The sequence below is a fragment of the Spirochaetota bacterium genome (assembly GCA_035477215.1).
Lineage (GTDB): Bacteria > Spirochaetota > UBA4802 > UBA4802 > UBA5368 > MVZN01.
This window is the reverse complement of record DATIKU010000016.1, coordinates 1-98,705: the sequence shown is the minus strand read 5'-3', so window position 1 is coordinate 98,705 and position 98,705 is coordinate 1. Positions and strand designations below refer to the sequence as shown.

The 98,705-nt window shown below is 57.9% G+C and carries 99 protein-coding genes and 2 pseudogenes; 55 read left to right on the top strand and 46 right to left on the bottom strand.

The features are described from left to right. Window positions 1–377 precede the first annotated feature (377 nt). Window positions 378–1,682, top strand: a complete 1,305-nt coding sequence (locus VLM75_03835; protein ID HSV96048.1) for an AAA family ATPase — start codon at window positions 378–380, stop codon at window positions 1,680–1,682. On the opposite strand, the gene VLM75_03830 is transcribed toward VLM75_03835, so the two are convergent. Then, a complete protein-coding gene (locus VLM75_03830; GenBank protein HSV96047.1) occupies window positions 1,640–3,205 on the bottom strand; it encodes a 1,4-alpha-glucan branching protein domain-containing protein in 1,566 nt (521 codons plus the stop codon). The two genes, VLM75_03835 and VLM75_03830, sit on opposite strands and share 43 nt — an antisense overlap. Then, window positions 3,206–3,739, bottom strand: coding sequence for a DUF4912 domain-containing protein (locus tag VLM75_03825; GenBank protein ID HSV96046.1), 534 nt, complete (start codon window positions 3,737–3,739; stop codon window positions 3,206–3,208). A gap of 224 nt (window positions 3,740–3,963) precedes the next feature. Between VLM75_03825 and VLM75_03820 the strand changes: the two genes are divergently transcribed. Beyond that, window positions 3,964–4,506, top strand: a complete 543-nt coding sequence (locus tag VLM75_03820; protein ID HSV96045.1) for a hypothetical protein — start codon at window positions 3,964–3,966, stop codon at window positions 4,504–4,506. A 13-nt stretch (window positions 4,507–4,519) separates the two neighbouring features. On the opposite strand, the gene VLM75_03815 is transcribed toward VLM75_03820, so the two are convergent. Both VLM75_03815 and VLM75_03810 read right to left on the bottom strand, forming a co-directional pair. Next, window positions 4,520–5,203 (bottom strand): hypothetical protein, encoded by a 684-nt coding sequence (locus VLM75_03815; protein HSV96044.1) that lies wholly within the window; start codon window positions 5,201–5,203, stop codon window positions 4,520–4,522. Window positions 5,204–5,282: 79 nt separating this feature from the next. Then, window positions 5,283–5,843: a nitroreductase family protein gene (locus VLM75_03810; GenBank protein HSV96043.1), complete on the bottom strand. Its 561-nt coding sequence runs from the start codon at window positions 5,841–5,843 to the stop codon at window positions 5,283–5,285. Window positions 5,844–6,082: 239 nt separating this feature from the next. Between VLM75_03810 and VLM75_03805 the strand changes: the two genes are divergently transcribed. Then, complete coding sequence (locus VLM75_03805; GenBank protein HSV96042.1) at window positions 6,083–6,721, top strand: hypothetical protein; 639 nt, start codon at window positions 6,083–6,085, stop codon at window positions 6,719–6,721. 190 nt (window positions 6,722–6,911) lie between these two features. Beyond that, complete coding sequence (locus VLM75_03800) at window positions 6,912–7,613, top strand: type 1 glutamine amidotransferase (GenBank protein ID HSV96041.1); 702 nt, start codon at window positions 6,912–6,914, stop codon at window positions 7,611–7,613. Between the two features lie 19 nt (window positions 7,614–7,632). Here VLM75_03800 and VLM75_03795 read toward each other — a convergent pair whose 3' ends face one another. From VLM75_03795 to VLM75_03770, 6 genes are read right to left on the bottom strand one after another with little or no spacing between them, the layout of a single operon-like run. Continuing rightward, entirely contained in the window at window positions 7,633–7,794 is a 162-nt protein-coding gene (locus VLM75_03795; protein ID HSV96040.1) for a hypothetical protein, read from the bottom strand. A gap of 25 nt (window positions 7,795–7,819) precedes the next feature. Further along, on the bottom strand, window positions 7,820–8,698 hold the full coding sequence (locus VLM75_03790) for a radical SAM protein (protein ID HSV96039.1): 879 nt from the start codon (window positions 8,696–8,698) through the stop codon (window positions 7,820–7,822). 9 nt (window positions 8,699–8,707) lie between these two features. After that, entirely contained in the window at window positions 8,708–9,352 is a 645-nt protein-coding gene (locus tag VLM75_03785; protein HSV96038.1) for a radical SAM protein, read from the bottom strand. Further along, window positions 9,352–10,497 carry an exo-alpha-sialidase gene (locus VLM75_03780; protein HSV96037.1) on the bottom strand — a complete coding sequence of 382 codons (1,146 nt, stop codon included), beginning with the start codon at window positions 10,495–10,497 and terminating at the stop codon, window positions 9,352–9,354. Before VLM75_03780 ends, VLM75_03785 begins: the two co-directional genes overlap by 1 nt. Further along, a complete protein-coding gene (locus VLM75_03775) occupies window positions 10,494–11,609 on the bottom strand; it encodes a phospholipase D-like domain-containing protein (GenBank protein HSV96036.1) in 1,116 nt (371 codons plus the stop codon). The genes VLM75_03780 and VLM75_03775 overlap by 4 nt, the downstream gene beginning before the upstream one ends. Window positions 11,610–11,645: 36 nt before the next feature. Beyond that, window positions 11,646–12,620 carry a hypothetical protein gene (locus tag VLM75_03770; protein HSV96035.1) on the bottom strand — a complete coding sequence of 325 codons (975 nt, stop codon included), beginning with the start codon at window positions 12,618–12,620 and terminating at the stop codon, window positions 11,646–11,648. Window positions 12,621–12,747: 127 nt separating this feature from the next. Here VLM75_03770 and VLM75_03765 point away from each other — a divergent pair, with 127 nt between their 5' ends. Next, window positions 12,748–16,107 carry a discoidin domain-containing protein gene (locus VLM75_03765; protein ID HSV96034.1) on the top strand — a complete coding sequence of 1,120 codons (3,360 nt, stop codon included), beginning with the start codon at window positions 12,748–12,750 and terminating at the stop codon, window positions 16,105–16,107. An 81-nt stretch (window positions 16,108–16,188) separates the two neighbouring features. Here the strand turns inward: VLM75_03765 and VLM75_03760 are convergent, their stop codons facing one another. Continuing rightward, window positions 16,189–16,836: a hypothetical protein gene (locus VLM75_03760; GenBank protein HSV96033.1), complete on the bottom strand. Its 648-nt coding sequence runs from the start codon at window positions 16,834–16,836 to the stop codon at window positions 16,189–16,191. Window positions 16,837–17,031: 195 nt separating this feature from the next. On the opposite strand from VLM75_03760, the gene trxA reads away from it, so the two are divergent. From trxA to VLM75_03725, 7 genes and pseudogenes are all read left to right on the top strand, one after another. Next, window positions 17,032–17,346, top strand: a complete 315-nt coding sequence (trxA, locus tag VLM75_03755) for a thioredoxin (GenBank protein HSV96032.1) — start codon at window positions 17,032–17,034, stop codon at window positions 17,344–17,346. Window positions 17,347–17,394: 48 nt separating this feature from the next. Further along, complete coding sequence (dtd, locus tag VLM75_03750) at window positions 17,395–17,844, top strand: D-aminoacyl-tRNA deacylase (protein HSV96031.1); 450 nt, start codon at window positions 17,395–17,397, stop codon at window positions 17,842–17,844. Window positions 17,845–17,877: 33 nt separating this feature from the next. Next, window positions 17,878–18,363: pseudogene (locus VLM75_03745) on the top strand (shikimate kinase). Between the two features lie 48 nt (window positions 18,364–18,411). Beyond that, window positions 18,412–19,476, top strand: a complete 1,065-nt coding sequence (gene aroC, locus VLM75_03740; protein ID HSV96030.1) for a chorismate synthase — start codon at window positions 18,412–18,414, stop codon at window positions 19,474–19,476. Beyond that, entirely contained in the window at window positions 19,473–20,414 is a 942-nt protein-coding gene (locus VLM75_03735; GenBank protein ID HSV96029.1) for a bifunctional riboflavin kinase/FAD synthetase, read from the top strand. The genes aroC and VLM75_03735 overlap by 4 nt, the downstream gene beginning before the upstream one ends. Then, window positions 20,398–20,991 carry an MGMT family protein gene (locus VLM75_03730; GenBank protein HSV96028.1) on the top strand — a complete coding sequence of 198 codons (594 nt, stop codon included), beginning with the start codon at window positions 20,398–20,400 and terminating at the stop codon, window positions 20,989–20,991. Before VLM75_03735 ends, VLM75_03730 begins: the two co-directional genes overlap by 17 nt. A gap of 9 nt (window positions 20,992–21,000) precedes the next feature. Next, the gene (locus tag VLM75_03725; GenBank protein ID HSV96027.1) at window positions 21,001–21,273 is read left to right on the top strand and encodes a DUF493 family protein; all 273 of its coding nucleotides are present in this window, start codon (window positions 21,001–21,003) and stop codon (window positions 21,271–21,273) included. A 20-nt stretch (window positions 21,274–21,293) separates the two neighbouring features. Here VLM75_03725 and VLM75_03720 read toward each other — a convergent pair whose 3' ends face one another. Further along, a complete protein-coding gene (locus VLM75_03720) occupies window positions 21,294–22,529 on the bottom strand; it encodes an NAD(P)/FAD-dependent oxidoreductase (GenBank protein ID HSV96026.1) in 1,236 nt (411 codons plus the stop codon). 143 nt (window positions 22,530–22,672) lie between these two features. Between VLM75_03720 and VLM75_03715 the strand changes: the two genes are divergently transcribed. Continuing rightward, window positions 22,673–22,816 (top strand): hypothetical protein, encoded by a 144-nt coding sequence (locus tag VLM75_03715; protein ID HSV96025.1) that lies wholly within the window; start codon window positions 22,673–22,675, stop codon window positions 22,814–22,816. Between the two features lie 45 nt (window positions 22,817–22,861). Beyond that, a complete protein-coding gene (locus VLM75_03710) occupies window positions 22,862–23,788 on the top strand; it encodes a DMT family transporter (GenBank protein ID HSV96024.1) in 927 nt (308 codons plus the stop codon). A gap of 21 nt (window positions 23,789–23,809) precedes the next feature. Here the strand turns inward: VLM75_03710 and VLM75_03705 are convergent, their stop codons facing one another. Continuing rightward, window positions 23,810–25,786, bottom strand: a complete 1,977-nt coding sequence (locus VLM75_03705; GenBank protein HSV96023.1) for an NAD(P)H-dependent glycerol-3-phosphate dehydrogenase — start codon at window positions 25,784–25,786, stop codon at window positions 23,810–23,812. 281 nt (window positions 25,787–26,067) lie between these two features. On the opposite strand from VLM75_03705, the gene VLM75_03700 reads away from it, so the two are divergent. Beyond that, window positions 26,068–27,351, top strand: a complete 1,284-nt coding sequence (locus VLM75_03700; protein HSV96022.1) for an IMP cyclohydrolase — start codon at window positions 26,068–26,070, stop codon at window positions 27,349–27,351. A 48-nt stretch (window positions 27,352–27,399) separates the two neighbouring features. Here VLM75_03700 and VLM75_03695 read toward each other — a convergent pair whose 3' ends face one another. Both VLM75_03695 and VLM75_03690 read right to left on the bottom strand, forming a co-directional pair. After that, window positions 27,400–27,537: a hypothetical protein gene (locus VLM75_03695; GenBank protein ID HSV96021.1), complete on the bottom strand. Its 138-nt coding sequence runs from the start codon at window positions 27,535–27,537 to the stop codon at window positions 27,400–27,402. Window positions 27,538–27,913: 376 nt separating this feature from the next. After that, entirely contained in the window at window positions 27,914–29,698 is a 1,785-nt protein-coding gene (locus VLM75_03690) for an amidohydrolase family protein (GenBank protein HSV96020.1), read from the bottom strand. A gap of 131 nt (window positions 29,699–29,829) precedes the next feature. Between VLM75_03690 and wrbA the strand changes: the two genes are divergently transcribed. After that, window positions 29,830–30,441, top strand: a complete 612-nt coding sequence (wrbA, locus tag VLM75_03685) for an NAD(P)H:quinone oxidoreductase (protein HSV96019.1) — start codon at window positions 29,830–29,832, stop codon at window positions 30,439–30,441. 179 nt (window positions 30,442–30,620) lie between these two features. Continuing rightward, the gene (gene msrB / locus VLM75_03680) at window positions 30,621–31,691 is read left to right on the top strand and encodes a peptide-methionine (R)-S-oxide reductase MsrB (protein HSV96018.1); all 1,071 of its coding nucleotides are present in this window, start codon (window positions 30,621–30,623) and stop codon (window positions 31,689–31,691) included. Window positions 31,692–31,781: 90 nt separating this feature from the next. Here the strand turns inward: msrB and VLM75_03675 are convergent, their stop codons facing one another. Then, on the bottom strand, window positions 31,782–33,452 hold the full coding sequence (locus VLM75_03675; GenBank protein HSV96017.1) for a DEAD/DEAH box helicase: 1,671 nt from the start codon (window positions 33,450–33,452) through the stop codon (window positions 31,782–31,784). 227 nt (window positions 33,453–33,679) lie between these two features. Between VLM75_03675 and VLM75_03670 the strand changes: the two genes are divergently transcribed. Together VLM75_03670 and VLM75_03665 are read left to right on the top strand one after the other, a co-directional pair. Beyond that, window positions 33,680–33,979, top strand: coding sequence for a hypothetical protein (locus VLM75_03670; GenBank protein ID HSV96016.1), 300 nt, complete (start codon window positions 33,680–33,682; stop codon window positions 33,977–33,979). Then, window positions 33,976–34,956: a hypothetical protein gene (locus tag VLM75_03665; GenBank protein ID HSV96015.1), complete on the top strand. Its 981-nt coding sequence runs from the start codon at window positions 33,976–33,978 to the stop codon at window positions 34,954–34,956. Before VLM75_03670 ends, VLM75_03665 begins: the two co-directional genes overlap by 4 nt. 3 nt (window positions 34,957–34,959) lie before the next feature. On the opposite strand, the gene VLM75_03660 is transcribed toward VLM75_03665, so the two are convergent. Further along, window positions 34,960–36,234: an ADP-ribosylglycohydrolase family protein gene (locus tag VLM75_03660; protein ID HSV96014.1), complete on the bottom strand. Its 1,275-nt coding sequence runs from the start codon at window positions 36,232–36,234 to the stop codon at window positions 34,960–34,962. A gap of 177 nt (window positions 36,235–36,411) precedes the next feature. Between VLM75_03660 and VLM75_03655 the strand changes: the two genes are divergently transcribed. Together VLM75_03655 and VLM75_03650 are read left to right on the top strand one after the other, a co-directional pair. Beyond that, window positions 36,412–37,494, top strand: a complete 1,083-nt coding sequence (locus tag VLM75_03655; protein ID HSV96013.1) for a FecR domain-containing protein — start codon at window positions 36,412–36,414, stop codon at window positions 37,492–37,494. Between the two features lie 268 nt (window positions 37,495–37,762). Next, a complete protein-coding gene (locus VLM75_03650) occupies window positions 37,763–38,515 on the top strand; it encodes a hypothetical protein (GenBank protein HSV96012.1) in 753 nt (250 codons plus the stop codon). A gap of 384 nt (window positions 38,516–38,899) precedes the next feature. Here the strand turns inward: VLM75_03650 and VLM75_03645 are convergent, their stop codons facing one another. After that, entirely contained in the window at window positions 38,900–40,354 is a 1,455-nt protein-coding gene (locus VLM75_03645) for an AMP-binding protein (protein HSV96011.1), read from the bottom strand. Window positions 40,355–40,473: 119 nt separating this feature from the next. Here VLM75_03645 and VLM75_03640 point away from each other — a divergent pair, with 119 nt between their 5' ends. Beyond that, on the top strand, window positions 40,474–40,917 hold the full coding sequence (locus tag VLM75_03640) for a hypothetical protein (GenBank protein ID HSV96010.1): 444 nt from the start codon (window positions 40,474–40,476) through the stop codon (window positions 40,915–40,917). Window positions 40,918–40,921: 4 nt separating this feature from the next. Here VLM75_03640 and VLM75_03635 read toward each other — a convergent pair whose 3' ends face one another. Together VLM75_03635 and VLM75_03630 are read right to left on the bottom strand one after the other, a co-directional pair. After that, window positions 40,922–42,031, bottom strand: coding sequence for a M20/M25/M40 family metallo-hydrolase (locus VLM75_03635; GenBank protein ID HSV96009.1), 1,110 nt, complete (start codon window positions 42,029–42,031; stop codon window positions 40,922–40,924). A gap of 6 nt (window positions 42,032–42,037) precedes the next feature. Further along, window positions 42,038–44,527 (bottom strand): sugar phosphate nucleotidyltransferase, encoded by a 2,490-nt coding sequence (locus VLM75_03630; GenBank protein ID HSV96008.1) that lies wholly within the window; start codon window positions 44,525–44,527, stop codon window positions 42,038–42,040. Between the two features lie 240 nt (window positions 44,528–44,767). Between VLM75_03630 and VLM75_03625 the strand changes: the two genes are divergently transcribed. Next, complete coding sequence (locus VLM75_03625) at window positions 44,768–45,643, top strand: hypothetical protein (GenBank protein ID HSV96007.1); 876 nt, start codon at window positions 44,768–44,770, stop codon at window positions 45,641–45,643. 28 nt (window positions 45,644–45,671) lie between these two features. Here the strand turns inward: VLM75_03625 and VLM75_03620 are convergent, their stop codons facing one another. The 3 genes from VLM75_03620 to lepB all read right to left on the bottom strand — a co-directional run bounded on the left by VLM75_03620 (window position 45,672) and on the right by lepB (window position 47,973). Continuing rightward, window positions 45,672–46,178 carry a cyclic nucleotide-binding domain-containing protein gene (locus tag VLM75_03620; GenBank protein ID HSV96006.1) on the bottom strand — a complete coding sequence of 169 codons (507 nt, stop codon included), beginning with the start codon at window positions 46,176–46,178 and terminating at the stop codon, window positions 45,672–45,674. Then, the gene (locus tag VLM75_03615) at window positions 46,175–47,383 is read right to left on the bottom strand and encodes a potassium channel family protein (protein ID HSV96005.1); all 1,209 of its coding nucleotides are present in this window, start codon (window positions 47,381–47,383) and stop codon (window positions 46,175–46,177) included. Before VLM75_03615 ends, VLM75_03620 begins: the two co-directional genes overlap by 4 nt. 65 nt (window positions 47,384–47,448) lie before the next feature. Further along, window positions 47,449–47,973: a signal peptidase I gene (gene lepB, locus VLM75_03610; GenBank protein HSV96004.1), complete on the bottom strand. Its 525-nt coding sequence runs from the start codon at window positions 47,971–47,973 to the stop codon at window positions 47,449–47,451. Between the two features lie 131 nt (window positions 47,974–48,104). Between lepB and VLM75_03605 the strand changes: the two genes are divergently transcribed. Both VLM75_03605 and VLM75_03600 read left to right on the top strand, forming a co-directional pair. Further along, complete coding sequence (locus tag VLM75_03605) at window positions 48,105–49,289, top strand: pyridoxal phosphate-dependent aminotransferase (GenBank protein HSV96003.1); 1,185 nt, start codon at window positions 48,105–48,107, stop codon at window positions 49,287–49,289. A 44-nt stretch (window positions 49,290–49,333) separates the two neighbouring features. Next, the gene (locus VLM75_03600; GenBank protein ID HSV96002.1) at window positions 49,334–49,495 is read left to right on the top strand and encodes a hypothetical protein; all 162 of its coding nucleotides are present in this window, start codon (window positions 49,334–49,336) and stop codon (window positions 49,493–49,495) included. A gap of 10 nt (window positions 49,496–49,505) precedes the next feature. Here the strand turns inward: VLM75_03600 and VLM75_03595 are convergent, their stop codons facing one another. The 4 genes from VLM75_03595 to VLM75_03580 are packed head-to-tail and all read right to left on the bottom strand — an operon-like array spanning window position 49,506 to window position 52,219. Then, entirely contained in the window at window positions 49,506–50,435 is a 930-nt protein-coding gene (locus tag VLM75_03595; protein HSV96001.1) for a class I SAM-dependent methyltransferase, read from the bottom strand. After that, window positions 50,432–50,845 carry a hypothetical protein gene (locus VLM75_03590; protein ID HSV96000.1) on the bottom strand — a complete coding sequence of 138 codons (414 nt, stop codon included), beginning with the start codon at window positions 50,843–50,845 and terminating at the stop codon, window positions 50,432–50,434. The genes VLM75_03595 and VLM75_03590 overlap by 4 nt, the downstream gene beginning before the upstream one ends. 13 nt (window positions 50,846–50,858) lie before the next feature. Then, the gene (locus VLM75_03585; protein HSV95999.1) at window positions 50,859–51,719 is read right to left on the bottom strand and encodes an HDOD domain-containing protein; all 861 of its coding nucleotides are present in this window, start codon (window positions 51,717–51,719) and stop codon (window positions 50,859–50,861) included. Between the two features lie 20 nt (window positions 51,720–51,739). Next, complete coding sequence (locus tag VLM75_03580) at window positions 51,740–52,219, bottom strand: chemotaxis protein CheD (GenBank protein ID HSV95998.1); 480 nt, start codon at window positions 52,217–52,219, stop codon at window positions 51,740–51,742. A gap of 339 nt (window positions 52,220–52,558) precedes the next feature. On the opposite strand from VLM75_03580, the gene VLM75_03575 reads away from it, so the two are divergent. The 3 genes from VLM75_03575 to VLM75_03565 are packed head-to-tail and all read left to right on the top strand — an operon-like array spanning window position 52,559 to window position 54,672. After that, entirely contained in the window at window positions 52,559–53,491 is a 933-nt protein-coding gene (locus VLM75_03575; protein HSV95997.1) for a hypothetical protein, read from the top strand. After that, window positions 53,484–54,047, top strand: coding sequence for a hypothetical protein (locus tag VLM75_03570; protein ID HSV95996.1), 564 nt, complete (start codon window positions 53,484–53,486; stop codon window positions 54,045–54,047). Before VLM75_03575 ends, VLM75_03570 begins: the two co-directional genes overlap by 8 nt. Continuing rightward, on the top strand, window positions 54,025–54,672 hold the full coding sequence (locus tag VLM75_03565) for a histidine phosphatase family protein (protein ID HSV95995.1): 648 nt from the start codon (window positions 54,025–54,027) through the stop codon (window positions 54,670–54,672). The genes VLM75_03570 and VLM75_03565 overlap by 23 nt, the downstream gene beginning before the upstream one ends. Before the next feature lie 151 nt (window positions 54,673–54,823). On the opposite strand, the gene VLM75_03560 is transcribed toward VLM75_03565, so the two are convergent. Both VLM75_03560 and VLM75_03555 read right to left on the bottom strand, forming a co-directional pair. Continuing rightward, window positions 54,824–55,771 (bottom strand): hypothetical protein, encoded by a 948-nt coding sequence (locus VLM75_03560; protein HSV95994.1) that lies wholly within the window; start codon window positions 55,769–55,771, stop codon window positions 54,824–54,826. Window positions 55,772–55,915: 144 nt separating this feature from the next. Next, window positions 55,916–56,425, bottom strand: a complete 510-nt coding sequence (locus VLM75_03555) for a sigma-70 family RNA polymerase sigma factor (GenBank protein HSV95993.1) — start codon at window positions 56,423–56,425, stop codon at window positions 55,916–55,918. Window positions 56,426–56,525: 100 nt separating this feature from the next. Between VLM75_03555 and VLM75_03550 the strand changes: the two genes are divergently transcribed. The 3 genes from VLM75_03550 to VLM75_03540 all read left to right on the top strand — a co-directional run bounded on the left by VLM75_03550 (window position 56,526) and on the right by VLM75_03540 (window position 58,030). After that, a complete protein-coding gene (locus tag VLM75_03550; protein ID HSV95992.1) occupies window positions 56,526–56,828 on the top strand; it encodes a hypothetical protein in 303 nt (100 codons plus the stop codon). 164 nt (window positions 56,829–56,992) lie between these two features. Next, on the top strand, window positions 56,993–57,157 hold the full coding sequence (locus VLM75_03545; protein HSV95991.1) for a hypothetical protein: 165 nt from the start codon (window positions 56,993–56,995) through the stop codon (window positions 57,155–57,157). Between the two features lie 153 nt (window positions 57,158–57,310). After that, window positions 57,311–58,030 (top strand): class I SAM-dependent methyltransferase, encoded by a 720-nt coding sequence (locus VLM75_03540; protein ID HSV95990.1) that lies wholly within the window; start codon window positions 57,311–57,313, stop codon window positions 58,028–58,030. On the opposite strand, the gene VLM75_03535 is transcribed toward VLM75_03540, so the two are convergent. Genes VLM75_03535 through VLM75_03525 form a run of 3 tightly spaced genes read right to left on the bottom strand, consistent with a single transcriptional unit; the run spans window position 58,014 to window position 61,209 of the window. Then, on the bottom strand, window positions 58,014–58,778 hold the full coding sequence (locus VLM75_03535) for a putative zinc-binding metallopeptidase (protein ID HSV95989.1): 765 nt from the start codon (window positions 58,776–58,778) through the stop codon (window positions 58,014–58,016). The genes VLM75_03540 and VLM75_03535 overlap by 17 nt on opposite strands. Before the next feature lie 20 nt (window positions 58,779–58,798). Next, complete coding sequence (locus VLM75_03530; GenBank protein HSV95988.1) at window positions 58,799–59,836, bottom strand: hypothetical protein; 1,038 nt, start codon at window positions 59,834–59,836, stop codon at window positions 58,799–58,801. A gap of 5 nt (window positions 59,837–59,841) precedes the next feature. Then, window positions 59,842–61,209 carry a tetratricopeptide repeat protein gene (locus VLM75_03525; GenBank protein HSV95987.1) on the bottom strand — a complete coding sequence of 456 codons (1,368 nt, stop codon included), beginning with the start codon at window positions 61,207–61,209 and terminating at the stop codon, window positions 59,842–59,844. A gap of 308 nt (window positions 61,210–61,517) precedes the next feature. Here VLM75_03525 and purE point away from each other — a divergent pair, with 308 nt between their 5' ends. Further along, window positions 61,518–62,045 carry a 5-(carboxyamino)imidazole ribonucleotide mutase gene (gene purE / locus VLM75_03520; protein HSV95986.1) on the top strand — a complete coding sequence of 176 codons (528 nt, stop codon included), beginning with the start codon at window positions 61,518–61,520 and terminating at the stop codon, window positions 62,043–62,045. Window positions 62,046–62,083: 38 nt separating this feature from the next. After that, complete coding sequence (gene guaA, locus VLM75_03515) at window positions 62,084–63,610, top strand: glutamine-hydrolyzing GMP synthase (GenBank protein HSV95985.1); 1,527 nt, start codon at window positions 62,084–62,086, stop codon at window positions 63,608–63,610. A 106-nt stretch (window positions 63,611–63,716) separates the two neighbouring features. Here the strand turns inward: guaA and smpB are convergent, their stop codons facing one another. Continuing rightward, a complete protein-coding gene (gene smpB / locus VLM75_03510; GenBank protein ID HSV95984.1) occupies window positions 63,717–64,175 on the bottom strand; it encodes an SsrA-binding protein SmpB in 459 nt (152 codons plus the stop codon). A gap of 233 nt (window positions 64,176–64,408) precedes the next feature. Between smpB and VLM75_03505 the strand changes: the two genes are divergently transcribed. The 5 genes from VLM75_03505 (at window position 64,409) to VLM75_03485 (ending at window position 71,175) form a co-directional block, all read left to right on the top strand. Then, a complete protein-coding gene (locus tag VLM75_03505) occupies window positions 64,409–66,520 on the top strand; it encodes a PAS domain-containing protein (GenBank protein ID HSV95983.1) in 2,112 nt (703 codons plus the stop codon). Further along, window positions 66,459–67,145, top strand: coding sequence for a response regulator transcription factor (locus tag VLM75_03500; GenBank protein ID HSV95982.1), 687 nt, complete (start codon window positions 66,459–66,461; stop codon window positions 67,143–67,145). The genes VLM75_03505 and VLM75_03500 overlap by 62 nt, the downstream gene beginning before the upstream one ends. An 80-nt stretch (window positions 67,146–67,225) precedes the next feature. Further along, a complete protein-coding gene (locus VLM75_03495; GenBank protein ID HSV95981.1) occupies window positions 67,226–68,863 on the top strand; it encodes an ATP-binding protein in 1,638 nt (545 codons plus the stop codon). Between the two features lie 33 nt (window positions 68,864–68,896). Continuing rightward, on the top strand, window positions 68,897–70,165 hold the full coding sequence (locus VLM75_03490; protein ID HSV95980.1) for a response regulator: 1,269 nt from the start codon (window positions 68,897–68,899) through the stop codon (window positions 70,163–70,165). Between the two features lie 20 nt (window positions 70,166–70,185). Then, window positions 70,186–71,175, top strand: coding sequence for a 4Fe-4S binding protein (locus tag VLM75_03485; protein ID HSV95979.1), 990 nt, complete (start codon window positions 70,186–70,188; stop codon window positions 71,173–71,175). Between the two features lie 19 nt (window positions 71,176–71,194). On the opposite strand, the gene ccsA (VLM75_03480) is transcribed toward VLM75_03485, so the two are convergent. From ccsA (VLM75_03480) to VLM75_03455, 6 genes are all read right to left on the bottom strand, one after another. Then, window positions 71,195–73,384 carry a cytochrome c biogenesis protein CcsA gene (ccsA, locus tag VLM75_03480; GenBank protein HSV95978.1) on the bottom strand — a complete coding sequence of 730 codons (2,190 nt, stop codon included), beginning with the start codon at window positions 73,382–73,384 and terminating at the stop codon, window positions 71,195–71,197. Next, on the bottom strand, window positions 73,381–73,755 hold the full coding sequence (locus tag VLM75_03475) for a cytochrome c maturation protein CcmE (GenBank protein ID HSV95977.1): 375 nt from the start codon (window positions 73,753–73,755) through the stop codon (window positions 73,381–73,383). The genes ccsA (VLM75_03480) and VLM75_03475 overlap by 4 nt, the downstream gene beginning before the upstream one ends. 30 nt (window positions 73,756–73,785) lie before the next feature. Next, window positions 73,786–74,451, bottom strand: coding sequence for a cytochrome c biogenesis protein CcsA (gene ccsA, locus VLM75_03470; GenBank protein HSV95976.1), 666 nt, complete (start codon window positions 74,449–74,451; stop codon window positions 73,786–73,788). Between the two features lie 20 nt (window positions 74,452–74,471). Then, window positions 74,472–75,128, bottom strand: coding sequence for a heme exporter protein CcmB (locus VLM75_03465; GenBank protein HSV95975.1), 657 nt, complete (start codon window positions 75,126–75,128; stop codon window positions 74,472–74,474). Next, window positions 75,121–75,741 carry an ABC transporter ATP-binding protein gene (locus VLM75_03460; GenBank protein HSV95974.1) on the bottom strand — a complete coding sequence of 207 codons (621 nt, stop codon included), beginning with the start codon at window positions 75,739–75,741 and terminating at the stop codon, window positions 75,121–75,123. The genes VLM75_03465 and VLM75_03460 overlap by 8 nt, the downstream gene beginning before the upstream one ends. Window positions 75,742–75,976: 235 nt before the next feature. Continuing rightward, window positions 75,977–76,198 carry a hypothetical protein gene (locus tag VLM75_03455; protein HSV95973.1) on the bottom strand — a complete coding sequence of 74 codons (222 nt, stop codon included), beginning with the start codon at window positions 76,196–76,198 and terminating at the stop codon, window positions 75,977–75,979. 333 nt (window positions 76,199–76,531) lie between these two features. On the opposite strand from VLM75_03455, the gene VLM75_03450 reads away from it, so the two are divergent. The 5 genes from VLM75_03450 (at window position 76,532) to folE2 (ending at window position 81,386) form a co-directional block, all read left to right on the top strand. Then, complete coding sequence (locus VLM75_03450) at window positions 76,532–78,193, top strand: YgiQ family radical SAM protein (protein HSV95972.1); 1,662 nt, start codon at window positions 76,532–76,534, stop codon at window positions 78,191–78,193. 195 nt (window positions 78,194–78,388) lie between these two features. Next, window positions 78,389–79,432 carry a recombinase RecA gene (gene recA, locus VLM75_03445; protein ID HSV95971.1) on the top strand — a complete coding sequence of 348 codons (1,044 nt, stop codon included), beginning with the start codon at window positions 78,389–78,391 and terminating at the stop codon, window positions 79,430–79,432. Between the two features lie 15 nt (window positions 79,433–79,447). Continuing rightward, window positions 79,448–80,200, top strand: a complete 753-nt coding sequence (map, locus tag VLM75_03440; GenBank protein HSV95970.1) for a type I methionyl aminopeptidase — start codon at window positions 79,448–79,450, stop codon at window positions 80,198–80,200. A 176-nt stretch (window positions 80,201–80,376) separates the two neighbouring features. Beyond that, window positions 80,377–80,508 carry a hypothetical protein gene (locus VLM75_03435; protein ID HSV95969.1) on the top strand — a complete coding sequence of 44 codons (132 nt, stop codon included), beginning with the start codon at window positions 80,377–80,379 and terminating at the stop codon, window positions 80,506–80,508. Between the two features lie 89 nt (window positions 80,509–80,597). Then, window positions 80,598–81,386 (top strand): GTP cyclohydrolase FolE2, encoded by a 789-nt coding sequence (folE2, locus tag VLM75_03430; protein HSV95968.1) that lies wholly within the window; start codon window positions 80,598–80,600, stop codon window positions 81,384–81,386. Between the two features lie 49 nt (window positions 81,387–81,435). Here the strand turns inward: folE2 and VLM75_03425 are convergent, their stop codons facing one another. Continuing rightward, window positions 81,436–82,248, bottom strand: a complete 813-nt coding sequence (locus VLM75_03425; protein HSV95967.1) for a hypothetical protein — start codon at window positions 82,246–82,248, stop codon at window positions 81,436–81,438. A gap of 204 nt (window positions 82,249–82,452) precedes the next feature. On the opposite strand from VLM75_03425, the gene asnS reads away from it, so the two are divergent. The 7 genes from asnS (at window position 82,453) to VLM75_03390 (ending at window position 89,324) form a co-directional block, all read left to right on the top strand. Continuing rightward, entirely contained in the window at window positions 82,453–83,838 is a 1,386-nt protein-coding gene (gene asnS / locus VLM75_03420; protein ID HSV95966.1) for an asparagine--tRNA ligase, read from the top strand. Between the two features lie 87 nt (window positions 83,839–83,925). Then, entirely contained in the window at window positions 83,926–84,363 is a 438-nt protein-coding gene (gene rpiB, locus VLM75_03415; protein ID HSV95965.1) for a ribose 5-phosphate isomerase B, read from the top strand. A 77-nt stretch (window positions 84,364–84,440) separates the two neighbouring features. Then, complete coding sequence (locus VLM75_03410) at window positions 84,441–86,087, top strand: hypothetical protein (protein ID HSV95964.1); 1,647 nt, start codon at window positions 84,441–84,443, stop codon at window positions 86,085–86,087. Window positions 86,088–86,099: 12 nt separating this feature from the next. Then, a complete protein-coding gene (locus VLM75_03405; GenBank protein HSV95963.1) occupies window positions 86,100–86,687 on the top strand; it encodes a hypothetical protein in 588 nt (195 codons plus the stop codon). Further along, window positions 86,617–88,020 carry an HD domain-containing protein gene (locus VLM75_03400; GenBank protein ID HSV95962.1) on the top strand — a complete coding sequence of 468 codons (1,404 nt, stop codon included), beginning with the start codon at window positions 86,617–86,619 and terminating at the stop codon, window positions 88,018–88,020. The genes VLM75_03405 and VLM75_03400 overlap by 71 nt, the downstream gene beginning before the upstream one ends. A gap of 42 nt (window positions 88,021–88,062) precedes the next feature. Then, complete coding sequence (locus VLM75_03395) at window positions 88,063–88,821, top strand: SDR family oxidoreductase (protein ID HSV95961.1); 759 nt, start codon at window positions 88,063–88,065, stop codon at window positions 88,819–88,821. Beyond that, window positions 88,821–89,324 carry a DUF6125 family protein gene (locus VLM75_03390; GenBank protein HSV95960.1) on the top strand — a complete coding sequence of 168 codons (504 nt, stop codon included), beginning with the start codon at window positions 88,821–88,823 and terminating at the stop codon, window positions 89,322–89,324. The genes VLM75_03395 and VLM75_03390 overlap by 1 nt, the downstream gene beginning before the upstream one ends. Before the next feature lie 86 nt (window positions 89,325–89,410). On the opposite strand, the gene VLM75_03385 is transcribed toward VLM75_03390, so the two are convergent. Then, entirely contained in the window at window positions 89,411–90,352 is a 942-nt protein-coding gene (locus VLM75_03385) for an aldo/keto reductase (GenBank protein HSV95959.1), read from the bottom strand. Window positions 90,353–91,015: 663 nt separating this feature from the next. On the opposite strand from VLM75_03385, the gene VLM75_03380 reads away from it, so the two are divergent. The 4 genes and pseudogenes from VLM75_03380 (at window position 91,016) to VLM75_03365 (ending at window position 93,809) form a co-directional block, all read left to right on the top strand. Then, a complete protein-coding gene (locus tag VLM75_03380) occupies window positions 91,016–91,990 on the top strand; it encodes an amidohydrolase family protein (protein HSV95958.1) in 975 nt (324 codons plus the stop codon). Window positions 91,991–92,016: 26 nt separating this feature from the next. After that, window positions 92,017–92,253 (top strand): hypothetical protein, encoded by a 237-nt coding sequence (locus tag VLM75_03375; protein HSV95957.1) that lies wholly within the window; start codon window positions 92,017–92,019, stop codon window positions 92,251–92,253. Beyond that, a pseudogene (locus VLM75_03370) lies at window positions 92,181–92,582 on the top strand (amidohydrolase family protein). Before VLM75_03375 ends, VLM75_03370 begins: the two are co-directional and overlap by 73 nt. A 474-nt stretch (window positions 92,583–93,056) precedes the next feature. Continuing rightward, window positions 93,057–93,809, top strand: a complete 753-nt coding sequence (locus VLM75_03365) for a lysophospholipid acyltransferase family protein (GenBank protein HSV95956.1) — start codon at window positions 93,057–93,059, stop codon at window positions 93,807–93,809. 17 nt (window positions 93,810–93,826) lie between these two features. Here the strand turns inward: VLM75_03365 and VLM75_03360 are convergent, their stop codons facing one another. The 5 genes from VLM75_03360 to VLM75_03340 form a co-directional block, all read right to left on the bottom strand. Then, window positions 93,827–94,351: a lipocalin family protein gene (locus VLM75_03360; GenBank protein HSV95955.1), complete on the bottom strand. Its 525-nt coding sequence runs from the start codon at window positions 94,349–94,351 to the stop codon at window positions 93,827–93,829. A gap of 13 nt (window positions 94,352–94,364) precedes the next feature. Next, the gene (locus tag VLM75_03355) at window positions 94,365–95,243 is read right to left on the bottom strand and encodes a DUF1295 domain-containing protein (protein ID HSV95954.1); all 879 of its coding nucleotides are present in this window, start codon (window positions 95,241–95,243) and stop codon (window positions 94,365–94,367) included. 118 nt (window positions 95,244–95,361) lie between these two features. After that, complete coding sequence (locus VLM75_03350) at window positions 95,362–95,643, bottom strand: hypothetical protein (GenBank protein HSV95953.1); 282 nt, start codon at window positions 95,641–95,643, stop codon at window positions 95,362–95,364. A gap of 40 nt (window positions 95,644–95,683) precedes the next feature. Next, window positions 95,684–96,379: a hypothetical protein gene (locus VLM75_03345; GenBank protein HSV95952.1), complete on the bottom strand. Its 696-nt coding sequence runs from the start codon at window positions 96,377–96,379 to the stop codon at window positions 95,684–95,686. Between the two features lie 314 nt (window positions 96,380–96,693). Next, a complete protein-coding gene (locus tag VLM75_03340; protein HSV95951.1) occupies window positions 96,694–96,870 on the bottom strand; it encodes a hypothetical protein in 177 nt (58 codons plus the stop codon). Window positions 96,871–96,878: 8 nt separating this feature from the next. Between VLM75_03340 and VLM75_03335 the strand changes: the two genes are divergently transcribed. Next, window positions 96,879–97,667: an IS66 family transposase gene (locus tag VLM75_03335; GenBank protein ID HSV95950.1), complete on the top strand. Its 789-nt coding sequence runs from the start codon at window positions 96,879–96,881 to the stop codon at window positions 97,665–97,667. The last annotated feature ends 1,038 nt before the right edge of the window (window positions 97,668–98,705 follow it).

The window sequence follows — 98,705 nt, the reverse complement described above, 5'->3', positions numbered from 1 at the left end:
GGCATGGACGCGACCGGCATCGCCGGCGGATAGGAGCATGGGGTGCAATAGATTGCCTGCACCGGAAAGCGAGGGACACGCCCGACTGCATACCCTCTAAACGCTCCGGATGGCGAAAAGGCGGTTTACAGGACGCGCCGCCCATGCGGATGTCTGAACGCCGGGTGTCGCCTCGAGCCGCCGGGCCAGTGGTAGTGGGTGCGGGCAATGGCACTCGGAATGGTGAAATGAAAGCAACGCGCTCTTCAGGGATGATTATACGTCCGCCATGCTCAACATCGCTTCCCATAAATGATTGACTTTCGGGATACCGGCGATACAAAAGGAGCGCAACCGTGCGCGTGCCGGCGCGGAATCCGGCGGCGGGAGGACGGCCCATGAGCGAAAACGACGACAGGCAGCTTATCCCCTACGACCGCATGAAAGAACAGGTGGAGCGCGAGGTGTTCGCCTTCATCGAGCGGCGAAACCTTCCCGAAGAGATTATGCCGCCGCGCTTCTCGTTCGAGAAGGGGACGGCCATGGTATCGTTCGCACTGCCGTTTCTGGGCGACGCGCTGCTGCTGCAATTCTTCGCTATCGCGAAGGCGCACCTGGGAAACGTGCGTATCCACGCATTCGACGACGGCTACTACGCGCTGCAGGCGCTCAACAAGAACCTCTTCAAGGCCGACAACATCCTGGACAACTTCAAGGTGGAGTTTTTCGGCATCACCGCGAACTTCCGCGCCGACTTCTCGAAGAAGGGGAACTTCGGCCAGGAGGAGATCGCGCTGGCGCTCGAGATATTCAAGACGGCCCACGCGCGGCTGAAAGACGACCCCTCGGTGCGCCTCAAGCGCCTTGGCGCGAGCATCTACGACGACAGCGGCCGCCTGGACTGGGCGTACATCGCCGGCTACGAAGAGGTGAAGCGCAAGATCCGCGAGTCGATCATCATGCCGCTCCAGAACCCCGAGATCTACGATTCGATCGCGCGGATGACGCGGCGAAGCTTCGAGTCCAACCGCCCTCGCGCCATCCTCTTCGAGGGGGGGCCCGGCGTGGGGAAGACCACCATCGCGCGCATCATCGCCGGAGAGGTGAAGGTGCCGCTGGTCTACGTGCCGATAGAGTCGATCATGTCGAAGTGGTACGGGCAGTCCTCGCAGAATCTCTCGCAGATCTTCGACGCCTGCGAGGACCTTGGAGGCAGCATCCTCTTCCTCGACGAGATCGATTCGCTCGCCGGCTCGCGCGACCAGAACATGTTCGAGGCGACGCGCCGCGTGCTCTCGGTGCTGCTGCGGCGGCTGGACGGCATCGAATCGGTGGCGAGCACCATCACGATCGGCGCGACCAACCGCAAGAAGGATCTGGACCACGCGCTCATCAGCCGCTTCGACCAGAGCATCCACTTTCCGTTTCCGAGCGCGCGCGAACGCGCGGCGATCTTCGGCAACTACGCGCGCCATCTTTCCGAAGAGCATCTCGTCGCGCTGGGAGGCGCCAGCGAAGGACTCTCGGGGCGCAACATCCGCGACATCTGCGAGTACACCGAGCGGCGCTGGGCGCGAAACCTCCTGGTTAAAAAGCTCGAGGCCTCAACGCCCGACTTCGATTTTTACAGGCATGCGCTGCGGGGCTGGAAAGAGGAGAATCAGATGATGGATTCGATCGAGGACGCGGCGAACAGCGGATAGGCCGCCCCCCTTTCATCAACATAATCGTCATCGGGCTCTCCCGCCTCGATTCCCGAAAGAATGCGCGAGGCGGCGACGATGTGCTCGTCGAGCCGGGCGCTGCCGTAGTCGGCGAACCGGTCCCAGGCGATAAAAAACGGCCAGTCCGAGGATTGCGCCAGCATGATCTCCGCCGCGGCCTGGCGGTACGCCGCCAGCGTGCGCGCGTTGGGCCTGTGGGCGAACAGGCGTTCGGCGAGTTCGGCTATTTTTGTATAAGCGTACAGGCAGGCCGGGTTGAGCCAGGTGTCGAAGTAGCCGCTCTTTCCCCACGAGCTCTCGGCGGGCCGTCCGTGGGAATCGACCCCCTCCCGCAGTATCTCCTCTGGCGTGACGAACTCGATGTCGTCCGTGTCGGCGGCAAGTCGCGCGAGCTCCTCGAGGAATTCGGGCCCCTCGTGCCACCAGTGGCCGAAGAGTTCCATGTCGAAGGGCAGGGTGAAGACGGGCGCCTGTCCCAGAAGGGGCGCGACCCCGGCGGCACGCTCGCGTATGCGCGAAATGAAGTCGGCGGCGTGCTCGCGGGCGGCCGCGGCGCCCATGGCATGGTCGTAGGTCTCGCGCTCCATGCCATCGCCCGTTATACGGTGCACTTTGATGCCCAGCGGCATGCGCTCGCAGCCGAGCCGCGAGAGCTCGATCTCGGACATCTGCCAGGTGTAGTCAGCGTGGAACTCGCGGTAGCGCGCGTCGCCGGGGTAGCCCGTGCGGTGGGCCCAGACGGCCCCGGACAACTTCAGCTCGCGCGGGAAGATGACGAGTCCCGATTCGGCGGCAAACGGCATGAAGTTGCCGTGATCCGGGCCCTCGGCGGCGTGGTAGGCGGCGTGCGCCTCGAGGAAGGTGTACTCCACGCCGCAGGCGCGCAGGAGCTCGTCGAGCCCGGCGTGGTAGCCCATTTCGGGAAGCCACAACCCCCGCGGCGCCGGACCGAACTCGCGGGCGAACAAGTTCTGTCCCGTCCGAATTTGAATCCGCTCGAGGGCGGCGCTGAAACGGTACGCGGGAAGGAGCGCGTGCGTGGCCGTTGTGGTGACGAGGGTGATGGCGCCGCGTTCGGAGAGGGAGCGGAATCGCGCGGCAAGGTTGCCCTCCGCCGCGTTCCACCAGTCGCGTGTTTCCTCGAGTTTCTCCGCAAGATGCGCGAGCGCGCCGGACAACGCGCCGCCGCCGGGCGCGGCGTGGACGTGCGCGAGCGCGATGACGCAGGCGAGGTAGTCGTCGAATTTATGCCGGTAGTAGCCGTCGCCGAGCATGGCCAGGAGCGTGGGGCTGAGCGAGACCGTTAGCGGAAAACGGACCCCCTTGTCGGCCAGAAGCTCCATGGTTCGAAGCAGGGGGATGTAGCATTCGGCGATATTCTGGTAGAGCCACAGCTCCTGCGCGGGGAAACGCTCCCGCGGTATTCGCGCGTAGGGCAGGTGCGCGTGGAGCACCAGCACGAGCCGCGCGGCCGGTCCCTTCCGCCGACGTCCCTTTCCCATTTACGGTGAGCTTGCGGAGGGAGAGGTGGCGTCGAGCTGTTCGCGTATGCCGCTGGCTTCGTAAAGGCGCGCACGGCGCTCGTCGTGGAGGAGCGGCCGGCTAAGGAGCGCCACCAGCGCCGCGTCGCCAAGCGGTATGTCGAGCTCGGTCGACTGTAATACTGCTTCGCGTTTTCCCTTTGAGGTCTGGTACGAAAGGCGCAGTACCACCCGCCGTCCGGCCATTGCTCCGGTGGTGAAGATGTGCCAGCGGTTTTCCCTGCCGTAGACCGGGATGTCCTCGATCTCGCCGGGGCCTCGCGTGTCGAGGGCGGTCACCTGTAAAAACAGGTACGGATCGCCGTGATAATCGGTAAGGGCCTTTCGTAAAATTTTTCCGTAGAGGTCATCGGAAATCTTCCACGACGCGTAGATACCCGCCCCGTCGACCAGGAGCGCGATGAGGTAATCGGACTCTTTTACCGCCTTCTTCCGCCCGCGGGCGGGGGCCGGAGCGGACGGTTGCACTGACTTCTTTGTCGTTTTTCCGGGCATAATGTTTCGCCTTTTTCCCCTAATATGGCCATGATGATCGCCCGCGAGGTGAAAAAAGTCAAACAAATATTGAAGTGATAAATACGGCTTCCGCGGATCGCGCCCGGCGCGGGGCGTATTTCGCATTATGCGCTTGCCTTTTTTCAAAGTATATGATACTCATGAATGCGCTGCGCGCGAAGCACGCAATACGGTCGTCCATTCAAGATAGGGGGGGGATCCGGATGTTCAGGAATTCGATAACCGGAGCGGTGGTGTTTTCCATTTTCATGCTCGCCGTATTCACAGCGACATGCGGAAAGAAGGAGCCGGGATATTTCCGCGACCGCGCGAAGGGCTTTTCGGTGGTGTTCCCGGACGACTGGGAGATAAAGACCGAGGGGCTCCTGGGCGCCACCGTGGTGCAGGCCCTTGGTCCCCTGGAAGAAAAGGGCGACCTCTTCAGGGAGAACGTCAACATCTCGGTCGAAAACCTGTCGAAAGACGTCGGCTTGCAATATTACCGCGAGATGACCTTCGATAACATCGCGAAGGCCCTGAGCGAGTTCCGAGAAACCGAGCGCACCGAGTTCACGCTCGACGGGCGAAAAGCGGTGATGACCGTCTTCACCCACCGGGCGGGAGCGCTCAGGCTCAAGGTGCTCTTGTGCCTGGTGGTGGAGCGCCATCGCGGCTACGTGCTGGTTTGCACGGCCACTGAGAAGAGCTACCCCGCTTTTAAGGAAACATTCTTTAAGATAATGCGCAGCCTGAAGCTGGAGGGATGAAGGAGGCTTCCGCCTATCGCGCCTTCCGGGCGTCCCACATGCGCGGAGAACCGCCCACCATGTAGCGCCCCTGGATGGTACGTCCCCCGTCGCGGTACTCGCCGGTGTAGACCTGCGTGAAATACGTTGTCGCCCCGGTCCGCTCCCTCTCGGCGGGCGTGGTAATGGAGCGGGTAAAGCGTATGGTGTTCCCCCGAATGTACACGCCCTTTAGCGGCTCCGCCACGCCTCTGCCCCATTCGGGGAAGCGCAGCGATCCGTAGACGTAACCTTCTTTAGCCCCCAGGAACAGGTATCCGGGGTTCCCCGACGCGTTGATCCGGTAGGTCCCCAGATAGGCCGCCGGGACCAGGCCGGACTCCGCTTCCGGTTCAGGGGGCGCCTCGTGGAGGATTTCAATAAAGGCCACGGTTTCCATTGAGATGAGCGCCGGCCGAAGGCCAGCATCGGGCGATTCGAGCGCGGCTTTTTTTGATGTGAAGCTTTCCGCCGTCCTCAGGCAGAGGAGATGTTTGCCGGCGATAGTGCAGGAGCGCACGAGATAAAACGCCCCGCCGGTTTCGCGCACCAGCGCCCGTTGCGAGGAGGCGATCGACAGGATGAGCGGAAGCGCGGCGAGCACCGCGAGCGCGATAATGACGACCGGCGGCGCGATGCGACTCCTCGTATTCCCTCTCGTGTCGGTTATCGTACCCATGGTAACGGATATGATAGCACGAATGACCCGGCGACAACAACAAAAAAAGTCCCGGCGCACGCGTTACTTCCGGGCCGACTTATTCGAGGAAGGGCTTTCCGTAGGCGTCGATAAAGGCGAATTCGGAAAGCGGTTTCCTCGGCGGGCCTTCCTTCCCGGTGACGGCCGGGCGACCAACGGGGATGCACGCAACCACCTCGCGGTCGGCCGGGAGGGCGAGGATCGATTTCGCCCTGTCGTGCTCCATTAGGCCGACCACCACGGTCCCGAGCCCCAGCTCGTGGGCTTTCAGGCACAGGTTCTGGACGGCAAGACCCAGGTCGAACATGAACCACTCGTTGAACTTCGTGAGGTTCTTCGCGTCGTAACATCCCGATATGCCTGTGCGGGCGCAGGCCGCTATGAGCGCGGGGGCGGCCAGGGAGCATTTTGTCGCCGGGTTTTTTTCGACATAGGTTCCCACGATCTTTTCTATCAGGGCGCGGTCGCGCAGTACGATGAATTCCCACGGCTGAACGTTCGCCCACGAGGGCGCCATTCTCGCCGCCTCGAGGATGGCCCGTATCTCTCCGTCGCTCACCGCTTCCTCGGTGAATCTGCGGACGCTCCTGCGCCCGGTAAGCGCTTCATGTAGTTCCATGCCATCCTCCGTCCTCGTATGAGTGTGCGCCTGCGCGGCGTACTGGTGCGCGGGTAAAACCCGTTCCTTTTAATAGAATACGGGCTATAATGTCAATCCATATCCCGTGCTGACCAAAACGCGGGGCCTGAATTCAAGGATGAAGTGCAATAGTGTTTGACATTCGGGCCGATGGATAGTAAATTACGGTCGAGGACGAAAAGTGGAAGTTTACCATACGTAATCAAGGAGGAGTTTGCATGAAGAAGGTACTGTTGGCGGCGCTGCCCCTGGCGGTGATCGCAGTGATCGCAGTGATGGCTGTGGGCTGCAGTTCCAGGGGGTCATCGAAGGGCGATATGGCCATGGATGTGTTTAACAGGGTCTCTTCTATGAATACCGACTCAATCACGGCAAAGAAATCTGATACGTCGGATTCTGAAGTTGCGGCGTCGAAGAGGAGGGCGGAGGCTCCCGGCGCGGATGGATCGGATGAGCACTACATACAGCCGGACGATTATTTCGTCGACAAGGACGCGTTTGTCGGCAAAACATGGATGTACGTAAGGCTGGCGAAGGTGGTTACGGCCCCCGGCGCCGCGACCAAATACGAGGGACAGTTCATGCTCGTCCACGACGGCAAGGAGATGTGGACGAAGAACTACTGGAAAACCAGGATCGCGACGAAGGCCGATATAAGGCTCGGCGCTGTCGTTATTATCTTCGAAGGAAATCGCCGGGACGACGTATACTCTGCCCCGGCGACCAAGAAGGAAGCCCGCAACGAAGCCTGGTTTATGGCTAAGATCACCGATACCTCGGATATCTACAAGGGATACGTTATGGTTTCGGGCGGATACCGTGTCGATGTGGACAACATGCGTGTGGCGGTGAAGTAAGCGGTTCGCACCGGCCCTGCCTGTCCGGAAAGCGCCCCGGCCTGGATACAGGCGGGGGCGCTTTTGTTTCCCGTGCGTTAAATTAATGACGCATTCCCTCCCCTGGGAATTTTTTCATTCATGACCGCCACTTCCCGTCGTATCTTGCTTTCGTTGTATTCCGCGATCCTGGAATAAAGGGGGTGGCGCGATGAAAATCCACTTCATACAGCACGTTCCCTTCGAGGGACCCGCCGCGATAAAAGACTGGGCGCTTCGGCGCGGCCATGCGCTTTCGAGGACAGCGATCTTCGAAGATGAGCCGCTGCCCGCGATGGATGGTTTCGACTGGCTTATCATAATGGGCGGACCCATGGGCGTGTACGATGAACACATTTATACGTGGCTTGCGCCCGAAAAGCGCTTCATCAGCGATGCCGTCTCCGCGGGCAAGGCCGTCCTGGGAATATGCCTCGGTGCCCAGCTCCTGGCCGCCGTGCTGGGTGGTACCGTGCGGCGTAACGCTCACCGGGAGATCGGGTGGTTCCCCGTGCGGCTTACGCCAGGGGCCGCGGACTTTCCCGCTTTCGCCGGGCTTCCCGGCGAATTCACGGCCTTCCACTGGCACGGGGACACCTTCGGCATTCCGCCGGGCGCCGCTTTGGCGGCCGAAAGCGACGCGTGCGCCGCACAGGCGTTTGCGTACAACGAGCGTGTCATCGGTCTGCAGTTTCACCTGGAGTCCACGGCGGAGAGCGTGGACGCGCTGGTTCGCAACTGCGGTGTTGAACTGGTTGATGAACGCTACGTGCAGAAAGCCGCAGAGCTCATTCCGCGCCCGAGGGAGTTCGGGGAGATGCGCGGGCTTCTCGACGGCTTCCTGGAGGGGATGGAGGCGGCCGCGAGGCGTTGAGGCCGCGCGGCGGAAAGCGTCACTGCCCCAGGATGTACTTGTTGACGAGGAACTCGGTCTGTATGGGGTTGAGATCGTACTTGCGGCTTGCCTCGTTGATCAGGGCGTTTTTATCGGCCCCGGGGTTTTCCTTCAGCTCGGCGCTTATGAAGCGCAGCGCGTTTTCCATAGAAGAATCCATGTTCACCTCGCCGTATCGGTAGTGTTTACAGCGCCCGCATATGCTCGGGTTTGAGCAGCCGGTCGTCGCGCTTTTTTAGAACCTCTTCGATGAGCGCGATCACCCTGTGCCGGTCATCGGGAAAACTCGCCCGGATCGGCAGGTAATTGGACGCGTGGTTCGACGTGAAGAAGCAGGGCGATTTGACCTTCATGTTGACGATCATAAGCCGAAGCTCGTTCAGCATCCCGAACTTGTCGGGGAGGACGAAACGCCCCTCGTGTGCCTCGCGGTACAGCCTGGTGTTCGGCAACAGCATGACGGTGAGCGCCCCCGCGTACTGGGGCGACATGGCGCCGAGGTGTTTCCCCGTGTCGATGGCGTGCTCCTCCGAGAGCTCGGTCCCGCCTATGCCCAGCAGCACCGTCTGCGAGAGAAGCATCCCCGCCTCTTTCACCTTTTCGGCCGCCTCGAGCTGTTTGTGCGGAAAGGCGCCCTTCTTGATACGCCGCAGTACCTCTTTGTTCCCGCTCTCGATGCCCTGGTATACGATGCCGAGCCCTGCCAGCCTGAGTGCCGCAAGCTCTTCGGGCGTCTTCTTGAGAATGGCCTTGGTGTTGCCGTAGACGCCGATGCGCTCGATTGCCGGGTTCTTTTTCCTGATGCAGTGCATTATTTCAAGGATATCTTCGTTCGGAAGGATCAGCACGTCGCCGTCGGCAAGGAAGGCCTTCCTGAAGCCGTACCGGTACGACGACATCTCGTCGATGTCGCGCTTTATGGTGGCCATGTCCTTAACCCTGAATTTCTCTTCCTTGTAGGTCCCACAGAAGGTGCACTGGTTGTGCGAGCATCCCACGGTGACCTGAATGATCATGCTGTAGGCCTCGCTGGGAGGCCGAATGACGTGTCCTACGTAATCCATCGCTCTTCCTTATCGTTTTTTCGGCTCACCGTCCGGCCATACGATGGCGTGGAGCTGAAGGTTCAGCCGCACGCGCAGTCCGTCCGCGAGGATGAGTCCGGCGAGCTCCGCCGGCGGTATCGTGCCGCGTACCGGTGAAAAGTTAACGACCGCCGCGCTATTTGCAAGATGTTTCTTTGCGAACTTCCTTGCAAAAGTATAGTCCTTCCTGTCGGCTATGACGAATTTTATCTCGTCGCGCGCTCCCACCCGGCGGAGGTTTTCCATCAGAAAGGAGCCGGCCTCGCCGCTTGATGGCGTTTTAACATCGACGATCTTGCGGATCTCCGGAGGCACAACGCCCAGGTCGATGCTCCCGTTCGTTTCGAGCTGCACCGCGTACGAGCGGGCAAGCCGTCCCATGAGCTCGGGAGCGTTCTCCTGGCAGAGCGGCTCGCCGCCCGTTATGGTGATATGATCGGGTGCGGGATATTTTGTTACCTCCTTGACAATGCGCTCGATGCTCATTCGCCTTCCGTCCGAGCGGGCGCAGGCGGTGTCGCACCAGGCACAGTCAAGGTTGCACCCGGCGAGCCTGATGAAAACAGACGGGAATCCCGCGCGGGTGCTTTCGCCCTGTATCGAGTAAAAGAGCTCGCTTACGAGGAGGTCCATTATAATCGATCCGCCGCGAGCTTCGATTCGGCAAGCCGCTCGAGGAGCGGGAGTTCGACCTTCGCGATCATGATGTCGCTTCGGGCGAGCATGCCTATGATCCAGGGGTAATCGCGCGCGGTGTCGCTGGTGTAGTAGCTGATATACGCGCGACCTCCGCGCAGGACGACCCCGGCGTACGAGGTGTCGCCGGCGCTCGGAAGGTCCGAGAGATAAACCAGCCGGTCCTCAAGAAGAAGGTAGAGCGCCGTTCGCTTGCGCGCGAGGATGCTTCCGAAATAAGTGAAGAATCCGGTCGGGTCGGGGTTGTGCCGTCCGACCGCGTAGGTTTTTCCGTTATACGAAAATAAAGCCGGACCGTCGAGACGCGTCACGAAGCTTTTCGTGGATTTCCATCCGGTGTAGGGAGCGGAGGCCACGGCGATGAGCGTCGAAGCGTTTTCGTCGCCCAGCCATCTGTCCGATCCCTCCAGGCGCGCCGTGGCGATCATGCGGCCGTCGGGGAGGAATTCGATGTCGGTCTCGTCGTTCCAGTCGCCCTCGTGTATCACCGACACCGGCGACCAGCGGACGCCGTCGGTCGATTTAAGCAGGATGGATTTGCCGTGCTCGTGCCAGTACGCGGGGACGTGCCAGGTGCGCCCGTCGCGGGTTTTGGGGCGCCAGAAGAGCCATCCCTCCGGCTCGATATCGCGCAGCGGCGTCCATGTTTTACCGTCGGCGCTGGTCCTGAGGGCGGTCCTGTATGGTTCGGCGATGAAGCGCGTGCTCTTGAGCACGTAAAGAAAGAGGCGTCCGCCGATTACGGCAAGCTTGGGATCGCGGATGTCCTCGCCGGGAATATTGACCTCCGAGAGTTTTTCCCACGTTCGCGCATCGGCAGAGCGCCAGATCATCAGACGGCATTTCTCGGTGGCGAAATGGTAGGGCGAGTTGGCATGCACCAGGTGAAAGCGGCCCCTCCAGAATATCATGTCGGTGTTCGAGTTGTGCATGCCGTCCCCGACCGCGGTCCAGGCTTCGAGCCGGAGAGAAGGGTCCACCAGCGCGGTGTTGGGGCGAAAATACCAGTACAGCATAAGCGATCCGATGGCCAGCGCGAGAAAAGCCGTCGAGGCGAGTCCCGCTTTCAGGATTTTTTTCATGGGCTACCTCCATATGATGTGATGGTGCGGCGTCTCGGGCGACTCCGCACTGGCCGCGTCGGAGGGGCGCCCGGCGGATAAAGCCGATCGAACTCGCTCGAGTACGCGCGGGCGATCTCCTCGTTGTGGATGATGAGGATGTTTTCGTCGTTGCGGACGTTCGCCCCGCGCGAAAAATTGTACGATCCGGTTACGACGATCGACTCGTCGATGATCATGACTTTATGATGCATCCGTCCCGGACCCGATATGATTCGCACGGGGATGCCCTCTATTTTCATCTTTACATATTCGGAGTCTTTGCTGTTGGACCCGGTCTTTTCCATGACGCCGCGGACCTCCACGCCCTTTTTGTGGAGCCGTATTAGCTCCTCGCCGAGCGGGTCGCTCGTAAACGAGAAGGCCATGAAACGCACGGATTTTTGCGACTTTTCGAGGCGCTTCAGGAGGATGCGCTCGATATTGTCATCGGGCGAGAAGTACGCGTTGATGTCGGTCTCGCCGACCCTTACATGGTATTTTTTGGCGAGCGCGCCGAGCGCGCCGAACTCCTTTTTGTTGGCGTAGACGCCGTCGCGGTGCATCTCCATGAACTCCGCCGTAAAGATCTGCGCGAGTGCCGCGGAGTATATGGCGATCGCGTTGTTGTCGTTTTTGCGCGCGTCGTTGAGGGTGAGGTTGTACGAGCCCGTCCAGACGAAGGCCCCGTCGGCGACGGCGAACTTGTGGTGCATGAGTCCAGGTCCGCTGTCGGTGGTGATCGGAATGCCGGCTTCCGCAAGCGAGCGCAGTGCAGTTTTACCGGCGTTGTCGCGCTCGGTCGCGATGCGAACATCGACCCCGCGCCGGTGCGCTTTGACGAGTTCGGCCGCGATCACCTCGTCGGATATGTCGTAAAAGGCGCCGTAAAACCTTTGCGTGGCGTGAGTGATGAGGCGCATGAAGGCCGCGTCGGGGGAGGATTCGGCTTTACGCGCCCCGGCGCCGGGGCGCGTAAAATAGACGCGCCACCAGCCGTTCCGTTGGCCGTTCTCCACCGGGGGGGGCGACGCGGCGAACAGGACGGCGATGAGCGGGGCGATGCGGGCGATCCGGATGATGCTGGTGCGCATATTTGGGCGATGTCTCCGTGCGAGCGGTCAGTTATTTTACTGAAGGCTGGATTTTTTTTCGTACAACAGATTTTCGAATTCGGTGAAAAGCAGCTGGTCGTCCGTGCCCGGGTAGAGCAGCTTTACCTTGGCGATAAGGGTAAAAAACGAGGCGAGGAGGTTGGCGTCGTTCATGGCCTCGATCATTGCGCGAACCTCGGCCTCGTTTTTGCCCAGCAGGTGAATGTAAAACCGGAGCGAGCCGTGTATGCCTTCAAGCTTGGAGGCGTTTTTACGGATGTCCTCCTCGGTATCGCGCTTGGACAGCATGGTCGCAACAAAGCTGAGTATATATTCCGCCTCGATGGGCGAAAGGTCGAAATCGAGGATGAGTTGGTTGACCTTGGAAATATCCATTTCCCGTAGATGGATGCGCGCAAGGAAGACCGGATTGTTCGACATCGTGTTGATGTTTAAGTCTTTCGCCACCTCGGTGGCGCGCCGGCTTCCGAAACTGTTGATTTCGCTTTCGTCCCCGGCCTCCCCGCCCTCCGCGCCTTTTCCGCCGACGAGGATGATATGCGCGCCGGCGAGCCTGTTTTTAATGATGATGATGTCGTTGCGCGTCACAGAGCCGCTCACCACGATGTGGTCCGGCCTGGTCCCGGTCTCGATTTCGCGGACCAGCATGGAAATGTCCCGGAGGCCCTTCAGCCTGACCGGTATGAGGTCGATATCGCTTTCGGTGGGGATGAAGATGTAGCGCTGTCTGCGGTCCGCGACCGTGTCCGCATAAGGAATGACGATCTGGCCCCTGGTGGCCTTCAGGAAGGACATCTCGGCGCCGGCGGTGTTCTTGATGATAAAATTTTCGCCCACGAAAACGACGAGCGAAACCCTGTGCAATACCTTCAGGCCCGAGGCGTCGGCGTATATCGACTTGCCCTTCCGGTCGAACGCGAGATAATTCCACTTTTTCGGAAATACCTTGAGCGTTATGCCCCGCGGGGTTGCCTGTTCGATGAAATCCATACGCCGGGAAGGTATGTTCGGCACGGCGTTTTATCAATCACTTTTTAACACCCAATAAAATATTTGACAATACCCTTACTCGAAAGGGATGATCGACGGGCGTTATTCCCGCGTCCGGAGATAAATGATGGAGCCTGTAAACGTCAGTATACGAAAAATCCATGGCGGTACGGTTTCCGCCTTTTCAAGCCAGCTCGATGAAGAACATTCCCCATCGGCCGTGCTTGCCGATGGGGGATACTGGAGCACCCAGAAGAGCAATTCGATCGTTCCCGAGTTCGTCATCGTCGATTTCGGGGAGGTTGTTCCCGTTGACTGCGTGGAGATATGCGCGGCGCCTGCGGGGAAAACGACATTTCCCCACGACTTCAGGGTCGAGGTGAGCGTAGATGGCGGGGTATGGAGGGTGGTGCAGAGCGAGAGAAAATACGAGATGGAAGAGAGCCTCGTCTACCGTCTCGATATGCCCCTCGCCCTGATTCGCTTCATCCGCCTGTATATTGTCAGGCCCCGGAAGACGGGGGCGAAGTTCTTCTCGGAAATAGGATCGATCAGAGCGGGGATCGGCGGTGCCCGGGAGGTGAGCGCGTCGAGCCATTCTTCGTACGAATTCCTGCCCGCGCGTCTGCTCGACGGCAACGACGATACGTTCTGGGAATCGGAGATCCGTACCGGACAGTCGCGGGAGCATGTGGAGCTCGACCTGGGGAGGGTATTGCAGGTAAACGGAATATGGCTCGTCTCCGCCGGTGTGGCGCCCCACGGTTTTCCGGAAAGCTTTTACGTGGAGGTCAGCACCGACCGCACTGTGTGGGCCCCGCTTTTCGAGGAAAAATATTTCAGCGCGCAGCCCTCGATGGCCTATTTCCACGAGGCGGTGGTGACGCCTGCGCGCTATGTGCGCGTCGAGATGAGCACGATTTCGCTTGGAGCAAAAACCTTCGGCGCGCGCCTGGCGGGCTTCGCCGTGAGCGCCGCCCCTTTCGAAATAGCGCATACGCATAACATAGGCGAGCTGACTCCGCAGGCTTCCATCTTCCAGGCGGGCGTGGTGCGGCTGGCCCGCGACGGTGGCGATTCGCTCGGCACCGTTGTGCAGGCGAGCGACCGGCGCCTCCGCGACGCGACCACGATTTTCAAGGGTATTGTACAGCTTGCCGAGGACGGCGACGACAGACCGGGTTTCGCCGTGCAGTCGTCCGATTCGAGGTTCAAACCGGCCTCGGAATTGCGTCCAGGGGTGGTGCGGCTTGCCTATGACAGGGAGAACAAGCCCGGTGTTGTCGTGCAGGCGAGCGATTCGAGGCTCGCGGAAGCCACGGAAAACACCTACGGGATCGTCCGTCTCTGTCCCGATGCGGTCTATTCTGACATGAGCGTTGTCCGGGGTACGGACAGCCGCCTGAAAAAGGCGACAACGACCTCGCACGGCATCTGCCGCCTCGCCGGGGACGGTGAGAACAACTCCGAGTGCGTGGTACAGGGAAGTGACCGGAGGCTCCGCAACGGTACGACTATCAACAAGGGAATCATCGAGCTTGCCGAGGACGGTGAGGATGCCGAGTGCGTGGCGGTGCAGGGGAACGACCGGCGGTTGAAAAACGCGACGACGATGGCGAAGGGCATTGTCGAGCTTGCGGAGGACGGCGAGGATGCCGCGGGCGTGGCGGTGCAGGGGAACGACCGGCGATTGCAAAACGCGAGCGAGAAGGCCAAAGGCATCCTGCGTTTCGCGAAGGATGGCGAAGATTCATCTCTGGCCGCAGTTCAGGGAAACGACCGGCGGCTAAAGAACGCGACGACGAAGGCGAAGGGTATTGTCGAGCTTGCGGAAGACGGGGAAGACCGTGGGGGCGTTGTGGTACAGGGGAACGACCGCCGTCTTAAAAACGCGAGCGAGACGGCCATGGGCATTCTGCGTTTCGCGAAAGACGGCGAGGATGATTCGCTTATCGCCGTACAGGGGAGCGACCGGCGGCTCAAAAACGCGACGACGATGGCCATGGGCATCCTGCGTTTCGCGAAAGACGGCGAGGATGATCCGCTTATCGCCGTGCAGGGGAGCGACCGGCGCCTTAAAAACGCAACGACGACGGCGAAGGGTATTGTCGAGCTTGCGGAAGACGGGGAGGACCGCGAGGGCGTGGTGGTTCAGGGGAGCGACCGGCGGCTCAAAAACGCGAGCGAGACGGCCAGGGGCATTCTGCGTTTCGCGGAGGACGGCGAGGAGGTTGCGCTGACCGCAGTGCAGGGGAGTGACCGGCGTCTTAAAAACGCCACGACGACGGCGAAGGGAATCGTCGAGCTTGCCGATGACGGTGAGGATGCCGGGGAGGTTGTTGTCCAGGGAAACGACCGGCGTCTTAAAAACGCGACGACGTTGGCGAAGGGCATTGTCGAGCTCGCGGAGGACGGCGAGGATGCCGCGGGCGTGGTGGTGCAGGGGAACGACCGTCGGCTGAAAAACGCGACCGAGAGCGCGCCGGGTATAGTGGTCCTCGCCGCAAACGGGGAGATTAAGAAGGGGGCGGTACTTCAGTCCGACGACGCGCGGCTTTCGGACCCCAGGGAACCGCTTCCCCATGCGCATAACTACGCGCCGCTGGTGCACGCATATTCCGGCCATTCCGGCACGATAAGCGTGACCGAGAAGCGCAGTGAGGCCTTCGTCGGGATAGCGCCGCCGCCGGACTCCTCGGCGGTGGTATACGCGAAAAACGAATCCCCCGGCGACGGCTCGGTCGGCGTGATCGGAGTGTCTGCGGGTTGTCCGGATGGCGCACAACGCTCGTGGGGCGTCATCGGCCACGGCGCATTCGCCGGGGTGAAGGGGCAGTCTCCGGGCAACGGCGAGGCAGGGCCGCGCGGTTGCGGGGTGATCGGCGTTTCGCGGTTCGGCGCGGGCGGGGTGTTCGCCAGCGAACATTCCTATTCACTGGTCGCGGACGGATATGGTTCGATCGGCGATTTCGACGACACGGTGAACCTGGTGGGCAATGGCGAGGCGCTCCTGGTGAAGGGTTCATCCGAGTTCCATGGCAGGATGCGGGTCCACAACCGGAGCCGGGAGGGCTCGTTCCCGGCGAATATCGTGGAGATGTTCGAGGTCGATGATATCGATTACATCTCCCCGGGCGACATCCTCACGGCAAGCGCGGTCGGGGGCGGCGTACTGTCGCGTTCGAGCGGCGCATACATGCGATCGGTCGTCGGGATCGTTTCGGGAAATCCGACGCTGGTGATTGACAATACCGGCGAATCGCGGAAGGCGTATCCGGTGGCGCTTGCCGGAAGGGTGCTCTGCAAGGTCGACGCGCGCGGTCGCCCGATACGCCCGGGCGATCTCATCGTGACATCGGAGACGCCGGGTTGCGGCATGGCCGGGGAGATCGACTCGTTCGCCAAAATCGGCACCGTTATCGGAAAGGCGCTCGACGGGCTCTCCGGGGGAATGGGAACCATTTCGGTGTTTGTGGCGCACCTTTAAAACACGAAAGGCGGATCGTTCTGATCCGCCTTCTGCCGGGCCGCGGGGAAAAGGGCCGGCCCTCCCGCGCAGTGCGGCGGGTCAGGGCCTAAGCCGCTTCAGGATCTCGATCTCGGTGCGGCTGAACACCTCTTCCTGGTACTTGTTCACATCCTTCGCGATATCCTTTCCCACATAGGTGATCTTCCGGCTGTATGGTTTCTTTTCGTACCTGTCCACCCACATGACGACGGTCGTTTTTTCAGAATCCCATATCCTGGCGCCCTGATTGTCCTTGAGCGTCTCTCCGGTAAACGGTCCATACTGTTCCTGAATGCGCCGGCTCACCTCGTCCATGGCAAGATAGGGAAAACGCACGGCAACATAATAGAGGCGCGGTTCGATTTCCGCGGCCGCGGCATCTCCGGTATCGGCCGCGGGGGCGGTCTCGCGGGCAAAGAAGCCGTAAATATATTCTATATCCCCGTCGCGCGATGTGATGATTTTCTTTTCATCGGTGTAGGTGATTTTGCCCAGTACGTTATTCCTTACCGAGTTCAGAGTATCGCCCCATTTTGTTTTGCTGAAGCCTTCTATTGATTTGCCCGTGGTCTTCGGGGCTTCTCTGGCGGCCGGGGTTTCCATTGCCGGGGGCGGCGGGGTCCTCCGGGCGGGGGCCGTCTGGGCGAAAAGCGATACGCATGCCGCCAGAACGCATATCGCCAGGAATCCCTCGATGAATCGTTTCATGGTGTGAATCCTCGCTGTAAGATGTCGCGGGCCGTCATGGTGCCCGGGACGGGACCTGGAGCGCCTGACTTCATTATCGGACGCGCCGGGCGAATAATGAAAGGGATTATTTGACCCGGGCGTTCAAATTGTATTGACATACTCCGCTCGTTCAATTAATTAAAAGTGAGTTGCGGCGAGGAAAGAGGAGGAGATATGGCTGGTATTCTTGAGGTAAACGACGGCAATTTCAACAAGGAGGTCCTGGAGGCCCCGGGCAAGGTGCTGGTGGATTTCTGGGCCCCGTGGTGCGGTCCCTGCAGGATGCAGACCCCCATCCTGGAGCGGCTTGCACAGTCCGGGACCATCAGTGCGAAGATAACCAAGCTCAATACCGATGAGAACCCGCAGATCGCGCAGAAGTACGGCATCAGCTCGATCCCCACACTGATTCTCTTCGCCGACGGCAACGAGTCGGAGCGGATGATAGGGGTTCAGCCGGAAAACGTGCTGAGCCAGAAACTGAAATAGCCGGTCCCCCCGGTTTCCGGTTTCACTATTCCCGGTTCGCTATTTTCCATGAGGGCGGTGGTTCAGAGAGTACTGCGGGCCGGCGTGGAGCTTGACGGCTCGACTGTGGCCTCCATCGGCGGGGGTATGCTCGCGCTGGTCGGTTTCCATCGTGACGATACCGATGCGGATATCGAATATATCGCCGGCAAGCTCCTGGGTCTGAGGATTTTCGACGATGTATCGGGCGTTATGAACCATACTCTGTCGGAAACCGGGGGAGGACTCCTTCTCGTCTCGCAGTTCACGCTGTACGGCGACGCGCGCAGGGGGAGGCGTCCGTCCTATTCCGAGGCGATGCCGCCCGGACCGGCCCGGGAGATGTTCGACCGTTTCGTCGCTCACTGTCGCATGCTCCACCCGATCGTGGAGCATGGAGTGTTCGGGGCCGACATGATGGTGAACCTTGTCAACCGGGGCCCCGTCACAATCCTTTTGGACAGCGACCGGCTCTTTTAGTCCGGATTGGCCGCGCGAGGATTTTATTAATTCATGAAGATCATACTGACAGGACCAAAATGCTCCGGGAAGAGCACAATCGGACGCTTGCTCGCCGAGAGCACCGGTCTTCCATTTATCGAAACCGACTTCCATCTTGAGGATCTCTACTTCGGCGAGACCGGCGAGCGTCGAAGCTGCCGGGATATCTGTTCGATCGAGGGGGAGGCGTCCTTCCGCGCGCGGGAGGCCCGGGCGGTTGCCGACATCGCCGCGCGCGACTGGTGCGTGATCGCCACCGGCGGCGGCACCATGCTCGATCCGGAATCCCGTGAACTTCTCGCCTCAGGTTCCATCCTCGTGCTCATCAAGGCGCCGATTCACCTGCTCTGGGACCGGCTGCAAAGGGTCGGCCTTCCGCCCTTCCTCTCGCGCGCGGACGGGTTGTCGGAATACCAGGAACGGGTCCGCCGGCTCTACGAGGCGACGGAGCACCTGGCCGACATCGTCTTTGCCGTAACCCCGGAAAACGAAAACGACGCGCACCGGCTGATCATGGACCGGGTGGCCGGCGCGATGCTTTTACGCATGCGCTCCCCGAGCTCGTTCGGCGAGGTGTTGCGCGTAACGACCTTCGGCGAAAGCCACGGGCCCGCCGTGGGGGCGGTGCTCGATGGAGTGCCGCCGATGGTCGAGCTGTCGGAGGTGGATATACAGCGCGAGCTTGACCGGCGGCGTCCGGGCCAGAGCGCCGTTACGACGCCGCGCGCGGAGGAGGACCGCGTACACATCCTATCGGGCGTGTTCGAGGGAAAGACCACCGGCGCGCCCATATGCATGCTGATATATAATAAGGACCAGGATTCCTCGAAATACGAAGCGATCCGTGATGTTTTCCGGCCCGGCCATGCCGATTTCACCCTCTGGAAGAAGTTCGGCATTCGAGATCACCGTGGCGGCGGCCGTTCGTCGGGGAGGGAGACGGCGGGAAGGGTGGCCGCCGGGGCCGTCGCGAAAAAGCTCCTTGCGGAGCACGGCATCTCCGTCACCGCCTTCGCACAGGAGATCGCCGGCATCCGGGGAGAGGTTGAGGACCTGGGTTTTATCGAAAGCAACCCGGTCCGCGCGGCCGATCCCTCGGCGGCGAAGTTGATGGAGGAGGCGATCATCCGCGCGCGCGCGGAGAAAGATTCGGTGGGAGGCGTTGTGAGGCTTGTGGTGAGGGGCGTTCCGGCGGGGCTGGGTGATCCGGTGTTTTATAAGATCGACGCGCGCCTCGCGATGGCGCTTTTTTCCATCGGCGCGGTAAAGGGTGTGGAGATCGGCGCGGGCTTCAAGTCGGCACGCCTGCGCGGAAGCGAAAACAACGACCCGATGCGCGACGGAGCGTTTCTTTCGAACAACGCCGGCGGCATACTCGGCGGTATCACAACAGGCGCGGACATCGTCGCGTGCGTCGCGGTGAAACCCACACCGTCGATATTCCGCGGGCAGGATACGGTCGATACCGACGGAAACAGCCGTTCCATCAGCGTTGAGGGACGACACGACCCCTGCATCGTTCCCCGCATCGTGCCGGTGGTGGAGGCGATGGCGGCGATCGTGCTCCTGGATGCGCTTGAAATTCAGCGGAAGATCAAAGGCGTACGATGAATATACTGCGCGGCATTCCCGGGGAGAAGGGCTATTTCAAGAACCCGGTCGTTACGCTGGGGAGTTTCGACGGCGCGCACCTGGGGCATCGACGGATTTTCTCGACCATGCTGAATATCGCCCGGCGGAAGGGCGGCGACGCGATCGTCATGACATTCGGCGCCCACCCGCGCAAGGTACTCACTCCGCAGACGCCGCCGAAGATCCTCACGACGACCGACGAAAAGCTGCGCGTCATCGGCGACTGCGGTATCGAAAACGTCGTGCTCCTGGACTTCACGCACGATATGGCCGAGATGAACGCCGCGGAATTTTTTAACGAAATAGTGTTAAAGAAGATAGGCGTGATCGATATCGTGGTCGGATACGACCATGCCTTCGGTAAAAACCGCGGGGGCACGATCGACTTCTTGCGCGAGCTGTCTAAATCGCGCGGTTTTGGCGTTACCCGGGTCGAGCCGAAGAACTTTTATTCACGGCCCGTGTCGTCGACATGGATACGCACCGAAATCGAGGACGGCAACGTCAGGCTCGCCTCCGCTCTCCTGGGACGGGATTATGGTCTGCGGGGCACCGTGGCGGCGGGCGCCGGGCGGGGGGCGAAGATCGGCTTCCCCACCGCCAACATCGTTCCGGAAGACCGCGACAAGGTGATCCCGGGCGACGGGGTTTACGCAGTGCGGGTCCGGGTGGAGGACGAGCCTTCGCTAAAGGGTATGCTGAACATCGGCACCAATCCAACCTTCGACGGCGTTCACAGGACCATCGAGGTCAATATCTTCGACTTCGACGCAGACCTCTACGGAAAAAGCATGGAGGTGGAGTTCGTCGAACGCCTGCGCGAGGAGGTCCGCTTCGCATCGGTCAGGGAGCTTGTCGCCCAGCTCGAGAATGATCGCATAACGGCAATAGAGGCGCTTTATGGACAACCACGCTGATGTCTCTCCATCATACGCGCGCCTCGCGCGCCTGAACGGCCTTTGTCATGAAACATTCGAACTTCCTTCCGGGCCCTTCTTCATTTTCGCCGATGACGTGGCGCTTCGGCTTGCCGCCTTCGAGGGCGGGATCGATGAGAAGGCGCTGATCAGGGGAATCCCCTGCAGACGCAATGCGCCGCTACGTACCGCGCTTAAATTCCTGGACGCGTATGTCCATGGGATGAAGGCCCCCATTCCGCCGCTGGATCTTTCGGCTTACACCGAGGGCGAGAGGGCGATATATCGCGCGCTGCTCAGGGTGCCGTTCGGGCGGACGATCGGCTATGGAGACCTCGCGTGTCGGGCCGGGTTCGAGGGCGGCGCGCGCTTTGCGGGTAATTGCATGGCGAAAAACGATTTTCCGGTGTTTATTCCCTGTCACAGGGTTATCAAATCAGATGGCTGTATCGGGCGTTTCTCCGGCGGGACGGGCATTAAAGAGCTGCTTCTCGGGCACGAGGGCTCACTTCCCGTCCGGATGAGGGGCGGAGCGTCCGGGGCGCACCGTTCTGCACGGGGCCGGGCCGACGGTTAAGGAGGCTTTATGGCAGGGCATCATCATGACGCAACGAGGGAGCTTCCGGATTTTCCCACTGAAATCACTTTCAAGGCCGTTTACCGGTTTTCCCCTCATCTTATGGAAACGCTGAAAAACGCCCTTCACGAGCAGGGGATTTCCGCAATCGTTGAAAGCCGTCCGAGTTCGGGAGGTAAATTTATTTCCTACACCGTCACCGCGGTATTCGAGTCGGAGGAAAGGCTGAAGGGCGTGTGCGGCGTTGTCGCCGAAATCGAAGGTTTTATGACGATGTTCTGATCGACGTTATGCGCGCGCCCTCAGGAGGATGCGGCCGTTCCCGCAAGGGCTCCGGTACTCCAGGCGAACTGGAGATTATATCCCCCGCTGTCGCCGTCGATGTCGAGCAATTCCCCGGTAATGTAAAGGTTCTTAACGCGTCTGGATTCCAGCGTGGCGGGGCGCACGTCGCCGACATCGACCCCACCGGCGGAAACCACCGCCTCGTTGAACGAACGCACCGCCCCCGGCCTCAGCCGCAAATCCTTGAAAATGCAGGCGATCGCTTTTCTCGAACCGGCGGAAAGCCCCCTTGCGGGCGCGGCGGGATCGACTCCGGCAATTCCGAGGAGGGTGTCGCACAGGCGGTCCCTGAGCAGGCCGCGCAGACTCAGACCCATGGGGCGCTCGCCGACGCTCCATAGCTCCGAAAGCAGTATTTCGAGCTCGGCGGCATCGGTGTCGGGAAAGAAGTCGATGGCGATCTCCGGTGTTTCTCCGGCGCAGAGCGATTCACTGACCGTGCGCGACACCTCAAGCGCCGCCGGACCGGAAATGCCGTATTTGGTGAAGAGAAGCTCCCCGGTGGAGCGTTCGACGAGCCTTCCGGAGCGCATCACCGAGACCGAGCAGTCCCGTTTGATTCCCTCCAGGCGGTGAAGGGCTTTAAGAGTTATATTGATGGGAAGAATGGCCGGAAAGGGTTCGTGCAAGGTGTGGTCCAAGGCGGCCGCGAGCTCGTAGCCGGAGCGCGAGGCGCCGAGCTGGGGATAGGCGCAGCCGCCCGCGGCAAGAACCGCCGCGTCGAAATCCGCTTCTTCCTGCCCCGCCGTGATCAGGCGGAGGCGCCCGTCGCGTTCTTCCAGCCGCTCGATTTTTCGATGAAGACGGATATCCACGGCAAGCCTTTCCAACTCGTATTCGAATATCTGCGTTACGGTGGATGCCTGCAGCGATGCCGGATACAGCCTGCCCCCCTCCAGCTCCACGAAAGGAATGCCGATTCGCCTGAAAAAACCGATGGTGTCGTCGAGGCCGAAGCGCCCGAAGACGTTTCGTACGAACTGCGGATTGCGCCCATGGTAGAAGGATGCGTCGATGTTTCTGTTGGTTATGTTGCAGCGCCCGTTGCCGGTCGCGCGGACCTTCCGGCCGAGCATTTTCTGCTTTTCAAAAAGCGTTACCCGGGCGCCCCCGGAAGCGGCGTGCCAGGCCGCCATCAGGCCGGAAGCCCCTCCGCCGATTATGGCAACGGATTTTCTCTTATCGTTTTTCATCTGATGTTCATCCGCCAAAGACCGTGCGGCCGCAGCGGCGATCCACCGTGTTCGGCCGGAAGGCGCAACCGGCGGTCGGTAAATTGTCATTGACAGATACCCGGCGGGTCGCATATTTTCACTTTTCTCTGACAGGTGGCATTATGGCATTCATCTGGAACGTCATCAATTCCTTTTTTCGGTGGATATTTACCGCCTCCGACATCCCGAACAAGGTGCTTCCGGTCAGGTTCGGCCGAGTCGCCCGGACCATACTCTTTAAAGAGACGTTTATGGGATGCGCATGAAGCTCGGGCTCGTCATGAACGATCTTTTGGAGCGGACGGTTCGGCTTGGCGACGAATTCAGACTCGGGAGGGTATAGCGCGGGTCGCGCCCCGCTCGATTACAAACCAATGTACACGGGCATCCTCCTGCTCCTCCTTGCCGAGTTCACCTTCGCGCTTTCAACGGTCTTCGGGAAACTCGTCACCAACAATTCCGCCATAGGCGGCATCGAGATCACGTTCGTGCGCTTCGCGATCGGCACGCTGGTCGCCGGTCTCTACATGCTTTTTATGCGCAAGTCGTTCAGGCCGAACAATCTGAGGCACGTGGTGTTGCGTGCCGTGTTCAACGTTACGGCGGTTATGCTCTTTTTCGCCGGACTCGAACTGACCACGGTCACCAATGCCAACATGCTCAACATGACCTATCCGGCATTCGTGTTCCTCGTCGCTCCTTTCATCAACGCCGAGAAAACGAGGCTTCGAAACGTCTTCTATCTCCTCCTCACGTTGGCGGGCGTGTACCTCATCGTCGCGCCTGATTTCGATAGCATCAATCCCGGCGATCTGCTCGCGCTCCTGTCGGGGCTTGTGGCGGGTTTCGGCATTCCCTTTCTCAGGGAGGCGCGCAAGTACGATTCGAGTGAAGTCATCGTCTTCTATCTCATGGTTTTCGGCTGCATGCTAAGCGGTTTATTTTTACTGTGGGACTGCGTGCTGCCCCGTGGGATTGTCACCCTGTACCTGTTGCTCTCGGGAGCGGCGGCCGCCGCGGGGCAGGTGTTCATCACCATTGGTTACCGGTATATCGAGGCCGCGTCGGGCTCGCTGGTGTCCGCGAGCCGCATCATCTTCGCCGGCGCCCTTGGTGTGCTCGTTTTCGCCGACCCGTTTACCGTCTCCATCATGACCGGCGCCCTCCTGATCCTGGTTTCGCTGCTGGGAGTCGGCGGTCTGTGGGAGCGGGCGGGCGCACTTTTCGGTCGCCGGTAGCAAGCCTCGCAGCGCCCCGTTTTACCGCTTCCGGTTGATCGCTCCCGAGCCTGTAATCCTTCGCGCGATTTCCACCAGCAGGGGACCGGCATCCGGCGCGGCGGAGGACGAGAGGGGCTCCCCGATTCTCAGCCTGACACCTCCCCTCCCTGCGCGCGCTTCGGCCGGATATGCCGATACGGGAAAAAATAGCAGGGGCTGTCGCGTATCGAGAATCGACTGGAGCAAAAAGGCCGCTTCGTCGTTATACGAATTGCCGAGTACTCCGCTATTTTCCCTCGGCGGGGAAAGCAGGAGAACGGGTATTCCGTGGGAAGCCATGAATGAGAGATACGACGCCAGTACCTCCCGGTAGAGCGGATCGCCGATCCTTGCGTAACCGGCGGAAAAGCCGCCGCAGCGGCGTAGTATCCCGTCCATAAACGGCCCGCGGATCGGCACCTCATCAGTCCAGAACCTCGGTGGCGGCATTCCACGGCGCCGTATCGCGAATACCGCTTGCGGGACCATGGCGCGGTCATCGAGGGGCATGACGTACACCGGCGTAAAGCCAGACATTTCACGGGAGCGCCGTATGCCGCCGCCTTCGACACGGAGCACGGCAACGGGAAGGCCGCGCGCTCCGGCGAGTGGCGAAATCAACGAGAGGATATTCAGCAGAAAAAACGCAACCGCGGCGAACACCCGGCTGAACCTGTCGGCGATATGATCGAAAACGGCGGACGCTTTTTCTATGATCGCGGCCCGGGCATCGGCTGTATCGCCGCATATACCCGGCACCCCCGCCGTGTCGATTTTTCGAACCAGGTCGTCGAGTACGGGCTTTTTAAACAGCGTTCCGGCCTGGTGCCGGACGTCCCTGCCGCTGAGGAATGGCTGGAAGCCGGCGCGTGCATAAAGCTCCTCGAATCGGCGCGGGTCCTTGATGGTCTCCACGAGCAGCGAAGGATCTTTGCGGTTGAGCAGCACCTCGTAAAGCGAGCGGTACAGCGGCAGGGCGACCCCCACGCGTTCGGCGATTTCTATAAGCGGCTCGATCGCGTAGGCGCCCTCGGCGAGATAGTGCAGTCGCTGCGTCATGCGTTCCATAACGCGGCCGGGCCGGAAATAAAGCAGGATGCGGTCGAAGAGACCGAGAGGCCGCCCTCCCTTGATTATTCGGCCGGCGATATCACTACCGAAACGACGGTTCCGGCTGTGGGAGCTCAGCGCGGTCGCGACGAGGTCGCCGAGTCCGGAGATGTCAAGAAGGGTTTCCTCGCGCCCTCCCAGCGCCGTTCCCACGCGGAGCATCTCCTTCATGGATTCCGCGATGAGTGCGCCGGCGAGGTTGTCACCGCATTTCGGCAGCACGCTGATCATGCCTGCCGCGATCGCCGCGGGATTTTTAAGGGTGCCGCCCAGTTCGACCCCCCGGATATCGTCCGTTTCCCGGCACTGGAGGAACGAACAGGAGAGCAGACGGGTGAAGACGCGGCGCGTTTCTTCGTTCGCGCTTCCGATACTGATACAGCTGTGAAAGCGAGTCGTTACCTCCTCGGCGTGTGTGGGGCCGGAGATCGCGGCTATCCTGTTTCCGACGCGCGGAAGGGCGAGGGCGATGGTCTCCGATATCGTGAGCGTCTTGCCCTGGATTTTACAGAAGCCCTTTGAAAGGAAGGCAACGTGGGCGTCCGGCAAAATGTGCGCGGCACATCTCTGGCAGGTATCGTATACCGCCTTAGACGGCGTGGCGATGATGACGATGCGCGCGTTCTGAAAACATTCCCGCAGGCTGTAGGTGGCGCTTACGTTTGATGGCAGTACCGTACCCGGGAGGTAGAGTGTGTTTTCGGAGCGTTTGTTGATTGTATGCGCAACTGATTTTTCGTATGCCCACAGCCGCACACAAAGGCCCGGATGGTTTTCCGCGATCAGGGCGGCCACGGCTGTGCCCCACGCTCCGGCGCCGATTATCGAAACGACGCCGAACGAATCGATTTTCCAGACTGTCCGCATAAGCGCTCCATTCGTAATCTGTGGCCCTTTATCACCTGCGTGAAGGACTTGCTTTAGTCTGCACAAACAGGCGGGATCGCGCAATCAATTTTCCGTATGTATCAGGCGATCGGTCGAGGGGTCGGAAATTTCTCGTTGACATGGAAGTGCCGCGGTAAAAGATTACCTGACATCCCGGACGGGATGTTCGTTTCGTGTGCCGCGAAACCCGGTTTATCGTTTTGCCTTCGCCGGCGGCGAGAAGCGGCCGGGTCCGATACTCTAACGAATCAGAGGGACCGATGGATTTAAAAAAAGCATATAAAACCATTATGGACGACCACTTCCCCGACACCATGACCATCCGCTTCGGTGACCAGACGCTGGAGTACAGAAAACGCTCATGGAAACTCGAGGACGGAGGGGCGCTAGTGGAAAAGGGGCTGCGCTACGGTGAGAACCCCGGGCAGGAGGCCGCCATGTACGAACTTGTAAACGGCAACCTCGCGCTGGGAGGATGTACGTTCATCGCTTCCGGTAACGCGCTTGCAAGCGGCATTGACGAGGCCATGATGATCCAGCCGGGCAAGCACCCCGGTAAAATAAACCTTACCGACATCGATAACTCGCTCAATATATTGAAATACCTTTCGGAGAAGCCCGCCGCGGTGATCGTCAAGCACAACAATCCCTGCGGTGTCGCGTACGGTGCGACCCCTGCGGAGGCGTTCGGTCGGGCGTTTCGCGCCGACCGCATCGCGGCGTTCGGCGGGTGCGCGGCGCTCAACCGGACGCTCGACCGCGACACGGCCGAGCTGATCGCGCGTGAATACATGGAGGTGGTGGTGGCGCCCGATTACGCCGAGGGCGCCGTTGAAATTTTGAAGAAGCGCAAGAACCTGCGCATCATCCGGATAGACCGCATTGACAAGCTCGAGAAATACCGCACCATGCGCTTCGTGGATTTCAAGTCGCTCATCGACGGCGGCATCATCGTGCAGCAGTCGCCGCTGAATATCGTCAAAACCAGTGAGGATCTCAAGCCCGCCGCCGCGGAGTACAAGGGCGAAAAATACGCGATCGAGCGCCTGCCCTCGGAAAAAGAATACGATGATCTGCTCTTCGGCTGGTTTGTCGAGCAGGGGGTAACCTCGAACTCGGTCCTGTACGTGAAAGACGGCGTAACGGTCGGCATAGGTACCGGCGAACAGGACCGGGTCGGCGTCGCCGAAATCGCCGTATACAAGGCATACACCAAGTACGCCGATCTATTGTGTTTCGAGCGGTATGGCATCTCCTACAAGCAGTTCGAGCTGGATGCGGCGAAGGGTGAGGGCAAAAAGACCGACCTCGAGGCGATCGACGAGCAGACCCGCGCCTCGCGCGGCGGGCTTATCGGCGCGGCGATGGTGTCGGACGCGTTCTTCCCGTTCCGTGACGGCGTCGACGTGGGGATCGCCCAGGGAATTACGTCAATCGTGCAGCCGGGGGGGTCTGATCGCGATTTCGAGTCGATCGTCGCCTGCAACGAGGCCGTGCCGAAGGTGGCGATGGTCTACACCGGGCAGCGGGCGTTTCGGCATTAGCCGAAACGCCGCCGACCGCATGCGGTCGGCGATTCGGGGAAGGCGGGGTCAGAGCTTTAATTTGAATTTCTTTTTCTTCTTCTCGACTTCATGCTTCTTTTCGGGTTCCTTTTCCTTGCCCATGTAGTCGCCATCCTGCCGGCGGCCGCGCTGGACGCTCCCGTCGGGGTTCGTCATCATCCCCATGCCGTGCGGCTTTCAGTCCTTCCACCGGCCCGTATAGTGACGCCCGTCGCCGAGCTTCATGGTTCCCTGTCAGCTCATGCAGTCGCCGCTCGCGCACTGCGCGTACAGTTCGACCGATACAAACGCAATCATGCATGCGAATAGCGCGGCTTTTGAATACCCTCATGGCATACCCCTGAAAATGGACGATCGCAACGATGGGTTTCCATACCCGTGTGGGTGATATGTCAACAGATATGCGATTGGTGGATGGAGAATGCATTCCGGCAGGCGGCGTATTTTTACTCCCGGATGAGCGGGGACCGGTGAGGCTGCCCTCTGCTCGTGTGGAAAAAGCGAAAGGCGGCCGGGAGTTTTTCGGCCGCCCAATACGCTTCTATATAATCACGCCCGCTTTAACGGACGCGTCGACCGTGCCGTTCGCGAGTACGCGTTTCCCGTTGACGAAAACGCCCGCGATTCCCGTGGGGGGCGCATCGCTGTGTTCGCGTGTGGTGTTGTCCTTTATCGTGTTCCAGTTGAAGACCGTTATGTCCGCAGCGTAGCCCTTTTTGAGATAGCCTCGTTTTTCGAGCTTGAAACGATCGGCCGAAGCGCCGGTCATCTTGCGCACCACGTCTTCCATCGGGGCCAGCTTGTAGTCGCGCGCGTACTGGAGCAACAGCGGGAAGTTGCCGAACGCGCCGGGGTTCTGCACCCCAGCCGGCGTGACCCACGCGTCGGTCATGAAGAGCGCGGCGGGGTGCCGGATCATGTCGTGCACGTTTTCGAGCTTGCTGTAACGGTGGTTGAGCACCCGGGCCGCGCCATTGGTGCGCCTCGAGATGTCAAGCAGGCAGTCGAGCTCGTCCATCTTGCGCGCTTTCGCGATCTCATCCACGAACATGCCGTTATACTGTACGAGCTCCGGATCGATGGCGTTGGTCACCTGAATGTCGCGGTAACCGAAGCCAAGGAGCTTTCGTACGATATACATCTCCATGCGGAGCTTGCGCCGCGCCGAGCTGCTCTCGTAGGCCTCGGGGAGGCGGGCGAGGAACCACTGAGGAAGGAAGACGTTGATGACCGATACGCCGCAGTGATAGGCATAGGTGTCGAACTGGATGTCGAGGCCGCTTTTCCTCGCGCCGTCGATGAGCTCGAGCGCCTCGGGGCAGGTTTTCCACGATTTTTCTCCGACGAAGATGAGGTGCGAAAGCTGCATCTTCACGCCGGTCTCCTTCGCCACCGCGAGCATATCGTCGATCGCCAGGAGGTTATGCGCCCTTCCGAAGGGCCGGACCGGGTAGGAGGGCGAAAGCGCCGAGTAGGCCTTCATGTGAACGGTGATTACCGCATCCCTGCTTTTCACCAGGCGGGCGATTTCCGTAAGCTCCTCCATCGTCGCGAAGATGTCCGGCTCGTACTGGAGGCCGTATGAAATGCCGCGCGCTCCCTGGTCGAGCGCCTCCTCCAGGAGCCCCCGGTAGACCTTCATTTCGTCGGGCGAGAACGGATCGCTCTTCATGCCGCGCATCGACATGCGGGTGGTGCCGCTTCCGGCGAGCACCGCCATGTTGTGGGTGAGTGATCGGTTCTTCAGGCGGTCGAAAAACTCACCGTAGGTGTCCCATTCGACCGAGAATATGCGGTCCATGATGCGTTTTTCGATCATCTCCCGGTGGGGAGAGTTTTTCATATACGCCGCCACTCCGAAACCGCAGTTGCCGGCGACGAAGGTGGTGACGCCCTGGGCGGTGAAGGGCGTTTTGAGTTCGTCATGGCCCTCGGCCGGAAGCACCCCGTCCATATGCGAGTGCATGTCGATAAAGCCGGGTGATACGACGAGACCCTCGCAGTCGACAGTTTCGCCCGTGAATTCCATCCCGCCGGGCGCTATCTCCTCGATGACGCTCCCTTTGATTAAAAGGTCCCCCCTGAATCCAGGGGTGCCCGTACCATCGGTGATAAATCCGTTTTTAAGGAGTATTCTTATACCGTTGTCGTTTACCGCGACCTTTATCGCCTTGAACTTGCCGGAATTACCCGACTCCTTAGCCTGCGCGTAACGGCTGAAGAATCGTCCGAACAGGCCGGACGCGGCCAGGGTCGCCGCTGTTGTGATTACGAATGAGAGAAATCCCCTGCGGGACACTTCGCCGGAATTGATGCCGTTGTTCATGCCTGACCTCTATGGTATACACCCGAAAGTTGCGCCGGCACCGCCGGCCGGCTTGCGGATAATTGACTACAAGGCTGAATATTATTATATTACTATCATCTTAACATCAATGAAAAAAAGGAGGACTGCTCATGAAAATATCGGTTGTTTTTTATTCGGCCTACGGGCATATCTATCGGCTCGCGACGGCCGTCGCCGAAGGGGTGCGTGAGGTGAAAGGGGCCGAACCGGTTCTACTGCGGGTTCGCGAGACGCTGCCGGAGGAAGTGCTCGAACAGGCGGGGATTGCCGCCGCGCAGAAGGCCTTTGCTCAAATTCCGATCGCGACGCTCGACGATCTGGAAAAGTCCGACGCCATAATTTTCGGTACGCCGACCCGGTTCGGGAACATGTGCGCACAGATGCGCGCCTTCCTCGACTCCACCGGGCCGTTGTGGTCGAAGGGCGCGCTGGTGGGAAAGGCCGGCAGCGTCTTTACAAGCACGGCCACTCAGCACGGCGGACAGGAATCGACAATACTGAGTTTCCATACAACCCTGCTGCATCAGGGGATGATCATCGTTGGCCTGCCGTACGCCTTCGAGGGCCTGACGAGAATTGACGAGATGTCCGGGGGGTCGCCATATGGCGCATCGACGATCGCCGGCGGTAAAGGCGAACGCCAGCCCAGTGAAAACGAGCTGGCCGGTGCGCGCTTTCAGGGGCGTCACGTCGCTCAGATTGCGGCAAAACTGACCCGATAGGCTCGAAAGGATGCGGTTTTAGCCCTTCGGAAACCAGAAGAGGAACATGCTGCCGGTCCGTTGGTAGTGACGTTAATCAGTGCTGTTGAAGAGGACAGTCCGCTTCTTTGCAGGCACTTGACTCGTCCCGGATGTTTTAGTATATTAGTATATGCTTTATTTGGGATGGGAGAGGGCCAATGGATCAATACTTGGTAAAATACGGCATACTTTTCCTTGTCGTTCTTTTCGCGGCGGTGACCATTGCCTCGAGGCAGAATGAGGAGACGGCAATCTTCGCCGGGGGGTGTTTCTGGTGCATGGTTTCGCCTTTCGAGCAAATGGAGGGTGTTAAAGAAGTGGTATCGGGATACACCGGAGGGGAGCTTGAGAATCCCACCTATGAGGACGTAACCTCCGGGAAGAGCGGCCACCTCGAGGCGGTGCAAATACGCTTTAATCCCTCGAAGATCACCTATGAAAAGCTTCTCGAGATTTTCTGGCGACAGATCGATCCCACCGATTCGGCGGGGCAGTTTATCGACAGGGGTGCGCAGTATCGAACGGCGATTTTTTATCACGACGCCGAGCAGAAACGTGTCGCCGAGAAATCACGCGATGAGCTTGCGCGATCAAAAAGGTTCGGAAAACCGATCGTTACCGAAATACTGCCATCAATAAGATTTTACCCGGCTGAAGACTACCATCAGGATTACCATAAAAAGAACGCCCGGCGTTACAAATACTACCGGCATTTTTCCGGCCGCGATTTATTCATACGCTCCGCGTGGAGCCGGGATGGTCGTGGCGATTCCGCCGGGGATGTGCCCGTGTACACAAAGCCCTCCGAAGATGAGATCAAAAAGAAGCTTACCCCTCTTCAGTATAAAGTGGCGCGGGAGAACGGCACCGAGCCGCCGTTTAAGAACGAGTACTGGAACGAGAAGCGCGACGGGATTTATGTCGATATAGTCAGCGGAGAGCCGCTCTTCAGCTCGAAGGACAAGTACGATTCCGGGACCGGCTGGCCCAGCTTTACCAGGCCGCTCGTCGCCGAAAACGTGGTCGAGCGGGTGGATCGTTCGCTTTTTGTGACGCGGACGGAGGTGCGAAGCAGGTATGGCGATTTGCATCTCGGCCATGTCTTCGAAGACGGGCCGGCTCCCGCCGGGCTTCGGTATTGCATGAATTCGGCGGCGTTCCGATTCGTGCCGAAAGAGGATCTTGAAAAGGAAGGTTATAAGGAGTTTATTAAACTGTTCGATAAATAAAAATGCCGCGCTTCAGCGCGGCAAAGAAGGGCTAAGATTATCAAGGGGGCGGATACTGTTTTGAGTCGGCCCCTTTGTTATAAAGCTCTTTCAGCTCTTGATTTTAAACAGGTCAACCAGCTTTTTAATGGCGCCGGTAACTCCTTTCTTCTTCGAGGTTTTTTTGCCGCCCTCGCCAAGCATGAAATCCTCGCCGTATTTCTGGCTGTAGTACGCCAGGCGTTCCTCGGCAGTGGCGTTGCCGGGAAGGCGGCCGGGGATGCTCTGCGAACCGCTTCCCTGGCGGCGGTTGTCGCGATGCCGTTTGTCGCCATCGCGGCGCGAGTCCGGCTTCCTCTGTCCCTGTCCGGAGGCCGCCTGCGGAGGCCGACTGTCCTGTCGCGGACGACGTTCGCCGGCCGGCTTGCGGTCCGATTGCGGTTTGCGATCACGCTGCGGTTTCGGTTCCGCCGCCGCCTTAGGTTCCGATGCCGAGTCCGCCGGCCGTTGCGGCCTTCGCTCCCTGCGACCATCTTTTCTGTCGCCGGTTTGGGGCGTCCTGCCGCCCGCCCCTCTTCCTCCGCGATCGCTTCGCTCGCGACGACCGCCGTCAGCGCTGCGCGGGGGTGGTCCGGCGTCCTTTATGTTCCTGGCGAGGAGGTCTTCATATTCCCATTCGGTCGGTATTTTCATGCCAATGAATTTTTCGATGGCCTCGAGGTTGAACACGAAGGCCTCGCAGGCGAGGGATATCGCCTTGCCGGATTTCCCGGCCCGTGCCGTTCGGCCGATGCGGTGAACGTAGTTTTCGCAATCATCAGGAAGGTCGTAGTTGACCACCATGTCGAGGTCCTCGATATGAAGGCCCCTGGCCGCCACATCGGTCGCCACAAGAAGGGTTGTGCGGCCGGACTTGATGTTCTCGATGATTTTGAGCCTGCTCTTCTGCGGAAGGTCCCCGCTTATGTACTCGTTGGGGTAGCCGTTGGCCGCGAGCCTGCGCGAAACGATTTCGGCCATCTTCTTGGTGTTGGTGAAGATGAGCACGCTCTTCGGCTCTTCCTTTCGCATGAGGCCCAGAAGCAGGCTGAACTTTTCTTCGCGCGAAACGTGGTACATCTTCTGTGAAATGGTGTCGACCGTCACGTTTTCGGGCTGGATCTCGATTTCGGCCGGATCGTTCATATATTCCCAGGCGAGCTGTTTGACGCGCTGGCTGAGTGTCGCCGAGTAAAGCATGGTAAGGCGTTGGGTCGGAGGCGGCATCTTTTTCACCATATACCGGATGTCAGGGATGAATCCCATATCGAACATCCGGTCGGCCTCATCGATCACCAGGATTTCAAAGGCCTTGAGTTCCAGCTTCCCGGATTTATAAAAGTCGATAAGGCGGCCCGGTGTGCCCACGTAGACGTTTAGATTGTCTTGAAGCAGCTTCTCCTGTTTCTCGTAGCCGATTCCGCCGAAAAAACTGCCGACCTTAAAACGGCAGTGCTTGCCCAGAAACTTCGCCTCTTTTTCTACCTGAACGGCGAGCTCTCTCGTCGGTACGATGATGAGCGCCTTTTTGTTTTTATAACGGTCGCCGGTGAGGAAAAGGTGGAAGATGGTGATGAGGAAGGCCGCCGTTTTCCCGGTGCCCGTCTGCGACTGAACGTATACATCGATACCCTTGAGGGTCTTTTCGAGGGTCATTTCCTGTACCGGGGTGCAGTCGGTGAACGCGGCGTCATCGATCCCCCGTATTACGTCGGGATGAAGATTGAATTCTGCGAATTTCATCAGGTTCCTCTGTAGGTCAGTGTGGGGGAATTCCCGTCAGGCTGTATTTCTTTTAACACAGTACCGGTTAATGCCTAATGCATCCAAATTGTCAACATTTTTCATTGTGATTATAGCAGGAAAGGGGCCTGTCGGCGATTTTTATTTCAATATTGCTTGCCATTATGCCGGTTTCGGGATAGGCAGGTTGGAATTTGGCTCCGCCTCTATCCGCGGAAAGAACGCCCATGAACGAAATACTGCCGGACATATTCGTCGTAAGGGAACGGGGCGCCTTCGGCGCCTTCAGGCCCGGGATGGTGCGCGGCCGGGTGGCACTCACGCTCCGGTTCCTCGAATTGCGGGGGATGGTAAACATATCTGATGGAATGGGAGGGGCCAGGTTCTTCCCCGCCGTTGTCGGCCGGTCCGCAGATGGATGCGGCACATCGGACACATGTGATGAAAAGATGGGGCAGGCGGGCGAAACGGTCATGCGCTCCGCGATCGGGGGCCGCCCGATTCGTCCTCGTGGCATAAAGAAATGAACGGTCACGCGGGAAACCGGCACGAGGGCTGCTATTTCTGCGGCCCCCGGGGTTATCTTTTCAATGGATGGGAGCGGACGCCGGCGGGGGGCCGCGCGGTATTGAAAATTGACGGCCGGCATGAGGGATGGCCGGGCATACCCCACGGCGGTGTCGGCATGACGTCGATTGTCGAGCTTGCCGACCTCGCCGACCCGTCCGTCTTCGAACAGGGATGGTGCGCCGATTTCAGGTTCGGGGGCGATCGCATCGCGGTCGGCAACGAGGTGACGGTTGATATAAAGGGTGCCGGCGGTTCATGGAACGGCTCAATCGTCGGGCCCGGCGGCGGAAATCCGTACCTTCGCGCCACCGTCCGCCAGGTTTCCGGTGGGCTCGTGGAGGGTGAGCGAGAGAATATGGAAGCGCTGCTCGCGGAGCCGGTAAAGGCCGAGAGCTCATTTGTCATTCCCGTTTTCTCCGATAAAATTATTTTCAGGGACCGTTATCAGTCGCTGCATACACGCCGGGTCTTTGAGTTCAGGGAGACGGAAACGGGGAATATCTATACGGAATGCCTGCACGAGGGCGAAAGCGGATCGATGCAATGCACCGAGATGAATACCATCTCTCCGAGCCGCGTGCATCCCGGCGCGATCATCGCCATACTTGACGAAACTCTGGCGTGGGCGGGATTTCTAACCGTATGGCAGGGCGGGGTTACCGTGGACCTGTCGGTTCATTTCGCGGGTCCGGTCTTCCTGAACGACCGGATATTCTCGGTGGGCTTCTGTACGGGCGTAAAGGGGCGGCACCGCAGAAAGCTTGCCCTGTGCAGTGGCGGTATCTTCGCGGCGCGCGGCGGCCGGTTTGTCCCCATCGTAACGGCCACGGGGCGCTGGCTTACCGACCCGGAATACAAGGAGAAGATGCTCGGCTATATCATGCCGGAGGCCCTGTCGCTCATTGCCGAGGTGCACCGCAAGCTCAACTCCTGACGGTCAGTCGTCGTCCCCGTGTCGCTTCTCCTTCTTCCACCGGGCCTTGTCGACCTTTGTCCAGCTCTCGACCACATGCCGCGACAGTTCGCGCTCGGCGTCCTTTCGCGCGCCCGGTTTTTTTGTAGCGGTCGGCCGGCGGCGGTTTCGCGCGGTATATTCCTCGATTTCCTTGCGCGTAAGGGGCGCCTCCGCGGCCAGGAATTCGCGCGCGTGTCCCTCTGCGGCCCTGTTTCGAGCGGCAGTCTCCACGATGTCGAGCAGCCTGCGGCGGTTGACAAGTCCGTCGAGCAGTCCATCTGAGATCCAGGCCTTTCCGGCGGCCGCACCCGCGAGCGACCCGCAGAGAGAAGCCAGTATCCCGCAGGCGCCGCCTCCGTCCGCGGCGGCGAAGAGGGCCGATTCCGGTGCGTCATGATGGGCGCCGCACAGCACAAGCGCGAAGGGTGGCAGGGCAAGTGGATGGTTTACCGTCGCCCGGGTGATGGGACTTTTTACGTGACGATTAACGGCGGAACAGATGAGCGGCACGGCCGCGTCGATTCCGCTTCTGCGGCCGAGTTCGCGAAAGAGGTCGCGGAAATCCGTCGTCGCCCGGAGCAGGGTCTCGGGGTTGAGCCCGGCCCGGAACACCAGATCAGACCGCCCGTCGATCTCCGTGGCGAGCAGTTCGGCGGAGGCCGCGGCAATCTCGAAAAGCGGTTCTGGCGCGGGTATGGCGGTCTCGGTCCTCAGGGAGCGGAGGACCCCGCCGAATACAAGCGCGGCGGCGATGGAGACCGGGTCCCGGTTGAACACAAGCGCCGCCTCGAGGCCGCGGGGAGCGCCGCCCTCGCGGACTTCCGTTATCGCGGCGAAGGGAGCCGTAATGGCGGCAGTCCGGGCGCAGGTGACCGGGGGGACGGCGCCGGTCTTACGGGTGAGCCGTTCAAGTAATGCGCGCTCCGCCGGCCCCGGATGGCGGAATACGCCGAACGCGCTTCCTTCCACGGAGGGGGCGTTCGAGATTATTTCCATGAACCGTCCCATGTCCGCCCCCCGCGGCGTCCGGTCGGTCATAAGGAGAAGCAGGGTCATCTGAGAGAGGGAGGAATAAAGCGCAGGTTTTCGCCAGCGGTGCATCTTCCCCCTGAGCGCGGGCTCCGGATCCGCATAGTCCCTGATATGGCCGAATACGGAACGTATGTGTCCGGCGCTCAATCCCTCCAGCGGCGTGCATAGCGCGTCGCCGATAACGGCGCCAAGCATGATACCCGTATTTTTCTGGTTTTCGCTCATTTTTTACCGCCCGATATGCTTGCCTATCCGGGCCGTATTGTCAAAGATTTATAGGTCTGCATTGCGGCCTGGTTTTAAAAAAAGACGAATTACTTGCATTTTTAAGAAAAAGGCGCAGTACTACATCATATATCCAGGGGCAATCATCGCCCCGTAATGGTTTTACAGGGGGGTGTTATGAAAAGATTGACGCTGGTATGCCTGATCGTCGTGGCTTCGTTATGGATGGGATGCGCGAAGGCCGTCGACGAGTACGCGACGGTGATGTTTTTTATCGGGGACGTTAAGATAAATGATGCCGCGACCGAGATAGGCGCGATGATAAAGGAAAACGACCGGCTCGTCACCGCGGGCCGGTCCTCGTGCGATCTGAAGATCGGCGATTCGATAATCAGGATCAAGGAAAACTCGAAGGTGCTCATCTCGCAGCTTATGAGAAAGGGCGCGGTCGAGAACACGGCGCTTGGCCTTGAGGTCGGCAGGATGCTGTGCAAGCCCAAAAAGCTCATGAAGAAGGAGAGCTTTCTGGTGAAGACACCGACGGCGGTGGCCGGCGTGCGGGGCACCAAATTCACCGTCGAGGCCGACATCATGAAGACCACGCGGATAAAGGTTTACGAGGGAAGCGTGAAGGTCATAAAGCGGGTCGAGAAGCTGGAAGGTTCAATTGAGAAAATAATGGAAGGGGCGCCGGCGGTCGAGGAAAAGGAGAAGGTCGTCGTAACCGAGAATGACGTAAAAAAGGCCACGAAGCGGGTGGATGAAATCCTCGCCAGGGAATCGGGTGAAGGATTCGAGGTCGCCGTGGTAAAGGTAATAGAGGAGGCGGGCGGCGACGTTGTCGTATCTCGAAAGGAGGTCCAGGCGTTCAAGGTTGAGGACTTCAAGGACGAAAAGAGCGAACTGATTGCGGTAGAAGAGCGGCCCAGGGAGGTCATCCGGCAGATCGCGGCGGTCGTCAAGATGGAGAAGGAGAAGCCGAAGCCCGATGGACGACTCCTGATCACCAGATACGAGATCTATTTTATCAAAAACGGCAGCGTGCTCTGGGAAGGGAAGGTGATAAATCCTCCAGTGCGCAGGGATGACAGAATTTATATCGCCTCCGGCGATTACGTCTACTGCGCATCGGCAGATGGGCCGGTGCTCTGGCGGAAAAACCTAAACAACGACGGAAGGCTTGAGATTAGGGGCGACAGGCTGATTGTCCATGCCAGGGGAGGGCAGAAGTCGCTCGATCTCGATACCGGCCAGGAATAACCCGCCGTTCGAATCGTGGAGGCAAAGGGCGCGGGCCGGACGGCCGCGCCCTTTTTGGCTGGTGCGGCGCCTGTTTGAAATTTACCGCCGCAATGCGATATTATTGTTGCCAATTCCCCCGGTGTTTTGTAGCTTACTTGGGCGTTAATTCGGGACAATCCAGTTTTTTAATAATGGCCGTGTGATTTCTGGCAGTCCACAGACTGGCTGTTCGCCGGGCCGCGGGCCATGCTCGGGAATTGCGGATAAGATAATTAGGGAGGAAGTTTTGAAAGCAAGGAGAATATCAATTATCATACTGATTGCTGTCCCAATGACATTCGGCGCATTCATCGACGCGGGAGCTCAGTCGGGCAGAAAGCCGTTGCAGAACAACATCGCCAGCGGAAAGTATATCCATAACGACCTGGTCACCATGTTCAATGTGAAGCAGCTGCCGGTTCCGGCCACCAACGATGATTACGCAATATTCCAGTCCATCGGCAAGGTGAGCAATGTCATAATCGGAAGGTTTAAGAAGGGAGCGCGCCAGGTGGTGCTCATCACGGACAACGACGCCGATGGCAAGGTCGATTTCGCCTGCGTCTGGAACGTGGACGGCGGCGCAGTCGACATCACGCCGAAGCCTGAAACGGTGTATGGCGAGGCTCAGTTCCGGCAGATGAAAGACGAGATCGTGAACGGTAAGAGCGGACTGGTAAGTCCCAATCCGGAGGGAATAGCCTACATGCGCGTTCTTCTCGAAAGGACGTCGAACATCATCAAAATGAGAAACGGTTTCCGCGTTTCCGGGAGCGATCCCGATGTGGTGGGGCTCGAAAGGGTAAACTACTTTTTCTCGGACAACGGCGTCCATGGGGCGGATCTAGCCTTCGAGGTAAAATACAACAACATTGGCCAGATCCGGGTAATCCCGATTATAACCGTATGGGTTTATTGCAAGGACTCGTCTGATCCCTTTGTCATTGAGACCGTGAAGAAATTGAATGCGGAGGCGGCAGAGCGGTTCTTTAAAAAATAGGAAAGATGTCCTGTATTCAGTACATGTGTACTAAATACAGGACGATAATCCCCTCGCATTAATACATCTCTGTGAAAAACAGGCGATTCTGCCGGGCCTTGACTGCGATAACCATGCAACCATTTAAACATTACACGGTGATTGAATAGTAAAATCGAGTAAAATCGGTTTGAGAAAAATTATTGGGCTTAATATTCGGGTATTATTAACTACTGGCATGATATATGCTCTATAATATATAGTGAGCTGGGATATTCCTGGTACACTTTAATTTCCTTCCAAATATTCCGCTAAATTTGCGCGAGGTATTCTCCACGGATACCTCTCTTTTTTTCAACGGAGCCTTTTTATCGCTACCCCAGCCGCAGCCGAATAGTTGAACGCCTAAGAATGTACAATAAATGTGTCCGGAATCTTGTAGAGTGAAAAATTCTCGCGGCACCAAAGGCGAATGGCGTCAGCGCTCAGGTCATGCCCCCTTTTTACGGTAATCTCGGCCTCGAGTGATTCTTTGAACGTGCTGTCGTTATTCATCGTAAAGTGTCCTGAAACCAGGACGCTTTCGATAGAGGGGTGGTTCAGTATTAGCGTTTCGACCTCGCGCGGATAGACGTTGAATCCCTTTCGGATGATCATGTTTTTTGAGCGTCCGGTTAAATAAAAGTAGCCGTCGGTATCGATATATCCCGTGTCACCGGTGCGAAGCCAGCCGTCGACGATGTGGAGGGCCGTGGCATCCGGGCGCCGGTAATAACCCGGCACCACGTTTACGCCTTTCACCAGGATCTCGCCCGTGTTGCATGAAGGGTGGTCGTTTCCATCCAGCGCAATTCTCGCCTGATTGTACGGCATCGGGGTTCCGATCGACCCGTGGCGGTTCGGCATTCCGGGCCTGTTCCAGGTAACGATCGGGGATGCCTCGGTGAGCCCGTATCCCTGTCGAATGTCGATACCGAAATGCTCCATCATGATGGCCTGTGTCCGAGTCGATATGGCTTCCCCCCCGGATATCCATGTGCGCATTCCGGGGAACCGGGCACCCGAGGGGATTACGGAGGCCAGTATGCTATACATGGCCGGAACCCCCGCGAAAACCGTAGAGCCTGCGTTCAGCGCCGCCATCACCGCCTTCGGGGAGAAGTGTCCGAGCAGGTGCAGAGGAGCCATATTGTACAGGGGGACGAAGAGCGATGAAGTAAGGCCGAATGCATGGAAGAGCGGTAGAACAGTGATGAAAACATCGTCCCGGCGGGCGAAGATATCGGCCGAGGCGCGCGCCGTCTCGTAAATGCCCCGGTGAGTGATGAGCGCCCCGAGCGCACAGCCGTCCATGGCCGACGTGTAAATGATGGCGGCGGGCTCGTCGTCCGCCACGGAGACTGCACCACCGGATGAGCGCGCCTTCCCGGCCGGTTCCGAAAGCGAAACGAATTCACCGGCGACATCGGTCGGAATAATCGCATCGCGCGGAAGTATATACGAGCTTCCGTGGCGAAGGTCGTCGAGCCTGTCGGATGTGGTGATAAGAGCTTTCGGCTCGCATTGCTCGACGTAGCGTCGCATCTCGTGGCGGCGCGCGGCCGGGTTTACCGGTACCGCGACGGCCCCGATCCGGTTGAGGGCGAGAAAGCCGTAAATGAATTCAGGGGAGTTACTTAACTGGATGATCACGCGCTCTCCGCGCCCGATTCCGCGTGTTTCGAATGCGGCGGACAGGCTTTCCGCCGCCGACAGGGCGCGCACGTAGCTTACCGTCTGTCCGTTGTGATAAAAGAATGGCGAATCCGGCTTCGCGTCCGCTGCTGCGCGTAAAAGGTTAAAAAGGTTTGTCGCGCTCACGCTGGTTCGATTGAATAAGGGGGACTACGGTCCCTTTTGCTTGACTTTCCAGGTACTATGCCCATACTCAACCCGGATGTCAAGATATAACGGATCCCGGATGAATAACCGTTCAACGAATGATAGCGCTTTTTTTTATCACCATACTGCAGATATCCTTCCTGACGCACATCTTTTTCCTGATAAGCTACATTTCGAAAAAGCAGGACAGGTATTTCAGGGGATTCCTTACCACCGCGATAACCAACATCTTCATAGGAATTTTTCTCGCCGTGCTGGTCCTCATAAGCCCCGCCGAGGTCAAGGCGCTCAACCTCGACCGCATGCTCTTCATCGAATCCGGGCTGGTTTTTTTGCTTTCGCTTTTCATAAAGGGGCGCGTTTCGATGAGGATCTACCGACGGTCCCAGGACCCGCGGCACTACCATTACTCGTATTTCGGCAAGAAGGTCATCCACGCAAGTGCCGTCACCTCGCGCGACCTGCTCACCTATTTTCTCACGCTGCCGCTCACGCTTATCTGCGGGGCGTATTTCGTGGTAAAGCTGGGGTGCGCCAGCTGAGGCCTCAGGCGGAGTCGATGAGGGCGAGCACCAGACGGGTGCCCGATGCGATGTCGCGCATGTAGATGAATTCCTTCGTGGTGTGGACAGCCCTCATGCCTATGGCGAGGTTCACCGCCCTTATCCCCGCGCGGTTTATAATGTTGGTGTCGCTGCCCCCGCCGGAGCTTTCGTAGCGCGGTGTCTTGCCGATCTTCCGAACGGCGGAGGCCGCCATTCGCACCACGGGGCTGTCCTCCCTGAGGGAAAAACCGGAGTACTCGAGATTGCGCGTTATCCTGATTTTCGCTCCATGGCGGGCTGCCGTTTCCGTCGCCGTTTTCTTAATCCGCGCCTCGACCGAGCGCAGCTTCGCCGGTTTGATCGAGCGGACCTCCAGTTTGCAGTAGGCGTTTTCCGCAACGATATTGGTGGCCTTGCCACCGCTTATGATCCCCGCGTTCGAGGTCGTTTCCTTGTCGATTCGTCCGTGCGGCATGCGGGTGATGATTTCCGAGAGGACACGGATGGCGCTTACGCCCTTCTCGGGCTCCATGCCCGCATGGGCGGCCTTACCCTTGACGAAGAGTTCCATGGTAAGCTGTGTCGGGGCTTCGAGTACGATGCCGCCGATATCGCCGCCGCTGTCGAAAACGAAAGCGAAGTCCGCGCGAATGAGCGAAAGATCGAAGCCCTTGATGCCGTAAAGCCCGATCTCCTCCGCGCATGAGAAGAGAAATTCGAGCGGGCCGTGCCGCATGTCGGTTTCCTTGAGGATGCGCATGGCCTCGATAAAAGCGGCGATCGCCGCCTTGTCATCTCCCCCGAGGACCGTTTTCCCGTCGCTGGTTATTTTACCGCTCCTGATAACCGGAACAACGTTTTCGCAGGGGACCACGGTGTCCAGGTGGCATGAAAACAAAAGGGTCTTGCGGCCGGGATCTCCGTCTATCCGGGCCAGCAGGTTGTGCGACTGGCCGCATGGATGGAGCGACCAGGAGACGCCCAGCTCGTTGAATATGGGCGCAAGGTATTCGATTACCGGCTTTTCCTTCCACGACGGCGACGGTCTTTTTACCAGGTCGATAAACGTATTTTGCAGGCGCTCCATGTTTATTTCGTACATCGGTGCCATGGTATCTTATCCTTTCTTGAATTTTTTAACCATGAGGATAAACTCCTCGAGTATCGCGTCACGGGCGTCAATGGAATCGCCGTCGGCATAGAAATGCATTAGGGGGAGTGTCGCGTCCGGGAGAATGAGCGTCCAGGCGTTGTCCCGTACAATCCGCACGCCGTCGATCATCTCGATTCTGGTCCCCTCTGGCGGCGACAGCGAGGAGAGCATCCGCATGACCGACGCCTTCTCTTCCATGCTGCAGGGGAGCGAGGTGCTGTGGATGTTGCCGCGGGGCAGGCGCTCCCGCAGTTCGTGCAGGGGCCGGTCTTCGGTGGCGATGAGCTCGAGAATAATGAGGGCGACGATCATGGGATCGTAGGCCATCTCGAGATAGGGATACCGCCCGGATGGTCCGGACTGGAAGATATCGGGTGCTTCCTGCGGGGCGCGTATATTGGAGCTGGTGCGCAGTATCGTCGCTCCGTACGCATGGCCGACCTTCTCGATTACCGATGGCGACACTATCGGAATGTTGATCGTCTTCTCGCCGCGGTATTTCATATAATACAGGGCCAAAAGGGCGCCCGTCTCGTCGGATGAGAGCACATTCCCCCTTTCGTCAATGATGGTCAGGTATTCTCCATGCGGACCGATTATGACGCCGATCTCGCGGTTCGCCCGCGCCATGTCGACTATTTCCTCCAGCGCCTTTCGTGTCTCGAGCCTTAACTCATTCTCGCTCAGCGTTTCCTTGATCTGTCCCCGGAGCACCGACACGCTGCAGCCCAGGCTTACGAGCAGGTCGGGGAAGACATAGGACGTCGCTCCGTTGAAACAGTCGACGATGATGTTAAAACGTTTTTTCGAGAGTATCTCGTGATTGACGTACCTTTTTACGTTCGACAGGTACGACTCGAGATGGTGTATCGGGTATACGAGTTTTCCGACCTCGAAAGCGTCCTTGCGCGGATAGTCTCCGCGGTAAAAGATGCTTTCGATCTTCTTTTCCTCGGCTACCGATATCTGGAAACCGAGTTTGTTGAATACCTTGATCTGGACGAACTGGAGGCCGGTCATGGGCGATACCTGCACGTAGATGCCCAGATCGGCGCTGATAAAGCGCGTCGAATAGCGGTTGATGGGAATGGATTCAATCTCCATGTCATACACCTCGACCCCCATGGAGAGGAGGCCGGCCGTAAGCGCGCGCTTGATGAGGCGCGCCGCCGCGGTCGTGTCGCGGCTTATTATCACGATGGTGTTTTTTCCCAGGAAGGCGCCCAGGGCCGAACCGAGCCTGGCGCTGAATTCCGGCGTGATCTTGGTGTTGAATGAGCCGAGGATGCCGTCGGTCCCGAAGAGCACCTTTTTTTCGGTCCGTCCCCATATGAGGTCGGTGGTGAGGCGGGTGCCCTGTTCGACGATCTTTTCGGGCCACACCCGGATGCCCGGGGGGATTTCCGAACCGCTGCCGATCTCGCAGTCGTCGCTGACCACCGCTCCCTCGTAGATGGTGACGCCGCTTTCAATGACGCAGCGTTTTCCAATGACCGCACCGCGAAGCTCGCTCTTCGGTCCGACGATCGTGTTAGGAAGGATGATGCTCCTCTTGACCGAGGCTCCCTCGTCGATTACGCAGCCGTCGCCGATAACGCTGAACTCCGATATCTCGGCCCCGGACTTGACCCTTACAAAATTACCGAGTACGACCGGGCCATGGATGACCGCCTCGGGTGAAATTTCGACGTTGCGCCCGACCCAGACGTTCTCCCCGATTTTTTTTCCGGGGAATTCGATATTGACGAGGCCGTCGAGAATCGCGCGGTGTACTTCGCGGTACGAGTTGAGGGTGCCCACGTCGCACCAGTATCCGTCGGCGATGAATCCGTACAGCGGGACTCCCCTTTCCTGTAAAATGGGAAACAGGTCCGTGGAAAAATCATATTTGGTGTCTTCGGGTATGAAGCGGTTGAGTATTTGGGGTTCGATGACATACATTCCGGTGTTTACGGTGTCGCTGAAAACTTCGCTCCACGCGGGCTTTTCGAGGAATTTGTCGATACGGCCGTCGTCTTTTGTTATTACAATTCCGTAGTCGACCGGTTCGGCCACCCGTGTGAGTACGACTGTAAACGGCGACCGCTTTTCGCGGTGGAACTTGAGAATCTTGTCGATATCGAAATCGATGATGCCGTCCCCGCTGAGAACGATCACGGTATTGCGGGTATTGCCCGCGGCCTGTTTGACCCCGCCCGCGGTCCCCAGGGGGGACTCCTCTATGGAGTAGGTGATATTGACGTCCCACTCGGAGCCGTCCCCGAAGTAGTTCTGAACGTTTTCCGGCCTGTAGAAGAGGCTTACTACGATATCGGTGATACCCTTTTTTCTGAGAAGGTTGACGGTGTGCTCGATTACCGGTTTGTTGATGATGGGAATCATCGGCTTGGGGCGGTTGCTGGTGAGCGGCCGTAGCCGCGTCCCCTCTCCGCCGGCCATAATGATCGCTTTCATTTGATCACCGTCCTCCGGCGTCCCTCTCACGGCTCGGGGCGCGAAAATATTCGAGTTTTCGCGAAACCCGGGAATGCGATCCCTTCGCCGGGCATGCGCGGGGAAAGCTTCAATATTCCCGGATTGTGATAAAAATCACGATAATGCCGCTGCGAATGAAAATCTAACAGACGAAAATGGCTTGTCAATTATAATCTTTGGATATAGACTCGGGCCATTCTCCCACCAAGGAGACTGTTGATGAGAGTCCGCGAGCATATGTTATGCGCCACAGCGTTTGTCATGGTCTTCGCGATTCCGTCCGGCGCCCCGACTGCTGAAAACCGGTACATTGAGTCGCTGCGCTCGGGGTCGCACGAGCGGCGAATAGACGCCATGCTGCAACTCGGCTTTGCCGGCAACAAGGCGGCGTTTTTTTACCTTGTTGAGAACCTGAACAGCGGGCGCGATAAGGAGTCTGCAGCCCGGCGCCACGTGCGGACCCGTTCCGTCGCGGCGGAAGCGCTTGGAAGGCTTCGTGACGATCGCGCCGTGCCCCATCTCGTTATGCGCTATGGTGGCGAAGAAAGCCCCGAGGTGAAGAGATCCATTCTGTTTGCGCTCAGTTTCTTCAAGTCGGCCGCGGCAGAGGGTGTTGTCAATGACGGCCTGTCCTCCGGCGACGAAGGTGTTCTGTTCGAGGCGATCCGGACCGCGGCGCTTTCAGAGAATGCATCACACGCACCACGATTGCGCGATATTGCGGCCGGATCCCCAGTGGAGCGCGTTCGGCTTGCCGGCGTTTATGCGCTCGTGGCGCTGGGCGATGACGTTGAAAAAAACACGACGCTCCTGGAGGAAGGCCTGAAGAGCCGCGATCCCGAAGTTAGGTTCCGGGCGGCCGTTTACCTTGGAGAGGTCGGCCGCGCCGGCTCGCTCGAAAACCTCGCGAAGGCGCGCGAGATTGAAAACATGGACTGGGTGAAGCGGGAGATCGACATCGCCGCGGCCCGACTTGCGACAATGCGGAAGCGGCAGCGAGAGAGGGAGGAGGACGAGAGACTGGACCGCATCATGGCCGGCAGGCAACAGGGTGAATCCGGAACAAACCGTCCGGACAGGGGCGAGGCGAAGTAGCGACGTCCACGGGGAAATGGTGGACGTTCTATCGGGAGAGCGCGATGCTGAGCGCGGTGGTGAGCTTCAGAATATCGCGGTTTCCTCCGCGAATGCGCGCACACAATATGCCGGCGATATTGGCAAGTATCCTTGCGCCGATATCGGGATGCACTTTCAGAAACTCATTGAAATCGTCTTTGTCTATCTCGTAAAGCACGCAGGTCTCGAAGGCTTTGACGGTGGCCGAGCGAGGCTGTTCCTCGAACACCGACATCTCGCCCAGGAGGCCGACCTGTTCGGCCCGAAGGCGCACCAGGGACTTCTCGACATCGCTGTACCCGCGCTCGTTCGAAACCTTCATGGTGATGACATTGGAAACAACCGCCTCCCCCTCGATGAAAAAGAACATGCTGTTGCGTTCCTCGCCCTCCTCCATGATGAGGTCGCCCTTCTCGAACACCGCTCGCTTGCAGTAGTCGAACAGGGTGCGCGCCTCCATCTCGGAAATGCCCCTGAGGATTACCGTATCCCTGAATTTTTCGAATTCGGTCATTCCTTCACCTTCGTCCCGTCGATCACCAGCGCGCGGTCGTTTCCCTGGATCACATAGTGCCATCCCGGATTTACCAGTACATTGAGCTTGCCGCCCGTGTCGGCGAAGTAGTCGAGCTGTGATTCGGCGAATTTTCTTTTTATGAAATCGTCAATCGACGATGGGTCCTCGGAGAGGAAGTCGTCGATTGAGAGTTTCCTGGATTCGGAAATGACACCTATCAGCAGGCTTCCGTCGCGGTCCCTGATGAAGCCGAAAAGATCCTGGAAGCTTTTTCCCACGTAGTGCGACGGAACCGGTACAGACGTAACTCCGCGCCCGAGATTGAAAGACATCAGCTCCCTGAGCGCCTGCGGGACGCCTGGATGCATGGCCGAATTGATAAGCAGAAAGCTGTTGAACTCGCCGTTGACCACGACGCTCTCCACGCTCGTGCGCTTGAGGTACTGCTCGTTTTGAGGATTGATGATCTCGGCGCTTATGCGCGCCCCCGGATTGATATTGTTGACGGCGTACGCCGCGAGCACGACCCTCTCGTCGGCGTTACCGAGGGAGTTTTCCCCCGACTCGTCGGCAAGGAGTAGTATGGAGCGAGCCTGGCGGATATTCGCGTTTTCAAGGGTCTGCTCGTGAGTAAAGTTGCCCCGGACGAATTCGATCGAAAGAAACTTGGATGCGTACGTGAACTGCAGTTCGTTGAGAGTGTCGATATCGAGGTCGTTGACCAGTACCGCGTCGAGCTTCTTCCGGTTTTTATCGCAGATCGCCTGAAGGCCGTGGAGTATCCTCACGGCGTTCTGGTTCCATCCGCAGATGATAAGGTGGTCGCTCAGGTTTATTTTCTGCAATCCCTTGCCCTCCTTCATTTTTCGCTCTACAAGGATCGACGCGATGGTGCCGGAGATGACGATGGTCAGGATCATACCCGTTCCGATCATTAAAATGGCGAGAACCTTGCCGGGCCAGGTTACGGGGAATTTATCTCCATAACCGACCGTGGTGATGGTGATGAAGCCCCACCAGATCCCGTCGCCTATCGTTTTGATGAGCGCGCCCGGCTCGAGATGTTCAAAGTAATAGACTGCGGTCCCGAACAGGCTTACCGTAATGAGGAAAACCAAGAAAAGGCGGGACACCTTCTCTTTTCTGAGTATACCTGCGGCATCGATAAAGCGGCGGAATGTTTCTCTAAACAGGGTCTTCATTCTCAGTTTTATATTTCAAATCCCGGGAATACCGGGCTTCCCCGATTATGTGACAGTTCCCCAATTCAATAACGATATATCACCCTTCCGATTATGCTTCCGCTTGCAACCGGCCCGAACTCGCGGCTGTCCAGGCTGTAATCGAGATTGTCGCCCAGAAGAAAAAGGGCGTGCCGCTCGATCTTCACCGCGGTCATGTTATCGCGCCCCGAGAAGCTCATCGGGAATACTCTATTATCGGTTGTAATTGTCTTCCATTTGAATTGCGCACGCTCATTATTAATATAAATCACCCTGTTTCGAAGCTCCACGACGTCGCCCTCGACGGCCGCGACCCTTTTCAGCAGATATTTCCCGGGTTCGACCGGGCTTTCGACCAGTACGACGTCTCCGGTACGCGGCGTCCCGATTCTGAGGGCGTACACCCTGTCGCCGTTTCTGTAATTCGGATTCATAGATGCGTCCGACACCCTGAATCCGGTAAAGACCAGCCTGCAGACGATAAAACCCGCGATTATTCCGACAAGGCCGAAAACGAACCGTGAAGCCGGCGGTAGGCCGAATCGTGATGTAGCACTGTCGATACTCATGGAAGAGCCTCGGGACTTTCTTTTTGCGCAGTATGCGGCGGCGCTGATTATTTACAAGAAGAAAAGTGCTTGATTAAAGCCTGGAAAACGGGTTTGCTGAGCGTACCATACTATCGATCGAGAGGTGCGCCATGCCCGTAGCAGCGAAGATCAGCGATTCGGTGAGCAAATCGTCATGGATCCGGAAGATGTTCGAGGAGGGGCTCCGGCTCAAGGCGCAGTTCGGCGAGGAGAATGTCTTCGATTTCAGCCTTGGAAACCCCGACATCAGCCCGCCGGTCGAGTTTGGCGACACACTGAAGGCCCTTATCGACAAGAACGAACGGTGGGTGCACGGCTACATGCCAAACGCCGGGTTCGGGGACGTGCGCGAGGCGATCGCGTCGCGTGTATCGAAGGAGCAGGGATTCGACCTCCAGGGGAAACACATAGTCATGAGTTGCGGCGCCGCTGGCGCCCTCAACGTCATCTTCAAGACGATACTCAATCCGGGAGATGAGGTGATCGTTCCGCGGCCTTACTTCGTCGAGTACGGCGCCTATATCGACAACTACCGGGGGCAGATCGTCCTGGCCGACACGAACCCTGATTTTTCGCTCAACATCGGCAACATCCGCTCCGTGCTCACTGAGAAGACCAGGGCGGTGCTCATCAATTCGCCGAACAACCCCACCGGGCGGGTCTACCCCGAGGAGGACATAAAGGCCCTCGGTGCGCTGATAAAGGAGCACATGGAGTCGACCGGTCGTATCATTTACCTGGTGTCCGACGAGCCCTACCGCGAGATCGTCTACGAAGGCCTTCAAGTTTCAAGCATACTCAAACACTGCACCCAGGCGATCGTGGTGACCTCATACTCCAAGACTCTTTCGGTGGCGGGCGAACGGATCGGGTACATGGCCGTGCACCCCGGGTGCGTCGAGACCGACGTGCTGCTGTCGGGGCTCATTCTCTCGACGCGCATACTCGGCTTTGTGAACGCTCCGGCGCTCATGCAGCGCGCGGTGGCGCGGCTTACCGGCGTGTCGGTCAACGTGAACATTTATAAAAAGCGCCGCGACCTTCTCATGGAAGGCCTCAAATTCGCCGGATACGATTTTGTCAAACCGGAGGGCGCGTTCTATATCTTCTGTAAATCGCCCATCCCCGACGACGTTGCCTTCGTCGGCCATTTGCAGAAGTTCAACGTCCTTACGGTCCCCGGATCGGGTTTCGGCGGCGCGGGATATTTCCGTATTGCGTACTGCGTTTCAGAAAACGTTATCCAGCGCGCCGTGCCGAAGTTCAAGGAAGCGCTGGAGGGGCTCGGGTCCTGAGGCGGGGCATAGAAGAAGCATAATTAAATTTCCTGGAGGAAAGAATGGCGGAAGAAAACAAGGCGAGTATGGCGGCTAAAAATAAAAAGATAAACAGGCTGAAAAAGGACGAGCTTAAAAAGAAGATTGATGAGATCGAAAAGGCCAACCATGTAAAGTCCAGGTATTATCGTCACCTTACTATGCGCTCGACCGAGCTCGGGTAGCGCCCGGGCCTCATTCACTCCTCAGTAAGAGCAGGTACTCGTACCGGTAAAGATCCTCGATGAACTGGCGGATGGCCTCGTGGTCGTCCCGCCCCGAGCGTGACGTCATTATGAAGCGCACCTCGTTCGTCCATTCCACATGCAAAAAGTCCGCGAACGGCCCGCGCAGGCATTCGTATCCCATGGCGCGGGCAATCCTTTCGAGATGGGCAAACTTAACGGTGTACTCGTCGTGGCCTTTTAACCGTATTCTCTCGGGGGTTCCCGGAGATGGCATTGGGATCAGGGGCCGGTATTGCGGTGGCACGACGGCTTCGCAGCTGTGTTCACTTAAGTACAGCGTCCGTACGCGCTCACCGCACAGTTTCTCGACCGCAAGCGCGGCACCGAGGTTGAAGACAAACGGCCCGTCAGGATGGTCGAGACCGTAGTCGCGGATAAGGCGGCGGGCCGTCTCGAGCTCAGAAGAGCCCCCGGTGCCGCCGAGGGCCTTCGCCGTGAGGTTGCAGAGCGCCGGGAAATCGCCGATGTTTTCGTTGAGGATGGCCAGGTCGAGCCCGTTGAGCAGTCCGGCATCGAATTCCAGGAAGTCCTGGAGCAGGAACTCGGCCCGGTTTTCTCCAAGTGTCTCGCGCTGTCGCTCGAGCAGGAAAGGCGAGATGTCCAGCATTACCGCGTCCAGGTGCGGGTGCGCCTCGACCAGGTCCCGCATAAGGTATCCATATCCTCCGCCGACCTCGAGTACCCGGTGGACACGGTTCCAGTCGATGTGCCGCGACAAAAATTCCTCAAGGTGCGATCCATAGGTCCTGTTTCCCGCAAGAATCCGCCTGCACGGGCTCGAAGGCTGCTGCAGCATATTGCACACGGTGAGCTCCCAGCCGAGGGATTCCATGTGACGGCGGTGGTAGTCGGCCGTGGAATTGAGATACGGATTCATATGAAAATGTCACTGCCTTTCGGGACGGCGCCCCTGCCGCAGAGCAGATATCCGAGGAGAACAATCGCAAGGAGGATGATGACGACGATTGCCGTTATCCGGCGCTGTTCCACCACGGGGAGGAGGCGGAAGTTCTGGAGCTTATACTTAATGGAGAGCAGGCCGATGATGATCGCTTCCCGGATTTTCCCGATGTACATCCGTCCGAAAAAATCCCTGAAACGGCTGGAGGCGGCCCCCTTTCCCCTTTTTCCGTGTTTAACGTCGAACCGGGCGTTCGTGTACAGGGCCGGGTTGTCGGGATCGGCGATAAAACCGTGACCGCAGGCGCAGCGTACGCGTATCGTACCCTTGTCAATGGGGAAGCGCAATCTCTTCCCGCAGGAAGGGCATGTCTTTATGAGAAACATGGTATCGAACGCCTCAGAGTATGCCGGAGGCCTGGTCAAGAACCTGCGGCATGTCGCCGTAAAGCTCTTCCATCTCGCGGTTGGTGAGACCCAGCGCCTTAATGGCCGTATCGCTCAGTTCATGATACAGCCCGTCCGCTCCGATGCCGATGCCCGCCATGAGGCAAAGCGTGTTGGCGATATGGACGATGGAGACGATGGGCAGAAACTCCGCAGGCGCCCTGTCGGGCTGGTGGTGGTGGCGGACGATGGACTTGAGGACCTCGGGAAATTTCCATTTGTTGAGTATGTTCTCCCCGATCTCCTGATGATCGAAGCCCATTGTTTCCTTTTCGGCCTCTGAGAACTGTATCTGCCTGGTCTGGACCAGTTCGAGAATCTCCCTGAATGTGTTCTGCACGAACAGGGCGAGGACCGTTTTTCCTACATCGTGGATTATTCCGCCGGTGAAGGCTATGTCGGCGATGCTCTTTTTATTCTTTAAGACGGCTATTCTTTTCGACAGGACAGCCACGGCGATTCCGTGTTTCCACAGCTCGCCGCGCGCGAGGTCGTATCCAACGATTATCTTGTTCAGAACTTCGCGCGTCGCCGCCACAACGACGATGTCCTTTACCTCTTTGATGCCAAGCGTTACGATCGCCCGGTCTATTGAGGAAATTTCCTTGCCCTTGCTGAAGTACGCGGAATTGCAGAGTTTCAGGATATTGGTGGTGATGGCCTGGTCCTTCGAAATCTCGTCGGCAATGGCCTTGAATGCGACATCAGGGTCGTTGACCATGGTGAGGACCTTGCTCGCCACATCCGGAATGGAGGGAAGCTGGTCGAGGTTGTTGATAATTCCCTGGATTCTTTGCTGTATATGCGCATGCATGAGTTTACTCCGCGAAATGGTTATACTTTGTAATAGAGTTTTTCCTGGCCCCCGGCCTTGACCTTCATTCGGCCGTCATCGAGAAAGAAGTCGATGACCCTTCCCGTGTTGCCCCCGGTGTCTTGCTCGAGAACGGGAATGCCGTTCTTTTGGAGCATCTTTTTACTTTCCTCAACGTTACGCTCGCCGATCTGCCCCAGAGTTACGTTCGCGGTGAATTTGAACATCGAGGCGCCTCCCGCCAGCTTCGCCGAAAGAAATTCTTTTTTCGCCCCGTCTCTGACAAGGCGGGCGATGAGCAGGGGAATGGCGCTATCGGCGTATTTTTCGGGGTTTCCGCCTCCGGGGTTATTGGGCAGCAGTATGTGCGCCATCCCGCCGACTTTTTTCATTCTGTCGTATATGCAGATCCCGACGCAGCTCCCAAGTATCGTTCTCAATATACTCGGACTGGAGGATGCCCCCACCTGGGAGACTCCGACGTTTATTAATGTGTTCATACCTGTAACTCTTGGATCCCTTGTTTTTCGATCCGGCGCCCGCGGTACAAATTTACGGTGAAGGCCCGCGGGCGAGGCCCGGGCGAAACGCTGCGGCTTTTCGCCCGAAATTGCGATCATCGAACCTGCCTCGAATCCGGCGTTTTCCCGGAACTCCATTCCATCGTTTTCGCCGTCGAAGGCCGATGGTCAGGATTAGCGCGACAGGCCCGAGTATTTAAAAGCCGGAAAAGTCGTTTGTCAAGGGAATTAGGGCCGTGGGCGGGTTTTTTATTTGCTTTTTAGTCTTGCCCGGGGCATACACGGGCGTTATAATTTCCGATTGAAACGGCGAATACAATGGATCCGGTTAAAAAAATACAGGGAATCCTTGATGGTATAGGCGGGGCAGTGGCAAACGACACCCGGGCCATTCATATCAATGTCATCAAGAACGAGTTCATACTCCTTAATGGCAGGATAGGGATTCCCCGACTTCCGGTCAAGGAGATCGATCAGGGACTTGCCGCCGATATTCTCTCCGAGATCGCCCGGTTTGTTCCGACGTATCTTGGCGGACGCCGGTTAATTACCGGTCCCGTCTCGGCGGCACACCAGCATAGCCTGCAGTTCGCGCGTCGGATCGAAGGCGCCCTTCTGGATTTTGTTCACCTTTTCCGCATTGATCTGCGTTACGGCGGCGGTGCGGACGAAATCATCGAGAAGGGGGGGACCGATTTTTATCCGGCGTATTACACCGACCGTATTTATTTCAAGTCCCGGCTCGTGCCCGTCGAGAAGAGCGCGTCTTCCGAAACCGATTTCCTTCCGGTGCGGCTGGTGGATTCCACCTATACCGATTCCGATCAGTATTTTCACACCTATGCGACCTTCGACGACACCGGTTACCGCGAGGCGACGATGGAGATTCACCGCCGGATGGGCCTGGCGGATGTGTTCCCGGTGTCGCCGGCCCTCTATCCGTTCGTCGAATTCGATCACTTCACCGCCTGCCTCAACGTGCCGAATCCGACACCGGCGGAGATTGCCGCGGCGGTAAAAATATTTGAGCCATTGTTCCTTTATATTTTCGCCAAATACCGGCCACTGAATGAACGGTTTCCCCGGGAGGAATTCGAGGCGGTTTTTCCGGAAATCGTTCTATACACGGAAGGCGTAGAACTGGGGGACGATGCCCGGGCGCGGATTGCCGGCTATTTCGGCAGGTACTCGTTTTTTCGCGACGACGAGCTTGCGCTCAAGGGATGGTGGAGAATCGATATCAATGAGTAATGCCGTCGTCATCCGCCGTATAGCCCGCGCGGGCGTGGTCGCGATTGTATTCGTTTCGATGGCGGTGCTCTTCTGCTCGCCGGACGGCCTGGTCGTGCGCGAATTCTCGCTCGGTTCGCGCCTGGAGCCGGGTGGCGCGATCGATGATGAGTCGCTTGTCTATACGCTGAGGCCGTTCAGGAAAAAAGGCACCAACAGGGACCTCTTCAATCATATCTATTTCCAGGGCGATACGGTCTGTTTCAGCCTGCTTCTGTCGCGCCCCGTAACAAAAGGAATGGTAAAGGCCTGGTTCATCGATCCGGTTACGCTCCGGCGCTTTGCGGTGGAACGGCTCGATGTCGGGAAGAAACGCGTATCGGGTTTTTCGCTGGCGGGAAGCCTGCTCGGCGACTTCCACAGGGACAGGAGCGACGAGCCGGTGCAAAAAAACCATTTCAGCAGTACGCCCGTTCCCTTCGAGGTGCGTGTGACGCTGACTGATGAGAAGGGCGGGTATTCCGTATCGAAAGAATCCTCCTTTACCATACAATATGAAGACCGGGAAGAGAGATAACCATCAGCGCCGACACAGTGGTCTTCTCCTGGTCAACGAATACTACATCATGCGTCATGGCCAGAGCGAAGCCAATATCGGACGCTTCATCTGCAGCTCTCCGGGGGATGGCCTCGAATCGTGCGGCCTCACTCCCGAGGGAGTGAGGCAGGCGAGAGAGGCGGCGTTGCGGGATTTTTCGGGGGTGAAGGATGTTGTCGTGTATTCTTCAGATTTTCTGCGCGCCCGGCAGACGGCGGAAACGGTCGCCGAATGCGTAAAGGCTGAGAGGATAATTTTTACGCCGCTGTTAAGGGAGCGTTTTTTCGGGAAATACGACAGGGGTGATGATACACGATATTCCGAGGTCTGGAAGGCCGACAGCGGCAATCCGGATAACGAGGCCGCCGGCGTGGAATCTCCCGCCGCGGTCCGGAAGAGGGCGCTTGCCGCGGTGCGCTGGTGCGAAAATGATTGTTCCGGAAAGACAATCCTGCTGGTGTCGCACGGTGACATTTTACAGATTCTTTTCGCAGCGTTTCTGGGCCTCCCGCCCGACCGGCACCGCGAGATCGCCCCGATCGCAAACGCGGAGATCAGAAGGCTCGTGCCGTCGGAGGGAGCTCGATTGAAGGAACTGGAATGAGCATACGCATGCACGTTGGATCAACATGGGCGCACATTCGTTGCGCCGCCCGGTTGTATGGCCGGGGGGAAAAGAGCGCACCGGCTTCCACCTGTCAATGACTTCAGGGAACTCTGCATGGCCCGAAGAAAAATTGTAATTTTGCGGGCTTTCAACCCGTCGGCGCGAGGAGATTCCTTATCTCCTGATGTTCGTCCTTATAGAAGGGGTTTTCGGCGTCATCGGTCAGCTGTTCGCGCACGTCCTCGTATTCCCCGGTCTCGCTCGTTTCGATGGAGGAGGTGATGACGTATTCCTTGTCGGGCAACGTCAGCACCTCTTCCTTGGTTTCCAGTGAGGTGATGTTGATGGTTCCGCTCCTGGGGATGAGAATCGTTTTATTCCCGGCGACTTTCAGTATGAATTCAGTCCTTGAGGATTTAATGCGCGCGTTCGGGGTCATGTAAAAATAGTCCGGCTCGTCCAACTCGTTGTTTATGCGCGTAAAAAGCGTTCCTTTAATCAAATTGAAGACGAACTCCTTCTGCCCGCGATTACCTTTTATCATCGCCTTTCCAAGCCGCAGTTCGCTTTTTTCGTAGACTTTAAGGAGAAAACGATCCTTGTACGAAAGCACCACGATGGAGTTCCGGGGAACCTCGAGGAGGCTGCCCTCTCTGATCGTGCTTTGATAGCTGACGGGCTCACCATCGATCAATGCCGACCCTTTCGTGAAGTAAACATAGAGGGGCAGAGTCTGCGGTGTATGCATTCGATACGCGGTGATGACGGCGCCCGCTACGAGAATCAACGCGGCGCAAGCGCCCGCAAGCGCTTTTCTGTTCCATGTCGCAGGTATGGTGAATAGATTCAATCCCGTAGCGCCGCCGGTTTCGTTTCGCTGTATGATCCGGTAGGATGCCAGTATCCGCTTTTCAATCCCGTTTGAAGGCGCGATGGCATCGTGGTGGGATGGCGCGAGAACATGCAATAATTTCTCATATCGCTCCCGGCACCGGGCGCAGCGGCCGATATGGTCGCGCAGGGCACCGCCCTGCCTTCCTGTCGTCAGGAGGGAGCGCATGGTCTTTTCTTCGATGTGCGCGTCCTTATTCACCATAAATTCCTGTCGGCCTGACTTCCTCTACTCACGGGATGCCGCGTAGCCTGCCGGCTGTAAAAACTACTTTCTTTATCCTTTTTAACGCCTCTAATGAATAAAACAATTGTAAAGAGGAAAACCGCCATGTTTTATAAAATAATTTCATAAAAAACGTCTTTTTTTCAGGTGATCTCCGAGCTCTTCTATAATGCCGGCGAGTTTTCTCCTTGCCGTTCTCTCCGATATCCCCAGGCTCGAGGCGATAAGGGCGATGCTCATGCCGGATTCCTTGCTCATAATAAAGATCGATCTGGCGACCGCGTCCGCGGATTGAATATGATGATATATCTCCCGGTTCAACTCGTCGAACTCGCTCGCCCGTTCCAGATAGTCTTTGCCGCTCACACTGCTGTTTTCCTCCAGCGGTACCTGTGTTATTCTTCGGTCTCTCTTGACCTGGTTTATAACGAGATTATGGGCGGTTCGGTAAAGAAATGACCGGATATTGACATCGACCAGGTCGTATTTAAGGGAGTATTTGATCAGATTTTCGAAACAGTCGTGCAGAATGTCCTCGGAGACTTCGAATGAATGGGTAAACCTGTAGATATAGACGAATAATTCCTTTTTGTATAGTGCGTAAACCTCGCGCAGCCGTGCTTCAGTCAGCATATTTTTGGGGAAATTATGTCCGAAAGTTCAGTCTCGATTGTTGTACTATGTATGGAACCGCAGGTTCTATGATTTTAACAATCAAAAAAAGGAGTCGTATATGAAAAAGTTTCTTAGCCTTATAGTTGCTTTTGTTTTCGTCGTATCGACCACGGCGTTTGCGGCCGATGCTCCGAAGAAAGACGCCGCCGGTAAAGCGGTGAAAGTAGAGGAGAAAAAGGCTGACGACAAGGCCGTGAAGGCTGACGACAAGGCCGCGAAGAAAGACGAGAAGAAAGCAGCCCCGAAGCCTGAAGCCGCGCCGAAGAAAGCCGACGAGAAGAAGGCTGATGCGAAGAAGGACGACAAGGCCGTGAAGGCGGACGACAAGGCCGCGAAGAAAGACGAGAAGACGACCAAGTAAGATAAATAATTATTGCGATTAATTTGCAGTTATTAGACCCGCTGCAGGCCTTGAAGATAGTGGCTTTCCCCCCGCGCAGGCGGGGGGAAAAAACCGCACTATTTTTCGGTTGTGCAGTAGCTTTAACGAAGGTCTTATAAAACAATAAAAATAAGGAGATTCACATGAAGAAGTTTGCAAGTCTTATAGTTCTTGTTTTGGCGCTTGGACTGGTTTTCACCAGCTGCGCGAAGAAGGAAGAGGCTGTTGATCCGGCCGCGGCAATAAGCGAGGAAAAGAAGGCGGATGCCGTTGATGCCGAGAAGGGCGCGGACGTGCTGAAGAAGTAAATTTCTTCCTTTCCTCACGCTGAAAAAAGGGGTATCCGCTGATGCGGGTGTCCCTTTTTTTATTATTTTAATATTGTGGTACGATGTTTCCCGCGGTCTCGTGGGTGATCCCGCCAATGGAAACGTCTTTGCATGGAGGCGCGGAAGAACTGAATGAAATTTTACGATAAGATATTCGCCGCCGAATACGACCGGAGGCTGGGCGCCGAGGGATATCCCGGCATCCTGCTTGATCACGTCGAACGCGAACTTGGCAATGCGCGGCGCGTAATTGATGTAGGGGCAGGGACCGGTTTCTTTACGATCCCGCTGGCTGCGCGGGGGCGTTATATGGAGGCGATAGAGCCTTCACTGCATATGCTCGATATCCTCACAAGCAAGCTTGATGATGAAACGGCATCGCGCGTCCGAATCCACCAATCGACCTGGGAAGACTGGTCGGGTGAAAGAGGTGACGCGCTTATCTGCCTGCATTCAATCTACCCCATGCCCGATCCCGGCGCCGCGATCGAGAAAATGCTCCTATATGCCGACCGGCGCATACTGCTGGTGCGCAGCGATGAGGGATCGCGAAACCTCTCAGGAATATTGCGGGAAAAAACCGGAAAGACGCGCAATCCCGTGGACTTATTTGAAAAAATAGAGCGTATGTTATGCGTACTCGGAGTGGAATACAATGCGAGGCCGGTTGAACAGCGCCGCATAACTTCATTCGGAAATCTCGACGACGAGGCCGCCTACTTTTGCCGGCACCTCGGGCTTGCAGATGATAAAATCGAAGATGTTCGGCGAATAATCGATGAGCATACCGTACGCCGCGGGGATGTTCGCGAATTCGAGGGGTTATACCGCGATATCATCGTGGTTTTTTAGGGTTAACCGTGCGCATAAAAGCGGGATCGATCGAAAGATAATACTTGCGCCATATCGCGTATTTTCTTTTAACCGCGTTGTGCCTGTTCATAATCCCGGCAAACTCTTCGCCCGCGCCGAGGATCATTTCGGAATAAACGCACAAATCTTCCTCGGGCGAGGACATCGCGTACTCGGCGAGGAATCCCATCCCGTAGAGTCGTTCGTCTCCGACGAGGGAATCCGCGCCTTTCCTGATCGCCTCGACACCGCCGTCGTTGCCGCCCAAATAGGCAAATCCAGGAGGATTGCATGCGCTCCATTCATCCAAAGGAAACACGTGCTTCGCGTACAGAATATGGGCGAACTCATGATGAAAGGCGCGCAGTATATACCGGTCGGTATATCCGTCCGCGGTGCCGGCGTTACACAGGTATATGCAATCGTCGGCGCTTGTGGCCCCGAAATTGAGGCCATAGAATGTAAAACCGCCGGCGAGATGGATCGCTCTCAGGTGTTTTTTTACGACGGTGTCGGGATAGATGCGCAGGGCCCCTGTTGCCAGGGATAACGTGCGCTTTATCTCGTTTTCAGGGATGGCCGTGGCCTGGGCCGATATGGGAGCTTCCAGCCACTCCGGGGGGAAGAAGCCCTCGCCGATTTCATACCGCACGCTCAGGCCGTAGCGTTTTTCAAAGTGTATGAGTTGTTTCGAGAAATCGACCTTTTCGGCCGCTATGGAGGCGACCGGGAAAAGCGATACCAGCAAGAGAAGCGCAGCGGTGCGTATCAGTGTTTTAACACCTCCGGGGATTGGTGTTCAATAAGCCGCAGGGCGGTGAAAAGCTTTGCCGCATCCAGCGCGTAAAGACTTCCGTCATGTTCGACCAGCGCCGCGGGGCCCGCCTGTCCGGCAAGCCTCCAGCCGAAAGGAAGCGAGCGCGGCGTGTTCGTACCGCGGGGAAGTGCTTGGAGGGTCTCGTCTTCCTTGTACAGTACGCCCCCCGGGAACAGGGCGATGTCGGAGAGGCGTGACAGCCTCAGGAGGGTGCGCGTCGATCTTCCATCGAGGGAGGTCTCAGCCACCGTCCATGCTCCGGGTGCGCCGGTTACATAAATAATGCAGCTTTCCCAAAAGGCGAGCCTCGGCGAGGCGACCTGCCGATTCTTGAAGATAACGGAGGGAACGGTCGTGGAGACAAGGCTCATATTATAGCGGCCGGCGATCCCGGTGATAATGAGAACGAGCTCCCGGTGTGGCACGAGCGAAGCGCGGTAGAATCCTCCCTGGAACGGCGGCGGAAACTTTTCCCCCGCCAGAAAGGGCGTGGCGAGGTCTTTCGAGTGCGAATAGCGAAACAATCCGTTGCCGGTCAGAAACAATATGGCGTCGCCATCGAGCCTGCCGGCGGCCCGGGCGGGGTTTTTCGGAGAATGAACAGTCCTCTTGCCGTTTCGCCCGGTATACAGCACCAGCCCATCCTCATGCGCCGCCGCTACCGTACGATCCGGAAGGGAAGCCATGAGTATGACGGTATCCTCCCCGCCGTCTATCGTTCGGTTAAAAGGAAAAACGATCGAGATACTGCTTTTGTCGCGAAGGATCAGGGCGTCACCCGACTCGGCAGGGAAAGGACGTTTGAACGACCCGGCCTCCGACATCGCGAGTACCGCATTGCCGATGCCGACGATCGCGGACGACGACGGGCCTTTTTGGTATAACGCTACGGCCCTCCTGAGCGATTGTTCCCCGCCGTCGGAGCAGGAAACCGCGACCATGCCGAAGAGAATGGATGCGATCAGCAAGTGGAGTGCCGGCCTTTTCACGGGTATCAACCTCCCGGTTTGGAGCGTTTCGTCATCACCCGCTCCACCGCTTTGTTGAGGAACGTGGAATCCATGAGCTCGACCATCATGGACGCGGCGGCGTTCTTCGCGCGTATGCTGAATTTCGCCGTGGTCAGATAGATGCCGCTCTTGCAGTTCTCGGCGTTCATTCGATGATAGAAATCGTTGATCTGGGATTCGGTGATATCCCTTGTGGTCCTGTTGAAATAAATGGCCAGCGGGGGCTCGTTGATGCGCTTGATGTTGAAGGCCTTGTAAAAATACTCGTTAACATTGACCTGGTTTTTTGAGATTATATTGTAGTTGAGCCTGGCGATGACCTCGGTGATGAGCGGCTGCAGTTCCTCGAGCGAGGCGGTGAAAAGCACCCTCTGGGTATCGTTGTCAAGTATGCCGCGGTAGTCCTCGAGTTTCGTTTTGGTGTTGCGATACGACGAGTTTGTTTCTGAAATCTTCTGCCAGTGGTATACCGCCTCGGTGATCTTGTTGGCCCGTTCGTAACACTCGGCCAGAAGGTAACGGTAAGAGAAGGACTCCTCGTCTTTCCCGGAAAGGCCGCCCAGCCCCTCCTCGAGCCTCTCGATCGCTTCGTCGTACATCTCCTGCTCGGCGTAGATCTCCCCGAGTGCGCGCATGCTGCCGACCAGGAAGCGCCGGTCCTTGCAGACGGCATTATACATTCTCATGGCGGTCTCGTAATCCTTTCTCGATTTGTATATGGCCCCCAGATGGTATTGGGCCTCCGAGGGGTCCGAAGCCGTTTCGAGGGACTTTAAAAGGTATTGCTCGGCGTTCGTGTGGTCGGCCGAGTGGAAGCACGAGACGCCCAGGGGGAGCAGGCAGTCACCGAGGGACGGGTCCTGGGTGTAGGCCTTGAGCAGGTGCTCGCGGGCGTTGCCGTAGTTTTTCTGGCGGTAAAGCACGTGCCCTATCCGGTGGTTCGCCCGGATGTCGTCGGGGTTGAATTTCAATATGGCCCTGTATTCCTCGACCTCCTTCTGCCACTGCTGGGTGTGGTAATATAGGTCGGCGAGATGGTAATGCACATCGACCTCGCTCACGAAATCGGCAAATCCGGTAATTCCCAGTACGCCGTTCAGTTCGGATATCGCGAGGAGATATTGTTTTTGCTTTATTAAAATCAGCGCGCGCAGATAACGGGCGGGGGCATAATCCGGCTTCCTGTTGAGTATTGTTTTGACTATTTCGCCGGCCTTCTGGATATCATCGTTGTCGAGGAACTCTTCCGCCTTCTTGATTCGGCCGGGCAGATGGGTCTTGCGGGCGACGAAGACTGCGATGAGGGCCAGGCAGAGCGTGAAGACAGCAGCGAGTATTTTAATAGTTGTCATCGTGTATTCATCCGCTCGGCGATTGTCGGAGCAGGCACTCTCCGGCGTGATGCGTGCCTTGCTCATCCCGGTTTTACACACGCCCGATTTCCGTTCACCGCAAAGACCAGTGGGGCGGTATAACGAATATATATGGGGCGACCAACTTAATGGGGTCCGACCCTTTAATAAAAGAGGACACCGGACCGATAGCGTCAAGAATAATACCGTTCACGTGCCGTCGGGCATAAAATTCTTTACAAAATGAAGTACGCCATGTCAGTGTGTACCAACGCTGGTTTGTCCACCATTGAAGAGAAGAGGTTTACATGCCGCTGATATCAGTGGTTCTGGGAAGCGATTTCGATCTCCCCAAAGTGAGGAGTTGCTTCGATCTGCTTGAAGAATTCGGCGTTTCGTTTGAGGTGGTCATTTCCTCCGCGCATCGCACTCCGGAGAAAACCAGGGAGTGGGCCGCGACGCTGCGTGCCCGCGGGGTTAAGGCCGTTATCGCCGTCGCGGGCGGCGCCGCGCATCTCCCCGGGGTGGTTGCCGCGGTTACCACACTTCCCGTAATCGGGGTTCCCATCGAGACCGCCATCGGGGGCGGGCTTGATTCGATATTATCCATTTTACAGATGCCCGCGGGTATCCCCGTGGCCACCATGCCCGCCGGCAGGTCGGGCGGGGCTAACGCGGCCCTATTCGCGATAGCGTTGCTCGCGACAACCGACTCGTCGCTGGAGACGAAACTGGATTCCTACCGGAAAAAAATGGCGGAAGGGATCATCGAGAAAAGCGAGAAACTGCAGAAGATAGGGTACAGGGAATATATAAAGGGCTTAGAGACAAAGTAGTGGTTGATTATTCTCAGGGGGTTCCCACGGAAAAGGTGATGGTGCTGGATTTCGGGTCCCAGTACACGCAGCTCATCGCGCGCCGAATCCGCGAGCAAAACGTCTACGCGGAAATCGTGCCCTACCATATATCGTTCGAGGAAATAAGAAGGGAGAAGCCGTCGGCGATCGTCCTCTCGGGCGGGCCGTCGTCGCTGTACGAAAAGGACGCCCCGCGCATAAGCGCGGAAATCTTCGGGCTGGGCGTTCCGGTGCTTGGAATCTGTTACGGACTGTACGTGGTGGTCGACGCCTTCAAGGGTAAAATAAAGGGGTCCAGCCGCAAAGAGTACGGGCGCGCGGTGATAACGATACGCGAAAAGTCGAAACTCTTCAAGGGCTTGAAAAAGAACGAAACCGTCTGGATGAGCCACGGGGACAAGGTCACCGCGCCGCCGCCGGGCTTCAGGGTGGTCGCGAGTTCGGTCAACGCGGAGACCGCCGCGATAGAGAACAGCGAAAAGAGGATATACGGCGTACAGTTCCATCCCGAGGTGTATCATACGGTTCACGGCAATACAATCTTGAGGAACTTTTTGTTCGATATCTGCGCGCTCAGGCCGTCCTGGAACATGAAATCGTTCATCGCCTCCTCGGTCGAAGCCATCCGCGCCGAGGTCGGGGACGGAACGGTTCTTCTGGGACTCTCCGGCGGCGTGGATTCCACGGTGACCGCAGTGCTCCTTGACCGGGCCATCGATAAACGGCTGTACTGCGTTTTCGTCAATAACGGCGTATTAAGAAAGAACGAGGCCGAGCAGGTGATCGAGCGGTTCAACCGCCACCTGAAGCTCAATCTTATCCATGTCGACGCCTCGGACCGATTTTTACGGAAGCTCAAAGGGGTCGAGAACCCGGAAAAAAAGCGCCAGATCATCGGCCGGGAATTCATTAAAGTATTTATGGAGGAGGCCCGGAAGATCGGGCGATTCGATTTTTTGGCCCAGGGAACGCTCTATCCCGACGTAATCGAGTCGGTCTCCACCAAGGGGCCGTCCGATACCATCAAGAGTCATCACAATCGCGTACCCGAGGTGCTGAAGCTCATCAAATCGGGCAGGGTCATAGAGCCCCTCAAGGAGCTTTTCAAGGACGAGGTGCGGGTTCTCGGGAGGGAACTGGGGCTCGCGGACGAACTGGTCCATCGCCATCCGTTCCCCGGTCCGGGACTCGCCATCCGCATTGTCGGTGAGGTCACAAGGGAACGCGTGGCGACACTCCAGGAGGCGGACGCCATTTTGATTGATGAGATCCGCGCGGCGGGGCTTTACCGTAAGCTCTGGCAGATGTTCGCGGTATTTCTGCCGGTCAAATCGGTCGGCGTAATGGGCGACAAGCGCACCTATGAAAACGTCATCGCCTTGCGCGGCGTCACCTCGGTCGACGCCATGACGGCCGACTGGGCCTACCTTCCGGAGGATGTGATGCGAAAGATTTCCAGCAGGATTATCAACGAGGTGCGCGGGATAAATCGCGTAGTGTTCGACATCTCCTCGAAGCCGCCTTCAACGATCGAGTGGGAATAGCCGGGAACGGTGAAAGCGCTCCTTTCCATGGTGAAGATGCCCTCCGTTTCCATGTAGTGTGACTTCTTTGGTTAGTCCACCTCCCGCGACAAAGTCAATGCAAAGCTCAACGATAATTTTTTAATGCCCGCCGGATCTCGCGATCGCCCTCGCGCTTCTGGATCGATTTACGTTTGTCGTACTGGGCTTTTCCTTTGGCGAGGCCAAGCAGGACCTTTACCTTCCCGTTTTTAAAATACATCTTGAGCGGCACCAGCGTCAGTCCCTTCTCTTTGAGCTTGCCGATAAGGCGTTTGATCTCGTGCTTGTGCAGCAGAAGCTTGCGTTCCCTGGTGGGCTCGTGGTTGAACCGGTTTCCCATCTCGTAAACGGCGATATTGAGCCCCAAGATGAAGGGCTCGCCGTTTTTAACCCTGGCAAACGATTCGTTGATACTCACCTTTTTCTGCCTGACCGATTTCACCTCGGTACCGACCAGGACGATGCCGGCCTCGAGTGTCTCGAGTATCTCGTACTCGAACCTGGCTTTTTTGTTCCTGGCGATGTCTGAGAACTTGTCTTCCACTGCAAATCCCTCGATGGTAATTGTTCCGCCGCCGGCTTAATACTACGCACGGGGTGTCTGGCGAGGTCAAATCTTTTTAACGGCGGATAATATTATTTGACTCGACCCCGTGCGGCGCGTATTCTGCGGCCGGAAGAGAGAAATTCCGTGCCGCCCGGCTGTTTGCTTTGGAGATGAGAGCGGATGGCGGCCTTTTTGTCGGCAGGGCATTTCGATTCAACCGGCGAATGGACATGAGGAAGAATGTGAAGAACATGAAGGCCCAACGGCGGCCCGCTTCCCGCGGGGCATCTCCTTCCGTGACATCCGAATCTTCACGGGTGCGGCCGGGAAAGAACGAGGTTATACGCACTCTCCCCGGGCGCGAGGATTTTTTGCGCCTAATCGCCGACAACGTGCGGGACGCCATCTGGGCGCTCGATGTGCACACCCTGCGCTATATCTACGCGAACTCTTATTCCGAGGAGATATTTGGCATTGCGCCCGAGCGGTGCATTGGATCGCCGCTCGGCGCCAACATGGACAGAAAAAACCGAAGGGAGGCCAGACGCATAATAGCCGACGAACTGGCGAACGACCACCGGCGCGATCCCGATAGATCCCTCCCCTTCGTCGAAATGGAGAGTGAGAAGAGACACGGGCGCAGGGTATGGACGGAAACGAATGCCTCGTTCGTCAGGGACGACTCGGGGGGACCAATCGCGATCCTCGGTGTTACGCGCGACATCACCGAGAGAAAGCGCATGGAGGAGGCCCTTCGGGAGCGCTGCGAATTCGAGAACCTGGTTGCCACCATCGCGACTCGTTTCATAAACATTCCGTCCGATGAAATCGATGGAGGAATCAAGCACGCACTCAAGATGATCGGCGACTTCGCGCGCGTGGACCGGTGCCATATAGCGCTTCTCGCCGGCGACAGGAGCTCCATCACCGGCGCGTACGAATGGCGGGCGCGGGGTGTCGGTCCCGGAATCGGTGCGCTTGAGGGAGCGCCCGCGCGCCCGCTGCGCTGGCTCGTCGAGCGTCATGCAAGGTTCGAGACGGTACACGTCCCGCGCATGGACGAGCTGCCTGCGCAGGCGGGAGGCCTTCGAGGCATCGCCTGCGGGATGGGCGTGAAATCGCTGGTGTCGGTGCCCCTGGTGCTATGCGGTGAACTCATCGGGTTTCTCGGCTTCGACTCGGTGCGGGTATATAAATCGTGGTCCGATGACATCATCGCGCTGCTCAGGATAGTCGGCGAGATTTTCGTTAACCTTCTGGAACGCCGGAAGGCCGATCAGGAGCTTTCGCTCTATCGCCGCATCGTGTCGCATACAAAAGACCAGATGGTGTTCGCGGACGCGTCAATGCTGGTGCGCGCGGCCAACGAGGAATTTACCCGTGCCTTCAACCTGGGGAAAGACGAGGCTGTCGGGCGGCCGCTCGCGGAGCTTTTCGGATCGGGTCGGTCCGACGAGATTTTCGGACGCTCGTTTCAGTCATGTCTCTCGGGCAGGGAGATTTTTTTCGAACAGCTCTGCGAATATCCGGTTCCGGGATTGCGCTATATGGAAATCTCCATGTATCCATTCAGGGGCTCCCGCGGGGACGAGGTCGAGGGGGTCATCATCAACCTGAGGGATATCACCGAGCGGCTCAAGGTCGAGGGTAACGTACTGGCCGCCACCCAGCGGGAACGGCAGCGCATCGGCATGGATCTGCACGACGGGGTGAGTCACCATCTTCTGGGAGTCGCCATTCGATGCCGCCTTCTGTACGAGCGCCTGAAAGAACGCGCGATCGGCGAAGAAGAGGAGGCGCTTGCCGTGGAAAACGGGATAAACCGGGCCATCGAGGACGTGCGCACCCTGGCCAGGGGTTTGCTGCCGCTGGTCGGAGAGAACGAAAATTTTCGTGCCCTCCTCGGTGAGATGGTCCGGGAGATGAAGGGGCGGTACTCGATCGACTGCCTTATAGAGGCGCCGCGCTCTTTCCAGGTAGATGACGCCACGGTTTCGACCCAGCTGTATTATATCATCAACGAAGCGCTGGCCAATGTCGTAAAGCATTCCGGGGCCCATCGTGTAGTGATAGCATTCCATCAGAGCGGGGACCTCCTTGCCGTTGAAGTCCGTGATGACGGTGTTGGTATAAGTGATGAAACGCGGCACATGGCCGGGCTGGGGCTCTCTCTCATGAAGCACCGGGCGCGGCTTATCGGTGGGACTCTGTCGGTGCAAAGGGGACGGGGGGGAGGCACGGAGGTCGTATGCAAATTCAGGATAAAAGGACGGGGCGGATATGAACGAAAAGGCGGCGGAAAAAATAAAAGAGCCCAAGGCGGCAAAAATTCTGGTGGTTGACGATCACCCTATCGTCTACGAGGGGCTCGAAAAGCTGTTCAGCCGCGAAAAGGATCTGCGCATAGCCGGGTACGCGGAGGATTCGGACGGGGCCATCCGCGCCGTCGAGAAGATCAGGCCCGATCTCGTGATAGTGGACATTTCGCTCGAGGAGGGCGTAAGCGGCCTCGAGCTCATCAAGGTATTGCGGCGTCGTTATCCGAAGCTTCCGGTCCTGGTGCTTTCGATGCACGAAGAATCCCTGTACGCCGAGCGCGTAATCCGCTCGGGCGCACGGGGATACATGATGAAGAACGAGCTTACCGCCAAGCTTGTGGATGCCGCTCGCGCGGTGCTCGCCGGCAAGGTGTACCTTGGCGGCGCGATGTCCTCCCGCCTTCTCGGCGGTCTGACGTATCGCCGTTCTAATAAGGCCATGGACCCCGTTGAGCGCCTTTCGGACCGCGAACTCGAGGTCCTGCGGCTTGTCGGAAGCGGCAATACGAGTTCGGATATCGCCAGAAAGCTCAACGTCAGCATAAAGACCATTGAGACTCATCGTCTGCGCATACGCGAAAAACTTCATTTGAAGAACAGCGTACGGCTGGTAAAGTTCGCGATCGAATGGACGCATGGCCGGCCGTGAGCGCCGTTTTTTTATTCTCTTGACTTGTCCCTGTTTTCACCTACAGTTTTTATCGGGGTCATCCGGGCAGGAACAACACAATGTTGGGTGCGCGAATATTCATAGTAGAGGACGAAAAGATCGTCTCGCGGGACCTCCAGAATGTTCTGGAGTCGATGGGATACGGGATCGCCGGGGTCGCCACTTCGGGGGAAGAGGCGGTCGGCAGGATCCCGGAGCTTCGCCCCGACATCGTGCTGATGGACATCATGCTCCAGGGCGAGATGGACGGCATCGACGCGGCCGAAAAGGTCAGCGCCTATTTCGATGTGCCGGTCGTCTATCTCACCGCCTATGACGACGATACCACGCTGCAGCGGGCCAAGATTACCGAACCCCACGGCTACATTCGCAAGCCCTTTGACGAGAGGGACCTCTCCATTTCAATAGAAATGGCGCTCTACCGCCATCGCATGGAAAACAGGGTGCGTGAAAGCGAGCGACGGTTGTCCGCGACACTGAAAAACATAGGGGAAGGCGTCGCCGCCGTCGACACGGAAGGCCGGCTGGTTTTTCTCAATCCGTACGGCGAACACCTCACCGGCTGGTCCGCAGAGGAAGCGAAGGGAAAGCCGTTGGAGGAGGTCTTCAGGGTCGCGCCGGCCCCGGGCGTGACCGGCACCGTAAATATAATGAAGCTGGCCGATGCCGGAATGCCGGACTCTTCTTTGAACGACGATTTTATCCTGATCGACCGGCATGGGGTTAATAAAAATATCGAGTTCGGCATGTCCGTTATCCTCGACGAAAAAGAGGCCGTCGCCGGGGGAGTGCTGAGCTTCCGCGATATCAGCGAGCGCAGGAAGGCGGAGGAAGAGCTGCGCCGGCACCGCGACCATCTCGAGGAGATGGTGATGGAGCGCACCGCGGAGATCAGCGCCGCCAACGATAAGCTCCGTAACGAGGTCGCCGAGCGGGAAAAGGCGGAGAAGGAGCTTAAAAAGGCGATGGAACTGGCCGAATCGGCCAACCGTGCCAAGAGCGAGTTTCTCGCCAACATGAGTCACGAGCTGCGTACGCCGCTCAACTCGATCATCGGGTTTTCCAAACTCATGAAGATGCAGGTGGAAAAGGGCGATTTCGCCGGGTATCTCGAAAATATCCTTTCGTCCGGACTGCACCTGCTTCAGATCATCAACGATATCCTCGACGTCTCAAAGATCGAATCGGGCAAATTTGATTTTGAGCGGGCGCCCCAGCGGCCCGGCGATATCATGGGCGCGTGCGTGGCGATGATGACGGTGCAGGCCGCAGAGAAGGGCGTGTCCCTCGAAAACCACTGGAGTCTGCGGGATGACCTCGTGGTATGCGGCGATGCCAAACGTTTGCAGCAGGTGTTCATCAACCTGATTTCAAACGCGATAAAGTTCAACAAACCGGGCGGTACGGTCAAAATTGAATCCGGGACCGACGGGACGATGCTCGTGATCGATGTTACGGATACCGGAAAGGGGATCGGAAAGGAACACCTGTCCTTCATTTTCGAGAAGTTCAGCCAGGTGAATTCGGAGCTCGACCGCGACACCCAGGGGACGGGCCTGGGGCTGACGATTTCACGCATGATCGTGGAGGCGCATGGCGGAAGGATCGGCGTGAGGAGCGTCCCGGGCATGGGGAGCACCTTTACCGTGAGCCTGCCGCTTTGCCGGGAAGCAAGCTGTTCGGATCGCGAGGGTTGAGCGCTCCGGGAAACATTCATCAAGAGGACGCCCATGAATGAAGCAATCAGGAAAACGGCGGTCTACCGGCCGAAGCAGCCGATACTGATCGTCGAAGACACAAAACAGACGCAGTCCCTGCTGCAGAGCATATGCAAGAACATGGATGTTCCCGCTGTCGTCGCTTCGAACGGAGAGGCGGCGCTCAAGATGCTCGATGAACGGGAATTTTCGCTCTTTATCGTGGACCTCATGATGCCCGTCATGGACGGAAAGACCTTCATATCCCACCTGAAAAAACGCCTGCCCGAGTCGGTGGTACTTGTCGAGACCGCGCTCGATTCGCCGAATACCATCATCGACATAATGAAGATGGGCGCCTTCGATTATATCATCAAGCCCATCGATCCCGAGCTCTTCCAGAACAGCGTAGCCCGGGGCCTGGAGTACAAGGCACTGCGCGATCACGAGCGGAACATGAGCATGAGCGCGGGCCTCAAGATACGCAGCCAGATCGAGTGGCTCAATTACAAGGAGAGCAGGCGCGTGGCCGACAAGGATTACACCGAGACGAAATCGGTGTACAATCTGAAAACGTCCCTTTCGCAGGGGGCCGGTTTCGGGACGCTCGTGTCGCTTATCGACGTCATGTCCGCGACCATGACGTCCCAGGGCGACAGCTATGTGATCGGCAGGGACATTATCAACCTGCTGGTCGAGAACAACGTCTATTGCCGCAACCAGCTTGACGGCCTTCAGGCGACGACCGAGATCATGGATGAAAAATTCCCGCTCTCGCGCTCCAGCGCGTCCGAACTGATAGAGGCCCTCCCCGGAATGATAAACGAGATCGCGCCCTATCTGGAGAGCAAGAACCTCCGCATAACCTATCCGGAGCTCAATTTGAATTGCGTGCTGGACCTCAATTTTGAAAAGCTCGGACTCATGATTGAAGAGCTCATCGTCAACGCGTACAAGTACTCGGTCAGGGGAAGCACGATAAACGTCTTCGGGCACATCAGCGAGGGATACTTCTGGCTTTCGGTGAAAAACGACGTCCCGGAGAAGCCGTACGGGGGCATCCGGGCGGAGTACGAAAAGCTGGTAGTGGAGCCGTTCTTCCGGCTCCTGCCTCCCGACGAGTCGGCTGCGCGCATAGAAAAGTTCGGCTTCGGGCTTGGCCTTGCGGTGGTCGACAATATCGTACGCAAACACAACGGCGTCTTCCTGATACACGATGTCAAGGACCACACCGGCAGGGATCCCCGAAGCTGCGTGCTCGCGGAGGTGCTCCTGCCCGTACTCGTTGAAGAGAAACAATGATCACGCGTCGGAGGTAATCCATGGGAACAGGCGACATTTACCACGAGCTCTCGCGAAAGCTCATGATGGAAAATTCAAAGCTCCTTCCGAGGATATGGCAGGCCGTATGCAGCGAGGCCGAGGCCCGGGTTGTGGCGATGCTCCCCGGCACGTCTTCCGAGCTTGCCGGCAGGGCGGGAATGCCACCGGCGGAAATGGAGAAGATGCTCGATTCCCTTTTTAGAAAGGGCGCCGTTTTCGAATCGGTCCGCGACGGCGCGACCGTGTACCGCATGCCGCGGCACGTCGTGCAGTTCCACGACGCCACCCTGCTCTGGGACGGCGCTCCGGAGGAGATGAACGGGCTGTGGGTCAGATTTATGGACACCGAGTATGTGGAGCTTCTGGAACTCGTAACCCAGGTGAACATGCCCTCCTTTATGAGGGTGATTCCCATTAACCGTACGGTGGACGCGCAGAGCGGCGTTCTCGTTTACGAAGACGCCGCGCGCCTTATCGAGGAGGCGCGCTCGATCGCCGTGGTTCCCTGCGTGTGCCGCAAGTCGCAGAAGCTGTGCGAGAGGCCGGTCGAGGTGTGCATCCAGCTCAACCGCGGGGCCGAGTACACGCTGAAGCGTGGGACCGGCCGACAGATCGACCGGGCCGGGGCGCTGGATCTTTTAAAAAAGGCCGAGGAGGCCGGACTTGTCCACATGGTCGAGAACAGGGCGGGGATGGGTAACGCCATATGCAACTGCTGCCCCTGCTGCTGCGAGATGCTGCGTTATGCCTCGAACGCGAAAACAGCCGGGGTACTCGCCCCCAGCCGCTTTATCGCGCGCGTTGACGAGACCGCGTGCACGGCGTGCGGCGAATGCGTGGATATCTGTCCGGTACGCGCGATCGAGTGCGACGATGACGCGGCGCGGTTGGGCGAGGGATGCATCGGCTGCGGCCTGTGCGCCGCGGCCTGTCCGGCCGGGGCCATTACGCTTTACGAAGCGCGACCGGCCGGGCACATACCCTCATAGGGGGAAGCGGCCGGTCGTCTTACAGGCCCTTTCCCCCGGCCCGGCGAATGGCAAAGGCCCCCCCGAGAGCGATGAAGATCGTACCCAGCCACACGAACCAGATGAGTCGCTTGAACGAAACCTCGACGATGGCCGAATCCGGCGGAACCGCTGCGCCTTTCGGCGCCTCCACGAAAATATGGACCGTTCCGTCGCTCACGTTGAAATCGAGTAGGCGCACCTCCTGCCCCGTAAAGGGAATCCTTGCCGCTATGGACTTGCGGCCGTCCCCGCCCCGGAGCTCAAGGCCCGGCCGGATCGATGCCGAGTGGGGGCCGCGCTCGAACGCGAGTTTCGCGAAGAGCTTCATATCGCCGCCCGCCATCATGTGCTGCCGGTCGATATCGAAGCCCGTAAAAGTGATCTTCATTCCCTGCGACTCGACGGTCGAGCCCTTTTCAATGACGAACCTTGTCAGTGAATCCAGCCCCGAGCGGTATTCCACCGGCGAAATGTAGACGTCGTGAGCGAATCCATAACTGATGTACGGCTCGCGGTAAAGCGAGTGCGTCCGCCCATCCATGTAATACGGTGTTTCGATCTCGCTTACCGAACGTCCTCGTGCGAAGGTAAAGGCGAGGGCGGATTTTTCGGCGTCGGTAAGGCCCCTGAAGGTGAGCGCGGTCGACTCGATGACCGTGTATTTTCCCAGCGGCAGCTCCCGGTGCTCGGTGGTCGAATGCAGCGAGGATGCGATGATTCCGAGCACCATCACCGCGACGCCGATATGCGCAAGCCGCGACGAGAGGACGGCCGCGGGTTTGAGCCTTAAAAGGTCCACGACGCCCAGGATCGCCACGAAGAAAGCGGCCGCTGAGAAGGCATAGGCGGCCGCTTTCGCGGTGTGGTTTATGTTGAAAAGCAGGGCAAGAACCACCGCGGCAACGCCGGTCGCCGCAAGCTTCCATTTGGACGGCTTTTTCTGGAATTGGAATATCCCCACGAGCCCGATGGTTCCCAGGATGAGCAGGCCCAAGGGGACCGAGATGCCGTTATAGTAGCCGGGCTGCAGGGAGAAGGGGGCCGAGAAGATCGATGAGACTATCGGCATCGATGTCCCGACCAGGATCAGAAAGGCGTAGAGGCAGAGCGTGATGATGCCGTAGGCCACAAGCGTATCCCAGGCGACCGCGGACTCGCCGAGCTTCGCCGAACGCATATCCCTGAAGCGCTTCGCAAAGAGAAATGCCGCGATAACTACATAGAACAACATGAAAAATAAAAGGTGCCGCGAAAGGCCGAGGTCGGAGAAGGAGTGCACCGAGAAATCCGAGAGCACGCCGCTTCGGGTGAGGAAGGTGCTGTAGAACACCAGGATGAACGAGAGGAGCGCCAGCGCGATGTTCGTGCGCACGAGCGCGCCACTTCGCCGCTGCACGATCATCCCGTGCATGAGCGCGACCAGCACCAGCCAGGGGATCAGCGATGAGTTTTCGACCGGGTCCCAGCCCCAGTACCCGCCCCATCCAAGGACCTTGTAGGCCCAGTATCCGCCCAGGAATATGCCGATGCCCAGCGAGGTCATGGTGAACAGCGTCCACCGGTAGCTCCGGGCGACCCAGGTGGAAAAATCGTTTCGTAAAAGCGCGGCGATCGCGTAGGCGAATATAATGGTCGCCGCGGCGTAGCCGATGAAAAGCACCGGCGGGTGCGCCATCATCCACGGGTCTTGCAGAAGGGGATTGAGCCCCGCGCCGTCCGGCGGTATCACGCCCACGGCGAACCGTTCCGGATGCGCCTGCCAGAGATAGCGGAAGGGGCTGTAGATGACGAGTACGAGCAGGAGAAAAACCTGGCTGATGGTAACGATCGACATCACCAGGCACTCGTCCCGGTCATTGGAACGTATCACGAAAAAGCCGAGGATGTACAGGATGAATACCCACAGCAGAAACGTTCCCTCCTGTCCGGCCCAGAATCCCGCGATGATGTAGGCCAGTGGCAGTTCCCGCGAGGAATAGCTGTAAACGTAGTTGAACTGAAAGCTTTGGCTGATGAAGGCGAAGAAAAGTAAAATTACGGCGAAGGTGATTGAAATGCCGGAAAGATAGAATATGCGACGCGCGGTGATCTTCGCCATAACGTTTCCCGCGGCGCCCCGTGCCAGAAAATAGAGCGATACCAGCGAAAGGACAAGCGAGACCATGATAAGGACTGTGCCTGTATTCATTGCTGTTTTTCTCCAGTGTATTTTGATGGACATTTGACCAGCAGCCTGTCCGCGACGAAGATACCGCTCGGTGCATCATAGGTGCCGAGCGCGACGATCTTGTCGGCATGCTCGAAGTTCTGCGCCTTGACGCCTCGGTGGACCACCCGCAGCGACGCTCCATCCTCGTCGCGCAGCGTGAAGGCGAAGGAGCCCCCGGAATATTCGACCGGGGCCGACTTCGGACGCGCGCCGATGATCTGAACGTATTCGCCGGACTTCATCGCGTCGGCGAACGATACATAGGGCGTAAGCATGCCGCTCATAGAAAAGGCGGCGATGGTGACGCAGGCGGCGACAATGAGGACGCCGACGATTCGTTTAGCGTTCATCGATCTTCCTCCCGGGCCGGGCATGGTCCTTTATTCATCGTGGGAGACCTCCACGGCATTACGAATTCTCGACGGCCTGTTCAGGATTTCAAGGAGGTAAAAATAAAGCAGGGAAAAGGCGACGACCGAGACGATCAGCGTAAGTTTCATTTCGGCCTCGAGATGTATTTTCATATCGGGATTGATGACGGGGTCGGGGTGCAGCGACGGGAAGACGCGCGGCACGACGAAAACGAAAAACGGCATGACGGTCATCGCGATGATGAGGTAGGCCGCCGAGAGCCGTCCCCGCGCGTGCTTTCCGGCAAGCGTAGAGCGCAGGCTGAAATAGGCCGAGTAGATCAGGAGCAGGATGACGATCGAGGTCTGGCGCGGGTCCCAGTTCCAGTAGCTTCCCCACATGAGCTTCGCCCAGACCGATCCGCTTGCCGTGGCAAGCACCGCGGCAAGCATGCCGAGCGAAGCGGAATTGTGGAAGGAATCTTCCAGGCGCGGGAAGCGGCCTTTTTTATCGGCCAGAAACAGAACCGCAGCCGCGCCCGATACGGTAAAGGCCATGACCGAAATCCATGCGAGCGGCACGTGGAAGTAGAGCAGCCTGCTCGTTTCGCCCAGGACCGCGGCGGCCGGCGCGTAGCAGAACGCCATTATGACTGCTGCGGGCATGAAAATGTAAACAAGTCGTGTGATTAACATTTCGGTTGCGCCGCCAGGGATTATTCTTCGATCCAGATGTGTCCGAAAAGCATATACGATACAGCGACGAGCGCACCCGAAAATGCAAGTAAAAAAACCACGCCCTCGGCCGAGGCGCTTCCGGCGATCGAGGTCCGGGTGGCCCCGACGGCGACCCACAGCGGGGGAAGCACAACGGGAAACGAGATGATCGTAAAGAGCGAGCCACGCCCGCCCGCCCTGGCGACGATGGCGGCGAGCACCGTGGTCGAAGACGCGATGGCGAGAGAGCCGGCGCAGGTCGCGGCCGCGAAAGCGGCCGGGGCGGCGATGTCGACGTTCAGGAAAAACACGTAGAGCGGGCTTATAACGGCGGCGATGATGAAAATGACGGCGGTGTTGAAAACGAGTTTCGCCGTGTATACCGCGGCGGCCGGGGAGGTGACCCGCAGAAAGAGCGCGGTGCCTTCCTCCTCTTCGCGCGTGAAGACGTGCGCCAGGCCGTTCATGGCGCTGAAAAACAGGATGATCCAGAAGAGCATGGCCTGTGTCTGCGCGCCCAACAGCACGCCCCCCGCGGTGAGGCTGACCGCGAGCGTCGTTATGGCAGCGAACGAAAGGGCGATGTTCACCGCGAAGCGCCGCCTGAACTCGATGCGGAAGTCCTTGACGATGTTGCCGATTATCGCGTTAAGCAAGGCGCACCGCCCCGGTGCAGAGGCGGGCCTCTTCCGCGTCGTTGGTTGCGATGATGATGGCGGTGCGCGCACGCAGCGAGTCGAGATACGCGGCGAGCTGCCTCCTGCCCTCGGAATCGAGGTTGGATCCGGGTTCGTCAAGTATGAGCAGGGAGGGGCGGTGCAGCACCGCGAGAATGAATTTAAGGCGCTGCCGCATACCCGATGAGTAATGGCGGAGTGCCTTGCCGTGATGACGGTTAAGCCCAAACGATTCAAATAATGGCAGGGCCGACGACGGGTCGATGCCGCGCGAGCGTGCGGCGAACTCGACGTTCTCCATGCCCGACAGCGCTTCGTAGGGATTGATTCTCGGGCTCGCTATTCCGATGACGCTTAAAAGCCCGTCCCCGGAAAGTGGTTGGCCGTTAAGAGAATACTCGATGGATCCGCCCGTTGGACGGCGGATGCCGGCGCCGATCTCACACAGTGTCGATTTCCCCGAACCGTTGGGTCCGGTTACGGCAATCGACTCGCCCGTGCCAAGTGAAAACGAAATGCCTTCAAAAACCTTTGCGGGGCCGAAGGATTTCGATATGGATTGTGCCGTTACGGTTATTGCTGGATTTTCCATTGGATGCTCGATAGAGTTGCTGCATAACCGGGCGATATGGCGGTTTTCTCGCGCCTGCGGCGGGGGGAAAGCCGATATTCCCGAGATTTGCAACAAGCCCAATCCATAATGAATCGCGTCCGTTCGTTGAATTGTCAATTGTTTTAACCGCCGGGGATCGGTGTATCCGCGGCGGTTAAAATAATTGAGGCAATCTTAAACTCCGCAGACCGCGCGAGCACGACGAACGCTCCGCTTAACCCCAGCGGCTGCGGCAGAAGTGAATCCCGCCGGGGGCGATGGAAAATCCCTCGGGATGCTCGATCACGAGCCCTTCTTCCTTGATATCTTCGAGAATGGGACGAAGCCGTGAACCCGAAAGTGCCGTGTTTACCTCGATCTCGTGCAGGGAAGCGAATCCGCCGTCACGCGTGCGGATGAAAATATCATGGAGTATGTCGAGTTTTGTGTTTCCCATGGGAAATCCCAGTCGGACGATGGTGCGATGTCATCATCAGGCCGTCGTGCTGTCAAAGATATAATAGACCTGTTGCGTATCCGGGGGAAAGGGATTATCCTCGAGTTTCGCAACAACTCTACTTATCAAATCGATCCGGCAATCGACCATTTTCGGGGCCGCAGCCCCGCAAATGGTCGGACCTGGAACGGGAACGATTTTTTCTGATCGGAGACGTTTTTTCGCCATATATTTGCTTTTATTTCCGGCGCAGGCGATACTGTCCGGTAACGGAACCGTCGGATTACCGAATGCGGATGCGGTGGCGGCGACAGGGTACGGGTGCAAGTACAGATGTCTCTTCAGTTTCTCCCCATATCGCGCGACGAGGTGGACCGCCTCGGATGGCGTACCGTGGATGCGGTCATCATCACGGGTGACGCGTACGTTGATCATCCATCATTCGGCGCGGCGGTGATCGGTCGAGTCCTGGAGGCCGAGGGCTATCGTATCGCGCTCCTTCCCATGCCCGCCTGGCGAATCCCCGAAGCGGTGACCGTTTTCGGGAGACCGCGCCTCTTCTTCGGCGTCACTTCGGGTAATGTCGATTCCATGCTCGCTCGCTTTACCGCGTTCAGGAAAGTACGAAACGACGATCCCTACGCGCCGGGGGGCGCCGCCGGCGGAAGGCCCGAGCGGGCGGTGATCGTCTACGCCAACATGATCCGCGCGGCCTACAGGGACGTGCCGATCGTTCTCGGCGGCATCGAGGCGTCAATGCGGCGCTTTGCCCACTACGACTTCCGGGACGACCGTGTGCGCCGCTCGATCCTTCTCGACTCCAGGGCCGACATTCTGGTCCACGGCATGGGCGAAATACAGATAGTCGAGATCGCGCGCAGGCTGAACGCCGGCGAACCGCTTTCGGACATTCCCGGCACCGTCGAGGTGCGCCGGGCCCCGCCCTCCGGGGCGCATTTACTTCCTCCGGAGGCGGAGACCGTCAGGGACAGGGACGCCTACGCGCGCTTCTACCGGGAATTCTATCTGAACCAGCACCGTGTGCTGGCCCAGGAGTCCGGGAAGCGCTACATCGTTCAGCACCCATCGCCGCGGATGGAGGGCGAACATCTCGACGCCATATACGATCTGCCCTTCGCGCGGCGGCCCCACCCATCGTACCGGGAGGAGGTGCCCGGTTTTTCGGTCATACGCAATTCGATCAACTCGCACCGCGGCTGCGTGTCGGGCTGTGCATTCTGTTCGCTGGGGCTCCACCAGGGCAGGCGGATCGTGCCGCGGAGCGCCGGCTCAATCATGGAGGAGGTCGCCCGGCTTTCGACCGCGGAAGGCTTCGGCGGACACATAACCGATATCGGCGGGCCGTCGGCGAACATGTACGGGACCGTCTGCGCGGCCGACTGGCGGTGCGCGCGGCAGAGTTGCCTCTATCCGGACCTCTGTGCCAATCTGAAGGTGAACACCGCCTCATGGATGAAGCTTCTCTCCGGGGCGCTGGGCGCGCCGGGCGTGCGGCACGCGACGGTGGGCTCGGGAATACGCTACGACCTCTTCATGCGCGACGCCCCGTCGCTGCTCGGGGATCTTGCGCGCGACCATGTAAGCGGCCAGCTAAAAATCGCCCCCGAGCACACCTCGGCGGGCGTCCTCGACGTTATGCGTAAAAAACACCTCTTCGGCCTGGAGGAGTTTGCCGAGGCGTTTTTCGCGGCGTCGCGAAAGGCCGGCAAACGGCAATACCTTGTTCCCTATCTCATGTCCTGCCATCCGGGCTGCCGCATGGCCGATATGAAAACCATGCGCGAACGCGTGCTCTCGGCCTTCGCTTTCATGCCCGAGCAGGTGCAGGCGTTTTTCCCCCTTCCGCTCACCCTTTCGTCGGCGATATACCTCACGGGCGTCGATCCGCTCACCGGCGAAAAGATATTCGTTGCGCGCGGGGACCAGGAGCGCAGGGGCCAGCACGGCATTTTTCACAAAAAGGGAAACAGCTAAACAAAAATGTAGTATTTTCCTTGACTTTTTCCGGGAAATCGACGACAAAAACAACGAATGCGACACGGACCAGGGCGGGCGGCCCGTGTTTTCCGAAATTTTTACGGAAGGCACCGTTTCGTTTTCATATTTTCTTGCGTTAATTCGTTTTAATAGTAGCACGGAACGGCAATTCAAAACCTCGAGGAGATCGAAATGGCAGAACAAAAGGAACTGAACCAGAAGACGCAGGCGCTCGAATCGGCCATGGCACAGATAGAAAAACAGTTCGGCAAGGGCTCAATCATGCGGCTCGGGGACGAGTCCGCCAAAATAAAGGTGGCGGCCATCTCGACGGGCTCGATCGAGCTCGATGTGGGACTCGGCATAGGCGGGATCCCGCGGGGCAAGATCACCGAGATATTCGGGCCGGAATCATCGGGCAAGACCACGTTGACACTGCATATGGTCGCCGAGGCGCAGAAGCTCGGCGGGATCGCCGCGTTCGTCGACGCGGAGCACGCGCTCGATCCGGCCTACGCGGCGAAGCTCGGCGTTCTAACCGACGACCTCCTCGTATCCCAGCCCGACACCGGGGAGGAGGCTCTGGAGATCACCGAGGCGCTGGTGCGCTCCGGAGCGCTGGACGTGGTGGTAATCGACTCCGTCGCGGCGCTCGTGCCCAAGGCCGAGATCGAAGGCGAGATGGGCGATTCGCACATGGGCCTGCAGGCTCGGCTGATGAGCCAGGCGCTTCGAAAACTCACCGGGGTGATCGCCAAGTCCAGGACATCGGTCATTTTCATCAACCAGATACGGCACAAGATCGGCGTGATGTTCGGCTCGCCCGAAACCACGACCGGGGGAAACGCGCTCAAGTTTTACGCCTCGGTGCGACTGGACATACGGCGCATCGAGACGCTTAAAAACGGGGACGAGGCGATCGGTAACCGGGTCCGGGTCAAGGTGGTAAAGAACAAGGTGGCGCCGCCGTTCCGGCAGGCGGAATTCGACGTGATGTACGATTCCGGGATATCGCGCGAGGGCGGTATCCTCGACATGGGCACCAGTCTGAGCATCGTAAAAAAAGCGGGTACATGGTATTCCTACGGCGAGGAGCGTGTGGGGCAGGGCAGGGAGAATGCGAAGGCGTTTTTGAAGGAGCATCCGGAGATCGCGCGCGAGATAGAGCATAAAATCAAGCTCGCCACCGGCATCATCGTCGAAGAGAGGCCCGCCGAGGAAGCGGTGAAATCGTAGGGGGGGCTGAGCCCCATGAGGGATGTACGCCTTAAATCCGCGGACGATATCGAGCGCATCAGGGAGGCGGGCGGGATTATAGCCGGAATCTTCGCGGAGATTTCCGGCGAGACGCTTGTAGACCGGTCGACGCTTGAGGTCGACCGTTTCATCGAGGAGCGGATCCACCGCTACAAGGCGCGGCCTTCGTTCAAGACGATACGCAAGTACGATTACTCAAGCTGTATCTCGCTCAACAATGAGATCGTCCACGGCATCCCATCAAAAAATAAGATTGTGCGCGCCGGGGATCTGGTTAAAATCGACATAGGCGTGGTTAAAAACGGCTATTTCGCCGACAGGTGTGTAACCTTCCTGGTGGAACCCGTCGCGGAGCGAGCGGCGCTCCTGGCGAGGACCGCCGAAGAGGCGCTGGCGAGGGCGATACCGCTGCTGTGCGCCGGGAACCGCCTGGGCGATGTGGGCGCGGCCATACAGTCGCTTGCCGAGAGCCGCGGTTTCAGAGTGGTGCGGGACTTTACCGGCCACGGCGTGGGCTTCGCGGTGCACGAACAGCCGATCGTTCCGCACTTCGGCAGGAAGGGGACGGGAAGGGTCATAGAGGAGGGTATGGTGCTTGCCATCGAGCCCATTCTCAACGAGGGTGCTCCCGATGTGCTTTCGCTTCGGGACGGCTGGACCGTGGTGACAGCCGATGGGAGGCTTTCGGCGCAGTTTGAGCACACGGTAGCGGTTACCTCGAAGGGGCCGGTCGTATTGACGGCCTGACGGCCGGGCCCGGAGAACGATCGCTGCGGAGAAAATCAGGAATCGGTCGTTGGGCTTGTGTATTTTGTATTTTTATGGAAAAGGAAAAGGGTATACCGCCCGGCATATCTCTCGCGGGGGCCCTTCTGGGTGCCGGTCTGATAATCGGATCCTGCGCCTCGACCGGATATTCCGGAATGCGGAAGTGCAGGGCGAACTGCTGTTCGCTGAACCGGCAGTGCGTTGAGAACGGCACCGGCATGAGCCCGAACGTCGGGTTTGGCGGCCCGGAGGCGCGGCTGGAGCGGGAATGGCACAAGACGGCGTGAGTGTGCGTTGACGATTGCGACAATCGGGCGCGGCGCTGTCTGAGCGACTGCGAAAATTACGAGATTATGAAATCCATGGAAGGACGATAATGCCGCACAAAGATATGAAAGACATCCAGTCGGAGTCCGATCCCCGAAACCTGCCAATCAACAAGGTCGGGGTCAAGGACATATCCTACCCCGTGGTGGTGCTGGACAGGGCCGAGGGCAGGCAGCACACGGTGGCGCGCGTTAAAATGTACGTCGATCTGCCGCACAACTTCCGCGGAACGCACATGAGCCGCTTCATCGAGATACTCAACCGCTACCAGGACGGCATCAGCACGCTGAATATCCGCGAAATCCTGGACGAGATGAAGACGGCCCTCTCCGCCCGCAACGCCCATTTCGAGATCGACTTTCCCTATTTCATCACCAAGGAGGCCCCTGTCTCGCGCGAAAAGGCCAAGATGGAATATCGCTGCAAGCTTTCGGCAGGCTCATTCGACGATTATTACGTTCTCGAGGTGAGCGTGCCGGTGCTCTCGCTTTGCCCCTGCTCCAGGGAAATAAGCGAGTTCGGGGCGCACAACCAGCGCTCCATCATCACGATCACCATCAAGGCGCGGGAGCGCATCTGGATCGAGGACGTCATCGCAATCGCCGAGTCGGCCGCGTCATCGGACATCTACTCGATCCTGAAGCGCGAGGACGAGAAATACATCACCGAGAAATCCTACGGCAATCCCATGTTTGTGGAGGACATGGTTCGAGGCGCGGCCGAGAGTCTCATGAAGGACAAGAGGATTTTATGGTTCTCGGTGGAGTCCGAGAACATGGAGTCGATCCACAACCACTCCGCGTACGCGCAGATAGAGATGGACCTTAACCGGGAATAGACAAGTGCCCCGTTCTTTACGGTTCTCCCCGAACCGTACGGTGCTGACCTCAGTAGCGGGGAATATCCATGTCGGTGTCGTAGAGCTTGCGGGGTATCACAAGAAACAGGATTAGCATCGTGACGCTCAGTATCACCAGAAGGGACATCGTCACAAGGATGATCATCTGGTTGTTGATCTCATCCACCCGCTCCATGGGCAGGCCGATTCTGAACGCGCCCCAGTGTTTCCCCCCGACGCGAATCGGTGCGGCGAAGTCCCACATCGTTTCGCCGGTGTCCTGCACGAAGAGATGCTGAATCGTCCCATCGCCGTCGTAACGGGCCGCCTTTATTCCGGCCGGATCATCATAAATGCGCTTCGCCCTGCTGTTGCGCAGCGCCAGGGTCGGGTCGGCGGACAACGGTTTTGCGAATTTCGAATTGTGCGTCGGGGCATAACCGTTGCGGTCGACGGGAATGGCATAGCTGAGGTCCGGATCCAGAAGGAACGCGTCGATTATCGGCTGAATGTGGCGGTCAAAGATGTCGTCGTGGCCAGTGGTGTACTTGCGGGGGTTCGTCCCCTCAAGCGGCACATAGGAGACCTCGAAGACGGCCTTTTCGCTCAGGACACCGACGTTGACCATGAGGGCGATCGTTTCACCGACCACGTGCGCGCCGATGCGGGCGTCGACGCGGCATTTCTCGAACAGCTGGTTTTCCATATTGCTGAACATGCGGGCGATCAGGACGTATGAGCTGATGCAGAGGACGAAGCAGAGGCCCAGCACGATCATTATTCGGTATTTCAGGTTCATGATTTTAACCTCGAAGCAAGCCTTGTCAGGTTCCTTGAAAAACTGGTCTGCCGTGATAAGCATAATGCCGGGCTTCTCCCCGAAGCGACGGGGACGGGGAACCATTAAACGGCATGCTTATGCAATACGTCCGCCATCGTACTGTCAATGATTTTATTGGATGGGCCGCGCCGGTGATATTTTATTGACAGATACGCTCCGACCGGCATAGTAATCGCGGCTCCGCCGGTATGGCGTGAGCGTGACGAAATCACTGTGAGGCGCCGCATGCAACGCTCCATCATCAGGGACCTTTTGCGCAACGGAACACCCGGTGCGCGGGTGCTTATCAAGGGCTGGGTGAGGACGCGCCGGGAGGCGCGCGGGTTCTGCTTCATCGAAGTAAACGACGGCTCCGTTATTACGAGCATCCAGGTGGTGGCCGGGGAGTCCATGCCGGGCTATGCCGAGGCGTCGAGGCTCTCGACGGGGTGCAGCGTCGCGGTGGAAGGCGAGCTGGTTGAGTCCCCGGCGAAGGGACAGCGCTTCGAGATAAGGGCGGACTTCATCACCGTGTATGGCTGGGCCGATCCGCTTGAATACCCTCTCCAGAAGAAGCAGCACTCCTTCGAATTTCTCCGGGAGATCGCGCACCTGCGGCCGCGGACCAACACCTTCGGCGCCGTCTTCAGGGTGAGAAACGCCCTGGCGGCGGCCGTTCACGAGTTTTTCCAGGAGCGCGGCTTCCTCTACGTACAGACGCCCATCATCACCGCAAGCGACTGCGAGGGCGCGGGCGAGCTCTTCGCCGTGACGACGCTCGATCTGCTAAACATTCCGGTCGAAGGCGGATCGGTGGATTATTCGAAGGATTTTTTCGGCCGAAAGACCGGCCTCACCGTGAGCGGTCAGCTGGAGGGCGAGCTCCTCGCCGCGGCCCTTGATAAAATATACACATTCGGGCCGACCTTCCGCGCGGAGAACTCGAACACCAGCCGCCATCTCTCCGAGTTCTGGATGATAGAGCCCGAGATGGCCTTCGCGGAACTTCCCGACGACATCGCACTGGCCGAGGACTTTTTGAAGCATATTATCCGCCGCTGCCTGGAGCGCTGCCCCGAGGATATGGCCTTTTTCAACGACCGCGTACAGAAGGGCCTCATCGACATGCTGGAGGGCGTGGCGGGCGCCCGCTTCGAGGTGATCACCTACACCGAAGCCGTGGATATACTCGGGAAATCGACCGGGCAGTTCGAATTCCCGGTCGTATGGGGAGACGACCTTCAGTCCGAGCACGAGCGCTACATCACCGAAAATAAATTTAAAAGCCCCGTGGTGATCGTGGATTATCCCCGGAAGATCAAGGCCTTCTATATGCGGCTGAACGAGGATGAAAAAACCGTGCGCGCCATGGACGTGCTCGTTCCCCGCATCGGCGAGATCATCGGCGGGAGCGAGCGCGAGGGCCGGTATGATGTTTTGATTGACAGGATGCGGGAGGTCGGTTTAAATCCGGATGACTACTCGTGGTATCTGGACATCCGGCGATTCGGCACCGTTCCCCACGCGGGCTTCGGCCTGGGTTTCGAGCGAACCGTCCAGTTCGTCACCGGTATGCAGAATATACGCGACGTGATCCCGTTCCCGCGCACGCCCAGGAACGCGGAGTTTTAACGGATGAAGTCGAAGGGCGCAGGCGCGCATGATGCGCGTCCGCGCCTTGTCCGGCCGGGCGGCGCATAAGTATGATGCGGGGTTGCCATGAAAATCGCCGTAGGGTCCGATCACGCGGGCTTCAAGCTTAAAGAAACAATCAAGAATTCCATCGCCGGCGTCGAGTTCATCGACGTAGGCGCCTTCTCCGAGGAGTCGACCGACTATCCCGATCACATCGGGGCCCTCTCGCGCCTGGTGCAGCGGGGGGAGGCGGACCGCGGTATCGGCATCTGCGGCACGGGCGTCGGCGCGTCTATAACGGCCAACAAGTTCGGCGGCATTCGCGCCGCCCTGTGTACAAATGCCTTCATGGCCGAAATGTCCCGGCGGCACAACGACTCCAACATTCTCATCCTCGGCGCGCGCGTCACCGAAGACGCCGAGGCGGTAACGATAACGCGCACCTGGATCGAGACCCCCTTTGAGGGGGGGAGGCACCAGCGAAGGCTGGACAAGATCAAAGCGATAGAATGCGGCGGGTAGAAAGCGGCGCCACCGGCGGACCGTCCGGCACCGCGCCGAAATACAAGGCCTGGCCCTGGAAATTGATGTCCGGAAAAATGTTAAGATACGCGCTTTTCGTCATCGTTGCTGTCATTCTGGCAACGGCGGCGAAGGAGCTGTTCGACACGGTAAAGTTCGGCCGCGAGGGGCTGGACCTTTATAACGTGCGGGAGGACACGGACTCCAACAAGCGGCGATTTTTCGCCGTCGCAGATCTCAGCTACCGCCACGCCGGCATTCCCTCTACGACCGACCTCGTGCTGTCATTCAACCGTCCCGCCCCGGAGATGGTAAAGGACGACAGCGGGCAATACATCATTCGTCGTGCCGGGTTCGAGACCATGCTCGGCGCCGGGACGCTCGGCGGGGCGGGCGCCTATTTTTTCAAGACCGGCCACCGCGTCGAGATTAGGCCCGAGCGAAACCTCTGGCTGGGCGGCTGCGCCGACGCGGGGTCGTTCACGATCGAGATGCGGCTGCAGCCGGCGTCGCTTTCGGACGGCGCGGTGCTGTTTTCTTCCGTGGGATACGCCTCGGGGCTGAAGCAGGGCGTCGAGATCGTATTAAAGGGGAAGCGCGTCGTGGCCCGCCTCCACCGCTTCTTCCGCGACGCGGCCGGCCGGCGCGTCGACGTGTTCCTGAACCGCGCGCGTCCGTTCAGCGAAGGGGAGTGGCGCCACTACGCCCTCAGCTTCGACCGCGTCTCGGGCAAGCTCGCTTCGCTTGTGGACGGCGAGGAGCAGGAAGTCGTCTACCTGTCGGATAACGGGGAGCCCTTCGTCAACGTATACGAGCCGTCGTTCGCCTGTGAGGACCTGCCGGTGGTCGTTGTCGGTAAAAACTACTTTGGCGCAATCGACGAACTCCGCGTCTCGTATCGCCATATCGACGATCTCAAAAAGGTAACGGAACTGGCGATCAAAAGCTACGGCGCCATAGGCGCCATCGGAAGGACGCCGGTAAACCGCGAGGGAGTGGTGACCAGTCCCGTTTACAATTTCCCGGGCACCGGGACCAGGGTGCTCCTGTTCAAGTGGGAGGAACTGGTTAAAAACAACACGCACATTTGGATGGAGTTCCGTACAAGCGACGACCTCTTCGACCGCAATGGAGAGGCGCCCCGGTGGTACCGCATAGGGAACAACCAGCGCAACATCTCTCTTAAAAAGACGGACGGGCTTTACCTGCGCGGCAGATACTATCAGTGGCGGGCCCACCTGCTCGCCTCTCCAGACGGCGCCCACTCGCCCCGCCTGTACGGCGCCGAGATCCAGTACCAGCTGGATCCCGCGCCGCGCCCGCCGATCATGGTGGGGGTGGTGAAGACCGGCGACGCGGTTGTGCGCCTGAGATGGAGAAAAAACGTTGAGCACGATATTCTGGGTTACCGGATTTACTACGGTACCTCGCCCGGGAAATACGACGGGATCATCGCCATGGCGGGCGGAAGGCGCATCGACAACGCCCTTGCGGCCGGAAGAAACCACATCGAGATCGACGTCACCAACGAACTCATACAGGAGAACATGGCCCTTGACCCAAGGAAGCTTCTTGCGTTTCCCATTCTAAAGAATAACGTGCTGTACTTTTTCGCGGTAAGCGCCTACGATTCGTATCGACCCGACACTCCGCACAGACACGAATCGGAGCCGTCGAAGGAGATATCGGCGCGCCCGTCGGCGGGTTCCGAGATTACCAATTGATGGGTTCCCTTCATGGGCCTGAATTATCTTACAGTGGTCGAACCGGCCCGAAGCCTGGGCCATATTCCGCTTTTCCGGGATGTCCCGCCCTCTGCGGTGCTTCGTACGATCGACTCCTTCTCGGACGTGCCCGGTGAGGCGCTGTCCGGGCCCGCACGGTATTATTACACAAGCGACAGGTATTTCGGTTTCATCGATTTGTGCAAGCCGCGCGAGAAATGCCTCTGCGAGCCTTTCACCACGCCGGAGCGCTTTTTCGAGTACGGGCGGCCCGCGTGGGTGAGCGACAAGGGCTGCGAGAAAGAATTCGCGCCGGATATTCTTGTTGACGGTATTTCCTGCGGCCTCATCGTCGAGGAATTAAACAATATGGAGAACTCCTGTGACGCTGTCGGGCGGCGCTGCCGGGAGGCTGGAAACGGCGGCAGGGTTTTTTTCGCCATCCCGAGCAGGTGGCCGTACACCGAATACGCCACGGCGCTGATGCCCCGGGCCGGCAAAGAGCTTGAAAAGCTGAAGAGCGCCATGCATGAAATCACCACTGATGAAGATACAGCTTCCAAAGGAAAAGCACAGGGAGATACGCCGTATCGCCGATAACTTCTTCGAGGCCGGTTTCGAGTGCTACCTGGTCGGGGGATCGGTGCGCGACATCATCCTGGGCTTCGACGTCGACGACTTCGACTTCGCCACCAACGCGCGCCCCGAGCAGGTGCGCAGGCTCTTCAAAAAAGTCATACCGACCGGCATCAGGCATGGGACTGTTTCGGTGCTTTCGGGAGGGAAGGCCTACGAGGTGACCACTTATCGTTCCGATGGGAAGTACATGGACGGTCGCCACCCCGAGGAGGTGAGCTTCTCGAAAACTCTCGAGGAGGACGTGCGGCGCAGGGACTTCACCATCAACGGCATCGCCTGCGACGTCCGGACCGAGGAGCTCATCGATTACGTGGGCGGGCTCGCGGACATAGAGCGCAGGCTCATCCGTACCATCGGGGATCCCATGGAGCGTTTCGGGGAGGATGGTCTGCGCACCTTCCGCGCCTGCCGCTTCGCCGCCAAGCTTAATTTCGACATCGAGGAGGAGACCTTCGCCGCGATATCGAAGACGCTGGAGGTCGCTTCGATGGTGTCGATGGAGCGGGTTCGCGACGAGCTCGTGAAGCTCCTCGAGACGGAACTTCCCTCCATAGGCTTCGAGCGGATGCGCGAATCGGGGCTCATGGGACTTTTCCTCCCGGAGCTTGCCGCAAGCCACGGCCTGATGCAGAACAAGTATCACCTCCACGATATCTATTATCACAGCATCTATTCCTGCGACGCCGCGCCCCAAAACGACCCGGTGCTTCGACTGGCGTCGCTGCTACACGACCTGGGCAAGGTGCCGACGCGGAGGGCGGCCGATGAAGGCGAGTACACCTTCTACAACCACGAGGTGATCGGAGCGCGCATCGCGCGGCGCGTCATGAAGAGGATGAAGTTTTCAAACGAGGAGATCGAGCGCGTAACGAACCTGGTGGTCAACCACATGTTCCACTACACCGGCGAGTGGACCGACGGCGCGGTACGGCGATTCATGCGGAAGGTCGGCGTGGAAAACCTCAAAGACATCCTTGAGATCCGAATGGCCGACCGGCGGGGAAACGGCATGCGGGACGGCCTGCCGCAGCCCATCCGCGAGCTGCTCCTGAGGATCGAGCGGATCATAGAGGCCGAGAACGCCATCACCGTGCGCGACCTCGACATCGACGGCTATGCGGTTATGGACGAGTTCGGCGTGAAGCCGGGTCCGATCATCGGCCATATCCTGAACGAGCTTCTGGAGATGGTGCTGGACAGCCCGGAGATGAACACGCGGGAGACGCTCCTCGCGAAGGCGCGCGAGATATACGAACAGGCTAAAGACGACGAGCGGTTCAGGCGGCGGGAATGATCCGCGCCGCATAAAGGATAAAACCACGGAGGTGCGACGAGCATGATGGAACTCAGCCTGAAGGGGAAGACGGCGCTGGTGACCGGCGCGAGCCGCGGTATCGGCGAATCGATCGCCAGGACGCTTGCCGCGTACGGTGCCGAGGTCATTCTGGCGAGCCGCAAGATCGACGATTTGAAAAAGGTGGGTGAAGCGATCAAGAAGGCCGGCGGCACGGCCGAAGCCATAGCCTGCCATACCGGCGAGATGGCGCAGGTGAACGCGCTTTTCGACGAGGTGAAAAAGCGCAACAAGAAACTCGACATACTCGTCAACAACGCGGCGACCAACCCCTACTTCGGCGACGTTCTGGGCGCGGATGAGAGCGTGTGGGACAAGACCTTTGCGGTGAATCTGAAAGGGATGTTCTTCATGAGCCAGCACGCGGCGAAGATGATGAAGGATTCGGGCGGCGGCGCGATCGTGAACGTGGCCTCGGTGAACGGCATCAGGCCCGCGCCCTTCCAGGGGATCTATTCCATAACCAAGGCCGGGGTGATCGCGCTCACAAAGTCGTTCGCCAAGGAGCTCGCTCCATATAACATCCGCGTGAACGCGCTCCTTCCGGGGCTCACCGACACCAAATTCGCCGCGGCGATTACTTCGAACGACGACATCCTGAAACTTGTGCTGCCATCCATTCCGATGGGCCGCGTGGCAAAGCCCGACGAGATGGCGGGAGCGGTGCTCTATCTCGTCTCGGACCTCGCAAGCTACACCACCGGCGCGACCATCGTGGTTGACGGCGGGATGCTCGCGTGATGGAAATCTTAAAGCTTCCGCCGGAAGAGCTCCTTAAAATAGCGCGGTACGCCTTCGTGCGCATGGACGGCGCGTGGTTTCTCTCGCTGGCTAAAAAGCACGGCATTCAGGAGGCGTGGGAGATGGACGTCGAGGCGTGGTCGCAGTTCTCGTACGTGTTCGGCAAATATTTACGGAAGAACGTCATCCCCGAACCCGTATGGCCGGAGGGTTTTCTCGGCGCGCTCGATATCCTGGGCGAGGTGCTGGGGATCGCGGGTCGGAGCGTGGAGGTAAACGACGGCGTGATCGTCGTGCGCGTAACCGACTGCCAGACGCAGAAGGCCATCGCGAAGGCGGGCGTGGCGGATTGCGGCATCGTCACCGTGCAGACCTACGAGGGGCTGGCCAGGGGGCTTTTCGGCAGTGGCGCGGCCGTCGACGTACGCCATACGAAAAACCTCAACCGCGGAGACGGTGTCTGCGAGGTGGTGGTGCGCCGGGCCGTCGCTTCGGCCGGGTAATCCGGACGGGCGGGTTCATCCGGGTCGGCGCCGCCCTGCCGGATATACGGGGTCGCCCGGCGCTTCGATGGAGCAGCCCGCCTCGATCAGATATCGTATACCGCTGCCGAGACCCGGTCCAGCTCGCTCACCTCTCCGGCGGAAAGCCCGATCTCCGTTCCTCCCATGTTGTCCCGCACCTGTTCGGCGTTGCGCGCACCCACGATCGTTCCCGCCACTCCGTCGCGGCCTAAAAGCCATGCTATGGCCACATGCCCGGGCCTGGCCCCATGGGCCTGGGCCGTATTGCTCAAGAGATCCACGAGGGCGGAAACGCCGGGCCAGTATCGTTTATTGAAAAATCGATAAAAGAACGAACGGGCATCATCCTTTTTAAACTTCGGCACTTCGGTGTACTTGCCGGTAAGCAAGCCCGCGCCGAGGGAGCCATAGGGGATCATGGCGATACCGGCGGTAACGCAGAGCGGCTGGATATCCTTCTCGATATCGCGTTCCAGCAGTGAGTACGGGGGCTGCAGGCTTGCAATCCGTCCATAGGCCAGGGCCTCGGTAAGCTCGGCGGCATTGAAGTTCGATACGCCGAAGGCGCGGATCTTCCCCCGGGCCTGGAAACGCTCGAGCGCCTCGATGGTATATTCCACCGGCGTGTCGGGATCGGGCCAGTGAGGCTGGTACAGGTCGATGTAGTCGGTGCCGAGGCGCCGGAGCGAGTCTTCAAGCTCCTTTTCCATAAATGGGGGCGTGAGGTCGCGTCTGAATCCGTTCTCCATGTCGAGACCGCACTTTGTGGCTATGATGACCCGTTCGCGCTTTCCCCTAATAACGCGGCCGATCAGTTCTTCCGCGTGGCCGGTGCCGTAAGCGGGGGCGGTGTCGATGGTGGTGATGCCGAGGTCGATTGCGGTCTCGATGGCCTCGACCGCCCGCGCTTCGTCGTAGGGGCCCCAGTGCGTGCCGCCGATTGCCCAGGTTCCGAGTATGAGTTTGGAAATGCTGAGATCCGCGTGGTCCAGTTTGGTGTAGAGCATTATAGGCTTCCTGCCTAATGGTAGTGTGTTTCCGGGTCCGAGACCGGAATGTATCCGCCCGATCGGCCTTAATGGAAGCCGGAAAGTAAGGGCTCGAAACGGGGATACGGTATCCGGTCCGTCCGGAGATGTCAAGGTAATGCGCATGGGGGTGGTTGTGGTTCACCCCGGACTATTCGGGTGCCCGCGTTATCCGGCGGAAAATTGGTTGACAGATTGGTAAATATGTCCGTCCGCCATTTGACTGGGGACGTATATAGAAACACTCATCGCACTCCATTTCCCACGCGGCCGCTTCGTTGCATTTATCGGCCGCCATTCATTTGCGCCTGCCGGTCGTCCGTTTTCGCACGAGTCGAAAAGGATAAAACCGGGCGGGCGCCCTCTCCGACGCGCTGGGAGGAGGCGCGGACGGCCTGAAGACGGCGCTCATCATCGTGGCGTTCTCCGGTATCCTCGCGGCTTTCTTCCTGTGGCTCGGGTCGAGGCATTATCCGGCTGATATGGACCGGGTGAAGAACGCGGTGCTGGAGGCGGAGAAGTAACTGGCCGGTTCCCAAAGCGCGTGCGGGTCCGATGAGCGAAGCAATACCGGGGAACTAAAGCCCTCTGTAGCGCTACGTTTATCGGCCCTGCCGGCAGGCATTCATCAACGGCCGGATCATGACCACGGATGCGCGGGGCGCCGTCGCCGGGGCGGTGGTCGTGGAGCGGGATCGCATCCTGATGGTCGGCAGCGTTTCGGAAGCGCGGAAATTCATAGAAAGCGGCACCAGGGTGGTCGATCTGAAGGGCAAAACCATGATGCCGGGCATCATCGACCCCCACAGTCATTTCCCCGGTTCAGGCCTGAGTCTTCTGGCCGTCGACTTCAACAGTCCGCCCATCGGGGCCGTTAAAAAGCTCGATGAACGGTATGCCCTCCTGCGCGAAAAAGCCGCCGCCACTCCCCGGGGCCGGTGGATCCTGGCCTTCGGTTTCGACGACACCATGATCGCCGAAAAACAATATCCCACGCGGGCGGAACTGGATGCGATTTCCATGGAACATCCGATTTTCGTCCTTCACATCTCCGCTAACACGGGGGTGGGCAACTCGATGGCCCTTGCGCTGGCCGGCATCACCAGAGAGACGCCCGACCCCGCGGGAGGGAAAATCGGCCGGGATCCCGTTGGCGGGGATTTAACCGGGTATGTGGCCGAATCCGCCGCCAAGCAGCTGACCGCCATGGCGACGCAGTTTCCCCTGCATGAGGCATTTCGCCTGCTGCAGGCAGCCGGTCACCAGTATGTCTCGGTCGGCGTGACCACGGCCCAGGTCGGCCTGCTTACCGATAAATACCGCAAGTCGATCGTTCCTCTTGCCCGGAGGAACCTCCTTCCGGTGCGTCTGGTTGTCTGGCCCGCGGAAGACGTGGCGCAGGATATACTGGATGCTAAAATCGAAGCCGGGAACACACCGCGCCTCTACTGGGGAGCGTTCAAGCTGGTGCTGGACGGCTCGATCCAGGCCTTCACCGCCTGCCTGTCCAAACCCTATTATCGCCCGTCCGTGGAAGGATTTCGGGGCTACCTCGCGCTCGATGAGAAGCATTTCCGTGAGGCGGTCATGCGCTACCATGCGGCCGGCAGCAGATAGCGGTCCACACCAACGGCGACGCCGCCATGGATGTTTTCATCGATGCCTTCGCCGCCGCCCAGAAAGCCCATCGGGCGGCTGACCCGCGCGCGATTTTTGTACACGCTCAGACGGTGCGGGCCGATCAGCTCGACCGCGCCGGGAAACTGGGCATGCCCCCTCGTTTTTCCCGGCCCACGTCTATTACTGGGGCGACCGCCATCGAGAAATTTTCCTGGGCCCGGAACGCGCGGCCCGCATCAGCCCGGCGCGGACAGCTTTAAAAAAGGGAGTACGTTTTACCATCCATCTCGACACCCCGGTCGTTCCGATGGACCCCTGGCTGCTTGCCTGGAGCGCCGTAAACGGCCTGACGGCAGGAGGGAAAAGCCTTGGCCCGGAAGAGCGCATCGACACGCTGACCGCGCTTCGCGCCATCACCATCGACGCGGCCTGGCAGAACTTCCTGGAAAAAGACCTCGGCTCCATCGAGCCCGGTAAATACGCCGATATGATCATTCTGTCGGATGACCCGCTGCGCGATCCCGCCAGGCTGCGTGACATGAAGGTTTTAATGACCATGGTCGGCGGGATTAAGGTGTTCGAGCGATAAATTACGTGAGACAGCGCTCCGGGGTCGGTCTATAGCCGTGTGCGTCTGACGGCTCCTCGGGGCGCCGCCGTTTCCCGCGGGTCCGCCGTTCGAGTCCCGGGCGAAGATAACCCTAACAGCGCTTGAAATTCCGGTACCGGCGTGCCATCGTCAGCTGGAGTCCGGCGCTCCCGCCGGACCTGCATGCATGACGCGGAGGAATCGAGGTATGGGAAGCTCGTTCCCGGTCTTCGCCCCCGGCAGGGCGCTGTGCGTTTTGCTTAAATATCAAGGAATGTGCGTCCCCCCTGCAGTAAAAAGTTCCGGGACATGTCGGGGATTGAACTGAAGTCCTCCCCTTGAGAAAAGTATTCTCCTTCCGGGAAAAAGCCCCTTTACAAGGGCCTTGATATTTTCGCTTTTTTATTTTACCCGGCTGTTTTTTATACTATATTTATCAAGACACAAGAAACCTTTCGTACTGGTGTGTAAAGAATGGGAGCAAAGACGAGAAACCGGTTCCTCTATATATTGTACCAGCCATATAAATGGCTCTTCTTCATGCCCCTCTTTCTGATAGGGACCTGTGTCTTTGTCTTCCTCGGGGTCATCATAGCCTTCCTGACCAACGACCGTATCGCCCACAAGACCACCGGTGTCTGGTGGTCCCGTTTCTCCGCCATTTTCACGCCCATCGCTGTCGATGTCACCGGTAAAGAGAATATTGACCGGAACCGTTCTTATATGGTTGTGGCCAATCATCAGAGCAACTATGATATTCTCGTTCTCTACGGCTGGCTGGGAATCGACATCAAGTGGGTCATGAAGATGGAGCTGCGCAAGGTTCCCGTGTTCGGCTTCGCCGGCGAGGTGGGAGGCAATATCTATATCGACCGTTCCAGCCCTGAAGCGCTGAAGGATACCCTCGAAACGACAAAGAGGAAACTCGTGAAGGGGACCTCAATAGTAATGCTCCCCGAAGGCACCAGGAGCCGGAACGGAGAAATCGGCATGTTCAAGAGAGGGGCCTTCGTAATTTCCAGGGAACTCGATCTGCCCATACTCCCCATTACGATATGTAATTCCCGCGAAATACTGCCTCCCGGAACCCTGGATCTCTATCCGGGACGCATCACCATGAAGATTCACGAACCGGTCGATATCAGCAAATTCCCCGGAGACGACATGGGACCGCTTATAGAACATGTGAGGTCCGTCATCAAGAAGGGACTGGAGGATTCAAAATAATAGGAATGGCTTTTTCGTCACTCATCCCATCGTTGGGGCACCTTCTGTATCCTGGAAACGTCATATCCCACCTTTCTCAGGTATTCCAGAATTGAGTCGTACTCATCTTCGGGGATCGTCGGTGTTCGTGACATTATCCACACGTAATCCCTCTTGCTTCTGCCGATGACGGTGCGAGTATAATCATTGTTGAGATAAATAATGAGATATTCGGCTTTAACGGGCCAGATAAACTGCATTCCCCAGATGGCGTTGCTTTGTGGATCACGGATGAAACCACGCGGTTTATAGGTCTTCATGGGCCCGTCGAATCCTCCCTTATGGAAGGTGAAGGTCGTGGCAATCGAGCCATCTTTCTCAAGCCGATACGACTCAACGGCATTATGGGCACCCTTTTCAATAAAGGTCGGGATGTTGCTGAAAACATACCACTTGCCCATGAACCTATTAATATCAACCTTCTCAACGGTTTCAATAGTCGGAGCCGAAGAGCATGACAAGAAAAGGACGGAGCCCGCCAGAATAACCATAATTTTTTTCATCGCATCATCCCTCCTACATAAACGGCAGTTTCGGAATCAGTACGGGAGTGGTCCTCTTGTATTCCTGGTAATCATCCTGTCCGCCCCATTGCTTATCGGCATATTTTTCAAGCAAGGGAACCCCGCTGATCTGGGTAATCAGTATGGCTACAAAGACGGGAGAAATCAGGGTGACCAGTCTCCAGCCCTCGAGGGTCGGAAAGGCGATTATGGCGATGCCGATCCATATCACTATTTCTCCAAAATAGTTAGGATGTCTGGATATGGACCAGAGCCCTTTATTGATGAATTTCCCACTGTTCCCCGGAGCCGCGGTAAACCTGCTTTTCTGGTAGTCCGCGATCGACTCGAAGGCGAAGCCCACAATCCACACACTCAAACCGATAATTCCAACGATCCCGAACTCCACGTCGTGCGGTGCGGTAATCGCCGCCAGGGCCGCCGCCGCGGTAAAACTCACCCATAATCCCTGTATCGTCCAGGTCATGAGAAAGCGGCTTGCCGAGCCCTTGATCTCCCTGAAACGGGTGTCTTCACCGGCCCTTATGATACGCCTGAAAAGGAAAAATCCAAGGCGGAATGTCCATACAAGCACCAGCCCCGTGAGAACCAGGGACCGAATATCAAAGCGACCCGTCATAAGGAGCGCGATGAGAATAACGGCCGTATAGGTGAAAGAGCCGGTCAGGTCATAGAATTTCTCGGTTCTTGCGATATAGGACGGGACATAGACGACCCACTGAATGGCGAAGGCAATTGCGATGCAGAGGGCAAAGAGAGGGAGACCTCCGAATACCGCCACGCTATCCTGACTGCCGGCAAGTGCAATGCCGACAGCGACAAGTACCGCGATGACAGTTCCGGCATATGACTGTATATCATACTTTTTCATTATGTTTCTCCTTTTTCATCTGTCATCAACCGGAAGCGGTTCTGCCGGTGCCGTCAGGTCAATGTTCATTGGGCAATCTTGTACACCAATACACATCATTCATCCCGTGGTGCTCGGCTTAATACAAAAAGCACCATAAGGCGAAGAGCACCGCGTATATACCCAGGTATAGCCTGTAGAAATTCCTGAACTTTATATACTCCCGGTTCTCGGGATACATGGTGCCCACCAGGGCCTTCGTTTCCTTCCAGAAATAAGGGAGGATATTGATAGTCCAGCTGTCGGTCTGATATACAATCTTCCTGAATTTGCTCCGGTATATTCCCAGGGGCAGGCCCCAGACAAAAAAAAGAATAAACCAGACATTTTCCTTAATGAAATTCCACACTGATTCCATCATTTATTCCTTTTATTGATATGGGGACTCGGCCCCTGTCACCTCAGTTGCTGTAGCGGTAGTAGATATCCACCACGGGATTCTCGATTTTTCCATTTACCCTTCTCTGCAGAAGGCTCTTGCCATGTATCTCCACCAGTCGTTTAGTGCGCAGGTCATAAACAAGGTCCACCGGGTCCAGAAAACCACGCAGGAAGACATTCGCCAGGTCCATTTTGAGTACAATGACACCGGCACGGTTCCAGGGGGATTCGGTGTTGTTAGAAATCCTGAAACGGGCAATACGCTGCAGCGACATGGCCGGCAGGTAAAAGAAAACCGTTTCTCCCTGCACCAGGCCCTTCCAGTTTCCGTGTACAAAACGGGTAAGCGTTGGCCCCATAACAAGATTGGATGTGTAGTTTGCCTCGCCCTTTTTACTTGTATCACCCCTGGTGAAGCCGAAGAGAAGTTTGTTCCCCTTCCTGTCGAGGAAACAACCGCAGTCTGATTGATCGAATTCGACCAGATACTTTACGAAGCTGTCCTTTTCAAAGATTACATCCTCCTGGACCGCCAGGTCCCCGTTCGGCCTGGTGTAGGTATGTCTCAGTATCACCTGATCGCCGTTTTTCAGGACGCTGTTTTTCTGAATAAAAATCAGCTGGCCCTTGTTGGTCCCGGCGAGATAGATATCGCCGGTAAAGAGGTCATCCGCCCTTAAGGTATTCGCCGAAAACAAAAAAACCAATGAAATCATAAGGGATAGTGCGTTTATTCTATTTGTTACTTTTATCAATGAAATTCATCAATTATAGTATTTTCTTAAATATAAAGCAAGCTTCGTCGCCTTCCATTAAAAAATTCCGGGACACAACGGCTGATATCGGAAGCGTCCTTCACGGAAAAGTCACTGCTTCCCGGTCAAAAAGCCCAATACCGGAAACCGTTTAATATCAAGGAAAATACTCTCTCCCCAGGGCACGATTCCTACCGACATACGGCATATTCTCGGAAGTTCACACATGAAACAAGTCCCTCGCAATGAAAGGCCCCTGTCCACCAGTTTTTGCTTTACATGGCCCTCCCGCTGTGCCATACGTACTGCATATAAAGTCCATTCAGTCTCATCGGCGTATGCAGAACACGGAGCTTTTCCCTGAATGTTGAGGCATGGTATCCATTGAACTTGAACGAGATCGAGCTGATGAAGCCCGCTCCCTTTATGTCCGCGGCAAGACTCAGTATCATGAACCGGCCTGCCGGCACGGTACGGGAGCAGGATAAAGGGATTCATCGCCTATTTGAGCCAGTATCAGCTTATCCCCTATGAGCGGACTGCCGAGTTGGTGAAGGACCTTTTCGGCATTAGGATCAGCACCGGTACAATATATAACACCAATCGCCAGGCGTATGAAGCGGGAGAGAAGCCGGAGGAGGCGATTAAAGCCCTCTTGAAAAAACAACCTCTCCTGCATGCCGATGAAACGGGTGCATTTCGAAGCGGTTCGTTGAATTGGCTGCATGTGTTGTCGAATGAGAGGTTCACCTATTTCGGTTTCCATGCGAAACGCGGGAAAGAAGCGATAGAGGAGATGGGGATTATCCCCACCTATCACGGTCTTCTGATGCATGATTTCTGGAGTTCTTATCTTTCATATGAATGCGATCATGTATTTTGCAACGCCCATATTTTACGGGAATTGACGGCCATTCATGAGGATTTCGGACAAAAATGGCCGCTGGAAATGATTAATTTACTGGTGCGGGCCAAGAAAAAAGTCGATACGCGGTCGGTGCGGTTGAACGAAGTCACGACCAATATGATTGAGGATGAATACGACCGGATACTATTGAAAGGATTCCGATGTAATCCACAGAAAAGCGAAGGTCCTCCCCGGCGGGGCAGGAAGAAAAAATCAAAACCGCGAAATCTTCTTGAGCGCCTGAGGGATTATAAAGTCGGCATTCTTGGATTCGTTCGAGACTTTTCAATACCGTTCGATAACAACCAGGCCGAGAGGGATCTGAGAATGGTGAAGGTGTAACAGAAAATATCAGGTTGCTTCAGAAGCATTGAGGGCGGTATGTTTTTCGCCCGGATACGAGGCTATATATCAACAGCGAAGAAACATAACGAAAATGTCCTCGATGCATTGCAGGGTCTCTTCGAAAACAGGCCTTTTATGCCTGCGTGTGCTGAATAGATACTTAAATTTAATGATTTAGCGAATAAACATAAACAAAGCAAAAAATGAAAAAGAAACACATATTCGTTTTTAAACTATTCATAAAATTATCCTCTCTTAATATTTAAAGTGGGTTCGAACTTATCATATAAAAATATTTCTAAACTTGCCGACCAATAATCATCTTGTTCATCAAATGGATATAGAATGAGCCATGAATAATTATCTTTAAAAACAGACATCCATTCATTTTTTTCCCCATATGAGATGCAATTCTTTCTCCGAATGATTTATCTTTTAATGCACGTCCAATATAAAATACTTCTGTTTCTTTATATATAACATAAATTCCAAATTTTTTTGACCATGATGACCAATCACAAGAATTTATAGTGGCATCATTCAAATTTAGAATAAGCCGAAGTGGAAGTACCTCCGGGACCAGCTGAACAGGCTGCCGGTGCGGCATGAGGAGTGGGGGTATTGATGTCCGGCATGCCAACAAGGTGCCGCGACAATAATGCTTATCCTGAACCTTCCGGCGTGTTCTTGTGATTTTACGAGTCTTATGCTCGAGCGGCTGTTGCGCCAGAGTATCCCGGGAATTTGTTTAGCTTCAACCCTCCCTTCCTCTCACCCGCCCAAGGTAAACCCTGAAGGGCTACCTTTCCTCATCCGATGGCCCTATATTGAACATATACATCGCATCACACACCGGGGTACGCAATGAAAATCGGATTTACCGGCACCCGCAGGTCGGTGCTCTCCTTCGACCAGAAGGAAGCCCTGGCGGAATACCTCTCGTCGCACCGGGTCACCGAGTTCCATCACGGTGACTGCGTGGGAAGCGACTCATCGGCCCACGATCTGGTGAAGGCGCAATTTTTCAATGTCACG

Bases quoted from the DNA above. Each gene is read 5' to 3' on its own strand.
- VLM75_03835 (HSV96048.1), top strand. From the start codon at position 378: ATGAGCGAAAACGACGACAGGCAGCTTATCCCCTACGACCGCATGAAA.
- VLM75_03830 (HSV96047.1), bottom strand. From the start codon at position 3,205: ATGGGAAAGGGACGTCGGCGGAAGGGACCGGCCGCGCGGCTCGTGCTG.
- VLM75_03825 (HSV96046.1), bottom strand. From the start codon at position 3,739: ATGCCCGGAAAAACGACAAAGAAGTCAGTGCAACCGTCCGCTCCGGCC.
- VLM75_03820 (HSV96045.1), top strand. From the start codon at position 3,964: ATGTTCAGGAATTCGATAACCGGAGCGGTGGTGTTTTCCATTTTCATG.
- VLM75_03815 (HSV96044.1), bottom strand. From the start codon at position 5,203: ATGGGTACGATAACCGACACGAGAGGGAATACGAGGAGTCGCATCGCG.
- VLM75_03810 (HSV96043.1), bottom strand. From the start codon at position 5,843: ATGGAACTACATGAAGCGCTTACCGGGCGCAGGAGCGTCCGCAGATTC.
- VLM75_03805 (HSV96042.1), top strand. From the start codon at position 6,083: ATGAAGAAGGTACTGTTGGCGGCGCTGCCCCTGGCGGTGATCGCAGTG.
- VLM75_03800 (HSV96041.1), top strand. From the start codon at position 6,912: ATGAAAATCCACTTCATACAGCACGTTCCCTTCGAGGGACCCGCCGCG.
- VLM75_03795 (HSV96040.1), bottom strand. From the start codon at position 7,794: ATGGATTCTTCTATGGAAAACGCGCTGCGCTTCATAAGCGCCGAGCTG.
- VLM75_03790 (HSV96039.1), bottom strand. From the start codon at position 8,698: ATGGATTACGTAGGACACGTCATTCGGCCTCCCAGCGAGGCCTACAGC.
- VLM75_03785 (HSV96038.1), bottom strand. From the start codon at position 9,352: ATGGACCTCCTCGTAAGCGAGCTCTTTTACTCGATACAGGGCGAAAGC.
- VLM75_03780 (HSV96037.1), bottom strand. From the start codon at position 10,497: ATGAAAAAAATCCTGAAAGCGGGACTCGCCTCGACGGCTTTTCTCGCG.
- VLM75_03775 (HSV96036.1), bottom strand. From the start codon at position 11,609: ATGCGCACCAGCATCATCCGGATCGCCCGCATCGCCCCGCTCATCGCC.
- VLM75_03770 (HSV96035.1), bottom strand. From the start codon at position 12,620: ATGGATTTCATCGAACAGGCAACCCCGCGGGGCATAACGCTCAAGGTA.
- VLM75_03765 (HSV96034.1), top strand. From the start codon at position 12,748: ATGGAGCCTGTAAACGTCAGTATACGAAAAATCCATGGCGGTACGGTT.
- VLM75_03760 (HSV96033.1), bottom strand. From the start codon at position 16,836: ATGAAACGATTCATCGAGGGATTCCTGGCGATATGCGTTCTGGCGGCA.
- trxA (HSV96032.1), top strand. From the start codon at position 17,032: ATGGCTGGTATTCTTGAGGTAAACGACGGCAATTTCAACAAGGAGGTC.
- dtd (HSV96031.1), top strand. From the start codon at position 17,395: ATGAGGGCGGTGGTTCAGAGAGTACTGCGGGCCGGCGTGGAGCTTGAC.
- aroC (HSV96030.1), top strand. From the start codon at position 18,412: ATGCGCTCCCCGAGCTCGTTCGGCGAGGTGTTGCGCGTAACGACCTTC.
- VLM75_03735 (HSV96029.1), top strand. From the start codon at position 19,473: ATGAATATACTGCGCGGCATTCCCGGGGAGAAGGGCTATTTCAAGAAC.
- VLM75_03730 (HSV96028.1), top strand. From the start codon at position 20,398: ATGGACAACCACGCTGATGTCTCTCCATCATACGCGCGCCTCGCGCGC.
- VLM75_03725 (HSV96027.1), top strand. From the start codon at position 21,001: ATGGCAGGGCATCATCATGACGCAACGAGGGAGCTTCCGGATTTTCCC.
- VLM75_03720 (HSV96026.1), bottom strand. From the start codon at position 22,529: ATGAAAAACGATAAGAGAAAATCCGTTGCCATAATCGGCGGAGGGGCT.
- VLM75_03715 (HSV96025.1), top strand. From the start codon at position 22,673: ATGGCATTCATCTGGAACGTCATCAATTCCTTTTTTCGGTGGATATTT.
- VLM75_03705 (HSV96023.1), bottom strand. From the start codon at position 25,786: ATGCGGACAGTCTGGAAAATCGATTCGTTCGGCGTCGTTTCGATAATC.
- VLM75_03700 (HSV96022.1), top strand. From the start codon at position 26,068: ATGGATTTAAAAAAAGCATATAAAACCATTATGGACGACCACTTCCCC.
- VLM75_03695 (HSV96021.1), bottom strand. From the start codon at position 27,537: ATGGGGATGATGACGAACCCCGACGGGAGCGTCCAGCGCGGCCGCCGG.
- VLM75_03690 (HSV96020.1), bottom strand. From the start codon at position 29,698: ATGAACAACGGCATCAATTCCGGCGAAGTGTCCCGCAGGGGATTTCTC.
- wrbA (HSV96019.1), top strand. From the start codon at position 29,830: ATGAAAATATCGGTTGTTTTTTATTCGGCCTACGGGCATATCTATCGG.
- msrB (HSV96018.1), top strand. From the start codon at position 30,621: ATGGATCAATACTTGGTAAAATACGGCATACTTTTCCTTGTCGTTCTT.
- VLM75_03675 (HSV96017.1), bottom strand. From the start codon at position 33,452: ATGAAATTCGCAGAATTCAATCTTCATCCCGACGTAATACGGGGGATC.
- VLM75_03670 (HSV96016.1), top strand. From the start codon at position 33,680: ATGAACGAAATACTGCCGGACATATTCGTCGTAAGGGAACGGGGCGCC.
- VLM75_03665 (HSV96015.1), top strand. From the start codon at position 33,976: ATGAACGGTCACGCGGGAAACCGGCACGAGGGCTGCTATTTCTGCGGC.
- VLM75_03660 (HSV96014.1), bottom strand. From the start codon at position 36,234: ATGAGCGAAAACCAGAAAAATACGGGTATCATGCTTGGCGCCGTTATC.
- VLM75_03655 (HSV96013.1), top strand. From the start codon at position 36,412: ATGAAAAGATTGACGCTGGTATGCCTGATCGTCGTGGCTTCGTTATGG.
- VLM75_03640 (HSV96010.1), top strand. From the start codon at position 40,474: ATGATAGCGCTTTTTTTTATCACCATACTGCAGATATCCTTCCTGACG.
- VLM75_03635 (HSV96009.1), bottom strand. From the start codon at position 42,031: ATGGCACCGATGTACGAAATAAACATGGAGCGCCTGCAAAATACGTTT.
- VLM75_03630 (HSV96008.1), bottom strand. From the start codon at position 44,527: ATGAAAGCGATCATTATGGCCGGCGGAGAGGGGACGCGGCTACGGCCG.
- VLM75_03625 (HSV96007.1), top strand. From the start codon at position 44,768: ATGAGAGTCCGCGAGCATATGTTATGCGCCACAGCGTTTGTCATGGTC.
- VLM75_03620 (HSV96006.1), bottom strand. From the start codon at position 46,178: ATGACCGAATTCGAAAAATTCAGGGATACGGTAATCCTCAGGGGCATT.
- VLM75_03615 (HSV96005.1), bottom strand. From the start codon at position 47,383: ATGAAGACCCTGTTTAGAGAAACATTCCGCCGCTTTATCGATGCCGCA.
- lepB (HSV96004.1), bottom strand. From the start codon at position 47,973: ATGAGTATCGACAGTGCTACATCACGATTCGGCCTACCGCCGGCTTCA.
- VLM75_03605 (HSV96003.1), top strand. From the start codon at position 48,105: ATGCCCGTAGCAGCGAAGATCAGCGATTCGGTGAGCAAATCGTCATGG.
- VLM75_03600 (HSV96002.1), top strand. From the start codon at position 49,334: ATGGCGGAAGAAAACAAGGCGAGTATGGCGGCTAAAAATAAAAAGATA.
- VLM75_03595 (HSV96001.1), bottom strand. From the start codon at position 50,435: ATGAATCCGTATCTCAATTCCACGGCCGACTACCACCGCCGTCACATG.
- VLM75_03590 (HSV96000.1), bottom strand. From the start codon at position 50,845: ATGTTTCTCATAAAGACATGCCCTTCCTGCGGGAAGAGATTGCGCTTC.
- VLM75_03585 (HSV95999.1), bottom strand. From the start codon at position 51,719: ATGCATGCGCATATACAGCAAAGAATCCAGGGAATTATCAACAACCTC.
- VLM75_03580 (HSV95998.1), bottom strand. From the start codon at position 52,219: ATGAACACATTAATAAACGTCGGAGTCTCCCAGGTGGGGGCATCCTCC.
- VLM75_03575 (HSV95997.1), top strand. From the start codon at position 52,559: ATGGATCCGGTTAAAAAAATACAGGGAATCCTTGATGGTATAGGCGGG.
- VLM75_03570 (HSV95996.1), top strand. From the start codon at position 53,484: ATGAGTAATGCCGTCGTCATCCGCCGTATAGCCCGCGCGGGCGTGGTC.
- VLM75_03565 (HSV95995.1), top strand. From the start codon at position 54,025: ATGAAGACCGGGAAGAGAGATAACCATCAGCGCCGACACAGTGGTCTT.
- VLM75_03560 (HSV95994.1), bottom strand. From the start codon at position 55,771: ATGGTGAATAAGGACGCGCACATCGAAGAAAAGACCATGCGCTCCCTC.
- VLM75_03555 (HSV95993.1), bottom strand. From the start codon at position 56,425: ATGCTGACTGAAGCACGGCTGCGCGAGGTTTACGCACTATACAAAAAG.
- VLM75_03550 (HSV95992.1), top strand. From the start codon at position 56,526: ATGAAAAAGTTTCTTAGCCTTATAGTTGCTTTTGTTTTCGTCGTATCG.
- VLM75_03545 (HSV95991.1), top strand. From the start codon at position 56,993: ATGAAGAAGTTTGCAAGTCTTATAGTTCTTGTTTTGGCGCTTGGACTG.
- VLM75_03540 (HSV95990.1), top strand. From the start codon at position 57,311: ATGAAATTTTACGATAAGATATTCGCCGCCGAATACGACCGGAGGCTG.
- VLM75_03525 (HSV95987.1), bottom strand. From the start codon at position 61,209: ATGACAACTATTAAAATACTCGCTGCTGTCTTCACGCTCTGCCTGGCC.
- purE (HSV95986.1), top strand. From the start codon at position 61,518: ATGCCGCTGATATCAGTGGTTCTGGGAAGCGATTTCGATCTCCCCAAA.
- guaA (HSV95985.1), top strand. From the start codon at position 62,084: ATGGTGCTGGATTTCGGGTCCCAGTACACGCAGCTCATCGCGCGCCGA.
- VLM75_03505 (HSV95983.1), top strand. From the start codon at position 64,409: ATGAGGAAGAATGTGAAGAACATGAAGGCCCAACGGCGGCCCGCTTCC.
- VLM75_03500 (HSV95982.1), top strand. From the start codon at position 66,459: ATGAACGAAAAGGCGGCGGAAAAAATAAAAGAGCCCAAGGCGGCAAAA.
- VLM75_03495 (HSV95981.1), top strand. From the start codon at position 67,226: ATGTTGGGTGCGCGAATATTCATAGTAGAGGACGAAAAGATCGTCTCG.
- VLM75_03490 (HSV95980.1), top strand. From the start codon at position 68,897: ATGAATGAAGCAATCAGGAAAACGGCGGTCTACCGGCCGAAGCAGCCG.
- VLM75_03485 (HSV95979.1), top strand. From the start codon at position 70,186: ATGGGAACAGGCGACATTTACCACGAGCTCTCGCGAAAGCTCATGATG.
- ccsA (HSV95978.1), bottom strand. From the start codon at position 73,384: ATGAATACAGGCACAGTCCTTATCATGGTCTCGCTTGTCCTTTCGCTG.
- VLM75_03475 (HSV95977.1), bottom strand. From the start codon at position 73,755: ATGAACGCTAAACGAATCGTCGGCGTCCTCATTGTCGCCGCCTGCGTC.
- ccsA (HSV95976.1), bottom strand. From the start codon at position 74,451: ATGTTAATCACACGACTTGTTTACATTTTCATGCCCGCAGCAGTCATA.
- VLM75_03460 (HSV95974.1), bottom strand. From the start codon at position 75,741: ATGGAAAATCCAGCAATAACCGTAACGGCACAATCCATATCGAAATCC.
- VLM75_03455 (HSV95973.1), bottom strand. From the start codon at position 76,198: ATGGGAAACACAAAACTCGACATACTCCATGATATTTTCATCCGCACG.
- VLM75_03450 (HSV95972.1), top strand. From the start codon at position 76,532: ATGTCTCTTCAGTTTCTCCCCATATCGCGCGACGAGGTGGACCGCCTC.
- recA (HSV95971.1), top strand. From the start codon at position 78,389: ATGGCAGAACAAAAGGAACTGAACCAGAAGACGCAGGCGCTCGAATCG.
- map (HSV95970.1), top strand. From the start codon at position 79,448: ATGAGGGATGTACGCCTTAAATCCGCGGACGATATCGAGCGCATCAGG.
- VLM75_03435 (HSV95969.1), top strand. From the start codon at position 80,377: ATGCGGAAGTGCAGGGCGAACTGCTGTTCGCTGAACCGGCAGTGCGTT.
- folE2 (HSV95968.1), top strand. From the start codon at position 80,598: ATGCCGCACAAAGATATGAAAGACATCCAGTCGGAGTCCGATCCCCGA.
- VLM75_03425 (HSV95967.1), bottom strand. From the start codon at position 82,248: ATGCTTATCACGGCAGACCAGTTTTTCAAGGAACCTGACAAGGCTTGC.
- asnS (HSV95966.1), top strand. From the start codon at position 82,453: ATGCAACGCTCCATCATCAGGGACCTTTTGCGCAACGGAACACCCGGT.
- rpiB (HSV95965.1), top strand. From the start codon at position 83,926: ATGAAAATCGCCGTAGGGTCCGATCACGCGGGCTTCAAGCTTAAAGAA.
- VLM75_03410 (HSV95964.1), top strand. From the start codon at position 84,441: ATGTTAAGATACGCGCTTTTCGTCATCGTTGCTGTCATTCTGGCAACG.
- VLM75_03405 (HSV95963.1), top strand. From the start codon at position 86,100: ATGGGCCTGAATTATCTTACAGTGGTCGAACCGGCCCGAAGCCTGGGC.
- VLM75_03400 (HSV95962.1), top strand. From the start codon at position 86,617: ATGAAATCACCACTGATGAAGATACAGCTTCCAAAGGAAAAGCACAGG.
- VLM75_03395 (HSV95961.1), top strand. From the start codon at position 88,063: ATGATGGAACTCAGCCTGAAGGGGAAGACGGCGCTGGTGACCGGCGCG.
- VLM75_03390 (HSV95960.1), top strand. From the start codon at position 88,821: ATGGAAATCTTAAAGCTTCCGCCGGAAGAGCTCCTTAAAATAGCGCGG.
- VLM75_03385 (HSV95959.1), bottom strand. From the start codon at position 90,352: ATGCTCTACACCAAACTGGACCACGCGGATCTCAGCATTTCCAAACTC.
- VLM75_03380 (HSV95958.1), top strand. From the start codon at position 91,016: ATGACCACGGATGCGCGGGGCGCCGTCGCCGGGGCGGTGGTCGTGGAG.
- VLM75_03375 (HSV95957.1), top strand. From the start codon at position 92,017: ATGGATGTTTTCATCGATGCCTTCGCCGCCGCCCAGAAAGCCCATCGG.
- VLM75_03365 (HSV95956.1), top strand. From the start codon at position 93,057: ATGGGAGCAAAGACGAGAAACCGGTTCCTCTATATATTGTACCAGCCA.
- VLM75_03360 (HSV95955.1), bottom strand. From the start codon at position 94,351: ATGAAAAAAATTATGGTTATTCTGGCGGGCTCCGTCCTTTTCTTGTCA.
- VLM75_03355 (HSV95954.1), bottom strand. From the start codon at position 95,243: ATGAAAAAGTATGATATACAGTCATATGCCGGAACTGTCATCGCGGTA.
- VLM75_03350 (HSV95953.1), bottom strand. From the start codon at position 95,643: ATGATGGAATCAGTGTGGAATTTCATTAAGGAAAATGTCTGGTTTATT.
- VLM75_03345 (HSV95952.1), bottom strand. From the start codon at position 96,379: ATGATTTCATTGGTTTTTTTGTTTTCGGCGAATACCTTAAGGGCGGAT.
- VLM75_03340 (HSV95951.1), bottom strand. From the start codon at position 96,870: ATGATACTGAGTCTTGCCGCGGACATAAAGGGAGCGGGCTTCATCAGC.